Consider the following 115,343-nt stretch of genomic DNA (forward strand, 5'->3'; position numbering starts at 1 on the left):
GCCGTGCGAGGCCCACCTCCAGGGCGGAGCAAAGGAACTCGTCCCGTGGCACCAGGGGCCAGTGGTTCGCTTTCGATGCCTCGTTGATTGCGAGCCGTGCATCCTCGAGCCTGTCCTGCATCATCATTGACCACGCCTGCAGCAGGTACAGTCTCGGCTTGGACGCATCGCCCCCCTGGCCTGCGGCGGCTGCGGACCGGCACACGCTTTCAGCCAGGCCTGGCTCTCCGCTGTGCAGGGCTACCAGGGCTGCGAGCGCAGCCGGCGTTTCGGGCAAAGGAAGCGCGCTGCCCGATGCGTTAAGCATGTCGGAAGCATGGATGAGCATCGGTAGGCTTTGGTGCGGATCCGGTGCCAGTGCTTCGAAGATACCTTTGCCGGTTTGCGCAAGCGCATTGGCGACCAGGGTAGGGGAAGCCGGCGGCGCATCAGCGCGGAAGAGGGCTTCCGCACCGGCAAAGTCGCCGCAGCCAACCAGGGCAACGGCGGCAAGGGGCGCGGACGGGCCTGTCCGGGAGGCTCCCAGCCAGTTGTAGACATCAGCTCCCCGGGCCAACATGCCTCGCTGGCCCCATACTGCGGCAGCAACATCAGCGCCGCGACGCACGTCAGGGGGATCCTCCTGTACCAGGAGGCAGTCCACGATGCGGGTGGCTGTGTCAAGATCGCCAACGGCCGCGGCAGCCTGGGCCCGCCGGGCCGCAGTGGCTTTCTCATCGGCGCCTGCCAGGAGGGCTTCGTCATAGAGCTGGTACGCCAGTCCGGGGTTGTGCTCAAGCGCCTTGTCGCCGCTGCGCTCCAGTTCCGATGCGACCCGGCTATCGGCAAGGCCAGCGCGGGCAAGTTCCCGGGCGAGATCGCCCAACGGCTGGCCGGTCGCCTTGTACGCCGTTACGAGCTCGCGCTGGAGCGCATGCACTTTGGCGGTGGGAGCGACAGCGAGCAGGGCATGTTGCGCCGGGCCTGCGACGGTTCCATCAGAGGTCAGGAGGCCGGAGGACTCTGCCCGTTCTATGAGGGCGTCAAGGCTCTCCACTCCTCCTTTGTCGATCTTCCGCTGCAAATCGGCAGGCAGCGGCACCGGCAACGCAAAACCCACCGACAACGCGAGCAGCAATTCCCGGACGGCTGCGTTCTCACCCTTGAGCTGCCGGGCTACGAGTTCCGCGACATGAGGCGGCTGCCCCTGATGGTTCAGCCCTGAAGGAAGGAACTCCGGCTCCGGCACGCCTGTCACATGGCCAACCATCTTAGGCCGCCGGCGTTGTTGTTGTCGTGACGGAAGCGGTGCCGGCCGGACTGGAGTCTGGGCTGACTCCGGCCATTGGCGATGCCGTATCCACAGTCGCCCCCGATGCCGGTGGCTCCGAGCTAGGCGCACTATGCGTCATGGGTGGGCTGGTAGTGGGATCGGTCACGGACGGATTAGACGTCGGGTCCGGCGTAGTGGGTTCTGTAGTAGGGTCCTGCGGTGGCGGATCGGTCGTAGGATCCTGCGATGGCGGATCGGTCGTAGGATCCTGCGATGGCGGGATGCCCGTCTCCGCATCCGTGGGAACCGGATCGCTGGTGACCGGGACAGGCGTATCGACGGGGTCGCTGGCGCCGTACGGCGTACCAGGTCCTGACGGCGTTTCCTCTGCAGGGCCACCACCGGCGTCCAAGGCAATCACCGGGCTGCCGGGAGGCGCTTCGCCCGCAGCACTGTTGTCCGTGACTGTTCCTGAGGACCGCTTGGTGGGTGAGGCTTCTACCTCGAGGCCCGCTTCCTGGGAGGAATCGGGCATCGGTACGGCAGGCTGGATGGCTGCCAGCGGCACGTCGGCCTGCCCTGCTGCCCCGGCAGCAGGGCCAAAGGTGTTACTGCCGCCGGAAACTCCTTCGCCCGCTTTCTTGCCGTCGGAGGCACCAGCCTCCGGCATGAATACTGTGGTCAACTTGGGGAAGCCTTCCGGCCCCTGCGCCGCGTTGGCGGTGAGGACCGTGAAGAAAGCAGCGGCAGCGGCGATGGCCGTAAGCCTCACCCTCGGTTTCGGCGCATGCGCTCCACCCCTGTCCTGGTGGCCCCTCCGATGGGCTGATCCCGCGGCCGAATTCGCAGCCGTTGTGGTCTTGCGCGACCAACTGGCACGCCGTAAGGGCAGGTTCCCATCCACTGGGCCTGGACTGACCGCAGTTTCTTCAGGTGTAGCGGCCGCTCCTGGAGCGGGCTGTCCCAGCACGGCGGACACTGCGGCGCCCAGGCAGATGGATGACTTGGGATCGGCGTCCACGGCGATGGGCCGCTCAAGCTGCTCCGAGATGAGCTGCGCCACGAGGGGGATGCGTGAGGACCCGCCGATGAGCAGGACGGCAGTAAGGTCCGCTGGCTCCAGCTCCAGCTGAAGCAGCGACATTTCCAGGGCGTCTACGGTGTCCCGGATGGATTCTTCGATCAACGTCTCGAATTCGGCGCGGACAAGGCGGACCTGCTGCTGGATGCCCGGCAGGAGCACGGAGATGCTGGCCTCGCTGTCCGAAGAGAGAGCTTCCTTGGCTTCCACGCACTCCCGCCGCAGCCGGGTCAGCGCTGCGAGTACACCCGGCTGGGCGGGGTCGAGGGCGGCCAGCGCGCCGCCGGTGCTTTCGCCCACGTAGCGGAAGACAGCCGCGTCAAAGTCGGCACCGCCGAGGTCTTCAATGCCTTCCGGGCGCCCCAACAGGTCAAACCGGTTGCCGCCGGCTTTGCGGAGGACAGCGGTATCGAAGGTTCCGCCGCCGAGGTCGTAGACGGCGATGGTGCTTCCGTCCTCCACCCGCACCTGCGACGCGTAATGCAGGGCAGCGGCTTCCGGCTCTGTCAGCAGGGTAACGTTTTCAAGCCCTTTCGCGGCCAGCGCATTCCTGATGACGGACGTCCGGTGGCTGCCCCAGGAGGCCGGGTGGGTCAGGACGATTTCCGACGGCGGGCCGCCTTCGCGCTCCGCGGCGCGGTCTGCCACCCAGTGGGCCATGGTGGCGAAGACCTCTTCGGGAGGAAGGGACAGCGCACCGACGCATATGGGTACGGCGTCGCCAACACGGCGTTTGAACTCCCGCACGACGCGCCCTGGAGAATCGAGCCCGCGGCGTTCGGCGGCCTCCCCCACCAGGATGGGGCCTTCCTCCGGGTAATACACCACGGAAGGCACGGCGGAGCCGCGAAGGCCCAGCGGCAGGCACTCCGGAACAGCTGTTGCTCCTTGCTGAGATCGGACAACGGCAGCTGCCGTAAAACTGGTCCCGATATCAACCGCGAGAACGTAGCTCATGGGTACCTCAAAAACGCACGTCTCGCCTGCAAACTTCATCACGGGCGAACGTCACAAACGTAGCATCACCAGCCGACGGGGAACACCCCTATTGCTACATCGATTTGATCCCGCACGCGGTACCACGTGCGTTCACATAAATCTTCTGCTCAGAGGCCCGAATAGGAATGGAGACCGTTGAAGAACATGTTCACGATGGTGAAGTTGAAGACGACACAAAGGTAGCCAACAATCGAGAGCCAGGCCGCCCGGGTGCCGGTCCAGCCCCGTGTTGCGCGGGCGTGCAAATATCCGGCATATACAACCCAGATAACGAAGGTCCAGACTTCCTTGGTGTCCCAGCCCCAGAACCGGCCCCAGGCCTTTTCTGCCCAGATGGCGCCGAACATCAGGGTGAACGTCCAGCCGATAAAGGCAATGGCATTGATGCGGTAGGAGAGGTTTTCCAGGCTGAGTGCCGACGGCACCAGGCGCATGAAGCCGAGCTTGTCCGCGCCTCCCGCTGCCACAGTTTTCTGGCGGTGGGACTGGACCAGCTGCAGGGCGGACATCGCGAAGGTCAGGGTGAACAGCGCGGACGAGAGCACGGCGATGGAGACGTGGATGATCAGCCAGTAGCTCTGCAGCGCGGGAACCAGGTGTCCCACCGGCGTCCAGTACGCCACGGAAGCAGCTACCAGCATGATGATGGCCAGGCCCACCACGAAGGTGCCCAGGAAACGGAGGTCGCGGCGGATCAGCACCAGCAGGAACACTGCCACCGCCACGAAGGCGCCGGTAGTGAGGAACTCGTACATGTTGCCCCAGGGCACGCGTCCGGCCCCCAGGGCACGGGTGATGACACCGGCACCGTGGATCAGCGCACCCAGGACGGTCAAGGCCACCGCCACGCGCGCCGGAGCGCGGCGGTCGGCAGCGTATTTCATGTCGGCGTCGGCGGTGATCGCTCCGCCGGCCCCCGCGCCTGCGTTCTTTGCCGTGGACGACGACGGCCGCTCGGCCCTGCCGGCAGGCCCACCGAGGCGCGAATCACCAGGGCGGGAAGGAATGGAGGACGATTCAACCGTCCCCGACGCAGCCCCTGCCCCCGCTGTCACGGGAACTTTGGCGGCCTCTTCTGCCTGCGCCGCTTTGAGGTCAATGGCCCGCAGCGCTTTACTGCTCTTGGCCAGGTCCCAGGCGAACGCAATAAAGGCCACGGTGTAGGTGCCCGCCGCCAGCAGCATAAAGAGTTCGCTGTACTGGCCCATGGTTTCGTTAATTCCAAACGGCATTACTGGTCCTTTTCGGGCCCTGTGGGGCTTGCTGGGGTGGTGACTGTGCCTGGCGTTGTGGCGGCGCCCGCGCCATTGTCGGGCCGGGCGCTGAAATATTGCCGGGACGGCGGGACGCTGTCCCCTTCAGGTTCCGCGGGAAGCTGCCACTCTTCGGACAGCAGCTTCCGGAGGGCGGCTGCCTCGGCAGCCAGCCGGTGGTCCTCGCCGCGGGCCAGGAGCCCGTATTCAGCCATGATGCGGCCATCAGCGTGGGTGCCCGTCCGCACCCACGCCCGGCGGCGGTTGACGTAGAGGGAAACGATGAGGCCCGCTACAGCGAGGAGCGCGAAGATCAGGGCGTAGAGCTGGCCCGGGTTGTGGTGGATGTCCACACCAATATAGCGCTTCACGCCGTCAAAGCTGATGGTGCCCTTGCCGTCCGGCAGGGTGTAGGAGGAGCCGGGCGCAAGGGTGATGCCGCCGGCGTCGAGGTTCCGGGCGTTCAGGGGCGTGAGGTCCTCCACGTCGAGTTCGAAGACGTTCTGGGGAGCGCCATCATCCAGGCCCAGGTCGCCGAAGTAGGAGTTGAGGGTCAGCTGGGGGTTGAACAGCTCGGGGTCGCCGCTGAAGGACACGCCCTCGTCGGTGATGAAGGCGGTGGGCAGGAAGAAGCCTGCAAAGCCCAGCTGGTCCGGCTTGGCATCCGGAACCTTGATGACCACGGAGGAGTAGTAGTTGTCCCCCTGGAGCTTGGCCACCACCGGCCCCTGCATGGCCACGTTTCCTGCGCCGTCCCGGATGGTCACCACGGGCGCATAGCCGTTGCCGGTGAGATACATGCTGGTACCGCCCAGGGTGATGGGGTCGTTGACCTTCAGGATCTCCTGTTTGGCGGGCGCCTCCGGATCCTCCCTGGTGGTCACCGTGGCAGTAAAATCGATGGGCTGGCCGATCTTGCCCTGCGATTCCCGGTCGAATGTAATGTCGAACTTGTCCAGCTTGACCGAGTACGGCTGCAGCTGGCCGGACTGGAAGTTGGTGCCCGGGGTGAACTGGTCGTAACCCACAAGGGTGTTGACGAAAGTATCCCCCTCAACGAGGATCCGCTGGCCGCTGTAGCCGAACAGCCCGCCGATGGCCACCGATACCAGCACGCCGATCAGCGAGGTGTGGAAGACGAGGTTTCCCACTTCCTTCAGGAAGCCGCGTTCTGCGCCCAAGGACGGCCGCGCGCCGTCGTCGTCCCGCACCTCAACGCGGTAGCCGCGCGTCTTCAGCAGCCCGGCGGCGCTATGGATGGCGCCCGACGCCGGGAGGCCGGCGTCGGCGGGAATCACCAGTGTGCCGTACTCGGGAAGGCGGGAGAGCCGCTTGGGGGTCCGCGGCGGCTGGGAGCGCATCGCCTTGTAGTGGGCGATGGCCCGGGGCACCACGCAGCCGATCAGGGAGATGAACAGCAGGAGGTAGATGGCCGAGAACCAGGCTGAGGAGTACACGTCGTACAGCTGCAGGGAGTCCAGCAGCTTGCCGTAGTCCGGGTTGTCCTTGATGTACTGCGTGACAACGGACGGGTTGGCCGGGCGCTGCGGAAACAGGGAACCCGGGACGGCCGCCACGGCAAGGAGCAGCAGCAGGAACAGGGCGGTCCGCATGCTGGTCAGCTGGGTCCACGCCCAGCGCAGCATTTCCCTCGGCCCCAGGGCGGGCAGCGCTGCGTCCGCCTTCGCCTCGGCTACCGGGGCGGAAGACTTCTTTTCTACGTTCACACGCTCGCTCATCAGATTGGCAACTTCACGTCCGTTTGGAACCAGTACTGCAGTTCTGTCACCCAGGTCCCCCAGACACCGCTGGCCATCAGCAGGCCCAGCACCACCAGGATGCCGCCGCCGGTGCGCTGGATGGCGAGGCGGTGCTTGCGGAAGAACGCCAGGACACCCATCCCCCGGCGCAGCGCCAGTGCGATCAGCAGGAACGGGATCCCCAGGCCCAGGCTATAGACGAAGGCCAGGAAGGCGCCTTTGGCGGCGGAGGACCCGCCCGAGAGGCTGAGCAGCTGGACAGCCGAGTAGGTGGGCCCGATGCACGGGGCCCAGCCCAATCCGAAGGTAAGGCCCAGCAATGGTGCGCCCCACAGGCCCGCCGGCGGCTTCGCGTGGATCTTGGCGTCACGCTGGAGCCAGCTGAAGCCGCCCATGAACACCACGCCCATGATGATCACCAGGAGGCCCAGGAGCTGGGTGATCCAGGCGTTCTGTGAACCGGTTATCAGGGTGCCCAGCTGGCCGAATGCACCGCCCAGCAGGACGAAGATCACGGAGAAGCCCAGGACGAACAGCCCGATCCCCACCAGCATGCGGCCGCGCTTCTGCTTCTGCAGGTCCACGCCGCTGAGCCCCGTGACGTACCCCAGGTAGCCGGGCACCAGGGGCAGGACGCAGGGCGACAGGAAGGAAACCAGTCCGGCGAGCAGTGCCACCGGAATGGCAAGCAGGAGCGAGCCGTTCAGGATGGCTTCGGCAAAGGGGCTGTTCACGGTCCGGGCCCGCCCGCTACTCTGCCACGGCGGCAGTAATGAGGGCCTTGAGGGTGCCCTTCTGGATTTCGCCCAGGACACGGGATGCTACACGCCCCTGCTTGTCGAGGACCAAAGTGGTGGGGACGGCTCCCGGCGGAACCAGCCCGGCCACGGACAGCAGGACGCCACCGTTCTTGTCGTCGAAGCTCGGGTAGGTCAGGTTGAACGTCTTGTCGAAGGCTTCAGCAGTTGCCTTCTCATCACGGAGGTTTACACCCAGGAACTGCACGCCCTGGTCCTTGAACTCCTGGTGGAGCTCCTCGAGGATCGGCGCCTCCACCCGGCAGGGCGCACAGGCGGCGAACCAGAAGTTCAGCACCGTCACCTTGCCCTGGAAATCGGCAGGGGTCACGGTGGTGCCATTGAACAGCGTGCCAGTGATCTGGACGGCGGACTTGCGGTCCCCTGCTGCGAACTCCGTAACCGAACCGTCCCCTGCCACGTAGTTCTTGTTGTCCCCGGCTTTGGCCTGCTGCGCCAGCGCATCCTCCTGGGCACACGCAGAGAGTCCCATGGTCAGCGCGGTCAGGGCCAGGCCGCCGGCGGCCAGGAGGCTGCGGCGGGAACTGATGGGACCTGTGCCTGACTGGCGGTTCCCGGCGTCCGGATTCCTGAAATTACTGTGGGTCACTACAAGGCTCCAGGGGTGCTGGCGGCACCGGGAAGAAGGGACGCGGCCGGCTCGCTGTACTGGACGCGCAGGAGTGAGCCGTCGCCGTCGAACACCAGGGACGTGATGGAGGTAAGGGTGCACTCCCGCTTGCGCGGGTCATGCCACAGAGGCTTGCCCTCGGCGCTGAGGCGGGTCGCCCAGATGGGAAGCTGATGGCTCACCATGATCGCCTCGGGGCCTGCCGTTCCGAAGTCGCCGTCCGCCAGGTCGATGGCGCGGGCCCGTGCTTCCTGGACTGCTGCCATCACCCTGGAAGCCTGCTTCTTGTACGGCTCGCCCCAGGACGGGCGCAGGGGGTTGATCAGCATGGGCCAGTGCTTGGGCCGGCGAAGCTCAGCTTTAGTGACCTTCATGCCTTCAAAGTAGTTTTCGGCCTCGATGATCCGCGCTTCGGTGTGGATCTGCAGGCGCAGCGCCTCTGCTGTGGGCGCGGCGGTTTCCTGCGCCCGGTCCAGCGGCGATGCTGCGAGGTACGTGATGCGGGCGCCGGCCGCGGCACGCCGGCGGAAGTGCTCGGCGAGCGTACGGGCCATCTCCCGCCCCAGTTCGGAGAGGTGGAATTCGGGCAGCCTGCCGTACAGGACGCCGTCGGGATTGTGTACCTCGCCATGGCGGAGCAGATGGACAGTGGCTTGGGGCATGTTTACCAGTTTCTCAAAGATGGCGTGCGATCCGAAATCTTCTACATTCAGTAGAACTGAAATTTATGAAGAAATGTTCCGAAGCCGGGAACAAAAGATGCATATGCATGCTTATAGTAGATGCAGCAGTTAGTTGAGGCTTCAACAGATGAAGGTTCAACGGCAAGACCGTCAACCGGCACGCAAATACTAAGGAGCATCATCATGGCACTTCCCGCAGACGTCACCACCGGCACCTGGACCCTCGACAACTCACACAGCGAGATCGGATTCACCGTCCGCCACGCAGGCATCAGCAAGGTCCGTGGCCAGTTCACCGAAGCCGCCGCCACCCTGGACCTCCCCGGGGACGTCACCGGCGCCAAGATCAACGCCACCATCAACACCGCCAGCTTTGACTCCGGCGATGCCAACCGCGACGGCCACGTCAAGGGCGAAGACTTTTTCGACGTGGAGAAGTTCCCCGAAATCTCCTTCGTCTCCAACGGCCTGGTGGCCAAGGGCAACAGCTACGAGCTCACCGGTGACCTGACCATCAAGGGCATCACCCGCCCGGTGACACTGGAGACCGAGTTCAACGGCGTCGCCGTGGACCCGTTCGGCAATACCCGGGCCGGTGTTTCCGCTGAAACAACCATCAGCCGCAAGGACTTCGGCCTCACCTGGAACACAGTCCTCGAGACCGGCGGCGTCCTGGTCAGCGACAAGGTTGCCATCAACCTTGAACTGGCCTTCATCGCTCCTGCAGCATAGTCAGCCGACGAACCCCCGGCACCGGTTTCTCCAGCCCGGCGCCGGGGGTTCCTTCTTTAAGTCCGTTCGCCCGCCTCCACGGGGTGCCGCGGAGCGGGGCTACAGTGAACGCCATGAGCAACTCTTCCAGCGGGCGGCGCAACGGTTTAGCCACGCTGTTTTCGGTGGCCGGCCGACCAACAGGACTTAAGGTCTCGTTCTGGATCTGGTTTGTCGGCGGCGTCCTGGGCGTCATGGGAGGACTGCTGGGAATGCTCGCGTCCCTGGTGCTCTTTGCCGCAGCACCCTCGGCCGCGGCCGCCGTCGTCACGCTGATGCTTTTGGCCGCCGCGGTGGGCGCCGCGCAGGTGGTCTTCGCCGTCAAGATGAAAGCAGGCAGGAAGTGGGCGCGGCTGGCCCTGACGGTACTTGCCGCGATCACCCTGGTCCTGGCTGTGATGAACACGGCAACCGGCGTGGGCCAGGGCGGCAACTGGGCCGCTTTCCTGATCAGCGCGGTGGCAACGGTGCTGATGTGGCTGCCGAATTCCCAGGCATGGTTTACAGCCGTTCCGGGCCGGAATACCTCCGCAGAATGACCCACAACGCCGCGGCCCGGGGGTACGGTTGACTTAAGCCATCCTGGGGGCAGGGCTACAGGACCGCTCCCGGCAGCCTCCCTGGAAACCGACACGCAGAAGGACCGCTCATGAGTACTCCTCCCGTCCCGCCTCCCGTACCCAATGACCCGCACTCCGGTGGCTCGCAGGACGGTAAGTCGCAGCCCGGCCAGCAGTCCGGAAGTTCGCAGTCCGGAAGCTCCCAGGCAGGTGACCAGTCCGGACAGCCCCGCTACGGCGAAAACGCTCCCCAGTACGGACAGAACGCACCACAGTACGGCCAGAACCCGCCGCAGTATGGCCAGAGCCCGGCAGCTCCCCAGTACGGACAGAACGCACCACAGTATGGGTCGCAGTTCGGCCAGAACCCGCCGCAGGGCCCCGGTTACGGGCAGCAGCCCTACGGCCAGTCCCCTTACGCCCAGTACCCGTCGGAGCAGCCGCAGCCTTCGGGGAGCAACGGCGTCCCCCAGCTCGTCAACATTTCGTTCTGGCTGCTGATCGCCTCCGCTGCCATCTTCGTCATCTCGATGCTCACCGGCCTCACCACGCTGGACGATCCCATATTCCGCCAGGCCTTTGAGGACCAGATTGAGGGCAGCGGGGCGGGAGTCACGTACGAGGATATGAAGGGCGTCATTGCCGGCACCCTGGTGGTGTTCGCGATCATCGGACTGGCCCTCTACCTGCTGGTGGCCTTCTTTGTCCGCAAGGGCAAGAACTGGGCCCGCATCCTGGGCACCGTGTTCGCGGCGCTTTCTATTTTCGGCCTCTTTGGTCCGCCCAGCTTTGCCACAATCGGCACGCTGCTGGGAATAGCCGCCATCGTGCTGCTGTACCTCCCCGCGGCCGCTCCGTATTTCCGGAAGCAGCAGCCCTTCGCCAACCCCTATGGCGGCGGCATGGGCAACCCCTACGGCCGGTAAGCACAAGCACCACACCTGCGGGCGTGGGTCCCGGAACTGCCATGAAAGCTAGGCGGTCTGCCCCGGGGCCTGCGCCCGCTGTGCGTGGTAGGCCAGGATCTGCAGTTCGGTGGCCATATCCACCTTGCGAAGGTTAACGCCCTCCGGGACCTGGAGCATCACGGGGGCGAAGCTCAGGACGCTGTGCACGCCTGCCGCCACCACCCTGTCGCACACTTCCTGTGCCACGGCTGCCGGGAGCGCCAGTACCACCATGTTGGCTCCGGTGCGGTGGAGTACGGTTTCCAGGTCCGCTACGTCGCTGACCCGCAGCCACCCCACCTCATTGCCCACCACCATCTGGTCGGCATCAAAAATGGCCACGACGTCGAAGCCGCGCGATTCGAAGCCGCCGTACCGGGCCAGGGCCTTGCCCAGGTTGCCGGCACCAACGATTGCGACCTTCCAGTCATGGGTCAGTCCCAGGGCCGCGGCGATGTGGCGGCTGAGGTACTGCACTTCGTACCCCACTCCCCGGGTGCCGTAGGACCCTACGTGGGACAGGTCCTTGCGCAACGTGGATGAACTTACACCTGAGGCTTCCGCGAGGGACTCGGAGGAGACGCGCTCCACGCCTTCCGCGAGCAACGTATTGAGGGCACGGAGATAGAGGGTCAGCCGGGCCACCGCTGCGGGCGGTATCTGTTTGGCTGGGGTGCCCGTGGCGCCCGGAAGATCCGGGACAGCCTGGGGGGTTGAGTCCAGCGAAGTCACCAGCCCCTCCCTTGAGTCGCGTTGTGACTCCACTCTAGAGCCCCATCGCCGGTGCCAACAAAGCAGATGCCATCACCGGCAACCCTTCCCTTTTACTGCGCCAATTCTTTATTGGGACATGGCCCGCTGGAGTACGCGGTGCAGCCGTGCTTCGTCAATCTTCCAGAAATCGCGCTGCACCCCGTCCACCAGCACCACCGGAATTTCTTCGGCGTAGCGTTCACGAAGTTCCGGCTGGTGGTCTACAGGTTCTTCGGTCCATTCAAGCCCCAGCGCGGCTGTGACACGCCCCACCGCCTGGCGCGCTTCCTCGCAGAGGTGGCAGTCAGCTTTGGTAATGAGGACTACGCGCGGGGTTGCCATGACTTAACCGTATCCCCGTTCGGGGTGCCCGGCACGCCGACCGTTTCCTGCCAGTGAATTGACTAGACTCGAAACCATGCCCGAGGAGAAGTACGTCGCCGTAGTCACCAAGCCGGTTGCTGCGCCGCAGCCCGGCGAGGCGGCGTTCTTCGATGTGGACAATACCCTGATGCGCGGTGCCAGCCTCTTCCACGTGGCACGCAAAATGTACCAGCGCGGGGCTTTCACCATGGCCCAGGCTGCCGGCTTTGCCTGGAAGCAGTTCAAGTTCATGGCGCGGGGCGAGAACATCGACGACGTCCATGCCGTCCGCGACTCTGCCCTGCTGCTGGCCGCCGGCATCACGGTTGATGACATCAAGGCCCTGGGCGAGGAAGTCTACGACGAGATGATTGCGTCGCGGATCTGGCCTGGGGCCAAGGCCCTGGCGGAGCAGCACCTGCGGGTAGGGCGGCGCGTCTGGCTGGTAACGGCCACCCCCATCGAGGTGGCTACGGTCATCTCCACCCGGCTGGGTCTCACCGGAGCCCTGGGCACTGTGGGGGAAATTGCGGAAGGCATGTACACGGGGCGCCTCGTGGGCGACATCCTGCACGGTTCCGCCAAGGCTGTGGCGGTCCAGGGCATTGCCGACGCCGAGGACCTGGACCTCAAGCGCTGCTGGGCCTACAGCGATTCCTACAACGACATCCCGCTGCTCAGCCTGGTGGGCCACCCGGTGGCCATCAATCCCGACTCCCGGCTCCGCCGCCACGCCCGTGACAACAACTGGCCCGTGTACGACTTCCGTGCAGGCCGCCGCGCTGCAACATTCGGCCTCAAGGCCGCCACCGCCGGCGGCGCCGTCTACGGCCTCTGGAAAGGCTTCGCCCGCATCCGCGGCCCCCGCATCTAGGTAGCAGCAGATGTCGTTATGAGCCTTCATAACGACATCTGCTGCTACCTGGTTGGTGCCTGGACAGCAAAATGCCCGCCGCCTCGGAAGGCGACGGGCATTTCTACGCTGTTTGAAGTATCTCTACTTCTTATTGCGGCGCTGGTGACGGGTCTTGCGAAGCAGCTTGCGGTGCTTCTTCTTGGCCATACGCTTGCGACGCTTCTTGATAACTGAACCCACGAAAGTTCCTTACAAACTAGATGCAGTACCTGTCTGATGGAAATGGTTCGTGGACAGAGCTACGAACTGAACAACTGACAGATTCTTACAATGACGTAAAACGTTCCTTAACAGGGTACCGCTTATCGGGAGGAGCTACTGACCGCAGGGCTCCCACCGGCGAAAATACCGGGTGTTGCGCTGGAAAAGGGCCTCACGCGGTCTCAGTGTGGCCGTCTACAACAGCACCTTTGAGGTACTGCTCCACGGCGTTCTCCGGAACCCGGTACGAGCGGCCGAAGCGCACAGCAGGCATTTCACCTGAGTGGACCAGCCGGTACACGGTCATTTTGGAGACGCGCATGACCTGGGCTACTTCAGCCACGGTCAGGAACTTCGCGTTTGAGAAGTTCTGTTCTGCCGACATTTCCCTATTTCCTTTGCTGACGGATGGACAACAGTGACCCCAGGTATATGCCAATGCGGTGTTCCGATGCTGAGCCATCCACCAACCACTTAACTAGATACTCTAGATGTTCCTGTGGCAGATGTGAAAGTAGCGTGCTCCCCTATTTGACCCCCCGGCGTTTACGGGCGGACGCGGCCAGCTGGTCCAGCACGGAGACGGAAACGTCCCATTCCATGCACGCGTCCGTGACGCTTTGGCCGTAGACGAGTTCCGCCCGGCCGGCCGCGTTCTCTGCGACATCGAGGTTCTGGGCGCCGCCCACCAGGAAGCTTTCCAGCATCACCCCGGCGATGGCCTGCGCGGATGTGCCGCCGTCCTCGAGCTGGGCGCCGATCTCCAGTGCGACCTCCGCCTGGCGGTGATGGCTCTTGCCGCTGTTGGCGTGGCTGGCGTCCACGATCAGCCGCGGGTTGAGGTGCTTGCCTGCCAGCTTGGCTGAAGCCGCCTCGACGTTGGCCGGGGAGTAGTTGGGTCCCTTGCGTCCGCCGCGGAGGATCACGTGGGTGTCGGGATTTCCGGCGGTGGCCACCAGCGCTGCCCGGCCGTCGCCGTCGATGCCGAGGAACGACTGTGCTGCACCGGCAGCGCCACACGCGTCGATGGCCACCTGCAGGTCGCCGTCGGTACCGTTCTTGAAGCCGATGGGCATGGACAGGCCCGACGCCAGCTGCCGGTGGATCTGGCTCTCCGTGGTGCGGGCACCAATGGCACCCCAGGAGATCAGGTCTGCCATGTACTGCGGGCTGATGGGCTCCAGGAATTCGGTGGCGGTGGGCAGTCCCAAAGCCGTGACCTGCTGCAGGAAGTGCCGGGCTGTCCGGAGGCCGGTGACCATGTCGTGGGTGCCGTCCAGGCGGGGATCATTGATCAGGCCCTTCCAGCCGACGGTGGTGCGGGGCTTTTCGAAGTAGGTCCGCATAACAATGAGCAGGTCTTCCCGGTGCTTTTCAGCCTGGCTGACGAGCCGTCGGGCGTATTCCAGACCGGCCTTGGGATCGTGGATGGAGCAGGGTCCCACGATGACCAGCAGGCGGTCGTCCACGCCGTCCATGATGGCGCGGACTTCATCACGTCCGCGTTCGACGACGTCCGTTACCCGCGCGTCCAGGGGCAGTTCCGCGATGAGTTCCTGCGGGGTGGGCAGCGCGGTGAATTCGCTGACGCGCAGGTTCGAGGTGGATTTTGCTGCGCCGGTACCGGCGGTGCTGGTGGCTGATGCTGTTGCGGTGCTCATGGTGGGTCCTGTTCCAGATGGGAAGCGGGCCCAGTTCAGAACCCGCCGGAGAAACGGCGAAGGGCAGAGAATGATCTCTGCCCTGTTGGCTCTGAAGGAAAAGTTGGATGCGTGTCAGTTAGACGCGGGCCCCTCCAGAGCCAACGAAAAATACGCATACCAACGGTTAGTCATGCCAGAGACCATAACCATGGTTCCGCCATCCACGCAAACCGGCGCCGTCATGTGACGGTTTGGGGCACGCTTCGGGCTCCCCGCTACCGGGACTGCAGGCCGGCCACCAGCTCTGCGTGCCTTTCGTCCGTGAGGCGGTACCAGTACATGATTCCGGCGGCCGCCAGCACCAGGGCAGCGGGCAGCAGGCCGGCAGCTGCACGGATGGCGAGGATGGCAGCGTCGGCCTGCTCGGGCACAGCGGAGGAATATCCTCCCCAGGCCAGGGAGAAGGCCACCAGGCCGCCGCCGAATCCCATGCCCAGCTTCCGGGTGGCGGCAAGGAGCGCATAGTTGATGCCCTGCACCCTGACTCCGGTTTTCCATTCGCCATATTCCACCGTGTCTGCGATCAGAGCCCAAGTGAGGATGCTGACCGAAGCGGAGGCAAGCATGGCCAGGACGATCCCGGCAACCGCGAGCCATGGCAGGCCTGCCGGAGTGAGGAAGACAATCAGTCCTCCGATGGCACCGGTGCAGCCGCCGGCCGTGTAGACAGCCTTCTTTCCCCACCTTGCTACGGGACGGGGCATCACGACGGCGAGCGTCAGGGTGATTGCCACCTGCGCGGCGGCCATAACCGGAAACAGGTCCACCCGGGACAGGACATCCCGCAGGTAGAAGAATTGGGCCGCGCCTGTGGCTGAGGTGCCGGTGACGAACAGGACCGAGCTGATGCACAGGACCACAAGCGGCGAGTTGGCTTTCAGCGCCTGGGTAGTTTGCCGCAGCGTGATTTTAGGAACGCTGCCCACGATCTGTTCACGGCAGACGATTCCCGTGAACAGGTAGAGCCCGGATCCGATGACGGCGAACACCACCGTCATCACGGTGAAGATCTGCTGCATGTTCCCGCCGGCGCCAAGGAGGGGCGCGATGAAGAAGCCCAGGGTTGCCCCCACGGACAACCCGCCGATGGTTCGTGCGCCGGCCAGCCGCGCCCGGTCCCGGGGGTCCTGGGTCATGGCTCCCACCAGGCAGCCGTAGGGCACGTTGACCAGGCTGTAGGCAAGGCAGACAAGCCCGTAGGTGCAGTAGGCATACAGCAGCTTCAACGACAGGTCCACGTCCGGAACATGGAACACTGCCGCGCCCAGCAGGAGCGGAACGAACCCAAACATCAGGAAGGGACGGAACTTGCCCCACCGTTTGCTTTGCACCCTGTCCACGATGCGGCCGGCGGCAATGTCGGTGAAGGCATTGAAGACCCGCGCCACTACCAGCAACGTTCCTGCGGCCGCAGCACCGATGCCCGCCACATCGGTGTAGTAGACGAGCAGGAACATATTTGCAGTGCTGATGATCATGCTGTTGGCCGCATCGCCGGCGCCGTAGCCCACAATGCTGAGCCTGCTGAGTTTCTTCATTGCTTCCCTGGCTTACGGGACTCAGAAACCGTTTTCTCAAGTCCACCACAGAAACTTACCCCAATATTTTGCGGAGAAACAACAGCTGCCGGATCCAGTGGTGTTCCTGGCCGCCCTCGTGGTTGTTGAACCTGTACACCTCGATCTCCTTGGCGGCGCCGCTTGTGGAGGAAGCACCCGTTCCCGAGCCGTAGGCGTTGAAGCTCGCGAAGACGGTGGACGGCGGGCAGATGTCGTCCATCTGGGCTGCGGAGTACAGGGCGGGTGCCTTCGCCAGGCGGGCCAGGTTGACGCCGTCGAAATAGCGCAGGACCTCCAGCACAAGCTCATGGCGGTTCCGGTGGCGCGCCAGGAACTGGGCGATCTCGGGGTACGGTCCCCGCGGGGTGATGTCGATGGCCCGGGGGAAGTCCTGGAGGAAGGGGACGTCCGGCAGCGCGGCGATGACGCCGTCGAGCCGTCCTGCAGCCAGGCCCGCGGTGGCCACCACAATGCCCCCGCCCTGGCTGACGCCGGCCAGCACAACCTTGGCGGGGTCAACGTCGGGGTGGGCCTGGGCAGCTTCCACGGCACGGAAGGCGTCCACATAGACCCGGCGGTAGTAGTAGTCCTCCCGGCTTGCGATGCCGCGGGTCATGAGGCCGGCGTGGGCCACGTCCCCGGCTGAGGAGTGCGGATCGGGCGTTTCACCCAGGGTGCCGCCGTAGCCTTGGCCGCGGGTGTCCATGATGAAGTGCGCGTAGCCCGCCTGCGCCCACCGGGTGTCCTGGTTGACCAGGCCCCGGCCGCCCGAGTAGCCCACATACTGGACCACCACGGGCAACCGGGCGCCGGCCGCCCGGTTCGCCGGAAGATGCAGCCACCCCTTAATGGGCGTGCCGCCGTAGCCGGCGAACGTCACGTCGTACGTGTCGATGACTGCCAGGTAGTTCTCCACCGGCTCGAAGGCCACGCCCAGCGGATAGGACCGGGCTTCCGCAATAGTTCTGTCCCAAAATGCCGCGAAGTCCTCCGGCGGCGTCACCTCCGAGGTGTAGTGGCGAAGCTGGGCAAGGGGAAGGTCGAAAAGGGGCATCGGCTATCCAATTCTGGCTTTCGAGGGGAACGGGGCGTGCAGGACTACAGGCGCGACAGCTCCGGCACGAAGACCTGCAATGGACTGCTGGCCGCAACCAGGGCGCGGAGTTCGGCCAGACCGCCGGAGACAGCGCCGGCAGCGCGCGCCTGTACCAGGACATTCCCCAACGCGGTGGCTTCCACCGGCCCGGCAACCACTTTTCGTCCCGTCACATCTGCCGTGAGCTGGCACAGCAGCCGGTTCTGGGAACCACCGCCCACCACGTGCACAACGTCAACGGAGCGGTCTGCAAGACGCTCGGCGTCGCGGATGGTGCGCGCGTAGCCGGTGGCGAGGCTGTCCATGATGCAGCGGGTAATGGCCGCGGGATCGTCGGGCAGTATCTCGCCGGTGCGGCGGACGGCCGCCCGGATCCGGTCCGGCATGTTGTCCGGTGCGATGAAGTAGGGATCGTCCGGGTTGATTTGCGGTCCGCCTGCAGGGAGTGCGGCAGCCGCCGTCAGAAGGGCGGTCAGTTCGGGCTGGAACCCTTCGGCTGCCCACGTCCGCTGGCATTCGCTCAGCAGCCAGAGCCCGCCCATGTTCCGCAGGTAACGGATCGTGCCGTCCACGCCGCGCTCATTGGTGAAGTTGGCTTCCCTGCTGGCCTCGGTGAGGACCGGGCGCTTGAGCTCCAGCCCCACCAGGGACCAGGTGCCGGAAGAGATGTAGGCAAAGTCCTCCTCCCGGGCGGGAACGGCGGCAACGGCGGAGGCCGTATCGTGCGATCCCACCGCCACCACCGTGGTGTCCTGGGGCAGTCCAACCTGGGCGGCGATGGCCGGCAGCAGCGTGCCGAAGGATTCGCCGGGCTGGATCAGCGGGGGGAACAGGTCCTTCCGCAGGCCCAGGGCCGTGAGGAACTCGGTGGCCCACTCCCCCGCCACGGCGTCGAACAAACCGGTCGTCGAGGCATTGGTGGCCTCGGTCCGGCGCTGTCCGGTCAGGAGGAAGGCGATCAGGTCCGGGATCAGGAGTGCCTGCAGCCCGTCCAGATTCCGTTCGGCGGCCAGCTGGTAGATGGTGTTGAACTGCAGGAACTGCAGCCCGGTGGTGCCGTAGAGGCGTACCGGGTCGAGTTTCCGGTGGACGGGTTCAACAGCGGCCCGGCTGCGCTCATCACGGTAGCTGAACGGTTGGGCCGTCAGCTTTCCGTCCCCGTCAACCAGGCCATAGTCCACGGCCCAGGTGTCGATGCCGATGCTGGCGACTCTTTCCCCCTGTACTGCAGCGACGGTGGCTGCGGCCCGGAGGCCCTCAAGCACCTCCGCGAAGAGGGCGTCGAAGTTCCAGCGGAGGCCGCCGTCGATCTCCACCACCCCGTTGGGGAAGCGGTGGACCACTTCGAGCTGCACGGTGCGCTCTTCCGGGGCCCGGCCTTCGGTGACCCGGCCCAGGATGACGCGGCCGGAGGAGGCACCGATGTCGACGGCGGCAAACGCCTTGCCGCCGTCGACACCGCTAAGCGACGTGCTCATCGCAGGAAGGCTGCGGCCACTCCCGCGTCCACGGGGATGTGCAGGCCGGTGGTGTGGGACAGTTCGTTGCTGGTGAGCACGGCTGCGGCGTTGGCCACGTGCTCGGGCAGGACCTCGCGCTTGAGCAGGGTGCGCTGGGCGTAGTACTCGCCCAGTTTCTCCTCGTCCACGCCGTATACGGCGGCGCGCTTGGCACCCCAGCCACCGGCGAAGATGCCGGAACCGCGGACCACGCCGTCGGGGTTGATGCCATTGACGCGGATACCGTACTCGCCGAGTTCCGCCGCGAGCAGGCGGACCTGGTGGGCCTGGTCTGCCTTGGTGGCGGAGTACGCGATGTTGTTGGGGCCGGCGAACACGGAGTTCTTGGAGGAGATGTAGATGATGTCCCCGCCCAGGCCCTGCGCGATCATGACCTTGGCCGCGGCCTTGGCCACCAGGAACGAGCCCTTGGCCATGACGTTGTGCTGCAGGTCCCAGTCCTTCTCGGTGGTTTCCAGCAACGGCTTGGAGATGGACAGGCCGGCGTTGTTGACCACCAGGTCCACGCCGCCGAATGCCAGGACAGCGGCATCGATGGCGGCCACAACCTGGGCCTCGTCCGTCACGTCGGCCTGCACGCCAATGGCGACGTCGGGCCCGCCGAGCTCCCCGGCGACCTTTTCGGCGTTCTCGAGGTTCAGGTCGGCGATGACCACGCAGGCGCCTTCCGCGGCGAGGCGGGTGGCGATGGCCTTGCCGATGCCGGACGCGGCGCCGGTGACCAGGGCAATGCGCGTGGCGTGGGATTTCGGCTTAGGCATGCGGGCCAGCTTGGCTTCCTCCAGCGCCCAGTATTCGATCCGGAACTTCTCGGATTCCTCGATGGGTGCGTAGGTGGAGATCGCCTCGGCGCCGCGCATCACGTTGATGGCGTTGATGTAGAACTCGCCGGCGACGCGGGCGGTCTGCTTGTTGGCGCCGAAGGAGAACATGCCGACGCCGGGAACCAGCACGATGGCCGGGTCCGCGCCGCGCAGGGCCGGGCTGTTTTCGTCCGCGTGGCGGTCGTAATAGGCCTGGTAGTCCTCGCGGTAATCCGCGTGCAGCTCGTGCAGGCGGGCGATCGAGTCCTCGATGGAGGCGTCGGCGGGCAGGTCCAGGATCAGCGGCTTGACCTTGGTACGCAGGAAGTGGTCCGGGCAGGAGGTGCCCAGGGCGCCCAGGCGCGGGTGCTCGGCGGCTTCCAGGAAGTCAAGGACGACGGCGTCATCGCTGAAGTGCCCCAGCTGCGGCTTGTCCGTGGAGGCCAGGCCGCGGATGACGGGTGCCAGCGCTGCGGCTTTGGCTTTGCGCTCGGCCTCGGGCAGTGCTGCGTAACCGGGCAGCCTGGATCCGAAGGGCTCGGCCTTGCTGTTGTCGCGGATGTACTTCTCGGCCTGTTCGATGATCCACAGCGAGTTCTGCTCGGCCTCTTCGGACGTGGCGCCCCAGGCGGTGATGCCGTGCCCGCCCAGGATGGTGCCGATGGCCTGCGGGTTGGCTTCCTTGATGGCGGCAATATCCAGGCCCAGCTGGAAGCCGGGACGGCGCCAGGGCACCCAGACCACCTTGTGGCCGAAAATCTTGGTGGTAAGCGCCTCGCCGTCCACCGCGGTGGCAATGGCGATGCCGGAGTCCGGGTGCAGGTGGTCAACGTGTGCGGCGTCCACCAGGCCGTGCATGGCGGTGTCGATGGAGGGAGCCGCGCCGCCCTTGCCGTGCAGGCAGTAATCGAAGGCGGCCACCATCTCGTCTTCACGCTCAACGCCCGGGTAGACGTTCTTCAGCGCGTTCAGGCGGTCCAGGCGCAACACCGCGAGGTTTTCCGCCTTCAGGGTGCCCAGGTCGCCGCCGGAGCCCTTGACCCACAGCAGCTGGACGTCCTCGCCCGTGACGGGGTCCTTCCCGGTGCCCTTCGCGGAGGTGTTGCCGCCGGCAAAGTTGGTGTTCCGCTTGTCCGCACCCAGGCGGTTGGAACGGGAAATCAGGTCTTCAACAGTCATGTTGGTGTTATTGGCTGTGGTGGTCATTTCTTAGGCGCCCCATCCGGCTTGCTGGCCGCCCACGCGGTCCTCGTTGATCTTCTTCTGGTAGCCGCTGGCCTTGAAGGCGGCCAGCGGGTCCGCGGGCAGGCCGCGGGATTCACGCCACTCGGCCAGGACTGGCCGGACGTCGGTGTAGAACGCGTCGTTGAAAATGCCGTTCGCTGCCAGGACGTCGCCGGTGCTCTGGGCCTCGCTCAGGGCGGCGGTGTCCACCAGCAGGGCGCGGGCCGTCATTTCCTGGACGTTCAGCACCGAGCGGATCTGGCCCGGGATCTTCTCTTCCAGGTTGTGGCACTGGTCCAGCATGAGGGCCACGCCGGAGTCCTTGCCGTAGCCGCCGCCGCGGATGACCTCGTACATGATGCGGAAGAGCTGGAACGGATCCGCGGCACCCACGATGAGGTCGTCGTCGGCGTAGAAGCGCGAGTTGAAGTCGAAGGAGCCAAGCTTGCCAAGGCGCAGCAACTGCATCACGATGAACTCGATGTTGGTTCCCGGGGCATGGTGGCCGGTATCCAGGCACACGAAGGCCTTCTCGCCCAGCGCCAGGGTCTGGGCGTAGGAGGTGCCCCAGTCCGGAACGTCGGTGTGGTAGAAAGCCGGCTCGAAGAACTTGTATTCCAGAACCAGGCGCTGCCCGTCGCCCAGGGCGGCGTAGATCTCCTGCAGCGATTCGGCCAGGCGGTCCTGGCGGCCGCGGATGTCATCCTGGCCGGGGTAGTTGGTTCCGTCGGCCAGCCAGATCTTCAGGTCCTTGGAGCCTGTGGCGTGCATGATCCCGATGCAGTCCAGGTGGTGGGCGATGGCCCGGCGGCGCACCGTTTCGTTGGACGAGGTCAGGGAGCCGAACTTGTACTCGTCGTCCTGGAACGTGTTGGAGTTGATGGTTCCCAGGCCAACGCCCAGGCCGGCCGCGTATTCCTTCAGGGCCGCGTAGTCATCCACCTTGTCCCAGGGGATGTGCAGGGCCACGGTGGGGGCCAGGCCGGTCAGTTCGTGGACCTTGGCGGCATCCGCCAGCTTCTCCTGGACGGTGCGCGGAGTGCCGGGGGTACCGAACACCTTGAACCGCGTGCCTGAATTTCCATAGGCCCACGAAGGGACCTCGATGGCAAGCTCCTCGAGCCTGCCCAGCGCCGTTGCTACGTCATTCATGATGGTTCTTTCCGGTGTCTTGTCATGCTGTGGTCTGTGGGTGTTTCGCCCCGCTGCTGGAGCCGGTTTGGGTCGGGCCGCCGGCCTCAGGAAGCTGAGCTCCCTGTGGCGGCGAGCTGGCTGTCGAGGTTGAAGACTTCCTCCAGGACCTGGAACCCTTCATCGGGTGCCTGGCCGGAGTCTTCGAAAAGCGTTGCCATTTCCGTCTGCCAGCGGGCGTTCACGTCGGTGAGGGCCATGCGCGCCCGGGCTGCGTCGAAGTCGTCACACTCCAGGTAGCCCACCAGGAGCCCGTCCTCACCCAGGAAGAGGGAGTAGTTGTTCCAGCCGGCCTCCTTGAGGGCGTGGAGCATCTCCGGCCACACGGCAGCATGGCGGCGCTTGTATTCCCCGATCAGCGCCGGCTGGACGGAGGAACGGAAGCACACCCTCATCTGGAACTCTCCTAAACTCGCGGATCTTTGAATCGTTTCATTGTTACGATTCAAAGTACTCTTGAACGTGAGTAGGTGTCAAGCATTCCGGCAGGTGGTTTCACGGACCGCCGGGAGTACGGCACACGGACCACAGCACGGAGAATCATGAACCGCTCAGCCAGCATCAAGGACGTTGCCAACCATGCCAGCGTGGCGGTAGGCACCGTCTCGAATGTGCTGAACTACCCGGACAGGGTGTCGCAGCGCACCAAGGAGCGGGTGCTGAAGGCCATCGATGAGCTGGGGTTCGTCCGCAATGATGCGGCCCGCCAGCTGCGTGCCGGACACAGCCGCACTGTAGGGCTGATCGTCCTGGATGTGGGCAACCCCTTTTTCACCTCGGTTGTGCGTGCGGCAGAAGACGCCGCCGCCCTGAACGGCAGCGCGGTGCTCCTGGGGGACAGTGGGCACGACGCCGCCCGGGAAGCCAACTACATCGACCTCTTTCAGGAACAGCGCGTCCAGGGCCTGCTGATTTCGCCCGTAGGCGACGTGACTGAGAGGCTGGACCTGCTGCGCGAGCGCGGCGTGCCCACGGTCCTTGTTGACCGGCTGGCTGACGAGGCGAAGTTCAGCTCGGTGGCAGTGGACGACGACGCCGGCGGTTACCTTGCTGCCCGGCACCTTCTGGACACCGGCCGCCGTCGGCTGGCGTTCGTAGGCGGCCCCACCTCCATCCGGCAGGTGGCGGACCGCCTGCAGGGAACACAACGTGCCGTCAAGGAGGAGCCGGACGCCACGCTGGAGGTGCTCACGTCCGAGGGGCAAACCGTCCTGGCCGGCCGCAGCGTCGGCAACATGCTGGTGGAGCGCGGCCGGGCGGAACTGCCCGACGGCATCTTCTGCGCCAACGACCTCCTTGCCCTGGGCGTCATGCAGTCCCTCACCATGACGCACACCTTCCGCATCCCGGAGGACGTCGCGTTGATCGGCTACGACGACATCGACTTTGCTGTTTCAGCCGTCGTGCCGCTGTCATCCATCCGGCAGCCCACCGAGGCGCTTGGACGGACTGCCATCGAGCTGCTGACTGAAGAAGTCGAGTCCCAGGTCCCGATGCACCGTGCAGTGGTGTTCACCCCGGAACTCGTGGTCCGCCAGAGCACCGGCCCCGCCGGGACGCCATAGGAGCGCTGAGGATCCTCAGGCCGCAATCAGGCCCCGCTCCTGCAGGTCCCGCCACAACTCTTCCGGAACCTCGGATGACATGCGCCCGGCGCTGTTACGGATTTGTTCCGGCCTGCTGGCCCCCACCGTGACGTTCACTACGGCAGGGTGCCGGAAGGGGAACTGGATGGCCGCGGTGGGCAGTTCGACGCCGTGTTCCTTGCAGATTCCCGCGAGCTGCCGTGCCCGCTGCAGGACCTCTTCGCTGGCCTGCGAGTAGTTGTAGTGGGCATCCGAAGGCAGCTCAGGCTTGGCAAGGATGCCGGAGTTGTAGACGCCGACGCTCACCACTCCGGTTCCCAACTCCAGGCAGCGGTCCAACAGTCCTCCGCCGGGGCGGCCGTCCGATCCCGGCTGTTCCAGCATGGTGAACCTGCCGGCCAGCATGAGCAGATCCAGGTCTGCCGCTTCCACGCACTCCAGGGCAGCGCCGGCAGTGTTGGTGCCGACGCCGATGGCCCGCACCAGGCCCTCGGCGCGAAGCTTCTCCAGGGCAGGCAGCGCGGATTTCACTGCATCTTCCATGCTGTACACATCGGGGTCGTGCAGATAGGCAACGTCGATGTAGTCGAAGCCCAGGCGTTCCAGCGACTGCTCGATGCTGCGCCTTACCCCTGCCTCTGAAGGATCCCATTCACGCCGGAATTCAGCCGGTACGTCAAAGCCCTCCGGATCGCGGGTGTTCCGGGTTGCAGGTGACGGTACCAGGACCCTGCCCACTTTCGTGGAGAGGATGAATTCGTCGCGTGGTTTGCCTGCAAGGACGGCGCCCATCCTCCGCTCGGAGAGGCCCAGCCCGTAGTGGGGTGCCGTATCGAAGTAGCGGATACCTGCATCCCAGGCGGCTTCCACCGTCCCGGCCGCCTGTTCATCCGGGATTGCGCGGTACAGGTTGCCCACCCCGGTACCACCGAAGCCAAGGCGGCCAAGCTGGTTCCGTAACTGCCCGTAGTCCTGGTTCATGGCACACTTCTTTCGCTCAGTTTCATCCCCGGCTCACGATGGCAGGAGCCTAAGGAGCCGGTGTTGGTGCTGTCAACGTCATCCGGCGCCGCCCACAAATTGGCCCGCGCTAAAATACGGGAGTGGCCACAAGACGCCGGTTCGTGGTGGGCATGGGAAAACTCGCAGCAGTTGCTGCGCTGTCAGGCTGTTCTGGAATGGATATGGACCGTCCCCGGAAAACATCGTTGGATTTCGCTGTTTTGAGTGCCAGGCCCCGAGGGGAACCCAGCCAGGCGCCGGCTCCCGGGCAGCAGGTTCTGGGCTTGGAACCTGCCCGGGACACGTTGCTCTACGTCCCACCAGGCCTGGAGCAGGGGCAGCCCGCCCCGCTCATCGTCCTGCTTCATGGTGCCGGGGGTGAAGCGGCGGGAGGGCTGTCGCTAATGGGCGGCGTGGCTGAGACCTACCGGATCGTGATGGCAGCGCCGTCGTCGAGGGACTCCACCTGGGACGGTGTTCGTGGAGCCTTCGGCCCTGATGTCCGGGTGATCAACCGGGCCCTGGAACGTATTTTCTCGTTGGTTTCCGTGGATCCGGACCGTGTGGCGGTAGGGGGCTTCTCCGACGGCGCTTCCTACGCGCTGGCCTTGGGCCTGGCCAATGGGGAGTTGTTCTCCAACATCGTGGCCTTCTCGCCAGGTTTCGCTCCTCCCGTGCCGCGCGTCGGAAAACCCCGCATTTTTGTTTCGCACGGCGAGGCCGACAGCGTCCTCCCGATTGACCGCACGAGCCGGCGGCTGGTGCCTGCCCTGAAAGCGGATGGCTATGACGTCACCTACCGTGAGTTCCAGGGGCCCCACACCGTACCCGCACCCATCGTGCAGGAGGCCGTCGATTGGCTGGGCTGGACGGGGAAAGAGTGACAGTAAGGCCTAAAGCTTCTCCACCACGAGGTTGCGGCAGGCAGCCCGGAGCGGAGCCATCTGCCGGAAGCCGATCCGGCCCGCGCCCAGGACCTTGTCCGACGGATCGTGCCATTCAAAGAGGGGCAATCCGTTGATGGAAAAGGCCACCCGCGGTCCGTCCTTGAGCACCTCCATGCGGTAGTAATCCACCGCATCCCCGGCGGGCGGCAGCGGATCGGCCCCCTGCGCCACGAGCTCAAAGCCCGCGCTCTTGCGGAGGTTGCAGGTGCGGAACGCGCGTTCTGACTGGTACTTGTGCCGGAAGTAGGAGATGTGCAGGGCATCGATATCTCCCGAGTGGTACTGCGGGTAGTAGCCCGTCCTCGGCGCCAGCTCCGGGGAAAACAGGTCCTGCCCGTTTTGCCCGGCTGCGGCGAAGAACAGCATGGCCAGCCCGGGCTCCGCGAGGGGCAGGAATTCCCAGCGGATCCGGATGCCGTCCGGGAACTCCTCCGGGCACCAGAACGTCCAGTGCGCGTGGTCACCGAACTCCTCGTCATCGAGTGAGCCGGAAAGCTCCAGCGCACCCTGGTGGCTGCCCAGGCGCAGCGGACCTTCAGCCACCCAGGCGGACACGTCGCCCGGACCGGCAAGCGGGTTGGTGTAGAGGACTGAACCTGGCGCGCCCACCTAGCCGCGTCCCGCCGTCGTAAGAATTCCCGGGGCGCCTTCCCGCCCGGTTGGATCAGTGTCGGGGCCGTAGCCCAGCCGCACCAGTTGACGGGCAACTTCACCGGCCACCAGGGCAGCACCCTTTTGGGAAAAGTGCGTATTGTCCGCCAGGCCGTCCGGCCAGTTGGCATGCTCCCCCGGGCCGAAGTGGCAGAAAAGACTTTTCGAGGACTGGCGCCCCAGGCCCCGGTAGAGGCACCGGGTCCACTCATTGAGGTCCATCACCGGCAGCGCCAGTTCCAGGCCAATCTCGCGGACCACCTCCGGATAGTCCTCGAGGCTTTCCTCCAGGACAGCGCCCGACGGCGGCGCGTCCACGAAGTGCCGCCGCTCCACCGAGGTGCACAACACGGGAATCGCGCCCAGGTCACGCACCTCCCCCACCATTGCGCGAAGGTTGGCGGCATAGCCGGTCCGGGCTGCGAGGTGCTGCTTCTTTTGGTCATTGTGGCCGAACTGGATGAGCACCAGGTCGCCCTTGCCGGCCTCAGCCAGAAGGTTGCCCCAGAGCCCCTCCTCGCGGAACGATTCGGTGCTGGCCCCGCCCTTGGCAAAGTTGTGCACGGCGGCCCAGGTGTAGGTATGCGGGGCGAGGCGTGCTCCCCAGCCGCTCATGGGGAACTCGCGGGTGGGGCAGTTGGCGACGGTGGAATCTCCGGCGAGCAGGATTTTCATGGTGTGCTTTCTGGTTTTCGGTGCGCTCCGGCGCGGAGCAGGGAAGGCTCAGCCCTTGACTGAGCCGATCAGCATGCCCTTGGCGAAGTGCTTTTGCAGGAACGGGTAGAAGATGAGGATGGGCAGGGTGGCCACCACGATGACCGCGAACTTGATGCCCTGCTCCGGTGGGATGTAGTTCGGGTCCACGTTGCCGGTCCCGAGGAGGTCCGATGACGCAGTGACCTGGCGCAGGTACATCTGCAGGGTCCATTTGGAGTTATCGGACAGGTAAAGCAGGGGTGACATGAAGTCGTTCCAGATGCCTACGGCGTAGAACAGCGCGAAGGTGGCCAGGACGGGTTTGGACAGCGGCAGCAGGATCCGCCAGAGGATCCCGATTTCGGTGGCGCCGTCCATCTTGGCTGACTCCTCCAGCTCCTGCGGGAGTTCCTGGAAGAAGTTCTTGATGATGATCAGGCTGAACGGGTTGATGGCCGCAGGCAGGATGAGGGCCCAGTAGGAGTTCAGCAGGCCCAGGTCCTTGACCAGCAGGAAGGTGGGGATCATGCCGCCGGAGAAGACCATGGCGAAGACCACCAGGGACAGGATGACCTGTCGTCCGCGGAGCGTGCGTTTGGCCAGCGGATAGGCCATGGTCACGGTGAACGCGAGCTGGACCAGGGTGCCGACGGCGGTGACCAGGACAGTGGTGACCAGGGCCCGGATGAATGCGGGCGTGGAGAAAATGTATTCGTAGGAACCAAGGGTGAACTGCTCGGGCCAGACGAAAAACGCCCGCCGGGTGATTTCCGCTTCATTGGCGAAGGACCCGGCGATCACGTAGATGAACGGCAGCAAGGTGACGATGCCGATCAGCGACAGGAAGACGTAGTTCGCGGCGTCGAAGATCCGCCCGCCGGTGGTGTTGTGGATTTTCATGGCTAGAACAGTCCGCTCTGGTTGAAGCGTTTGGCCAGGGCATTGGTGCCGAAGATCAGCACGATGCCCACCAGGGATTTGAAGAGCCCGACGGCGGTGGAGTAGCTGTAGGCGCCCTGGGTGATGCCCACGAAGTACACGTAGGTGTCAAAGACGTCGGCCACGGACCGGTTCAGCGCGTTGGTCATCAGGTAGATCTGCTCGAAGCCGGTGTTGAGCATCTGCCCGATGGCCAGGATCAGCATCACGATGATGGTGGAGCGGATCCCGGGCAGGGTGATGTGCCAGACGCGGCGGAAGCGGCCGGCGCCGTCAATGATGGCGGCCTCGTACTGGTCCTGGTCCACGGTGGCCAGCGCGGCGAGGAAGATGATGGTGCCCCAGCCGGTGTTCTTCCAGATTTCCTGCAGCACGATCAGCGGCCGGAACCAGTTCGGGTCCGACAGGAAGTCGATGTTGGTGCCCATCACCGAGTTCAGGAACAGGAACAGCGGGCCGAAGTCCAGGGCGAACAGCAGGAAACTCAGCGACGCAACGATGGTCCAGGAGAGGAAGTGCGGGATGTAGACAAGCGTCTGGACGGTGCGCTTGAGGATTGAGAGTCGGACCTCGTTCAGCAGCAGTGCCAGGACAATGGTCAGCGGGAATGCGATGCCCAGGTTCAGGAACGCCAGGATCAGGGTGTTGCCGAGCAGCCTGGGAAAGTCCGGGTTGGCGAAGAAGTCCTGGAAATGCCGGGTCCCCACCCACGGGCTGCCGTTCACGCCCAGGAACGGTACGTAGTCCTTGAAAGCGATGGTGACCCCGTACATCGGGGCGTACCGGAACACGGCGAAATACACCACACCAGGCAGGAGCAGCAGGTACAGCCACTTGTAATGCGCGAAGTGGACGGAGAACTTGCCCCGCGGGACCTTTGGCGGCTTACGGGGCTTGGAACTCTTGCCCGTATCCGTCCCGGGGCCCTGGCCGGAGCCGATGTTCGAGGCCAACGCGTCTGTCAGCTGCGACATTCAGGGCCTCCTTTCTGGAAGTGGTGGGTGGGTCCTGCAAACGGCGGGCTCCACGAAATACGCGGAGCCCGCCGTGCATGCTGAGGCTGTTACTTGTTGTCCTGCCAGAGCTTGTTGATCTCTTCCTTGACCTTGTCGCCGCCGCTGGTGTCCCACAGCTTGATGGCGTCCTTCAGCCCCTGCTCATCGATCTGGCCGGCGAGGTACTTGATGCGGGCATCGGCCACGATGTTGTCCAGCTGCGCACCCTTGGCAACGTAAGTGGCGGAAACATACGGCGCGGCCGGGTTGTAGACAGCGCTCTTGAGGTCCTCGGCCATTACCTCGGTGCGCTTGTCAAAGACCTGCTGTTCGTACTCCGAGGGCTGCTTGACAGGGTAGAAGGTGTTGCCCGCTACGTTCATGCCGAGCTGGGCATAGCTCTTGATGTCCGTGGTGACAGCCTTGCCCTCTTCCGTTTCCGGCTTGATGGTGGCCGCCTTGCCGTCCTCCACAGAAAAGTTGACGCCCTCGATGCCGTTGTTCAGGAGGATGGCCACTTCCTTGCTGTTCATGGTGTTCAGGAACTCGAGCACCTTGTCCAACTCCGCTTCAGTGCGGACGCTGGACTTCGGGACGGCCAGGAAGCCGGAGTAGCCGTCCGTGGGGTGGGCGTGCAGTTCGCCGTCGGGGCCTTCCAGGTTGCCAACGAAGCCCACCTTGTTTTCAAAGTTGTTCGGGTCCGCCTGCTTGAACAGGTTGATGAGGACGCTCACGCGGGAGTCGACGTCCACGATGATCCCGCCCTTGCCGTTGAAGAACGGCTCATTCCACTTGGTGGGATCAAAAGTAGCGAAGTCCGGGTTGATGAGCTTCTCGTCCACCATCTTCTTGACGAACCGGTTGGCTTCGAGGAACTCCTCGGTTTCGAAACTCGGGATCAGCTTCCCGTCCTTTTCCGTCCAGCGGTTCCCGGCGCCGTACCAGGTCTCAATGAAGTCATACGGGCTGCTGGTTCCCAGCGCGCCCCACTTGGGGATGGTGATGCCCCAGGTATCGTCCTGGCCGTTGCCGTCCGGGTCCTGCTCGGTGAACGCCTTGGCGACCTTATACAGGTCCTCCGTGGTCTTTGGCGCTTCCAGGCCCAGCTTGTCCAGCCAGTCCTGCCGGAACATCACGGCGGCGCGCATCGGGGCCCGGCCGCGGAAGACGCCGTAGACCTTCCCGTTGATGCTGGCATTCTGCTGGATGTCGGGGAACGTGGTCTTGAGGTTGGGGTAGTCGTCCAGTTTGTCGGTCAGGTCCCAGAAGGCACCTGCCTCGGCATTCTTGACGAAGCCGGGGGTCTTGCCCTGGATGACCATGACGTGCGGGATTTCCGAGGATGCCAGCGTGATGTTGGTTTTGTCCTCATAGGACGCGTTCGGGGTCCACGTGATGTTCACATCTTTACCGGTGAGCTCTTCCAGCTTCTTCTGGACTGCACCATCAGCGCTGGGCGGCTGTGCCTCGAGGAACGGCGCCATGATGGACACCGTGGCGAGATCGGCTGCGGGGGCTTCGCCGCCGCTGCACGCCGTCAGGGACATGGCAGTCACCGTGACAACGGCGGCCGCAAGCGAGAGTTTTCTGCGGATCATGGTTTTCCTTTTCCACTTCTTTGGGGTCTGAGTACGAATTTGATGGTTTGATACGTTTCATTGAAGGTCCGACGGCAAGGAGTTGCTCTCTGCGGTTGAGGACCCGGAAGGGTCAGGCAGCGGCCGCTCCGTGAAGGGCCCTGTTGCCGCCGGCACTTACGCTTTCTGCCGCGGCTACGGATTCGTCATTGGCCGTGAAGAAGCGGTCACAGAGCCAGCCGGTAATGAACAGCCAGGCGCCGATACTGAAGAACGGGATCAGGCCCGGTACGGCACTGCTGGAGTAGACCACGGCGGCGGAGACGAAGAGCAGGATGACCGTTCCCGCCAGGTGCCGGACGGCGAAGCGGGATGACATCAGCAGGTACTGCGCCAGCGGCAGTTCATAGCGGGCGTACATGGGGAAGACGTAGCAGGTGGCCCCCGCCAGGAAGATGGCCGCCACAAAGATCCCGGCAGCCATGAATTGGGAGAAGAGGTCGGCTGCGCCGGAAAAGTAGTTCCAGTTCATCGACAGCGCCACGGCCACACCAAGGACCGGAAGGGCAAGAACGTTGGCCTTCCCGAAATTTCGAAAGTACTCTGCCGCGAATCCCCGCATCAGCGGCGCGGCGTCACCCCGGGCACGTTTACGCACCAGGATCTGGGCGGCAGCAGTGGACGGTCCCGCACCCAGCACGCCAAGGCCGAGCAGGGTAAAGGCGACCCAGAGCAGGTTCAGGCAGGCGATCCAGAGGAGCGTGTCAAAGAATGCGTAGGCCCGAGCGCTGAATGTTCCGGACAGCATGGCACGGCTCCCTTCAATTCTCCATCGTTGCAGAAGCAAACCCAAAGTGGTCCGCGTCACGTAAGTAATCGGTTTCTCGAAAATCTAGACCCATCATGACAACAAGGTCAAGCGGTATTTTGAATCGTTACATAGCTGGACGCGGAAGCTTCACATGCCGCACACTGAATGATGGAAAGCGCTTGCTGCCTCACGCTGGCGCCCAACCTTCGGTGCCCCCGGGCAGAATGGAGAACCATGGGAACGCCAGCTGGCACCCACTTGCCGGACGCACCTGCCGGAACTCCGGCCCCTGGAGAACTACCTGCTGCTTCCTCCGGAAGGGAGACGGGCGGCGCCGCCCGCGTGGCCCTGGTGGGCGTGCACGGGTTCGGCACCCACCACCTCCGCAACCTGGAACGCCTTCAGGCGACCGGCGCCGTCGACCTGGCGGCAGTTGCGGATCCGCAGCCCCCGGCACCTGGTTCGGTGCCGGAGTCGGCCGCCGTCTTTCCGGGGCTTGCTGAACTGCTGGCGGAGACCCCGGCCCTGGACGTCATAATCGTGGCTACCCCCATCCAGACCCATGCGCCGCTGGCACTGGCCGCCCTGGCCACGGATGCCGACCTCTATCTGGAGAAACCTCCCGTCGCTTCCCTGGCGGACTTCAACAGATTGCTCGACGCCGCCGCCGCCTCGGGCAGCAGCGTCCAGATCGGATTCCAAAGCCTCGGCTCGCACGCGCTGAAGGCCATCGAGGACCTCCTGGAAGCGGGCACCATCGGCACCCTGCAAGGCATCTCTGCCACGGGCCGCTGGGTGCGCGACAAGGCCTACTACAAGCGCTCACGCTGGGCCGGAAAGCGCAGCCTCAACGGTGTTGACGTGGTGGACGGGGTGGCCACAAATCCCCTGGCACACGCCGTGGCAACCGCACTGAGGATTGCCGGGGCCCGCACCACGGCTGATGTCGCCTCAGTGGAGACGGAGCTGTACCGCGCCAACGAGATCGAATCGGACGACACATCCGTCATCCGCATCCGCGCCGCGTCCGGGCTGCCCATCACCTGCGCCCTCACGATCTGTGCCACTGAGTCCATGGAACCGTACGTAACCCTTCAGGGCTCGGCAGGAACTGCAGTGTTCCATTACACCGAGGACCGCCTCACCGTCGAGACGCCGTCCGGCCGCTCGGAAAAGACGTACGGCCGGGACGACCTTACCGGGAACCTCCTTGTGCACCGGAACAGCGGTGGTCCGCTCCTCAGCTCACTCGTGGACAGCGGGGCCTTTATGCTGGTGCTCGAAGCCATCCGCACCGCACCGCTGCCTGCCCCCATCCATAACGACTACGTCCGGTGGGAGGGCGAGGGCGAAGCAGCCCACGCCGTCGTTGTTGACATCGAGGATGCGTTGGAGCGCGCAGGCCGGCAGCACGCCACGTTCAGCGAACTGGGGCTGCCCTGGGCCGGCTCTGCCCCCACCGCGTTCGATGTCCCAACGTCCTGATGGTTCCGATGCCTGAGAGGACGGCTGCAACTAAAGGAAGCCACCACGGTTCCGCCGGCTCCTACGTCGACGGACCGGGGCAGCTGCGCGCAGCCGGCCTCCTGACGGACGGAATCCAGGAATGCCTCACCGCCGCCGCCCACCCCTCCTTCAGCTGGCAGTTGGCTCCCGCCGATAATGGCGATCCGGCCCTCGCCCTGCAAACGGGGTACGAAATTGTGGTCGAAGATGCCGAGGGCATGCAGTTGTGGACCTCGGGGCCGGCGCCGTCCGTCCTCCAGCGCGGCATCACCTATGCAGGTCCCGCACTCGACAGCGATGCCGACTATGCCTGGCGTGTCCAGGTCCGCGATGCAGCCGGAGTCCCCGGCGAATGGTCCGCTCCGCAACACTTCAGCACCGGCCTGGTGGATACAGCCTGGGAGGCTGACTGGGTCAGGCGGGCGCCGGGCGGCCGCGCGCCCCTGGAAGTCCTGAACCAGGCGCTCCGGGCGGCCGGCTCCCCTTTCCTGCCCATTCCGTGCCCTCCCCTGCGCACCTTCCGGCTTGAGGCCCGCCTCCGGCCGGTCATGGGGTGGGCGGGGTTGATCCTGCGCAGCAGCGGCCCGGGGACCGGCCTGCTGCTGGAGCTGAACACGGCCGGCGAGGTGGTCCTCCGCCATGCCGTGGAGTGGGAGATTCCCGCGCCGGCGGCACCGGAAACCGCAGTGCTGGCCCGCGCCCATGGCGCCCGGGGCCGGCAGGTACATCAGGAGCGGTTGCCCGGAAAGGACCTGGTTGCCGGTGACTGGCAGGACCTGGCAGTCACCGACGACGGGCAGGCCATCCGGGTATCCCTGGACGGTGTTGAGCTGCTGGTGCTGCACCAGCCGGCCGTACCGGGAGCCGCGGGGAGGCTCGCTCTCCACCAGGGCCCGCGAAGCCAGGCCGAGTACGCCTCGCTGCGGATCTCCGGCGCGGACACTGCAGGAATCGGCCTGAATGTGGGCGCCACATCCTCATGGGACGTGCTGCTGGACCACCGCTTCGATGCCAGTGAAGACCATGCCCGGGCGTGCCTGGCCCACTGGCCCCGGACCACGGCCCACCGCCAGCCGGACGAGTGGACCCTCTTCCGGACCTCCCTGGAACTCACCGGAACCGTGCGCCGGGCCCGGCTGTACGTCGCCGCAAACCACCACGCGCAGGTTTCACTGGCCGGCACGCACTGCCTCAGCACCACCTCCTTCGGCTATCCGGGCGAGGGGTACTACGACGCTGCGGACGTCACCTCCGTCCTGGCGGAGCAGCCGCAGGACAGTCCGGTTCCGCTGGCCGCCCTGCTGCACTGGTACGGTCCGGGCCAGGGCCGCGCGGCCGGAGTGCCCGGCCTTCTGGTCCGGCTCAGCGTGGACTACACGGACGGCCGGCGGGACGTGTTTGTCTCCGGTCCCGACTGGTCCGCGGCCGAGGCCCCCTACCGGCAAGCCGGCTACCGCAATGACGAAGGCGACCCCGTGGAGCACCTGGACGGGGATGCCGCAGCGTCGCTGGCCACTGCACCGCTCTCCTCGGCCAACGACGTGCCCGCAGCCATCAGCTACGGCAGCCACCCCACTCCGGAGTTTCCGCAGGTTCACCCCCGGCGCACCTTCCCCGCGGAAGAGTTTGTAGCGCCGCGGGAGTTCCTGACCGCCGACGACGGCACCATGGTGGCGGACTTCGGCCAGGTCCTGCCCGGGCGCCCCGAGATCGACTTCCTGGACGGCATTCCGGGCCGCACCGTCATGATCCGCGCGGGTTACGTCCTGCGTGCCGACGGACGGGTGGACGCCGGCAAGACCGCCAGCCAGAACACCGATATGTCCTTCCCCTACACCCAGGCTGCCGGACCCCAGGAGTACCGGGCAACGGTGCATCTGGGCTTCCGTTACCTTGAACTTCCCGGTGTGGAGGCCGGGGACGTGTCCCGGATCGGCGCCGTAGTGGTCCACGGCCGGCATCCCGGCGAGGGCAGCTTCAGCAGCTCCGATCCCACGCTCGACGCCGTCTTCAGGCTGTTGCGGGACTCGGCGCTTTACGGGGTCCAGGAGCAGTTCGTGGACACGCCCACCCGCGAAAAAGGCCAGTTCCTGGCGGACGCGGTCAACATCTCCTACGCCACCATGGCACTTTTCGGCGAGCACGCATACACAGCCCAGGCGCTGCGGGAGTTCGGCTGGTCCGCCCTCCGCTACTGGACTGCCGGCGACGACAAGGGCCACTATAACGCCGTGTATCCCAACGGGGACGGCAAGCGCGACATCCCGGACTTTTCCCTGATGCTCCCGGAATGGGCGGAGGAGTACCACCTGCGGACGGGCGATATTGCCCTGGTTCGGGAGCTCCTGCCGCACCTGTGCGACACGGCGGACTATGCCCTGCGCTACATCGCGCAGGACGGGCCGACGGCGGGACTGGTCACGGCGCTCGGCGGCGGCTCAGGGCCCTACCTCCACGGCATCGTCGACTGGCCGGCGCCCGGCCGGTTCGGCTACGACATGGAGTGCGCCGCCAGGACCACCGTCAACGCCCAGGCATATTCAGCGCTGGTATCCACGGCCCGGCTGTGCAGCATCGCGGGCAAAGAGGACGACGCGATCCGCTACGCCGCATCTGCACGGAACCTTGCCGAGGCCATCCGCACCCGCCTGCGCGTGGATGGCGTGATGGTGGACGGCCTGCACACAGACGGCACACCCAGCCCGCACGCCTCGCAGCATGCGACGTCCTTCCCACTCTCCCTCGGCATCACAGGCAACGATCACGCCGGGGCTGACGCCCGGCACATTGCGGCAATGGCGATGCGGCAGGGTCCGCTGACCGTCCACCGCCTGGTCCGTGCCCTGCTGGCCCAAGGAATGACGGATGGGGTCCTGGATCTCCTCACTACCAAGGACCAGCCCGGCTGGGCGAGGCTCCTGGAGCGCGGAGCCACCTTCACTTGGGAAGCCTGGGACGTGGTCGAGGGAACGGACTACAGCCAGTCCCACGCCTGGTCCGCCTCCGTGGTCAAGGAAATCCTGGAGCACCTGCTCGGCGTCCGGTACAGCTCCCCCGGCGGCGCCGAACTCCTCATTGAGCCGCCGCTGTGCCGCCTCGCGCACGCCCGGGGCACAGTTCCCGCAAGCAACGGCTACGCTGCGGTCAGCTGGCGGCGGGAAGACGGTCTGCTCCATCTGGAGTGCACGGTCCCGGCAGGAGTCACCGCGCTTGTCCGCCTGCCGGCCGGCACCTACGGAATCAAGGGCCCGTCCGCGGATGCCGCCGTCGCGCTTTCCGCCCCGGACACCGGGGACGGCAAGGCGGCACCGATGTCCACGCGCGGCTTCCGGGTACATCCCGGCACCTGGACCTTTATACCGTCCGCAAGTTCCTGAAGTCCCGCAAGGTCAGAGGAGGGCGCTCCTGGCCTCGTCCATGGCCTTCTTTGCTGCTTCCTCCGGCGACAACCGGCTGAAGTGCACTTCCAGCGAGTGGCGGCCCAGGACTTCCACCACGGCGCTTGATCCGGCTGGTGGCACCGGAACCGCGTCACCCAGTTCGTCCGAGATCTCGTCGATGAATTCTGCCGTTTTAGCGTCGGCAGGGGTCAGCTGGGACGCTATTGCCTCGCGGATTTCGGAGTTCGCGGGAATGCCGCGGTCCGCGAGACCGATTTCCCCGGCTTTGGCGTTGTTGGTGACGAAGTCGATGAACTTCTGGGCTTCTACCGGATGCTTGGTCCGGGAGCTGGCTGACCAGAACATGGAGGACTTGTAGAACTGCTGGGCTTCGGCAGCCTTCCCCTCGACGCTCGGGGGCCGGCGGATCTCCAGGTCCTGTCCGGAGGCCTTGCTGAGGGCGCCCAGCTGGTTGGACCAATACATGTTCATGGCGAACTTGTTGGTGGACAAGCCCTGCTGGTCAATGGACGCGCTGGCATCCTCGGTGATCACCGACGGCGGGGGGACGGCCTTGGAGTCGCGCATCCTGGCCTGGTACTCATACCACTCGGCCAGTGCAGCCTCGTCGAATCCCAGCTTGCCGTCCGACGTGAACAGCGACTTCCCTTGCTGCCGGAACCACAGGTTTGCAGCCGCGTCGCTGTTGACCTGGCCCGTCCCGTAGACGCCGTCCGGGCTGGCCGCGGTGATGGCTGCGGCTGTTTCGTTGAGGTCGTCCCACGTCCAGGTCTCATCATCCGGGAGGGTAACCCCGCTTGCTGCGACGAGCGCTGGGTTCGCCAGGACCACCATGGCGTTGACGCCGCTGGTCACTCCATACTGTTTGCCGTCCACCTTGCCGGAGTCGGCCACGGGCTGGTCAAACTTCGACAGGTCCACGTCCTTCAGCTCAAGCAAGGCGCCACGTTCGGAGTATTCACCCAGGTAGGCCGCGTCCATCTGGATGATGTCCGGGGCGTCCTGCGAGGCTACCTGCGTTGCCAGCTTGTCCCAGTAGCCGCTCCAGTCGCCGTACTCCCCCTGGATGTTGATATTGGGGTTCTCCGCCTCAAAGGCCTCGATAAGCTTTTCCGTCAACTTGTGCCGGGTGTCGGAACCCCACCAGCTGAAGCGCAGGGTCACGGGTCCGTCGGAGGAACCCTGCGGCGAGCCGCCACAGCCGGTCAGGACCAGCGAAAGGGCTGCGGCGGCGGCAGCGGCCTTTGGCAGGAAGGATTTTTGGGCGCGAAGCTTCATCGTTTCTCCTAGGTGGGCGGGAGCTGAGACCAAACAGAAACCGGTTTCCCACAGCGTAGGTGGGAGCTGCCGCACCGTCAAGGACTTCGAGGGACCGCCGGAGGTCTAGGCGGGCCGGGCGTTGGACCGCCTGCCATGCCACCAGAGAAGCAGGCCGATGACGGCCGCGGAGAGCATACCCAGCGCGCCGGTCGTCACGAGCCCGAGCCGCACGCCAAACTGCTCCGTCAGCCACCCGGCCAGGAGTCCGCCCAAGGCGTGCCCGCCCAGCAGGAGGGGCAGGTACAGTGCCATGACCCGGCCGCGGATCTCCGGGCCGGCTTCAAGCTGCACGGCGGTGGCGGCACTGGTCAGGAACAGGAGCGTCATCAGGCCCACCACCACCAGCATTGCCACGAACAGCTCAAGGTTGGGCATCAAAGCGGCCACCAGCTGGGCAAGTCCGAAGAGCCCCGCTGCCGCTACGATGCCCTTCCTGCCCAGGCTCCGAAGGCGGGCAGCCAGCAGGGCGCCGGCGAGGGCTCCGATGGCACTGACGGTATTGAACAGGCCGAATCCTTCTACCCCGTTGTGCCACACCCGTTCGGCAAAGGCCGCCAGCACCACGGGGCCGTTCATGCCGAACATCCCAAGGAGCCCGGCCAGGGCAATAATCAGCAGCAGCGAAGGCCGCTCCCGGACATACCGGAATCCTGCCAGCAGCTGGCCCCGCCCCCGTTCTGCGGGGGTGCTTGGGTGCAGTTCGGCGGGACGGATGGCAGCGAACAGGCAAAGCACCAGCAGGCACAGCAGAGAGTTGGCTGCGAATGCTGCTGCCGATCCCACTTGGGCGATGACGACTCCAGCCAAGGCGGGGCCCACCATCGCACCCAGTTGGCCAATGGCATTGTTCAGGCCGATTGCGGGCCGGAGGGCGGCGTCGCCCACTACTTCGTTGACGAAGACCTGGCTGGCGGGCTGGTTGATGGCTGCAGTCACGCCGAGCGCTATGCAGCTGGCGTAGACGGCCCAGACCGTGATGGTCCCGCTCGCAGCCCAGGCAGCCAGGCCCATGGCCAGGAAGGCAATGACCGCCTGGCAGAGCAGCATGATGCGGCGCTTGGGAAACATGTCCACGAGCAGGCCGCTGAGGGGGCCCACGATCAGCATGGGGAGGAATTGCAGTGCGACGGCCACGCCCACGGCGGCAGGGCTGCCCGTCAGCTGCAGCACCAGCCAGTCCTGGGCCAGCCTCTGCATCCACACGCCCACGCTCCCGGTGAACACCAGGGCCAGGAAGAGCCGGTAGTTGCGCTGCTTAAGGGGTTGGTACCACGGAACGTGGCTGTTCGGGGAACGGAAGGACTGTTCGGAACGCTGGCGGTCGGAAGACACGTCGGACTCACTCAATTAGTGACGGGCAGAACCAGGGAATGTTGATGCCGGCCGTTGTTTCCAACCGCCGGTGATGCCGCCTTGCCGGCAGTACCACCGTGCGTGCTGGTGGTACTTCAGGCGCGCCTGGAGCGCAGTTTTACCGCTGCGGCGGCCAGGATCAGGGTGCCGGGAACCACAACGAAGAGCGCCGCCAGCATCCAAACAAACACCACTGCCCCAAAGAGCGCGGCAGCCAGCAGGCCGGATCCGGACCAGTCCTTCAGTGACAGGGCCTGGCCGGTCTCGAGCGCGGAGCGCCAGGCGTTGCGGGAATCGGCGCGGGAGCCGGTGAAGTCGGACCAGGCGGCCGTGGTGCGCAGGAGCACGACGGCGCCTGCGGCCGCGAGGATCAGGGTGGCCGGCAGCACCACTTCCCGGCCGGGAAGCTGCCCCACCCATGCCAGTAAAAGGTTAAGGACAATCACGACGGCGGCTGCCGCCGTCGTGATTCCCAGCTTCCAGCTGCCGGGCAGCGCAGTCTTGAACGTTCCCCACAGGCCGCGGACGGAATCGTCCCGGCCTGAGAGGTGCCGTTCCAAGTGGGCGATCCCCGCCGCGTATGCGGCGGGGATCGTCACGAGGGGGATGGACAGCACCAGCACCAGAACCCCTGCCAGGAGGGTTTCGGAGAACAGCGCGAAGCGGTTCACCGGGATCGGTTCGTGGTGGTTGGCTTCGGGTGTGGTGCGGTCCATGATGCTCATTTTCTGTGTGGGTTTCCGGGGCCGTCAGCCCTTGAGGCCCTGGGTGGAGACGCCTTCAACAATGTACCGCTGGAAGACCAGGAAGAAGATCAGCACCGGCAGCAGGGCCAGGACGGACATCGCGATCATGGCACCGTAATCCGAGCTCTGGGTCTGGTCCACGAAGAGTCGGAGAGCCAGCGGCAGCGGGTACTTGTCCGGGGTGTTCAGGTAGAGCAGCGGGCCCAGGAAGTCGTTCCAGCTCCAGATGAAGGAGAAGATCGACGTGGAGATCAGGGCCGGCTTCATCAGCGGCAGCATGATGGACCCGAAGATCCGTACATGGCCGGCGCCGTCGATCCTTGCTGCCTCGTCCAGCTCAGCTGGAAGGTTGCGCATGAACTGGACCATGAGGAACACGAAGAACGCGTCGGCGGCCAGGAACTTGCCGATCAGCAGCGGCACGTAGGTGTCCACGAGGCCCAGCTGCTGGAACACGATGTACTGCGGGATGATCACCACGTGGAAGGGCAGGAGCAGGGTGGCGATCATCATGCCGAAGAATATGCTGCGGCCGGGGAACTTGATCCGGGCGAACGCGTAGGCCGACACGCTGGCCGAGAGGATGGTTCCCACCACTGCACCGACAGCCAGGATCAGCGAGTTGGTGAAGAACGTGAGGGTGGAAACTCCGCCGATGCCGTCCATTGCCGTGACGAAGTTGTCGAAGCTGAAGTTGCTCGACCACAGCGACGTGTTGGATCCGCCGATCTCGGAGTTGGGCTTGAAGGACGAAGCAATCATCCACAGGCCCGGGTACAGGACCACAGCGGTGAGGGCAAGGGCCACTATGTGGAAGACGGTGCTCTTGACGCGCTTGGTCCCGGCCGACTCGGACTTGGGGTTGTAGTGCGCCAGTTCTGCATCCGGGAGGGACTGGGTGGGGGTTGCCATTGCTGTCATTTTGCATCACCGCTGTAGTGGACCCAGGACTTGGACGTGCGGAAGAAGATCAGGGTAATGATGCCGACGACGATCACCAGGAGCCAGGCCATTGCCGAGGCGTAGCCCATCCGGAAGTCGCTGAAGCCCCGCAGGTACAGGTAGAGGGTGTAGAAGAGGGTGGAGCCGGCCGGGCCGCCTTCACCGTTGGAGATGATGTAGGCCGAGGCGAAGATCTGGAACGCGTGGATGGTTTCCATCAGCAGGTTGAAGAAGATCACCGGGGAAAGCATGGGCCAGGTGATGTTGAAGAACTTCCGAATCGGGCCGGCACCGTCCATGGACGCCGCTTCGTACAGGTCAGCCGGGATCTGCTTCAGGCCGGCGAGGAAGATCACCATCGGGGCGCCGAACTGCCAGACCGTCAGCAGGATGAACATCGGCATGGTCATGGCCGGGTTGCCCACCCAGCCGCCCAGGTTGATCCCGAAGAAGGACAGTCCCTGGTCCACAGGGCCGGAATCGCCGAACATGGCTTTCCAGACGATCGCGATGGAAACAGACGCGCCGATCAGGGACGGGGCGTAGAACGCCGAGCGGTAGAAACCCTGGCCCCGGCGCTTGCTGTTCAGCAGCATCGCCACCGCCAGTGCAGCGGCAAGTTTCAGGGGGGTACCGAAGACCACATAGCTCACGGTAACGCCCACCGACTGCAGGAACCGTTCGTCCTGGAAGAGGGTGGTGTAGTTGTCCAGGCCAATCCACTTGGGCGCCTCGAACAGGTTGTAGTTGGTGAAGGACAGGTAGAGCGAGGAAATCATGGGCCCAACAGTGAGGGCGATGAATCCCAGCAGCCAGGGCAGCAGGAAGGTGTAGCCGGCGCGGGCGTCCGCCCCCCGCTGCCGCGACTTGCGTGGCAGCGGGGAGTCGGACTGTGCCGAACGCCTGCTCAGTGTTGGGCTTTGAGTCACGAGTTCATTCCGTCAGTTGTGAAGGCCTTGATCAGACGATGTGCCTGATTAGGCGTTCTGCTTGATGAGGTCTTCGGCTTCCTTGAACCATGCGTCGGCTGCGCCGTCGATGGTCAGCTTGCCGTAGTTCAGGTCCGAGCTGACGCGCTTGAAGGAAGCCTCGAGGGTGCCGAAGCCGACGATGGGCGGCTCAGGGGCGTCCTTGAGGTACTGCTCGATGGACTTTTCGTAGTCGACAACAATCTTGTCCGTACCTTCGAACGTGGTACCGTCCCGCTGGGTCTTGGAGGCGGGAACACCACGGGAGGTCTTGAAGATCTGGCCTACCTCGGGATCATTCACCATGAAGTCGATGAAGCGGGCTGCAGCGTCCTTGTACTTGGTCTTGGCGCTGGCCACCATCAGCATGGACGGCTTAAGGAACAGGCCGAGGTTGTCCGGATCGTCCGAGGGCGGCGGCACCAGCTTGAGTTCCTTGGCGCCGCTGTCCGCGAGGTAGCCGGCCATGAAGTTGTCCCAGGTGAACTCGGTAGCCGCTGCATTGGAGCCGAACGGCGACTTGGGGGCGAGCTGGGTGACACGCTCTTCGGGAATGATGGCCGGAGTACCGCGGAGGGCTGCCGTCGTATTCCACCACTCCTTCAGGTCATCCTTGGTGAAGCCAAGCTTGCCGTCCTCGGTGAAGGCCTCGATGTTGTTCTGGCGCAGCCAGATGTTGAACATCCACCAGATGCCGGTGTAGTCGCCGCCACCGTAGAGCTCGCCATTGCTCTTGGTGCCGATCTCAGTCATGAAATCGTTGAATTCCTTGTAGGTCCAGCTGCCGTCCGGCTCGGCGATGCCCAGGGAAGCAAGCTTGGCAGGATCGTAGTAGACGGCGAAGGCGTTGGTGCTGGTGGGGATGCCGTAGGTTTTGCCCTTGATCTGGCCGGAGGGCAGGAGGGACTTCTCAAAAGCCGAGGTGTCGATGTTGACGGTGCCCAGGTCCAGGAGCTGGTTGCGCTGGCCGTAGTCCCGCAGGTAAGACAGGTCCCACTGCATGACGTCAGGGAGGCCGCCGCCGGCTGCCTCGGTGGCGCGCTTCTGCCAGTAACCGGCGAAGTCGGTGAAGTTGCCGTTGACCTTGATGTCCGGGTTCTTCTCCTCGAACAGTGCAATGGCCTTGCGGGTACGCTCGGCACGGTCGTCGTTGCCCCACCAGGTGTAGTTGATGGTCACGGGGTTCTCCGCGGAGCCCGTCTCCCCCGCGCTGGTGCCAGCGCCTGTCCCACAGGCCGCCAGCGCGGCGGCAGATGCGGTGCCGACGGCTACGGTGGTGAGGAAATGCCTTCTGTTAATCATGGGAGCCTCCTTGCTCGACGTGTGCAGTCCCTTTGTCGCTCATTTACTACAACGTGAGTAGTGAGCTGGCTTACACGGCTTCTGAAACGATACAATATCCGTATTCCCTGAAATGGGCAAGCGTTTTCCACAGATCCATTTTCATGCAGGTACCACCATCCCCGCAGACCAAGGAGTCCCATGACGTTGCAGAAAACTTCCAGCCCGGACAGCGTCTGGAACAACATCGAAGGTGTCGCCTATGGCGGGGACTACAACCCGGAGCAGTGGCCGGTCAGCGTCCGGCTGGAGGACTTGGAGCTGATGCAGGAAGCCGGCGTGAACTTCCTCAGCGTTGGGATCTTCTCCTGGGCACTGCTGGAACCGGCGGAGGGACAGTACGATTTCGGCTGGCTGGACGAAGTGCTGGACAATTTGGCCGGCATCGGCGTGAAGGTGGCCCTGGCCACCGCGACCGCGGCACCTCCGGCGTGGCTGGTACGCAGGCACCCGGAAATCCTGCCGGTCACGGCTGACGGAACCGTGCTGGGACCGGGCTCGCGGCGGCACTATACGCCGTCGTCGGCCGTGTACCGGCAGTATGCCAAGGGCATCACCCGGGTCCTGGCGGAGCGGTACAAAGACCACCCTGCGCTGGCACTGTGGCACGTGGACAACGAGCTGGGCTGCCACGTCTCCGAATTCTACGGCGAAGAGGACGCCGCCGCCTTCCGCAGCTGGCTGGAGCGGCGCTACGGCACCATCGACGCGCTCAATGCGGCGTGGGGAACTGCCTTTTGGAGCCAGAACTACGGCTCCTTCGAGGAAATCCTTCCTCCTGGAGTTGCCCCCAGCAGCCTGAACCCGGGCCAGCAGCTGGACTTCCAGCGGTTCAACTCGTGGGCCCTGATGGATTACTACCGCGACCTTGTGTCCGTGCTCCGCGAAGTGACGCCCTCAGTTCCCTGCACCACTAACCTGATGGCGTCCAGCGCCACCAGGTCCATGGACTATTTCCAGTGGGCCAAGGACCTGGACGTCATCGCGAACGACCACTACCTTGTGGCGGCCGATCCGGAGCGGCACATCGAACTCGCGTTCAGCGCGGACCTCACCCGGGGAATTGCGGGTGGCGACCCGTGGATCCTGATGGAACATTCGACGTCGGCCGTCAACTGGCAGCCGCGGAACCAGCCAAAGATGCCCGGTGAGATGCTCCGCAACTCGCTCGCGCATGTAGCGCGCGGCGCTGATGCCGTCATGTTCTTCCAGTGGCGCCAAAGCTTTGCCGGCTCCGAGAAGTTCCACTCGGCCATGGTGCCGCACGGCGGGCGCGAGACCCGGGTGTGGCGGGAGGTGGTGGACCTGGGCGCCGCGCTGAAGCGCCTCGAGCCCGTCCGGGGCTCGCGGGTGGACTCCCGGGCGGCCATCGTCTTTGACTACGAGGCCTGGTGGGCCAGCGAAATCGATTCCAAGCCCAGCATTGACCTCCGGTATCTGGACCTGCTGCGGGCCTTCCACCGTTCCCTGTACCTGCGGGGCGTTTCAGTTGACTTGGTGCACCCTTCGGCGTCGCTTGAGGGTTACGACCTGGTCCTCGTCTGCACGCTGTACTCAGTTACCGATGATGCCGCAGCCAATATTGCGGCTGCCGCTTCGACCGGCGCCACCGTACTGGTCAGCTACTTCAGCGGGATCGCGGACGAGAAGGACCATGTCCGGCTGGGCGGCTACCCGGGAGCATTCCGTGAACTGTTGGGGGTGTGGGTGGAGGAATTCCATCCCCTGCTGGCCGGCTCCCAATTGAAACTGAGCGACGGCAGCGTCTCGTCCATTTGGAGCGAGCACGTGCAGCTTGCCGGCGCGGAAGCAGTGCAGACCTTCACCGAGTACCCGCTGGAAGGCGTGCCGTCCCTGACCCGACGGCCCGTTGGCAGTGGAGCGGCGTGGTACCTCGCCACCTTCCCCGACCGCGACGGTATCGAGGCCCTGGTGGATCGGCTCCTGGCTGAATCCGGCGTTGCCCCGGCGGCCGTGGCCGACCCCGGTGTGGAGGTCACGCGGCGGCGCTCCGCCGACGGTGGCAGCTTCCTGTTCGCCATCAACCACACCCGCTCTGATGCTTCCGTTGAGGCTGCCGGGAGGGACCTGCTGACGGGTGAAGCGTTTGCCGGGAGTGTTGCGGCCGGTAGCGTGGCGGTCATTGCTGAGGGATAAGTCTCTCTGAGCCGGGGTGTCGCCTGATGAGCGGTGACGCCCCAGTTCCAGCTTTGCTGCCCCCGGCACACATATAAGTACGACGGCGGCGCGTTGCTTGGCAGCCCCCATCGCACCTTATTGCCACGCCACCAGAAAAGCCTTAGTGCACCGCTTGCCCGTTGCCCACGTCTGGTTTTCCACATACAGCTTCCAGCTGCAGTTTTTGTCACACCCTGCTGGAAGACTTTGGTTATGGAAGCGGTTGGGGCACTGGCAAGGGCAGGAACAGCGGGAAACCCTGCTGTTCCGTCGGTTGCGGGTGTCCTGGAGGGCCTGTCTGCTGTCCGTGTTTGTGCTGACGATGCGGGGATGATTGAGCAGTTGCGGGAGCTTGAGGATTTGAAGTCTGCCGCAGCCGCCAAGCAGGCGCAGATCGCTGTGGCCTTTGACCTGTCCCAGCGCCGGGCCCAGACTGCGGCGGGGGTTCCTGCCGCTGGGCTGGGCGCGGGGGTCGGTGCTCAGGTCGCGTTGGCGAGGCGTGAATCCCCGGCCCGCGGCGGCCGGCGAGCCTGTCAAGTTGTTTGTGTAAGTGAGGTGGAGTCTTATCGGTTGAGGTAGGGTCCGAGTCTGTCGGGGTAGTTCAGAACGAGGACGCCAAGGGCTTCGCTCCATCCTTGCGTGAAGGTTCCTTCGATAAGTTTTTCGACTGTCTTGGAACGGTTTCCCCGGGCCTTGCCTTCGAGTCTCGCGCGGTCGCTGGCGCGTTTGTCTTCGATGTTGCAGATGGCCAGCCAGAGGAGTTTCACGGCAGCCTGGTCGTTGGGAAAGTGCCCGCGGTTCTTGATGATCTTGCGTAGCTGGTAGTTCAGCGACTCGATCGCGTTGGTGGTGTAGATGATGCGCCTAACCGGTGGGGGGAAGGCCAGGAATGGGATGAATTTCTCCCAGCCGTTGCGCCAGGTCCGGACCGTCGCGGGGTATTTCCTGCCGAGGTCGGAGGCCTCGAACGCGTCCAGGGCGTCCTGGGCGGCCTCGGCTGTCGGGGCGGTGTACACCGGCCGCAGCGCGGAAGCGACCTTCCTGCGGTCCTGGTAGCCGATGAAGCGCATCGAGGCCCGGATCAGGTGCACGACGCAGGTCTGGACGGTCGCGGCCGGCCATGTCGCTGCGACGGCCTCGGGGAAGCCGGTGAGCCCGTCGCAGCAGACAATCAGTACGTCCTTCACGCCGCGGTTGGCCAGTTCGGCGCAGACCCCGGCCCAGAACCTCGCGCCCTCGGTGGCTTCGACCCAGATGCCCAGGACGTGCTTGATGCCGTCCATGTCCACGCCCACCGCGATGTGCGCGGCACGGTTCTGCACCTGGTGTCCGTCCCGGACTTTGACGACGATCGCGTCCAGGTACAGGATCGGATACAGCGGCTCCAGAGGCCGTTTCTGCCATTCCATGACCTCATCCAGGACCGCGTCGGTGATCTTGGAAATCGTCTCGTGTGAAAGCTCGGTCCCCAGCGTGGATTGCAGATGATGGGCAATGTCCCGCACCGTCATCCCACCGGCGTAAAGGCTGATGATCATGTCATCCAGGCCCCCGGTGCGGCGGGCACCTTTCGGGACCAGATGCGGGGTGAACGACCCGTCGCGGTCCCTTGGCACGGCCAGATCCACGTCCCCGGCGGAGGTCCCCAGCGTCTTGGCATACGACCCGTTCCGGGAGTTGGGCAGGAAACGGCCGATCGGATCGCCCTTGTCATAGCCCAAATGCCCGGAGAGCTCGGCCTGCAATCCGCGTTCCAGGGAGGCCTTGATCAGCTGCTGGATGAAACCGTCCTTGCCATCGAGTTCGAGCTGGCCGGAATCGATCTGCGCCATCAGCTCATCAAACGCGCCGGAAGCCTTCAGCGCATCCATGCTGCCGGCCGCCGCTGCACGACGGGCCAGGTCCTCCGCCAGCTCTTCACGGGGTTTCGTCATAGCCACAATGATTCTCCAATCATCCAGCGACTACAGCTCTCCTACACAAACAATCTGACACCCCCCGGCCGGCTCCTGGGCCTGGCCAAAGCCCTCGTCACGGAGATGCCCCGGACGCTGGCCGCCCTGGGGTCCGGGCAGCTGAACGAATGGCGGGCCACACTCCTGGTAAAGGAAACAGCCTGCCTGTCCGCGGATGACCGGTGCGCGGTGGATGAGGAGATCGCCGCCGACACCGGATCCCTGGCCGGGGCCGGGACCCGGGCCATCACCGCCGCGGTCCGGGCCGCCGCGTACCGGCGGGACCCGCACTCGGTCGCGCGGCGGGCCAGCCACGCCGTCACCGAACGCAGCGTGAGCCTGCGCCCGGCACCGGACACCATGACCTACCTGACCGCGCTGCTGCCCGTCGCCCAGGGCGTCGCCGCCCACGCCGCCCTGACCCGGCACGCCGACACGCTCCGCTCCACCGGTGATGAACGGACCAGGGGCCAGATCATGGCCGACGCCCTGGTCGGACGCCTCACCGGAACCCCGGCCGGGATCACCGGCATCGAAATCCAGCTCGTCATGACCGACCGCGCCCTCTTCCAGGGCGACAGCGAACCCGCCCGGCTCCCCGGCTACGGCACCGTCCCGGCCCAATGGGCACGGGAAACAGTTCTGAACGGGTCAACGGGCGCCGAAACCGGTCCAGCTGAAAATGCCAGGTTGTCCGTCTGGCTGCGCCGGCTCTACACCGCCCCCGGCACCGGCGAACTCGTCGCAATGGACTCAAAAGCCAGGATCTTCCCGCCCGGGCTCCGCCGGTTCCTCCAGATCCGGGACGACACCTGCCGCACCCCCTACTGCGACGCACCGATCCGGCACCACGACCACATCATCCCCCGGCACAACAACGGCCCAACCACCGCCGGCAACGGCCAAGGACTCTGCGAAGCCTGCAACCACACCAAAGAAAACCCCCGCTGGTATGCAAAGCCTCTCCCCGGCGGACGCCACACGGTCGTAACCCGCACCCCCACCGGCCACACCTACCACTCCACCCCACCCCCGCTACCCGGGACCGCGCTGACCACGGCTCCCCCGGTTCGCGCTCCGGCCGGGCTACTACCCGACGGTGCCGGCCCGCCGTCGGGAGGGCGGGAGGCTGCCGGGCACCCAGACCGAAGAAAACCAGGCGTCGTCGTACTGGGCCGCGTCATGCCGCATCAGCCCTGTCCCGCCTGAACGCCTCCGTCTTAAACAGCACCGTCCCGGAGGAACCAGTGGTTCCTGCCGGGACGGTGCTGCCACCCGCCGTCGGACGCTGTGGGCGGAGGAGGCATCCAACCAAAGTGTCCAGAGCCGTGTTGGCGGTGTGAAGACTAGCTGCTGATGGCGGACTTCATCTCGTCATGCGCCTTCTTGCCTGCTTCCTCCGTGGACAGCCGCTCGAAGAGGACCTCGGAGGTGTACCGCTTGATGATCTCCTGGATGGAACCGGCGCCCTTCGGCGGCGGAGCAGGGGCCTCGCCAAGCTCGTCCTTGATCTGGTCGATGAACTTGACCACCTTGACGTCGGCGGGGGTCAGCTTGGATTCGATGGCTGCACGGACCTCTGAGTTCGGATATACACCACGGTCGGCCAGGAGCGCTTCGCCGGCCTTGACGTTGTTGGTTAGGAAGTGGATGAACTTGGCGGTTTCCTCGGGGTGCTTGGTCCGTGAGGAGGCTGACCAGAACTGCGAAGCCTTGTACCAGAGCCCGGCGTCAGCGGCCTTTCCGGTCTTGGTGGGGAAGCGCAGGATCTTCAGGTCGCCGCCGGATGCCTTTTCCAGGGCAGGAGCCTGGTTGGACCACCAGAACGCCATGCCGTTCTTACCGGTGGCGAGTCCGCTCTGGTCCAGCGGTGCGGCCTCAGCCTCTATTACTTCGGAAGCGCACGGAACTGCCTGCTTCTCGCTGAGCTGCTTCAGGAACGCCCACCATTCGGCGATATCACTCGGCTCAAAGCCCAACTTGCCGTCTGAGGTGTACAGGGATTTGCCGTTCTGGCGGAGCCATACGCCCAGCGAAGCCTCATCGGTTCCGTAGGCGGCGGCGCCGTAGGTGCCCTTGGGAGATTTGGCGGTGATTTCGGCGGCGATCCGTTCGAAGTCCTGCCAGGTCCAGGTGGAGTCGTCGGGCAGAGGCACTCCTGCAGCTTCGAAGACTTTAGGGTTGGCCAGGATGGTTGCGGCATTGATGCCGGCAGCGATGCCGGTCAGGCCGTCGTCACTCTTGCCGGCATTGAGCGCGGCTTCGTCGAGTTTGGAGGTGTCGATCTCATGCTTCGACAGGTCCAGGAGAGCGCCGCGGCTGGAGTATTCGGTGATGTACTTTTCATCCATCTGGATGATGTCCGGGGCGTCGTTTGCCGCGACCTGGGTGGCCAGCTTGTCCCAGTAACCGCTCCAATCGCCGAATTCCGGCTTGATCTTGATGTTGGGGTTCTCGGCTTCGAACTGCTTGATGGCCTCCTGGGTCAGCTGGGCGCGCTTGTCGCCGCCCCACCAGGAGAACCTGAGTTCAACAGGGCCGTCACTTTGCGGGGCGGCTCCCCCACCGCAAGCGCTGAGGGCCATGACGACGGCGGCCGCGGCGGCTACGACGCCTGTCTTACGGATTCGGCGGGCTGCGCCGGAGGAGTTTGTACCTGCAGCCTGCTTGGCAGCAGATGCAGAGCGGGGGAAAAGCGGCACTGGGTACTCCGATCTTCTTCGATCTTGGTCTTGGGGATGGGTTGCTTCGATGCTGTCTGCGGGGTTCGAGAAAGTGTAGCTGAGGGGGCAGCCGCAGAGAAAACGCTTTCTGCACCTAATACTATAAGTTAGAAACTTGTAATACAAGATGTTGGCGGGCGAATTTCCAAAGGACCTGCCCCACGCCGCACCCGAACGGCCCGCCACAAGGACGGGCCGTTCGGGCTTGCGGGTGTTACGGGGAAGCCGCTGGACCGCGGCGCCCGCTCCTCCCACTGCGGACTACTTGATGCCGGTGGTGGCGATGCCCTTGATGAGGAACCGCTGGCCGAAGAGGAAGACCAGGAAGACCGGCAGGAGGGAGACGATGGACATGGCGAACAGCGATCCCCAGCTGGTGGCGGACTGTGAGTCAACGAAGGCCCGCAGTGCTACCGGAACGGTGAACATGTCCGGATCCGTCAGGTAGATCAGGGCGCTGAAGAAGTCGTTCCAGGTCCAGATGAAGGTGAAGATGGTGGTGGTGGCCAGGGCCGGGACCATCAGGGGCAGGATGACCTGCAGGAAGATGCGCGGGTGGCCGGCGCCGTCGATCCTGGCTGCTTCGTCCAGGTCCTTGGGGATGCCGCGGATGAACTGCACCATCAGGAAGACGAAGAAGGCTTCGGTGGCCAGCAGCTTGGGTACGATCAGCGGCCAGAAGGTGTTCACCCAGCCGATCTGCGAGAACAGGATGTACTGCGGGACGATCACTACGTGGAACGGCAGCATGATGGTCAGGAGCATGATGCCGAAGAGCAGCTTCTTGGCGGTGAACTGCAGCCGCGCAAAGGCGTAGGCGGCCATGGAGCACGAGATCAGGTTGCCCAGGATGCATCCGATCACCACAATCGCGGAGTTGATCATGTAGTGGCCGAACGGGTGGGTCAGGGCGGACCAGCCGGAGGTGTAGTTGCTCATCTCCAGGCTGCTAAGCCACAGGCCAGGCTCACGGAAGATCAGTTCATTGGGCCGAAGGGAAGAAACCACCATCCACAGCAGCGGGTAGATCATCAAACCGCCCGCAATGATCAGGATGGCATGCTTCATCAGGGACTTTCCGCGCTGCGCCCGGCTGAACGCCAGGGTTCCGCGGGACTCGCGGGGCTTGCGGTGGTTCGTAGGCTTGCCGGCGCCTCCGGACTTCTTGTCCGGGGTGGGCAGCGTCTCCAGCTTAGTCGTCATAGAAAACCCAATACTTAGAAGCGATGAAGTTGACGGCGGTGAATACGCCGATGATCACCAGCAGGACCCACGCCATGGCTGAGGCGTAGCCCATGTCGAACTGGCCGAAGCCCTTTTGGTAGAGGTACAGCGTGAAGAACATCGTGGAGTCCGAAGGGCCGCCGTTGCCGCCCGAGACGATGAACGCCTGGGTAAACGACTGGAACGAACCGATGATCTGCAGCACCAGGTTGAAGAAGATGATCGGGCTCAGCATCGGCAGGGTGATCCGCCAGAACTGCTGAAGGGTGGTGGCACCATCGACCCTTGCTGCCTCGTAATACATGTGCGGTATCTGCCGCAGGCCCGCCAGGAAGATGATCATGGGGGCACCAAAGGTCCACACATGCAGCAGGATGATCGAACCAAGTGCCGTACTGGGGTCAGAGATCCAGCCCGGCCCCTGGATGCCGAACATCGCCAGGACCTGGTTAACCAATCCGGCAGTGCCGAAGATCTGCTTCCAGAGGATGGCGACGGCGACCGATCCGCCCAGGAGGGACGGCAGGTAGAACACCGAGCGGTAGAACGGCAGGCCGCGCAGGCCCTTGTCCAGGACGAGTGCGATCAGAAGTGCCACGGCCAGCTGAAGCGGCACGCCGACGAAGACATACGTGAACGTCACGCCCAACGAGTTGTGAAGCCGCGCATCACTGAGCATCCGGGTGAAGTTGTCCAGCCCCGTCCACTGCGGGGGCTGGAGCAGGTTGTAGTCCGTGAAGGACAGGTACAGGGACATCAGCATCGGGCCGATGGTGATGGCTACAAGGCCCACCAGCCACGGAAGGAGGAAGATGTAGGCGGCCTTATTGTCCCGGCCGTTCGCCTTCTTCTCCGCGGCGGTGAGCTTGCCCTTCCGGCGGGAAATCGAACTGAGTTCGCTGATGGCGCTCACTGCAGCTGCCCCGTCCGGTGCAGGCCCGCATCTGTCGGCGTTTCTGCCGGGCGCGGTGTCCTGGGTATGTGTTTTGCGGCCATGTGGTCTCCTTTGGTCATCGTGGCCTCCACGTCTGTGGTCATCGCCGGGGCGACGTCTTCGAGCACTTAGGGGCGCCGCGATCCGCGCTGCAACAAAGTCAGGTCTGCGTGGTCCGGGCGCCGCCGGGGGTGCTGATGGAAAAGCGGCTCGGTACCAAAGTAAACGGTTTCTTGACTCCTGTATAGCCCTTTGTTAGTTTTTGAGAAAACGCTTTCTGTAATGCGCATCACTCACCACTAGATCACACAACCTGAGGGGCACAACAATGCGGTTTCGTCTCAAGAAGTCAGTAATGGGGGTCGCCGGCGCAACAGCCGCGCTGGCCATGGTTCTCACCGGCTGCGGCAGCAGCCCGGAAGCAGGAAAGGTAGGGACGGCGGAGGACCCGGTCACCATCCGGTTCGCCTGGTGGGGCAACGACTCCCGCGCCAAGACCACCTTGGACGTCATCAAGGACTTCGAGGCCGCCAACCCCACCATCAAGGTCCAGGGCGAGAACACCGAATTCAGCTCGTACTGGGACAAGATGGCAACGCAGATCGCCGGCGGCACCACTCCGGATGTGTTCGCCATGAGCGGTTCCTACCCCAGCGAATACTCCAGCCGGGGCGTCCTGCTGGACCTGGACAAGGTAAAGGACCAGATCGACACCTCCAAGTTCGCCGAAGGAACAGTGGACCTGGGGAAGATCGACGGCAAGCAGTACACCATCACAGCCGGCGTCAACTCGATGTCAATGGTGGTCGACCCCACGGTTTTCGAAGCCGCGGGCGTTGAACTTCCGGATGACGAGACCTGGACCTGGGACGACTACGCGGACATCGCGGCCGAGATCACCAAGAAGTCGCCTGCGGGTACCTTCGGCACCACCCCCATGGCCAACGATTCCTTCCTGGCCGTCTGGGCCCGTCAAAACGGTGAGGCCCTGTACACGGACGATGGCAAGAAGATGGGCATCAGCGAGGACACCCTTGCGCGCTGGTTCGAACTGAACAAGAAGCTCATGGATACGGGCGGTGCACCGTCCGCGTCACAGACCGTGGAAGACGGCTCAGCACAGCCTGAGATGACCCTGATGGGCCAAGGCAAGCAGGGCATGAAGATCTCGTGGAGCAACCAGATGACTTCCTACTCGGGAGCACCGTTGGAGATGATGAAGCTGCCCGGTGAGAGCAAGGAACCGGGCGCATGGCTCCGTTCATCCATGGAGTACGCCATTTCCTCCAAGTCGGCACACCCCAAGGAAGCCGCGCTCTTCATCAACTACCTGGTCAACAACATGGATGCAGCCAGCAAGATCAAGAGCGACCGCGGCATGCCAGCCAACACTGAACTGAAGGCCGGCATCACTCCCCTCCTGAAAGATACGCAGCAGAAGGAGGCGGCGTACCTGGACCGCATTGCGGAGATGAAGATCGATCCGCCGACGCCGTTCCCGGCCGGTTCCTCCTCCACCATGGAGGTTCTGAACCGTTACAACACGGATGTACTGTTCGGAAAGATCTCCCCGCGTGACGCTGCCAAGGGCATGATCAACGAGGTCAACCAGAACCTGGGCTGACCCCGCGGGCAGCGGCTGCTGAACCAACAGCAGCCGCTGCAGCAACAAAAACCGCACCAATAACGCCAGGACAGGAGGCAGGCCAGTGGGCACCGGAGCAGGTTCCAGCGCACGCAGTACTGAGACACGCAGAACCGGATCGGGCACTGCGGCAGCACGGCCCAGCGCCATCGCCGGTTACGAGGACTGGCCTGCCTACGTCCGCGGACATCCCCAATACAGCGCCGGCACCCCGGCGGCCCAGGAGCTATCGGACGCGCTGGGTGTGCCCGGCGCGTCCCCCCTTCCTGAGGTGACGGTCCATTGGGAAGAAACGTACGACGGCGTCATCACCTCCCAGCTCAGCTGGCAGTTGGGCTTCGGGCCAAGGACAACAGCCTGGCTCGTCCGGCCGGCCGCTACGCCGGGCCCGTTGCCCGGAGTCCTCGCCCTGCACTGCCATGGCGGGAACAAGTTTGGCGGCGCGGACCGGTTGGTGGAGCTTCCGGCGAACCAGCCTGCCGCCGAGGCCGCCCGTGCCGGCCATTACGACGGCCACGCCCTTGCCACCAGGACGGCCCGCAAGGGCTTTGCCGTCCTCGCCCATGACACCTTTGCGTGGGGCAGCCGCCGTTTCGACCTCTCAACCCCGCCGTGGCGGACCGCGTCCGCCCTTGAGGCGCGGCGGGCGCAGTGGCGGGAGGACGGCGTCGTGCCTTCCGAAGCTGATGATTACAACGCCGCAGCAGGTTTCCACGAAGATACCGTGGCCAAAACAGCCGGGCTGCTCGGCACCAGCCTGGCCGGCATGGTTGCCCACGACGACCTTGTTGCGCTGAACATTCTTTCCGGGCTGCCCGGAGTCGACCCGGAGCGCCTGGGCTGCATCGGCTTTTCCGGCGGTGGGGGCCGGTCCCTGGCGCTGGCCGCCCTCACGCCCCGGATCCGGGCGTCGGTGGTGACGTGCATGATGACCACGTTCCAGTCGCTCCTGCCGGCCCATCTGGACGCCCACTCATGGCTGCTGCAGACGCCCGGGCTGTGGAAACTCGGTGACTGGCCTGAACTCACTGCGCGGTCAGACGCCGATTTCCTGGTGCAGTACGCCCTGGCCGACGAGCTTTTCCCGGAGGAAGGGATGCGGGAGGCACACCGGGTGCTGGAATCACTGCACAGCGACGGGAAGTACACCGGAAGCTTCTGGCCCGGAGGCCACGTCTTCACCGCCGCCATGCAAGCCGAAGCACTCAACTTCCTGGCCGGCAGCCTGCAACCCAAAACCACGTCCCTTACCGCCCCTTAGCCTGCAAGGACCCCTTGATGATTCAGCAATCCGCCACAGCGGAACACGGCAACGGCCCCCGCGATGCCGCGCCTGCACCGGTCGCCGTCCCCCGCATCGCACTGGTGGGTGTCCACGGCTTCGGCGAACGGCACCTGGCCAACCTCGCCCGGCTTGAGGAGGCCGGCGCCCTGGAACTGGTCGCCGTCGCTGATCCCAATCCACCGGAACCGGGCCGCCTCGCGGACTCGGTGGCCGTCTTCCCTGACCTGAACGAACTGCTGGCAGCACAGCCGGGTGCCGACGTCGTCATCCTCGCCACCCCCATCCAGACGCACGCGCCGCTGGCCCTCGCAGCACTGGGCGCCGGAATGGACGTCTACGTCGAAAAACCCCCCGTAGCTTCCCTGGCCCAGTTCAACGAGGTGCTGGCAGCTGCCCAAGCAGCAGGGAAACTGGTCCAGGTGGGATTCCAGAGCCTCGGTTCCCATGCCCTGCCCACCATCCGGAACCTCGTGGAATCGGGCGCGATCGGCGACGTCCTGGGCCTGAGCGCCAAGGGACAATGGGTGCGGAACAAGGCATACTTCAAGCGCTCGCGCTGGGCCGGAAAGCGCAGCCTGGATGGCATCGACGTCGTGGACGGCGTGGCCACCAATGCGCTGGCCCACGCCGTCGCTACGGCGCTGAACATGGCCGGCGCACACACCGTAGCGGACGTGGCGTCGGTGGAGACGGACCTCTACCGCGCCCACGATACCGAGAGTGACGACACCTCGGTGATCCGGGTCCGCGCTGCGCATGGTGCCACCCTCCTCTGCAGCCTGACCCTCTGCGCGCCGGAGCAGCTGAATCCCTCGGTCACCGTCCACGGCACCCGGGGTGAGATTACCCTGTTCTACACCCAGGACGAGGTTGTCATCACTACCCCGGACGGCGAGCGCCGGGAAACCTACGGCAGGACCGACCTGCTCGAAAACCTCCTCGAAGCCCGAAGTGCCGGCGCCCCGTTGCTGTGCTCACTGCCGGACACCGGGGCGTTCACCACGGTATTGGAAGCCATCCGCACCTCCCCGGCGCCGCAGGCTATTGGCCCCGAGCACATCAGCTGGGAGGGCGAAGGTGAAGACGCGCACCCCGTGGTGCACGGCATCGCAGAACTGATCGACGGGGCTGCCAAGGCGCAGGCTACGTTCGGCGAGCTTGGCGTACCCTGGGCCCGTGCCCTGCCACCGGTCCGTTCACTGACCCTGGACGGGAAACCGGTGGCGGACTACCAGGACGGCAGCCGCATCCGTGCCGTATCCTCCCCCCGGCCCTACCTGCACCCCATCCGCACTCTTGGCGGCACTGTGGTGACCGATCATCAGCCGCTTGACCATGTCTGGCACCTTGGCGCCGGGGTTGCACTGCAGGACGTGGACGGCATCAACTTCTGGGGCGGCCGCACCTACACCCGCGAAGCAGGGCAGTACGTCTGGCGTCCCGACCACGGCAGCATCGCCGTCACTGCGACAACCGTTGAACAAACCGCAGCCACGTCCGGCGGTCCGGGCGGCAAGCTGCAGGAAACCCTCAGCTGGAACGGCCCCGACGGCGTGCCCGTCCTCACGGAGGACCGGACCTGGAGCTGGCATGGCACCAGCCCTTCTGTCTGGAGCCTGTCCCTCGAATTCGCCCTCTCCCCCGCCGGCAACCAGCCGGTCAGCCTGGGCAGCCCCGGCTCCAACGGCCGGCACGGGGGCGGCTACGGCGGCTTCTTCTGGCGGCTTCCCGAGTGCCACGACGCTGCAGTGTGGACGCCGGCCGGCGCCGGAGAATCCGCGGTGCACGGAAGCGTGGCCCGCTGGCTTGCATGGTCAGGAAAGTTTGGCGCAGGAACGGACGACGGCGACGCAACCCTGGTTTTCGTCGCTCCTGGGGACTCCACGGACCCCTGGTTCGTCCGGGCGGAAGGGTACCCCGGGGTGGGCCAGTCCCTCGCCTGGGATTCCCCTGTCATCGCGGAACCCGGAAACCCGGTCCGCCGCAAAATTTCCGTCTTTGTGGCCGACGGCATCCTGGGCACAACAGATATCGAAGACTTGATCAACCAGCAGGGGGACCTCTCATGACCCAGACAACAGCCGCCGCGTCCCAACCTGCCACTCCGTTGCCGGCCGGCAACGCGGGCACCGGCAGCGTGGACTTCATTCCCGGCCCCGTCCAGGAGGTCCGGGTGGCTCCGGCATCCACGGCAGACCGCGGGGTCAAGCGCCGGCGGGTCCTGGATATCCTGGATGCCGCCGGACGGGACTCGCTGCTCCTGACCACGCACACCGCCCTGGCCTGGTACCTGGACGGCAGCCGGATCCACATCAGCCTCGCGGGCGATCCCATCGCTGCAGTGCTGGTGGACCGCGCCGGCGACCACCTGGTGACTTTCAACAACGAAGCCGGCCGGATCGCCGCTGAAGAGCTTCCCTCCGGTGTCTCCCTGCATACCGTTCCCTGGTACGGGAACCTGCACGAGGCTGCGGCCGCCGTCGGGGCTTCAGCGGAGGAGCGGGGCCCGTTGCCGGAAGCGGACGTCGCGGCTGAGCTGCGTGCTGCCCGCCAGCAGCTGCTCCCGGCCGAAAGCGGCCGGTACGCCCGCCTCAGCGGGGAACTGGCGGCCCTCATGACGGACGTGCTCTCCGCCGCCCGGCCGGACACAACGGAATTCGAACTGGTGTCCGCCTTGGCCGAACGCGTGGTGGCTGCAGGCGCCGAGCCGCTGGTCCTCCTGTGCAACGGCAGTGCCCGCAGCACGTTCCGGCACCCGCTGGCCACGCACTCCCCCCTTGGCCGCCGTGCCATGGCTGTGGTGTGCGCCCGCCGGGACGGCCTGGTCGCCAACATCACCCGATGGGTGCGGTTCGACGCCGGCACTCTGGAGGAGCGTGATGCGGAGTCCCGGATCGCAGCGGTGGAGGCGGACATCTTTGACGCCACGGTTCCGGGCACGCAGCTGGACCGTATCTTCGCTGAGATCAAGGCATCCTACGTCCGGCACGGCTTTGGCGCGGACCAGTGGGAACAGCACCACCAGGGCGGCCCCGCCGGTTACGCAGGCCGTGATCCCCGGGTCACCGCCGCCGCCACGGACACGGTGGTACTGGGCCAGGCCTTCACCTGGAACCCGTCCGGTCCCGGGGTAAAGATCGAGGACACCGTGCAGTTGACCGAATCCGGTCTGCAGGTTCTCACAGTCGACCCCCGCTGGCCCGTGACCACGGTCAACGGGCTGCAGCGCCCGGCCACGCTGCAGCTCTAGCCAAAACGCTCTCGCAGATTCTGCAGTAAAACCCGAAATGCTCTCTCAGTTGTCGCCGGAGTCCCGGCAACAACTGAGAGAGCATTTCGATTACAACGACATCGTCTAAGAGAGCGTTGCTAGGGGAGGCGGAGCTCCCCGTCCACGCGGCGCGGGATGCGCAGCGGGTTGGCTTCGTGCAGCGCCGGGTGCAGCACCGTTTCCGGCGCGTCCTGGTAGGCAACCGGGCGCTGGAACCTGCGGACCGCCGTCGCACCCACCGATGTGAAGAGCGATGTGGTGGCCGGGTAGGGGCCGCCGTGCTGCTGTGCCCAGTTGACGGCGACGCCGGTGGGCCAGCCCTCGAACAGGACCCGGCCGGCCAGTTCGGAGAGCTGTTCCACCAGCACGGCGACGTCCTCGCCGGGCTGGGCGTGCAGGGTGGCCGTGAGGCTGCCCGGCACCTTGGCCAGCACTGCCGACAGTTCCGCCTGGTCCGCGTATTCGATCAGCATGGTGGTGGGGCCGAAGCACTCTTCGAGTAGTTGCCCGGGGTTCTCCAACACTTTTGCGGCAGAGGTTGAGAAGACCACCGGCGCTGCACCGTTGGCTGCAGCATCTTGGTCAACGGTGCCGCTGACCACGTCGACCCCGGTTACCGACGCAAAGCTGCGGAGCCCCTCCGGGTACGCCTCCGCGATCCTGCTGGTCAGCATGCCCAGGGCAGGCTTGTCCTTGCTGGCCTCGGCGACTTCCTCGGCAAAGGACGTACCGGCCGGGATGAAGACCAGGCCCGGCTTGGTGCAGAACTGACCCGCGCCAAGGGTGAAGGAGCCAGCCAGGCCCGCCGCGAGCTGGCCGCTGCGCTCTGCCAGGGCTGCGGCGGTGATGACCACCGGGTTCAGGCTGCCCAGTTCGCCGTAGAACGGAATGGGATCGGGGCGGGAAGTTGCAAGGTCGAACAGCGCACGTCCGCCAGGAATGGAGCCGGTGAAACCTACTGCTTTGATGGCCGGATCCTGGACCAGCGCGGTGCCCACTTCCCGGCCGGCGACCAGTGCGAACAGGCCTTCGGGTGCACCTGCGGCTTGCAGGGCCTCAGCCACGATCTCCGCCGTCCGCTCCGAGAGCCGCAGGTGGCCGGAGTGGGCCTTGACAATGACGGAGCACCCCACGGCCAGGGCCGAGGCGGTGTCACCACCGGCTACTGAGAAGGCGAACGGGAAGTTGGAGGCGGAGAAGACTGCCACCGGACCGATGGGCCGCAGGATGCGCCGGAGGTCCGGCTTGGGCGGGGTGGAGGCCGGATCCGCGTGGTCGATGATGGCCTCAAGGTAGGAGCCTTCAGTGATCACGCGCGCGAAGAGGCGCAGCTGGCCGGAGCTCCGGGCTACCTCGCCGGTCAGCCGCGGAGCGCCGAGGCTGGTCTCCGAGTCTGCGATTTCCACCAGTTCGGCAGAATTCGCGTCCAGCGCGTCAGCTACTGCCGTGAGCCAGGCCGCACGTTCGGCATCAGTTGAAGCTGCGGAAATTTTGGCAGCACGGGTGGCGGCGGCGGTGAGTTCGGTCAAGGAAAGCGTTGCAGTTGTCACGTCGGGTACCTGTTCTTCGTGTGTACATTCATCGGAGCTGCGGTGCCGGCAGAGCTGCTGCCTGCCGGCACCGTTACGTGCAGTCGCTGGGGATTACAGTTCCTCGCGGAACCGGAAGCCGAGCCCTGGCTGGTTGGTGAGGCTGACCCGGCTGTCAGTGAACCGCACGGGAGACGGGCCGGCCAGGATGCCCAACTGCTCGAAGGATGCTTCTTCAACATCCTCCACCAGGGTGGGCTCTGCCAGGGTCAGCGCAAGCTGTCCCGAAAGTTCCGGGAGCAGGTGGGGCATCACCCGGATGCTGTTGGTCCGGGCCAGCTCCACAATCCGCCGGAACGGGGTGATCCCGCCAACCCGGACGATGTTGGGCTGGATGATGTCCACTGCCTCCGCATCAATAAAATCGCGGAAACGGTAGATGGTGTGCAGGTTTTCGCCGAGGGCGATGGGCACCGGCGAATGTTTCCGGAGCCTGCGGTAGGCCCACAGGTCGTCGGCGCGGATGGGCTCCTCCAGCCATTCCAGTCCGAATTCCGAGAGGACATCCAGGGCGCGGAAGGTGGTGGGCAGGTCCCAGCGCTGGTTCGCATCGATCATCAGCTTCCGGTGCGGGCCCAGGACGGAGCGGACGGCTTCCACCCGTTCGGCGTCTTCACGCAGATCCGGCTTGCCCACCTTGATCTTCACCGCCTGGTGCCCGGCAGCAACCCACCGCCGGGTCTGGGCAACAAGTTCTTCCAGCGTGTAGTGCAGGTTTACACCGGATCCGTAAACCTCTGCCGATTCGTGCCGCTGGCCCAGGAGGCCGGTGACGGACGTGCCGGCACGGCGTGCCTGCAGGTCCCACAGGGCAAGGTCGACGCCGGCCATGGCGATGGTGGTGAGCCCTCCCCCGCCGGCTTCGTGCAGCCGCTTCCACAACGCGTCCCACACCGTTTCGGGTATCGCCGGCAGGCCGGTGATAAACGGGGCGATGTCGTAGTCCAGCAGCGCCTTGACTGCGTGCGGGCCGATGGTCGGGGTCCAGGAAAATCCGTATCCCGCGCCGCCGTCGTCGGTGTGGATCCCGGTGACGATCACATGGTTTTCCGGTGCCTCAACACCCCAGCTGCGGCGCAGCGGAACGGTGATGAGCCGGGAGGAAAGATGCGTGATCCGGGGAACGGTGCGGACGGCCTCGGCCGCCGGGGCACTCATCAGCGGCCGGCCAGCTCGTAGCCCTTGGCGAGGATGGCCTTGAGCTCCAGCTGCTGGTCCTCCGTGGGGTCCACCAGGGGCGGACGGACCGGGCCAACGGGAAGTCCGCCCAGCCGAAGCCCTGCCTTGATCAGGGAGACACCGAAGCCGGGGGTCTGGTCGCGAAGGCGGACCAGGGGTGCGTAGAAGCCCTCAAGCAGGGCGTTGCGGCGCTCCTCGTCCCCCGAGATGTACGCGTCGTAGTAGGCCTTGGCAATTTCCGGCGCCATGGCGAACGCGGCCGAGGAGTAGAGCGGAATGCCCAGGCCACGGTAGGCGCCCTGGGTCAGTTCTGCGGTGAGCAGTCCGTTGAAGAAGGCGAAGTCCTCGCGGCCGGTGGCCTTGACGGCGGACACAATCTCCTGCGCCAGTCCAACGTCCCCCAGGCCATCCTTGAAGCCGACCACCTTGGGGTTGGCTGCCAGCCGGGCCATGGAGGCGGCCGTGAACTTTGCGTTGCCGCGGTGGTACACGATGACCGGCAGGCTGCTGGCAGCGGCGACGGCTTCGATGTAGGCCACCAGGCCGTCAGCAGGGCCGGTCACCAGGTAGGGCGGCAGCACCAGGAGGGCATCGGCTCCGGCTTCCTCGGCCACCCGGGCCGTGGCCAGGGCGTGCCCCAGCGGTCCGCCGGCTCCGGCGACCACGGGGACCTTTCCGGCCACAACCTCGACGGCGGCCGTCACCACGGTTCGGACCTCCTCAAGGCTCAGCGCGTGGAATTCGCCGGTGCCGCAGGCCGGGAACACTCCGCCGGGTTCGAACGGCAGCCGTGAGCTGATGTGCTCCTTGAGGAGCTCTGTGTCCACCGTGCCCTCGGGCGTGAACGGGGTGACGGGGAAGAACAGTACGCCGTCGAATTTCATGGTGTCTCCTTGGTTCCGCTGCCGGCGCTGACCAGCGCGGAGGTCTCGTCGTTGAGGGTGGATTGGGACTTGAGTTCCGTGCGCCAGCTGCGCTTGGGCTGCCAGCCAAGGAGTTCCTGGGCCTTGGCGATGGAGAAGGCGGGGCTGGTGCCCGTCAGAACCGTGCTCAGGGCTTCGCTTCCGGGCAGGAACCGGGGCATGAGCTCCGCCAGGGGTGCCGTGGCCAGCGCGTCTGCAGCGCCTACGAAGAAGGTTTCCCCGTTGGGAATGGACTCCATTTTCTGCAGGAGCAGGTCCAGGAAATCCGCAACGTCCCGGGCATCCACGTAGTTGAACAGTGCCGGGGCGGACAGGGATGGGTCGGCGAGCCGCTCGGACAGGGTGTGGCCCTGCTGCGTGGGCGCGCCTTCCCACTCCTCGGGGGAGATGACATAGCAGGGACGGAACGCCGCGTAGCGGATCTTTTCCCCCTGCGCTGCCGCGAACATCTGCATGGTCTCTTCCGCGATGAGCTTGGACAACGCGTAGGCGTTCCAGGGGCGCGGAGTAGTCCGTTCATCCAGGGGAAAGGCGGCCGGAAGCCATCCGGCAGGAGAACCGTAGCCAAGAACCGTAGGGCTGCTGGCCGTGACGATCTTCGGCACTCCCAGTTCCGTGGCGGCGCTGATGACGGCGAAGGCGAGCCGGGTGTTGGTGGCGAAAATGACGTCCTCGGGCGCGCTGAACGGGACGGCGATCGCTGCAAGGTGGATGACGGCGTCGGGCCTGGTCTCCCGGAGCAGGCGCAGGGCCTCACCGGGTGCCAGGAGGTCTGCGGTTTCCTGAACTGCGCCCGCCGGCAGCTGCTCCGCCGGCACGGCGTCCCTGTCCACCGAGATGACGTGGTGGCCGGCTTCGGCGAGACCCGCCACGACACTGCGTCCCAGCCGGCCGGAGCCGCCGGTAACAAAAATCCTGCTCATGGTTTTTCCTTCTGGTCCGGGCCGGTCAGTTGCCGCGGCGGAGGTCGACGCCGAGGTCCAGGTCCTCGATGCGAACGGGCAGGGACGATTCAAGCGAGCGGTTGCCGGCGATGCCCACGGATACGGAACGCAGTCCGTCCAGGTAGCCGGAGGGCCGGCCCAGCGGATCCTCGCCCGGCCCGTTGAAGAGGTCGGAGAGCAGCAGCTCGTCGCCGCCGCCGTGACCGCCCTCGCCGTTGACGATCGGCACTTCGTAGGCAGCCTCCCAGTGGCGCTGGACCACGAGCCGTTCACCGTTGCGGCGAATGGCGTCGTCTTCCTCTATGGGGGTTGCGCTGGGGTCAACCACGGTCTTCTTATCCGTGCTGCTGGTGACGGCGGCGCGTTCCACGACCTCCAGCTCGGCACGGCCCTCAGTGCCGTTGACGGCCACGCGGTAGCCCTCCCACGGGCTGTGGGCGTTCAGCGAGTAGCTCAGGCGCGGGCCACCCTGGTACTCCACTACCAGCGCGAGGTTGTCCTCGATGGTGATTCCGCCGGTGAAGACGTCCTGGTCGCGGCGGTAGCCGTCGTAGTGCTCGTTGTCCAGGAACAGTGCCTTGAGCCGCTCATCCTCGCGGAGGTCCAGCGTGAACGGGTCTTTTTCGGCAGTGGCCGGGGCGTCAGCCGCGGGCGTGCCGCGTTCGGGACGGGGACCCAGGCCGCGCTCCGCCGCGTTCTTGTCACCATAGAATTTCAGGCCGCCGGAGGCGAAGACCCGCTCGGGGACGTCGTCGATCCACCAGTTGACCAGGTCGAAGTGGTGCGAGGCCTTGTGGATCAGGAGGCCGCCGGAGTTCTTCTTCTCGCGGTGCCAGCGGCGGAAGTAATCTGCACCGTGGACAGTGTCCAGGACCCAGCTGAAGTCGATGGAGGTGACCTTGCCGATAACGCCGCTCTGGATGATTTCCTTGAGGGCACTGTTGCGCGGCGAGTAGCGGTAGTTGAACGTGACCACCACGTTGCGTCCGGTTTCGTGCACGGCCTTGGTGATGCGGCGGCAGCCCTCGGCATTGATCGTGAGCGGCTTTTCCACCACGACGTCGGCCCCGGCACGGAGTGCTTCCACGATGTAGTCGGCGTGGGTGTAGTCCGGGGTGGTCACCACCACGCGGTCAATATTGTTGGCCTGGATGAAGGAGGTGAGGTCGGCGGGGTCAAACGAGGCAACCGGCCCCGGCGCACCCAGTTCCTGGATGAGCTTCTGGTAAAACTCCACGCGGCCCGGATTGACGTCTGAGAAAGCCACCAGCTCTGCGGTATCGGCGTGCCTGCCGAAGATCGCCCGGATGTACATCTCTGAACGCCCGCCGGTGCCGATCAGGGCGATGCGGGTCTTGCCTCCGCCCTTCGCGGCGGGGGCTGCAGCAGTTGCGGTGCCGGCGGCAGCACCGGTCTGGGATACCGCTGCTGCTGAACTCGGCTCGGCTGTGTTGACCATTGGGTCCCTTTCGAAAGCTCAAATACCCGGCCGTTCTGGTGGCCGTTCAGGTGTGGTGCCGGCGCACTGCTGCACCGCCGTGAGAAAGCGTTTTCTCGGTTCGCTATAAGATTTGTATCAACCAGAGCAGCGATCCGTCAACCATTCTGGGCGTTGAAAGAAACCGTTTTCTCAGTAGTCAGGCGTCCCCGCCGGGTTCACCGCGGAAAATAGCTGGGAAAACATGGGAAAACAGTAGAAATCGTTTTCCCGTCCCGTTGTATGCTTTGACTCAAACACCGCCACTTCGTGGGCCGGGTGCTGCCGTACGGCAGCAAAAGCACACCGCCCGCTGCTTTGTGGGCGCCAAGGAAGGGACCAGCATGGTCAGGAAGTCGGCAACCGGCCGGATCGGCATCGCTGATGTTGCCGTTAAGGCAGGAGTTTCGCACGCCACGGTTTCCCGTGTCATGAATGGGAACTTCACGGTGGATCCTGACATTGCAGCCCGCGTCCGGGCCGCCGCGGCTGAGCTGAAGTACCAGCCCAACCCCGTAGGACGCAGCCTGGCCCTGGGCAAGACGGACACCATCGGCATCGTGGTGCCGGACCTGGCCAACCCAACCTTCCAGGCGATTCTCCGAGGCCTCAGCCGCGCCGCCGCGCAGGACGGCTACCGCGTCCTCATCGCTGACTCCTTCGAGGTCTCCAGCGAGGAGGCCATCCTCGCCGGCGAGGCCCGCCGTCGTTGTGACGGGCTGGTACTGTGCGCACCGCGCATGACGGACGCCGAACTCGAAGAGATCGCCCCCTCGCTGCATCCCCTGGTACTGATCAACCGGACCACTGCGGCCGCGGGCGTACCCAGCCTGGTGGTCGACTACGGCCAGGGCGTGCAGGACATCGCGGAGCACCTCGTGGAACTCGGACACACCCGCCTGGCCTTCCTCGCCGGCCCGCCCCGCAGCGCCTCGAACGGGCTCCGGCTTCAAGGGCTGGAGGCCTTCAAGGCGGCCCACCCCCAGGTGGACGTGACAATGCTGGAGGGCGGCTCCGATTTCGACACCGGACACGAGGCGGTCGACGCGGTACTGGAGAGCGGCGCCACTGGGATCCTGGCCTTTAACGACCTGGTGGCAATGGGCTTGATGAGCGGACTGCACGAACGCGGGCTGGACGTTCCCGGCGACATCTCCGTCACCGGCTTCGACGACATTCCCTTCGCCAAGTACACGATGCCGGCCCTCACCACCGCGGCGGTCCCCATCACGGAACTGGGCGAGCAGGCATGGCAGCAGCTGCGTGCACTCATCCGCAAGGAGGAGAATGAAGCCCCGGGCAGCCGGTACCAGCCCAGGCTTGAGGTGCGTGTCAGCTCCGGCCCGGCGAAGGCGCCCCGGTCAACCGTCCATGGTTGACGGGTCCCGAGTCCTGGCGGAACCCAGCCCGGCCTCTTTGTAGTACCCCTCGATGTGGGCAGCCACCAGCTTGGCCGCGTGCCCGCCGTCGTCGTTCCTGATGGCGGCCAGGATGTCATGGTGCTCGGCGCGCAGGCGCGCCGCCGTGGCGTCCCAGTCCGGAAGGCTGGACGTCAGCTCGGCCGCGTAGCCCTGGATGGACTCCCGGAGCGATCCCATCATGGCGCTGACCACGGCGTTGCCCGCGGCGTCGGCCAGGGCCAGGTGGAACCGGACGTCCATTGCCAGGAAGTCACCGACCGAGAGGTCTTCCGCATCCATGCCTTCCAGCAGCGCCGCGGCATCGTCCAGTTCCGGCGCATCCGGGCTTGCCCTCGCCACGGCCCAGGACTCCAGGAGCACGCGCGTCTCCACAATGTCCGCCACCGGCAGGTGCTGGGTGGCGACGTGCAGCCGAAGGGCAGAGCCAAGCGCCGCCGTCGGATCCGAAATGACAACGGTTCCGGCGTCCGGGCCGGACCCCACGCCTGCCCGCACCACACCCATGGCTTCGAGAATCCGGATGGCCTCCCGAACGGAGGTCCGCGACACTTTCAACTGCTCGGCCAGGGTGCGCTCGGCCGGAAGGCGGCCGCCCACTGTCAGCCTGCCGGCGGAGAGCTCGTTCTCGATCCACGACAGGACAAGCTGGTGAGTTCGCATGGATAAATAGTAGTTGATGTGGTTGGACCACATGGCCTAGAGTGTGGTTAGACCACAGAGGCTCCGGATACGGACCCGCCGGCCCAATGGAGGACCCATGACCCACACCATCCAGCCCAACAACCCGGAGACGACGCCCGCGCCGGACGCCACCGACATTCCCGCCGCGCCGGCACACACTCCCGCGCCGGCGTCGTCCGTTGTTCCGCCAGCATTGAAGCGCCGCATCCCCAAGTACTCGGACCTCGCTCCCCTGATGCAGTTCAAGAAGCCCGAGTTCAGCAAGGAGGCCCGGCTCAAGCGGGCCAGCACCATCTGGGAACTCCGGGACATCGCCAAGCGCCGCACCCCGCAGGCACCGTTCGACTACACGGATGGAGCAGCCGAAGAGGAAATCACCCTCCGCCGCGCGCGCCAGGCCTTCCTGGACATCGAATTCCGTCCCGGCATCCTCCGGAATGTCTCCGCCATTGACCTCAGCACCGAAATCCTGGGCAGGCCCTCCCGGCTGCCCGTCGGCATCGCCCCCACCGGCTTCACGCGCATGATGCAGTCCGAGGGCGAATACGCGGGTTCGCAGGCAGCTGAAGCCGCAGGCATTCCCTACACGCTCTCCACCATGGGCACGGCCTCCATCGAGGACGTCGCCGCCGCTGCCCCGAACGGCCGCAACTGGTTCCAGCTGTACCTGTGGACGGACCGCGACCGCTCGCTGGAACTGATCGAGCGCGCCGCCAACGCCGGAAACGACACCCTCATGGTTACGGTCGACACCGCCGTGGCCGGCGCCCGCCTCCGCGACGTACGCAACGGCATGACCATCCCGCCGGCATTGACCGTTAAGACCGTGCTGGACGCCTCCTACCGGCCCGCCTGGTGGTTCAACTTCCTCACCCACGAGCCGCTGACGTTCGCGTCCCTGTCGCGCTACACGGGCACGGTGGCCGACCTGATCAACTCCATGTTCGACCCCACCCTGACGTTCGAGGATCTCGACTGGCTGCGCGAAACCTGGAAGGGCAAGCTGGTGGTCAAGGGCATCCAGACGGCCGAGGACGCCCGCCGCGTGGTTGACCACGGCGCTGACGGCGTAGTCCTGTCCAACCACGGCGGACGCCAGCTGGACCGGGCCCCAATCCCGTTCCACCTGCTCCCGGAGGTCAAGCAGGCATTCACGGCGGACAACACCGACGCCGCGATCATGCTGGATACGGGCATCATGAGCGGCGCGGACATCGTGGCTGCCCTGGCCCTGGGCGCGGACTTCACCCTGATCGGACGCGCCTACCTGTACGGCCTGATGGCCGGTGGCCGCGCAGGTGTGGACCGCACCCTCCAGATCCTGGAAAAGGACATGGCCCGCACCATGGCACTCCTGGGTGTCAGCAAGATCTCCGAGCTCACCCCGGACCACGTCCGCCTGCTCAACAGGTAAGGTCCCACCCAACTAAGTAGCAGCAGGTGTCGTTTTGAGCACTCGGAACGACACCTGCTGCTACCTACTATTGGTCAAGGGCTACTTCTTACGGCCGAACTTGGGCAGGTTGGGGAGGTTAGCCAACAGGTCGGCGGCCCTGGTGGCCGCGCGGCCCACTGTGCGGCCGATCTGCTGCGGAACGCTGTCGTCACTCAGCGGCTCAGTGGTGCCGCCCGGGATGACGACGGCGGGACTCAGCTCCGCGCCCGCAGGTGTCAGGACGCCCTCGGAGACGGCTTCGGCAGCCACCCTTTCGGTTGTCCCGCCGGCCCCGGCAGCGACAGCGCCCCGGGAAGCAACGTCGTCCGTGGATGCCTGGACGGCCGGAGCAGCAGCGGGAGCCTGGGATCCGACGTCGAAAGTTTCGAGCCAGCTGGCAATCCCTTCCAGCGGCTTGCGGTTCAGCGCGTAGTAGCGCTTCTGGCCCTGCGCCCGCATGCTCACGAGCTGGGCTTCGCGCAGGACTTTCAGGTGCTTGGAAATGGTGGGCTGGCTTGCTGCCAGTTCTTCAACGAGTTCCCCCACGGCCTTGTCTCCGGAACGGAGGGAGACCAGGATGTCCCGCCGGGTTGATTCCGCAATGACGGCAAATACGTCGTCTGTCACCATGCCTCCCACCCTAGCGACATATACGCCGAAAGGCATCAACTATTTCGGCGGCTCCCGTGATTGGGACGAGGGGTGATCAGTCGAACCAGGGGTCGAGTCCGTGGAGCGGGAAGATGGCCTTGCGTGTGGCCATGACGGTGCGGTCAACGGCGTCGTTGGGGTCGAAACCCACTTCCCAGGAGCGCCACCACAGCTCCACATCGTCGCCCATCAGGCCCGGTGCGGCGGTGCCAAACTTCTCCTGCACATAGTCCCGCCAGTCCTGCGGCACTGCGGTGCGCAGCGGCACCGGCCGCCCCGCCGCGATGGCCACCAGATGGCTCCAGGACCGGGGCACAACCTGCAGTACGTTGTACCCGCCGCCGCCGGTGGCGATCCAGCGGCCGCCACAGTAGCGCTCGGCGAGATGCCCGACGGCGGAGGCCGCCTCCCGCTGGCCGTCGACACTGAGATTGAGGTGCGTCAGGGGATCTGTGCGGTGCGAGTCGCAGCCGTGCTGGCTGACGATCACCTCCGGCTGGAAGGCCTCCACGAGCTGCGGCACCACGGCGTAGAAAGCGCGAAGCCAGCCGGCATCGCTTGTTCCGGCCGGCAGTGCGAGGTTGACTGCCGTCCCTTCGGCCTTCGGCCCGCCGACCTCATTCGCAAACCCTGTGCCGGGGAACAGGGTGAGGCCGGTTTCGTGCAGGGAGAGTGTGAGCACTCGGGGATCATCCCAGAAGATACTCTCCGTCCCGTCCCCGTGGTGGGCGTCAACGTCTATATATGCCACCCTGCCGATGCCGCCGTCGAGCAGCCTCTGCACGGCAAGTGCGGCGTCGTTGTAGATGCAGAAGCCGCTGGCCCTGTCACGGGCGGCGTGGTGCATGCCGCCGCCGAAGTTGACCGCGTGCAGGACTGATCCATCCAGGATCCGGGATGCCCCCAGCAGGGATCCGCCGGCCAGCCGCGCGGCAGCTTCGTGCATCCCGGCGAATGCGGGGTCATCCTCGGTGCCAAGGCCGCGCGATTCGTCGGTCTCGCCGGGATTCTCACTCACGCGCCGTACCGCCGCCACGAACCCGGACGAGTGTACGGACTCCAGGTCGGCGTCGCTGGCCACCTCGGGAGCTTCGACGGCAACATGGTCCAAATCGAAGAGCCCCAGGCTCCGTGCCAGGCGGGCCGTAAGGTCCATCCGCTCCGGCGCCATCGGATGGCCGGGTCCGAAATTGTAGGCAGTCATGTCAGGACTCCACGCCACCACCGTCGGCGGCACGGGCTGGCTGAGGCCGGGCAGGTATGTCATCAATCACAGGCTACCCGAGCCCGGGCCCCTGCCGGCCCGGCCATTACGCGGGCATTAGTGGTTTACTACTGAAGGAAGCAGATTCAACCGAGGATAAGCCACACATGACGCAAAGCCAGTCGAGGCCCCGGAACGCGGCCAGCTGGCATCCGGCAGCGCAGGAGCGGGAAGGCCTCTGGATCCTTACGCGGCTCCGCGACTTCGTCGACGACATTGCAAACACCTCGCCCGCCAGGCTGGCCCTCACTGTGTTCGCCGCCGTGTGCCTGCTCTTTACGTTCCTCCTCTCTTTACCCGCGGCATCAGCGGACGGGCAGTCCACTCCCCTCCACCAGGCCATGTTCACCGCAGTCTCGGCCGTCTGCGTCACGGGACTCACGGTGGTGTCCACGGCGGTGCACTGGTCCTTCTTCGGCCAGCTGGTGATCCTGATCGGCATCTTTATCGGCGGTCTCGGCACCCTGACCCTGGCGTCACTCCTGGCGCTGATGGTGAGCAAGCGCTTGGGAGTCCGGGGCAAGATCATTGCGGCGGAGTCCATGAACAACGCCGGCCGTCTGGGCGAGGTGGGCGCCCTGTTGCGGATCGTCATCACCACGTCCGTGGTGATCGAAGCGGCGCTGGCACTTATTCTGATACCTCGGTTTCTGATCCGTGGCGAGAGCTTCTGGGGTGCGGTGTGGCATGGTCTCTTCTATGCCATTTCGGCCTTCAATAATGCCGGGTTCACGGCGCACGCCGAAGGAATCATTCCGTTTGAAAACGACCTCTGGATCCTTGTCCCGATCATGGTCGGGGTTTTCCTGGGCAGCCTGGGCTTCCCCGTTGTGATGGTCCTGCTGCAAAACGGGCTCAACTGGAAAAGATGGAACCTGCATACCAAGCTGACAATCGAAGTCTCCCTCATCCTTTTCGCAGCAGGGAGTGTGCTTTGGGGTCTGATGGAGTGGGACAACGTTCGGACCATCGGATCGCTGACCTTCGGTGACAAGGTGCTGCATTCGGTCTTTGCTTCTGTTCAGATCCGCTCCGGCGGCTTCAACCTGGTGGACCAGAACCAGTTGGAGTCCACCACCATGCTCCTGACGGATGCCCTCATGTTCGCCGGCGGCGGTTCAGCTTCGACCGCCGGCGGAATCAAGGTGACCACCATCGCCATTATGTTCCTGGCCATCGCGGCCGAGGCGCGTGGTGATGCGGACGTCAAGGTTCACGGCCGTACCATTCCACAGGGCGCGATGCGGGTGGCTATTTCCGTTATCTTTGCAGGAGCGACACTGGTTTCCGTGGGATCCTTCCTGCTGCTCTCCATCAGTGGCGAGTCCCTGGACCGCGTGCTCTTTGAGGCAATCTCCGCCTTTGCTACCTGCGGCCTGAGTACAAACCTCAGCGCTGAGGTTCCACCGGCCGGCGCCTATGTGCTGACGGCTCTGATGTTCATGGGACGCGTGGGGACGGTAACCCTTGCTGCTGCCCTGGCCCTGCGACAGCGCAGCCAGTTGTACCACTATCCCGAAGAGAGGCCCATCATTGGCTAGTTCCTCAAGCACTCCAAACCGTCCCGCCCACAACGCACCGGTACTGGTGGTCGGACTGGGTCGGTTCGGATCGGCAACTGCCGAGCAATTGGTCAAGCAGGGACGCGAAGTGCTGGCCATCGAGCGCGACCGGACGCTGGTGCAGAAATGGGCGTCCCAGCTGACCCATGTGGTGGAAGCAGACGCCACCAATATCGACGCGCTGCGCCAGCTCGGCGCGCAGGAGTTCAGCTCCGCCGTTGTGGGTGTGGGCACGTCCATCGAGTCTTCGGTGCTGATCACCGTTAACCTGGTGGACCTTGGTATCGAACATTTGTGGGTCAAGGCCATCACGCCTTCGCACGGCAAGATCCTGACCAGGATCGGCGCGAACCACGTGATCTACCCGGAAGCGGATGCGGGCGTGCGCGCCGCGCACCTGGTATCCGGGCGCATGCTGGACTTCATTGAATTCGACGACGACTTCGCCATCGTGAAGATGTACCCGCCCCGTGAAACAGTGGGTTTTACGCTCGACGAATCAAAGGTCCGCTCAAAGTACGGCGTGACCATTGTGGGTGTGAAGTCACCGGGCGAGGACTTCACTTACGCCCGGCCGGAAACCAAGGTGTCCTCCAGGGACATGCTGATCGTGTCCGGCCACGTGGACCTGCTGGAAAGGTTCGCCGCCCGGCCGTAGGTGCCGGTTTATCCCAGTTGCCTGGTAATTTCTGCTGCCCGCTCGGCTGCCGCGCGTGCGCCGGCAGCGATGATGGTCGGGATACCCTGCTCGTCAAACGTGGCGATGGCGCGTTCCGTGGTGCCATTGGGGCTGGTGACCGCCTTGAGCAGGGCTGAAGGATCAGCACCGGGTTGGGCGAGCATGAGTCCGGCACCGGCAACGGTTTCGCGGGCCAGGAGCAGGGACAGATCGCTGTCCAGGCCCAGCTCCTCCCCCGCCGCGGCCATTGCTTCGGCAAGGTAGAACGCGTAGGCAGGCCCTGAGCCGCTGATGGCCGAGAGGGCGTCCACCTGTTCCTCGGGTACTTCGACGACGGTTCCCGTGCCCTTCAGGAGGTTCTTGACGTTCTGCAGCTGTTCCGGGGTGCAGTTGGTGCCGGGCGACACGGATACCACGCCACGGCCCAGTTTGGCCGGGGTATTGGGCATGGTGCGGATGACGGGCTGCCCGGCCGGAAGTGCAGCCTCAAGCTGGGCAATCGACACAGCGGCCGCCACACTGACCACCACGGTCTGCGGCGAAAGAGCTCCGCTGATTTCCCGGGCAAGGTCAGCGATGCCCACCGGCTTGACGCCAAGGATAACGACGCCGGACCCCTTGGTGGCCTGCTTGTTGTTGTCGGGTTCTTCCTCACCTGCGATGGCGGTGATGCCGTGGTACCGCTCGGCCAGTTCTGCGGCACGTTCGGCGCGGCGGACCGTGGCCACGATGTCAGCCGGATCCGTCCCCGCTTCCAGCAGGCCGCCAAGGATGGCTTCGTTCATTGATCCACAGCCAAGGAATGCGATTCGGTTGATCATGGCTCCATCATGGCAGTTGCGCCAGTTGCGTGGAGAAATCGTGACGCCGCCCTTGAACTGATGAAGATGAGCGGATGACATGATGAACCAGGACCACATGCATTCACAGGCGGCTCCCATGTTCAGTGCAGGTAGCTCACAAGTTCCGCTCCTACTGTAGTTATTACCTCATTGAGGGTGCGAGTGATGCGGCAGGCATGGGGATGCCTGCCAGGGCACCGGCGGCCGGCAACAGGTTTTCCCCCATTTTTCCTGTTGCCGGCCCCGGTGCTTCCCCATTTAAGCAATGCCTAGACGGCGGCCTCCACGACTTGCGGGGCGGCCACATGCGGTGCGGGCTCCAGCGGTCCGGAAAACACCAGCTGGTCCAGGCGGCGCAGGATGAGACCTTCGCGCAAAGCCCAGGGGCAGATTTTGAGCTTCTTGAATTTGAAGAGCTCCAGGGCAGCCTCTGCCACCAGTGCACCGGCCAGGAGCTGGTGTGCGCGCGCTTCGGAGACGCCGGGAAGATGCAGCCGGTCCTCGGCTTTCATTGCCGAGATACGTTGCGCCCAGACGCCAAGATCGTACGCCTGCAGTTCCCGTTTGACGTAGGGGCCGGCCGCGCTCGGTGCCGCCCCCGCTATCCGTGCGAGGGAACGGAACGTTTTGGATGTGCCGGCCACCACGTTGGCCCTGCCCAGGCCATCGAATTCACGGACCGCGGGCTTGAGGGTGGCCCTGATGTAGCGGCGCAGCTCCTTCACGCTCTTGGCAGAGGGAGGATCTTCGGCGAGCCAGTCCCGGGTGAGCCGGCTGGCACCCAGGGGAACCGAGGTGGCCATCTCGGGAAGCTCATCCTGGCCGAAGGCCATTTCGAAGGAGCCGCCGCCAATATCCAGGTTCAGGATGGGGCCCGCCCCCCAGCCATGCCAGCGGCGTACGGCGAAGAAGGTCATGGATGCCTCTTCGCTTCCGGTGAGTTCCTGCAGCGTCACGGTGGTTTCGTGCTTGACGCGGGCCAGGACTTCGGGGCCGTTGGTGGCTTCGCGGATGGCGGACGTACAGAACGCCAGGAGGTCTTCGGCCTTGTGCCGGGCAGCAAATTCCCAGGCTTCCAGGACGAACTCGGTGAGCTCGTGTTGCCCTGCGTCGCTGATGCTGCCGTCCGGTTCAAGGTACTGGACCAGGGACAGGGGGCGCTTGTGCGACGCAAAAGGAACCGGGCGCGCACCCGCGTGGGCATCCACCAGCAGAAGATGGACAGTGTTTGACCCGATATCGAGGACGCCTAGCCGCATGCTGCCATTATTCACCGGCCCAGCCGATGGATTCCAACCGGCAGCGGTCGGTTAACCTGGCGTCAGTTCCCGGAGGGGTCCGTGGGGGCGTCGTCGGGCATGTCATCAGCACGCTTGAAGTCGCGCTTGATGTTGGCAACGCCCTCGGGATTGATCTCGAAGCCATAGGCGGCACCCGGGTTGATCACCATGCCCAGCTCCTCGCCGATGTTGGCGATGATCGCCGCCCCTTGGGTGCCGAGCACATTGGGGGCTGCTTCCAGGTACTGCCGGTCCACCCGGCTCGGGTGCGAGAATACGGCAAGGACCGGATCGCCGTCGGCATTGGCCAGGACCAGGGGCTCCACCTGGGAGTCCTCACCCTCGATGCCGTCCGAGCTGATGATGTAGACCTCGCTGTTGAGGAAGGACAGGATGACGTCTACGGGGCTTGCATCAGGCTGTCCGCCCTTGGCGAGCTTCTCCTCGAGGTCGTTCAGCGGAGTCTGGTCGGCGATGCCGGGCTGTTCAGTCATGCCTCTACCCGATCACGTTCCGGTGCCTCTGGCAAACGCCAATGGCCGGGCAACTGCCGGAGCAGGCCCAGCCACCATGGCTACTTCTTGGCCGTTGCCTTCTTTTTCACCGGAGCCTTGCGGGTGGCCGTGCGCTTGACCGGGCCCTTGGCACGCTTCTCGGCGAGCAGCTCCACGGCCTGTTCGCGGGTGAGTTCTTCCAGGGAGGTTGCACGGGGAACAGTGATGTTGGTGATCCCGTCGGTGATGTAGGGACCGAAACGGCCTTCCTTCACCACGATGTTCTTCTCCGACACCGGGTCGGGGCCGAACTCTGCAAGCGGCGGCACGGCAGCCCGGGCGCCGCGCTGCTTTGGCTGGGAGTAAATCTCCAGGGCCTGTTCCAGGGTGATGGTGAAGATTTCCTCCTCCGAGCCGATGGACCGGGAGTCAGTCCCCTTCTTCAGGTAGGGACCGAACCGGCCGTTCTGCACGGTGATGAGGTTGCCTTCGGCGTCCTCACCCAGGACGCGGGGCAGGCTCATGAGCTGCAGCGCCTCATCCAGGGTGACCGATTCCACTGTCATGGACTTGAACAGCGAACCGGTCCGTGGCTTGGCCTTGACCGGCTTCTTGGGCGGCTTGGGCTTGCCGTTCTTGTAGTACTCCACCGGCTGGTTGGCGATCTGCTCCTCAGTCATCTCGGGGATGATCTCGGTGACATAGGCGCCGTAACGGCCGTTTTTGGCAACGATGGTGTGCCCGGTGTGCGGATCCGTGCCCAGCACGCGTTCTTCCGGTGCCGCAGTCTCCATCAACTCAATGGCCTTGGCGGCCGTCAGCTCGTCCGGTGCGAGGTCCTCGGGCACGTTGGCGCGCGCCGATTCCACGATCTCCCCGGTCTTGGGGTCAACGGTGGCGGCGGAGCTTTCCAGGTACGGGCCGAATTTGCCAACCCTGAGCGTGATGTCGTCCGTGATGGGAATGGAGTTGATTTCCCGGGCGTCGATCTCGCCCAGGTTGTTGACGATGCTGAGCAGGCCCGGATCGGAGTCTTCGCCGAAGTAGAAGTGCCGAAGCCAGGAGGAGCCAACGGCCTGGCCGTTGGCAATCTTGTCCAGGTCGCCTTCCATGTCGGCGGTGAACTCGTAATCCACGTAGTCGCTGAAGTGCTGTTCCAGCAGGCGGATCACCGAAAAGGCGATCCAGCTGGGAACCAGGGCTGAGCCCTGCTTCCGGACGTAGCCGCGGTCCTGGATGGTGGAGATGGTGGAGGCGTAGGTGGACGGGCGTCCGATGCCCTTCTTTTCCAGTTCGGCTGTCAGCGACGCTTCGGTGTAACGCGGCGGGGGCGAGGTCTCATGGCCCACGGCGATGATGTCTGAGGCGGCGAGGGCGTCACCCTTGGCAACGTTGGGGAGGCGGCGGGCTTCGTCGGAGTCCTCGTCGCCACGGGTTTCGTCCTTGCCTTCCTCATAGGCCGCAAGGAAGCCTGGGAACGTGATGACCGTGCCGGAGGCGGAGAACTCAGCGTCCCTGCCGTCGGCGGCAACGGAACCGAGCCGGATGGTGGCCGTGGAGCCCTTGGCATCAGCCATCTGGGAGGCGACGGTCCGCTTCCAGATCAGTTCGTACAGCCGGAACTCGTCCCCGGAAAGCTGCTTCGCCACCTGTGCCGGAGTGCGGAATGAGTCGCCGGCGGGACGGATGGCCTCGTGGGCTTCCTGGGCGTTGGCAGCCTTGCCGGAGTACACGCGCGGGGACTGCGGAACGTACTCGGGGCCGTACAGCTCGGAGGCCTGCCTGCGGGCAGCAGTGACGGCTTCATCGCTCAGCGCGGACGAGTCGGTACGCATATAGGTGATGTAGCCGTTTTCGTACAGCCGCTGGGCCACCTGCATGGTGCTCTTGGAGGAGAACCGCAGCTTGCGGCCCGCCTCCTGCTGCAGCGTCGAAGTGGTGAACGGCGCAGCAGGACGCCGCGTGTACGGCTTTGTGTCGACTGAACGGACGCGGAAGTCGGCGCCCTGCAGCCCGGCGGCCAGGGACTCCGCCAGCTCCTGGTTAAGGTGCGCCACGTTCTTGGAGGTGAGGACGCCGTCGTCGTTGAAGTCACGGCCGCTGGCCACCTTCGCGCCGTCCACGGCGGCGAGCTTGGCCTTGAAGGAGCCGGCGTCAGCACCGAACTGGCCCGTGAGGTCCCAGTAGGACGCCGCCTTGAAGGCCATGCGTTCGCGTTCGCGGTCCACCACCATGCGGGTGACCACGGACTGCACACGGCCGGCGGACAGGCCGCGGGCGACCTTGCGCCACAGGACGGGGGAGATTTCGTAACCGTAAAGGCGGTCCAGGACGCGGCGGGTCTCCTGGGCGTCCACCAGTGCCGTATCCACGTCGCGCAGGTTGCCCATGGCGCGCTGGATGGCTTCCTTGGTGATTTCGCCGAACGTCATCCGGTAGACCGGGACCTTGGGTTTGAGCACTTCCAACAGGTGCCACGCGATGGCTTCGCCCTCGCGGTCCCCATCGGTTGCGAGGTAAAGTTCGTCGGCGTTCTTGAGGGCCGCCTTGAGCTCAGTCACCTTTTTCTTCTTGTCCGCGGACACCACGTAGTAGGGCTTGAAGTCGTGCTCAATGTCGACGGCGAACTTGCCCACCGAGGTCTTCTTCAGCTCTGCGGGGAGCTCGGACGGCTGCGGCAGGTCGCGGATGTGACCAATGGAGGCCTCTACGATGAAGCCCTCGCCGAGGTACTTGGCGATGGTCTTGCTCTTGGCCGGAGACTCCACAATCACGAGTTTCTTGCCGGTTTTGGCCTTGCTTGGCACGGTGCTCCTACAGAAAAAGGTTGCTGGGGCAGATGAGCCCATATTGGCCTAGTTCACCATATTTTGGACAATTGTGCGCATTCCTGTGGAAAAGCCGGGACTGCGTGAAGGCGGTGCGGCCACTCAATCAGCGGCTGGAATAAGGAAGCCGTCCCGGACCAGGTTTGCCACCTCGGCGAGCAGTGCGCTCCGGAAGGTAGCGGCGTCAAATCCCGCCCCTTGCCCCGTTCCGTCGAAGGTCACGCCGCCGCCGAGCAGGGCCTCCAGGGCACCGGCAATCTGGCCGGCGGACAGGTCGCCGTCGCATGCGGACACAAAGCCGGCCAGTTCAGTACTGAGCAGGTTGGTGCGGCGCAGTCCGGCGCCCTGGCGGAGCAGGATGACTCCCGGGTGTTCCGCGCCCGGCCGCTGGTGCCGCTCCTCCGTGACGTCGCCCGCCACCAGCAGGTGCGCGTCCTCCAGGTTATTTTCCGCAAGCCAGTCATTGCGTTCGACGGCGGCGCCCAGGTGGGGTCCGACGGGCTGTTCGATCGGGTACGTGATTTCCTCGAAGCGGTTGACCACTGCCTGTCCGTCAGCAGGGGGACGCCGCAGCCAGAGCATGCCGAAGCCGATCCCCTCCACTTTCCTGGATTCAAAGTCGGCGAGGTAGGCGCCGTAGGCGTCCTGGTAATGCTGCCGGTCCCGGCTTTCGGACGCGTCCTGCAGCCATGTCTCCGCGTACTGCTCCGGGCTGACCTGCTCCCGCTGGATGAACCAGGCGTCCACCCCGGCCCGGACCCACCCCTTGGGCCGCTCGTGCCACTCCGACCCGGCCCGCACTTCCCAGTTGCCCAGCATCTGGGCTGCGCCCCCCGGCGCCAGCACGCCGGGCAGTCCCGCCACGAGCGAGGAGACGATCCCATCACCCGGCAGCCCGCCGTCACGGTACGTGAACTGCTCCGATGCCTCCTCCCCCGGCCGCCGAGGGGTGATGACGAACGGCGGATTGGACACCACCAGGCCAAACTCCTCACCAGCCACCGGGTCAAGGAGCGACCCGAGGCGGAGGCTGACCCGGTCCGCAAACCGGGCCGGGTCAACAGAAAGGGCCTCAGCGTTGAGCAGGATATTGAAGCGCGTGAAGGCGAGGGCGCGCGGGGATATGTCGGTGGCTGTCACGTGCTCACAGTGGTGCAGGAGGTGGAACGTCTGGACCCCGCAGCCTGTACCAAGGTCCAGTGCCCGCTGCGTATGCCGGCGGATGGTGGTCTGCACCAGCGTGGTGGAAGCCTGCCCGATGCCCAGGACGTGGTCGTGGCGGAGGACTCCGGACTGCTGGTGCGCGGCGAGGTCACTGGCCACCCACAGTTCGGCGCCGCCGCTGCCGTCATCGTTCGCGTCCCAGCCATAGGGCCGAAGGTCTGCCTTGGCCGCCAACAACCCCGAACCGGGAACGGGCTGCAGCAGGCCCAGTTCCAGCAGGCCGTCAGCACGGATGCCGGGCAGGGCGGCGTTAAGCGTTTCCCGTCCCTGGGGTTCGGCCAGGAGCCACAGACGGACGACGGCGGCCAGCGCCGCGGCGCCGTCGTCCTGCCGGACCGCCCGCTCGGTGGCGAGCAAGGCGGGGATGATCTGGTCCCGGTTCAGCGCTGCCGTGGCGGAGGGCCCGAGAAGCCGGGCGACGCCGTCGAGCGTGTAACCGAGCCGGCGCAGGTCGGCGGCGAGCGCCGTGAGAAGCTCCGGAAGGTCGCTGCGCGGGGCGTCGGGGGTGTTGCCGGCGGTGAACTCGTATGGGGATCTAGGCACCGCACAAGTTTAGTCCGCCGGCTGGCGCCGCCCGGCGGTCCAGTGCAGGCCGCAGTACGGAGCTGTCCTGCCCACGGGGTAGCGTGGAAGCATGCCTGTCCGACTCTCCCTCCTTCCGCGCGCCCGGCGCCGGACTGCCGCCCGTCCCGGCCTTCGGTTTCCGTCCGGCAGGCCCCTGTTGAAGGCCGGCACCGTGGTGGCCGCAGCCCTTGCCCTGGCTGGCTGCACACCCCTGGTGTCCGTCGAGAACGCGGACGTTCCACAATGGCGGGCTACGGCGCTGCCCGCTCCCCCGGGGACGGTTCTCGAGGACGCCGGCAAGATCCTCAACCGGGACCGCCTCATAAAGGAAGCGGCCAACGTTCCAGCGGGCCGCTACACCCTGTCGGCCACCTGCGAAGGCGGCGGTAAGGCCTTCTTCGCGGTCTCACTTAGCGGTGCGGAACTGGTTGACCACGGTGCAGCCTGCAACGGCAGCCTCGAAACCACCAGGATTACGCTGCAGGAGGCCGGCACCCTGGAAATCAGTACCTCCAGCGTGGACGCTCCACTGATCTACGCCTACCACCTGGTGCCCGCAGAATAGCGGGTCTTTCTGCTCTGGCCCGCCCGCGCAGGGGGGCATAAGGTCGGACTATGCCCAGCGTGCGGAGATCCTCCGCGCCCCGTCCCGTACGGACAGCACGGGCGCCGCTGACGCGGAAGCCGGCGGCCGCCGTCGTCCTTGGCATTGTGCTGGCAGCAGGGATGCTGGGCGGCTGTGAATACACCTACGACGACGGCCGGGACTGGTCCGTGCCGGCGGAGACGGAGGGCACAGCCCTGCCAGGGCCGCTGTTCACGCGCGACCCGCTGCGGCGCGACCCCGTGACGGAAGCACAGCTTGAGGACTGGGTCACCCGGACGCTGCCCGACACCACGCAGCTTGTGGTCCATTCCGGAGCCGGGTTGCTGCACGCCGGGGAAGTGCGGACCGAGGCCACCCCTGTCCTTGAAACCGGCACTTATGCGCTGGCCCTGGCCTGCCGGAGCCAACGGCGGGTGACATTCACCGTCCGCAGCGAATCGCTCACCCTGGTGGACCTCGGCCTAAGGTGCGGAGTCACCAGGGAAAACGTTGTTTATCTTTCCGCGGAAACGGCCCTGAGCATCAAGGTGGAGGCCAGGACCGGCGCCAATTTTGCCTACCGGCTGCGGCGCCTGTGAGCGCTGCCCTTCACTGTTCAGGCGGGCGCTGAGACCCCTTTCAGGCCGCGCAGCCCTCCGGGCAGCGCAGGGTCTCCGGGCTGGAGGCGCACCCGGCACAGTACAGCGTGAGGGTGCGGCAACTGGGATTGGAGCAGTTTTCGAACTTGCTGGTGGGCGCTGAGCAGCGGACGCATTCGCCGATGGTCTTGGCGTCCTCGCTGAATTCGAGGTGCATGCGCTTGTCGAAGACGTAGAGGGAGCCCTCCCAGAGGCCCTGGTCCTTGAAGGTTTCGCCGTACCGGACGATGCCGCCATCCAGCTGGTAGACCTCTTTAAAGCCGCGGTTCACCATCAGGCTGGAGAGCACCTCGCAGCGGATGCCTCCGGTGCAGTACGTAACCACGGCTTTGTCCTTGAGTTCGTCGTACTTGCCGGACTCAAGTTCCTTGATGAAGTCGTGGGTGGTGGCGACATCGGGGACCACAGCGTCCTTGAACCGGCCGATCTGGGCTTCGAAGGCGTTCCGGCCATCGAAGAAGACCACCTCCTCGCCGTCCTTTTTCTTAGCGTCCACCAGTTCGTGCAGATCTTCGGGCAACAGGCGCGTCCCGCCTCCGACGACCCCGTTGGCGTCTACCCGGAGTTCACCGGGTGCGCCGAAGGAGACGATCTCGTCGCGCACTTTGACGCTGAGCCTCGGAAAGTCTTCCGCACCGCCTTCGGACCACTTAACGTCGATGCCGTGGAAGCCCTTGTACTCCCGGGTGGTCTTGACGTACTGCTTCACGGCTCCGATTTCGCCGCCCACGGTGGCATTGATGCCGTCCTTGGAAATGATGATGCGCCCGGTAAGTCCCAGCTTCTCGCACAGGGCCCGCTGCCAGAGCCGCACGGCGTCGGGGTCAGCGATGGGGGTAAAGCCGTAAAAAAGCACAATTCGGTTCAAAGCCACGTATTTAAGGGTACCGGCTGGGGGCCGGGGAGCTGATCGGGACCGGCATGGCACGGGAGGATGCGGCTGGGCGCCGGATTGCGTCGGTGCAGCGGCCCTGCATCACAATTGCATAAGCACCCCTGCCACCCCCTGTTGCTGGCGAACGGGCTGGAATAGTGTTCATGCCATGAGTCCGGAAACCATGATTGAAGACATCACTGGCCTTCTTGAAGTGTGGGTGGCCGGCTGGGCCGGTTGCCGCGGGTACCAGACATCTGCGGAGGGCCGCTTTCCCGCTGCCCTCCGGGCCGACACCAGTGGTGAATGGGAATACTTCGCCTCCGACCCCACCGACGACGAATTCGCTTCCCTGGCCGCCAGGACGGCAGAAGCCCCTGCCCGGGGGCTGACGATCCTCACCAACGACATTGAGCGCTACTCAGCGCTCGCCGGCAGGCATGGACTGAATATCACCTCTTATTCACAAACCATGATGATCGTGGACATGGAAACGCAGGACGCCGAAGACCCCTGGCTCTCTGACGATGACCTCGAACTCTTCCTTTCCGAGCAGAATGGCGTGCATTACGCCGAGGTACGCTCGGGCGACACTGTCGCTGCCAGCGGGCGGGTGTTCGTGGTGGGCGATACCGCCGTGTTCGACAAAATCATCACCGAACCGGGCTTCCAGCGCCGCGGGCTGGGCAGTTTCATTATGCGGGCCCTTGCTGCCCAGGCCTTCGAGCATGATGTGGAGACCGGGTTGCTGCTGGCCTCCGTTGACGGCCAGAAGCTCTATTCCCACCTGGGATGGAGCACGGTCTCGCGGGTGCTCATGCTCTCGGCATCCCACAACGGCGCCGACCTTTCGCTCAGCTGAGTCCTTTCTCCAGGCAATCCCCTCGGCCGGGCCGGTTTCCCCCTTCGGCGAACCGGACGGGCCGGGCCCCTGCCGGGTGAAACAATGTTGGAGTGAACCCCCATGACTCCCTGATTCCGCTGCTGGGCCGCGGCCCGGACCCGGAACAGCTCCGTCATGTGCGCACCATCCCGGCCCGCCCGGCAGTGTATGAGCAGTGGCCGGACTGGGTCCACCCTGACCTGGTGGCCGCGTACGGTTCCCGGGGCATCCAGGAGCCATACCGGCACCAGGTGGAAGCGGCGAACGTTGCCCACGGCGGCGAACATGTCGTGGTGGCCACGGGGACTGCATCCGGCAAGTCGCTGGCGTACCAGCTTCCGGCCCTGGATGCCATCCACCGTTCGGAACTGCGCGTCCTTGCAGACCCCGGAAAGATCCATGACGACGGCGCCGTCACCCTTTATCTCTCGCCCACCAAGGCGCTGGCCGCCGACCAGCTGAATGCCATCCGGGCCCTGAAACTGCCCACCGTCCGGGCGGAAACGTACGACGGCGACACGGATCCTGCCTCCCGGCGCTGGATCCGGGACCACGCCAACTTCATCCTGGCCAACCCGGACATGCTGCACTTCGGCATCCTGCCCAACCACGCCTGGTGGGCCGGGTTCTTCCGCCGCCTCCGCTACGTGATCGTGGACGAAGCCCACAGCTACCGCGGCGTGTTCGGGTCCCACGTGGCCAACCTGATGCGGCGGCTGCGGCGCATCTGCGCCTACTACGGAGCCGGGACCGCCTACCCGGAACCTGTGTTCATTGCTGCGTCAGCCACCGCCTCAGACCCTGATGCCTCCTTCTCCCGGCTGATCGGCGCACCCGTCAAGGCCGTCTCCCGCGACTGTTCGCCGCATGGTGCCACCACCGTGGCGTTCTGGGAACCCGCGTTGACGGAAGTTCGCGGCGAGAACGGCGCCAGGGAGCGGCGCACGGCAGTGGCCGAAACGGCAGACCTGCTGGCCAACCTGGTGTCAGCGCAGATCCGCACCATCGCCTTCATCAAATCGCGCCGCGGGGCAGAAACCATCTCCTCCATCACCAAACGGCTCTTGGACGAGGTGGATCCAAGCCTGCCGCAGCGGGTGGCTGCCTACCGCTCCGGCTACCTGCCCGAGGAACGCCGTGCGGTGGAGAAAGCCCTCCGGTCCGGCCGGCTGCTGGGAGTTTCCAGCACCTCGGCGTTGGAGCTGGGCATCGACATCTCCGGGCTTGACGCTGTTCTGGTGGCGGGCTGGCCCGGAACCCGGGCTTCCCTTTTCCAGCAGATCGGGCGGGCGGGCAGGGCCGGGCAGGAAGCCATCGCCGCGTTCGTTGCCGGTGACGACCCCCTCGACACGTTCCTCGTGAACCATCCGGAGGCAATTTTCGACGTCTCCGTTGAAGCCACCGTTTTTGACCCGTCCAATCCTTACGTGCTGGGTCCGCACCTGTGTGCCGCGGCGGCGGAACTTCCGCTGGGCACGGGCGAGCTGGACCTTTTCGGTGGAACGGCGGAGGGACTCCTGGACAAGCTGGTGGCGCAGGGCTATCTTCGGCGCCGGCCGGCCGGCTGGTTCTGGACGCACTCCCAGAGCGCCGCCGCCATGGTCAGCCTGCGCGCCGACGGCGGTGGTCCTGTCAGCATTGTGGACGCCGACACCGGCTCCCTCCTCGGAACGATGGATTCGCCGCAGACCCACTACCAGGCGCACAACGGCGCGGTCTACATCCACCAGGGTGACAGCTACGTGGTGGAGGACCTGAACGAAGACGACCACTGCGTGGTGGTCCGCCGTGCCAACCCCGACTACTACACCACCGCCCGGGATGTCACACAGATCGAAGTCCTGGAGACCCAGCGCACCACGCAATGGGGAGACGTCACAGTCCACTTCGGCGACGTGAAGGTCACCACGCAGGTGGTTTCGTTCCAGCGCAAAGCCCTGATTTCCAATGAGATCCTCGGCGAGGAACCACTGGACCTGGGCGCCCGGGAGCTGTTCACCAAGGCCGTATGGTTCGTGGTGGACAACCGGTCACTGACAGCAGCCGGCCTCATCGAAGCCCAGTTCCCGGGAGCCCTGCACGCCGCGGAGCATGCAGCGATCGGCCTCCTGCCCCTGGTGGCGTCCAGTGACCGCTGGGACATCGGCGGGGTGTCGACTGCCCTGCACGCCGACACTGGAGTGCCCACTATCTTTGTGTACGACGGACACCCCGGCGGCGCGGGTTTTGCTGAACGGGGCTACGACAAGGCGAAGGTATGGCTGGCGGCCACCCGGGACGCGATCAAGGCCTGTGAGTGCGACTCCGGCTGCCCGTCCTGCGTGCAGTCCCCTAAATGCGGGAACAAGAACAACCCGCTGGACAAGGCCGCCGCCGTGACCCTCCTGGACGTCCTGTTGAAGGATGCGACGGAGATGACTCCAGTGAGCGAGCCGAGCGGAGGCTTCCGGCCCGCCTAAGGCGGAGGTCCGGCACGGGCATGGCCGTTCGCCGGGCCCAGCAGCGACCGCTCCCCCAGCTCTGTCCTGACCTCAAGTATCTGTCCTGGACCTTCAACGCAACTGAGTACAGCGGCGGCGTGGCGGGCTGCCACCTCAACAGCCACCGCGCAGGGTTCGCCGTCTGTGATGCCGCGCAGCGCGTCGGCTCCGGCAAGAGCGGCCAGGTCAGCGGCGGAGGCTGCCCTGCTCGCCAGCACGGCCGCCTGGGCCAGCAACAACATCATCGCCATCACCATCATGACCACCAGTGCAAGACCTGCAGCCAGGACCGTGCCGGAGCCCCTTTCACGGGTGTCCGCCGGGCCCGGCTTCACCCTGTACGGCCCGCACTGCCCCCTCCACCCAAAGTTCCCCGCGGGAACAGCGTCCGGGGATCCGCCGGTCACCTGTTCCCCCTGCCCTCGGTCAGGCCACTGGCCTGGCTTGCGGCAGCTGACTCGCTGCGGGTGGAAGCGAGGGCAGTGAGAGTCCATGGAAACGAGGAACCAAGGGGGCCAGCCACCCGGTCGCTTACTGTGATGCTGAACCACCCATCCTCGGCCGCGACCGAGGCCGAGGCAGTGCCGCCGGCCAGGGTCCTGACTGTACTTTGGACATTGGCAGGATCCTCACCCCTCGCCAGTGCACGTGCGCCGGCACGCGCTCCCTCTTCGATCCGCAGCTGCGTGACGCCTGCAGCGGCACCAGCCAGGAGCATGGCCAGCAGAGTCACGACAGCAGGCAAGGTGACGGCAAACTCGGCTGTTACGGCACCTCGGGATTCCTTCCAGGCATCACTTCCGCCGAACAATCCGGTGTTGAGGAATCCCGTGCATCCGCGGCGTCTCGCGGGCTTCGAGCCCCGCAGTGGCGCACCCCTGCTGGTCACGGCAGCGCCAGCGCGGCACGGATCAGGGTCAGCAGGAAGCCGCGGACCTCGTCACTGCGGAGGATGAAGACGAGGAGCCCGGCAAAACCTACTGCTGCCAGCGTGGCGATCGCGTATTCGGCAGTAGCCATCCCGGTTTCAGACCCCATCAGCCGCACGGGCCCGCGGTTCGGGAGGAGGCTTGCACCCGGGTACAGCTCGACAACGTTACCTGGCAAGGTACTGCCCGCCTTGCCGTCGTGCGTCGCGTTGCGGTGCCGGTTGTCGCTCTGTCCCCTGAAGTCCCTGCGGGAAGCTGCCGGCACGGCAGGGGCGGCAAAGTAGCGGCGGTGGTGGTTCATGGACATGTGGTGTTTCCTTTCCTGGGACCGGTGGTGTTGCCGGCTGTCCTGACTCTTCCGCGCCGTGCTTTGGCCGGTAAGGCTGTTGGTTCCCTAAGTGGAAAAGCCCGGCCTCTTTCCTGGTGTGGAGGACAAGACCGGAGGGCGGGCACGGAGGGACAACAACAAGCAGACGGATCCGGAGCAACAGGGACCCGTCAGTGAGGGGATCCGTCTGTGAGGGGACGAGAGCACGGCGCCGAAAACCTCCTTCGGTCAGGAGCCGGACGGAACCAGGGCCAGCAGCACGGGAACCACGCCCAGGCAAATGAATGCCGGAAGCGAACACAGGCCAAGCGGAACCACCAGCTTCACCCCGAGTGAGGCTGCCCGCTTCTCCGCAGCCCGGAACCGTTCACGGCGGAGCCTGGCGGCCTGCGCGTAAAGGATGGCCGACGACGGCGCGCCGGTCAGCGCCGCGAACCCCAGGGCGTCCCGCAGTTCCAGGATCTCGGGGAGGCGGACGGCCGAGCTGCGCCAGGCTGTGTCCCAGTCGGCGCCAATGGCCAGAGCCGATACAACCGGCCGGAGCGAATCGCTGTACCGGTCTGATGCCGAGGCTGCCACCAGTTCCAGGCTGCGGCCGATGCTGGAACCTGCATCCAGCATCGCCGCGACCAGTTCAAGCATCATGGCCGTGTCTTTGAGGCCGGGTCCTCCCCGCTTCCTCGTGATTGCGGCTTCGTCCCCCACCCGGTCTGCGTCATTCCTCACGCCAAGGGGCAGATTGTGGAGGCGGTTCCTTACCGCCCCCCGTCCGGCGCAGCCGAGGCAGACAGCAGCGGCGAGGGCCAGGAAGACGGCGAAGGCCAGTACCTGATTTTCCGTCATGCCGCCCCCGCACCGGCCGCCGCCGCCACAAGCCGCGCGGACCATATCCTTCCGGCCACAGTCAGTGTGATCCCGGCCGCCAGGGCTGCCAGCCCGAGGGGTGTGCCAAGCAGGATGGCGACCGGATCCACCCCCAATGCCGCTCCGAGCCCCAGCCCCATAAGCGGGAGCCAGGTCAGGAGGGTCACCGTGGCTTTGGGTCCGGCCAGGGCGGTCTGCCGCGCTGCGTCGGCGTCGTCCTCCACTTCGAGCTGGGCGGCAAATCTGGTGAGGACGTCGGCCAGGGGACAGCCGCTTGCTTCAGCAATGTCGAGGCATGCGGCCAGCTCGGACCAGATCCGGGCCTCCCGGTCCCCGCCGACGGGCGGGAGCGTCCTCCGGATTGCCTCCGAAACCGGAGTGCCGCTTGCTGCCGCCGCGCGGGCAGAACCCAGCACCGCAACAGAGCAGGCAGACAAGCCGCCGGAGGAGGAAGGCGGCGGGGACTTCGAGGGGTGGAATGGCACAGGTGCGGAGTGCAGGCGTAGTGGTTGCGTGGGCTGGCCTGCAACCCCGTACACCACCCACAGCTCGTCCCACAGCCGTGCAGGTGTTCTGCCGCCTTTGAGCAGCGCCGCGAGCTGCTGGACCACAAGGGTCATCGGCGATGTCCGCAGGTTTGTGCCTTTCCTGGCCCTGGGCCTGCCCCAAGGACTGAACCGACTTCCCGCGGAGCTGAATGCAAACGCCTGGCCCTGCCCTGCTGCACGCCGCAGCCTGGCCGCCGCTCCACCAGGCGGCTTGAGCATCAGCACCGCGGCCAAGCACAGGGCCACGGCCAGGAGGAAAATCACGGCAAGTCCGCCGGGTCCAGTCCCAGGCGGGCAGCCAGCGCCGGCCATGCCGGGCCAGGAACACCTGCCGCCATTTGCAAGCCAGGGACGACAATGAGCCCGTCCGGGCCGTCGCCGATGATACCCACGCACGCTACCTCCCGGCCCCGGGGTGTCCGCTCGACGTGGATGACCACGTCAAGGGCGCTGGAAGCCTGGAGCCTCACGGCGTCGGGACCCAACCCTGCAAGGGCACCGAGGGCAGTCAGCCGGGCCGGAACAGCGGTGGCTGTATTCGCGTGGATGGTGCCGCCCCCGCCGCTGTGGCCGGTGTTCATGGCAGTGAGAAGCTCGCGGACCTCCGCGCCGCGGCATTCACCCACCACCAGCCGGTCCGGACGCATGCGTAGTGCCTGCCTGACCAGTTCGCCAAGGTCCACCTCCCCGCCACCTTCCAGGTTCCCGTGGCGGGATTCCAGCGATACGACATGTGGATGGACAGGGTTCAGTTCAGACGCGTCCTCGATCAGGACCAGCCGCTCCTCCGGGGAGCACAGCCCCAGCAGGGTGGAGAGCAACGTGGTCTTCCCGGATCCGGTGGCACCACTGATCAGGAAGCTCAACCTGTGCTCCACGATTTTCTCGAGGACTATCTGCAGCCGCGGGCCGAACAATCCGGCCGCGCCGAGTTCGCTCATGGTGAAAACCTTTTCCCGCCGGATCCGGATGCTGAGCAGGGTCCCTGCGGTGGAGACCGGCGGCAGCACGGCGTGGACACGATAGCCGCCGGCCAGCCGCACATCGACGCAGGGCGAGCCGTCGTCCAGCCGTCGTCCGCCGGCTGCGACCAACCTGCAGGCCAGCGCCCGCAACTGGGCTTCACCGTCGAAGACCAGCGGCGTCCGCTCGATGCCCTGGCCCCTGTCCACCCAGACTGAATCAGGGGCATTCACGAAGATGTCCGTCGTGGCGGGGTCGCGGGTAAGCTCCTGCAGCGGTCCCAGCCCGTTCAGTTCAGCGCTGATCCGTTCCGCTGCGGCCAGGGAGCCTGCGGTACCCAGGAGCTTGCCGGTGGCCTGCACAGCTGCGGCTACCCGGGACGGGGTGACCGCCCCGGCGTCCGCCATCATGGTTTCGCGGACCGATTCGAGAAGCCCGGCATCAACGGCACGCCTGTTCCGGACGTCCTGTCCGCGGCCGGCCCGCCTGCGTTCGCCCACACTCGGGCCGCTGGTTCGCCCGGCACCAGGTGGGCCCTTCACGCCGGGACTGTCCTGATGCGGTGCACCCTGGTAGGCGTCCAGAATCCGCGCGCTGCGCCGGGAACCATTGCCGGATCCGGGTAGGCCACGTCCTGCGGTGTCAGGTTGAGGTGGTTCCACTTCGGGGTGCTGCCTCATGCCATCCCGCCCACCGGCATATCGTCTCCGAGCGAATTAAGTACGGACGCAGCAAACTGCCGGACACCCCGCCGCTTGCCCAGGTCAAGAAGCCGGCCGGATTCCATGGCTGCGGCGACTCCGCGCAGTTCAGGTACCCGTCCCTGAACAGGCAATCCGATGGACCCGGAGAGCAATGAACCGTCCAGTGCGGCACCGGACTTTCCACGGACCAGGAGGGCAGCCTCAACCGGGGGAAACTCCTGCAGCAGACGCACCGATGCGACGGCTGCCTGCAGCTGTGCGGGGACCACCAGCAGGATGCGGTCGCAGTCCCAGGCGAAGGTCTGGAGCGGCTCTGTCCTGCGGCCGATATCCACGACCACCAGTTCGTACCCCCGCCGGGCAGCGTCCAGTACACCTGCAGCGGTAGCAGCCGCCACTGCAACGGACTGGTCCCTGCCGGCAGGCCACGATAGGAATGAGAAACCGCCGGCAACGGGCAGGGAATCGGAGAGTTGCACCGGATCGATACTGCCCCTCGCCTCGGCGAGATCGGGCCACCGGAGGCCCGGGCTCTCCTCTGCGGCAATGGCAAGTTCCACCCCGCCACCCCAGGGATCGCCGTCGACAAGCAACACACGGGCTCCGAGTCCTGCCGCTGCCTGTGCTATCCAGACAGCAGCCGTGGTTGCCCCGGCGCCGCCGCATCCTCCGGTTACGCCAAGGACGAGCCCGCCGGGCCCTGGTGAACGGGACCGGCTGAGGTGGTCGGCCAGCCACGCCGCGGCGTCCGGCAGGACAGCCACCCGTTCTGCTCCCAGGGCGGCGGCCAGATGCCACAGGCTGTCACCTTCACCGTCGAGCCCCACCAGCACCGCGGGTGCCCGGCGCCGGGGCGGCAGTTCACGGATATCACTTCCCACCAAAACTGCGCCGGCCGCGTCCCAATGCCTGCCGGCCTCGGCTGCGTCACCCGCGACACGCAGGTGGGCACCGGCGGCAGCAACAATCCGTTCCACCTCGGCACGGAGAAATGCCGATGACGTCACCAGCAGCACCTCATCCGATCCATCGGGCAGCCAGGCGTCAATGTCACCATCCCCCGTACCTGTGCCAGCGGGATGCGCAGTCCCCATGCCGGCTGACCGTGGTGAGCCGCCAGGCCCGGTGTGGGAAGGGGTCAACTGGTGCCTGCTCATGAAGCCACTCTCCATGGCCAGCCTGAACCGCATAAGACACCGCACCCGCTATGTGGAAAAGCCCGCCAGTACCCGCCGGAAGAAGCCAGGCCGCACATGGGAACCCCCGGGAGCAAGGCACAATTGGAGCATGTACCTGCTGCTTGCCGCCCACCCCCATGGCGCGGCACTCCAGGAACTCACACAGGCCGGACTCCCCCAGCCCGCCAACCCCGAACCCCGCCTGGTCGCCCGGGGCGACCTGGCCGCCGTCGTCCGCGAACTCGAAAACAAGCGGCCCGGCGGACAGCCGCCCCGCTGGATCTGGCACCGCACGCAGGACTGGTACCCGGACCTGCTCGCGGCCGGGGTGGAACTGGAGCGGTGCCATGACATCAGCCTCTGCGGAAACATCCTTGCCTTTTCGCAGTTCACTGCCCACACCGAGTACGCGCGCAACACCGGCAGGATCCCGGTGGATGATCCTATGCTCCCGCCAAAAGCGCTCCTGCCGCCTCGGCCGCCGGCAGACCAGGGTGCCCTCTTCGAGGAGCCTGGCGCCGGTCCCGCACCCCGCTGCACGCCCGCCGAACTAAGGTCTGAATATGCCGCCCAGCAGGCTGCGGTCGCGGCGGTGGACACCGGGGAGAACCGACGCAACCGGCTTCTGCTGCTGTTGGCTGCGGAATCGGCCGGGGCGATGATTGCCGCGGAGATGCAGCACGCCGGCGTTCCCTGGCGGGAAGACCTGCACGAAAAGATCCTTGCCGAACACCTGGGGCCCCGCCCGCCTCTGGGCCACCGGCCGGCCAGGCTGGAAGCCCTGAGTTCGGAGCTCCGGACGCTGCTGAACTCACCCGCGCTTAACCCGGATTCCCCGCAGGACCTGATGCGTGCCCTCCACCGCAACGGTATCGAGGTGAAAAGCACCCGGAAGTGGGAGCTGAGGGAATCAAGCCACCCCGCCATTACGCCGTTGCTTGAGTACAAGAAGCTGTCCCGGCTGCACACAGCCAACGGCTGGGCCTGGCTCGACGCGTGGGTGGCCGGCGGCAGGTTCCGGCCCGAATACGTGGTGGGCGGCGTGGTGTCAGGCCGCTGGGCGTCCCGAGGTGGCGGCGCCCTGCAGATCCCGCGCCAGGTCCGCGGCGCGGTCCATGCCGATCCGGGCCACAAACTTATCGTTGCGGACGCCTCGCAGCTGGAGCCGCGCGTCCTCGTGGCCCTGGCCCAGGACTCCATCATGGCTGAGGCTGCCCGGGACCAGGACCTGTACGCAGGCATCGCCGCCAAGGGTTTCGGCGGCGACCGGGCGAAGGCGAAGATGGCCCTGCTGGGCGCCATGTACGGCGCCACATCGGGCGAAGCCGGACGCCTCATGCCCCAGCTTGCCCGGACGTATCCGCGGGCAGTGGACTTCGTGGAGCGGGCAGCGCGCGCGGGCGAGTCAGGCGGAACGGTGACGACGCGGCTGGGCCGCAGCAGCCCGCCGCCGTCGGACCTCTGGTTCCAGAGCCAGCGCTCCGCCACCGCGGAGGAGCAGCGCCGGGCGGAGTCCATTGCCCGCTCCCGGGGCCGCTTCACGCGGAACTTCGTGGTCCAGGGCTCGGCCGCTGACTGGGCGGCGTGCTGGCTTGCGGAATTACGACGGCGGCTGCGCGCCCTCCGGACGGCAGGCACCGTCAGCGCCGACCTGGTCTTCTTCCTCCACGACGAAGTGATGGTCCATGCACCCGCGGACGGGGTGGAGGCCTGCATCAAGGCCATCGAAGACGCCGCCAGGGCCGCCAAAGAGCTGTTGTTTGGCCCAATTCCGGTGGAGTTTCCGGTGAGCATCGCGGTAGTCGATTCCTACGACCACGCGAAATGAAGGCACGCCAGCCGGGTTTCTGTGCCCCTTCACGTCGAGGAAAGTAATCTACTCGGCAGTAGCTCGACGGGCCGCGTGACGGGCGTTACAGTTCATAGCGGTGACTGAGGCAGATCGGTGCCGAAACTGATGCAATGACGCATACCCAGGGGAGATCCGGCATATGGCGGGCAGATTTGAAATTCATCATGTAGGGGACGAGTCGTACCGGCTGCGGCTCACGGACGCTGAGGGCAACATCGTTGCCGTCTCACCCAATTTCAAGTCATTAAATACGGTGCTGGACGGCGTCAAAGCGATGCGGGAGAACGCAGCGACAGGCATAGTGGTGGATCTGCGGCAGCAAGAGGCCTGATCCCCGCATAATCACGGGTGCCCCGGCAGGGGCGCCCGCACGAGACCGGGCAGCCGCGCTCAAAGGCGCGCGTGGCTTCCCTAATTTTTTACACGCCCATCGGGTGCAGGCGGGTGCTGTCCCACGGAACAGACCAGCCGAGCTGGTCGAAGAGTCCGCTGAGGACGATCCCGGTGAACCCCCACACCACCACGCCGTTGACGGTAAAGGCGGGGCTGTCAAAAGTACGCCCCGCCCTGTGGACGGTGGCCATCACGCGGTTGTCCGGGTCCAGCAGGTCACGGACGGGGATCCGGAAGACCTGCGCGGATTCGGCGTAGTCCACCACCCTGACGGGCGACGGCGACCGCCACCACCCGAGCACCGGCGTCACGAGGAAATTGCTGTGTGCCAGCCCCAGCTGCTGGAGGGTGCCGAGTACTTCGACGCCGCCTGTGTCGAGCCCGGTTTCTTCCTCGGCCTCCCGAAGGGCTGCCTCGACAGGGGATTCCTTCGCGTCGATACCGCCCCCGGGAAAGGCCACCTGCCCTGGATGCGACCCCAGCGTGTGGGCGCGTTCCAGGAGCAGGACGTCAAGGTCGGCCGGCGCCAGGGGCTTGCCGGAGACAGCTGGGACGTCGTCGAGCGCGCCGAAGAGCAGGAGCACCGCAGCCCTGCGCGCGCGTTCCTTGTCCACCGTCAAGGCAGCCCAGCGGGGATCAGGGGCAGAACCATCACCTGATTCCGCCCGGCGGGCCAGCTCCAGCAGGTCCTCGCGGGCGCTCACAACGGTCTCTTCCTGGAGGCCATCCGGATTTCGGCCGCCCTGGCAGTATCTGCCAGCAGCTCGGCCAGCAGCTCCTCGCTGCCGGGGGCGAGCTCGTACTTCAGGAGCTTGGCTGCCTTCACCGGATCCGTTTCGCCCAGCCCGTAGCTCGGGCACCAGTTCGCCACCGGGCACACCCCGCAGGCGGGCTTCCGGGAGTGGCAGACACGCCGTCCGTGGAACACCACGCGGTGCGAGAGCATGGTCCAGTCCTTCGGCTCGAACAGCTCCGCTACGTCGGACTCGATCTGCACGGGGTCTTCCGATTGCGTCCAGCCGAACCGGCGGGCAAGCCGCCCAAAGTGGGTGTCCACCGTGATGCCGGGGATGCCGAAGGCATTGCCGAGCACCACGTTGGCGGTCTTGCGTCCCACTCCAGGCAGGGTGACGAGGTCCTCGAGCCGGCCGGGCACTACCCCGTTGTACTCATCCACCAGCCTGGTGGCCAGGGCGATCAGGTTCCGGGACTTGGCGCGGAAGAAGCCGGTGGGCTTAATGATCTCCTCAAGCCGGGCAGGGTCTGCCTCGGCCATGGACCGCGCGTCCGGGTAGCGCTGGAAGAGCAGCGGCGTGATCTGGTTGACGGTGACGTCGGTGGTCTGGGCCGAGAGGACGGTGGCCACCAGCAGTTCGAAGGGGTTGGTGAAATCCAACTCCGCGTGCGCGTAGGGGTACTTCTCGGCCAGGGCCCTGTTGATACGCCGTGCGCGCCGCTTCAACGCGAGCACCGACTCGGAGGAGACTACCGGCATCCCGGCTGCCTGGCCGGCGGAGGTGGCACCTCCGCCGGCCCTGTCGGCACGGGGCGCTGCCATGGGTGTTAGCCGCGCTCGATGTTGCTGAGGTCGCGCAGGACGCCCAGCCGCCCGTCGGTGTGCTGGACCAGGAACTCGTGGCCCCGGTCCTCAAGGGCAAGGACCCAACCACCCGGTTCAATGACGAAGGCCGGCGCACCGGTGCGTGGATCATAGGCGGTGCGGTGCTGGGCGACAGCGAACCAGAACGCCTCATGGATGGGCTGCTCGTCCGACTCGTCGTGCCGGCTGGCGGGGTCCACCGTGGCCCCGATCGGTTCCTCGGCGCGGACCTGCTGGTGCACTGCGGTTGCCGCCGGGGGCTCCCACGTGCTGCGCTGAGCAGACCCAGCCGGCTGCGCAGTGCCGTCATGATGCGGCGCTGCAGAGGATCCATTTGCTCCACCGCCCCTCACGGGGACGTCCCCGAACTGCGTCTCTTCGGCGGCGGACGCGGAGCCGGGGCGTACGACGTCGGCTGCCTGGGTTGGCGGGCCGGCGTCACCTTCGGGAGCACGGTCTGAAGCTTCGGGGGCCGTGGACATGGGACCGCCCGTTGCGGGCCGGGCGGCCGCCGGAACGCCGGCGGTGGGGACAGCAGCAGTGGCCGGAGTGTGGGCCGCGGCTGCCGAGGGGACCGCCGCAGTAGCCTGTGCATGGTCCGACGCCCCCGGCTTGACCGCCGAGGATCCTCCACCGGCACCGCCAAAGAGTTTGCCGCCGGCAGCGCCCAGCAATTTCCCGCCCCCTGGCTTGGAGGCCGACTCAGGCTTGGGCTGCTTGGGTGCGCGGGGTTTCTGGAACGGAACAGCGGCTTCACGGGCCACTACGTGGGCGGGCACTTCCGTGCGCCCCTGGAAGTCGCCCGAAAGATATGGCAGGAAGCGGCCCAGGACCGTCGCCGCGAACAGGACCAGGGAGCCGACCAGGCCCACCATCAGGCTGGGCACGTAGGCGCCGGCCACGGACAGGAAGAAGAAAGCGACGGCGAAGCAGGCCACCACAGACGCGAACTGGTCAATGGAAAGGGAGCCGATGCGGATCCTGGTGGTGGGGGCCAGCCTGCGGGCGGCGAAAAGGGCGCTGACGATCAGGGGAAGGACAATGCCCAGGCCCAGGAAGAAGAGGTTGTTCAGGTTCCACAGGTTGTAGCGGCCGCCGAAGATTGGCAGCAGCGAAGCGATGAACAGGATGAGGGTGGCGGCAAACACGGCCAGGTCCCGCACGGTAAATGGACCCAGCACTGTCTGGTTGGCGTCCTTGGCAAGGCCTGCGGCTGAGGGCTTGCCCGCGGACGTGGCCTGCTGGCCTTCCCCGGTGGCAGGCCCGGCGCCGGAACCTGTTGCCGTGTCGGGGCCGGTTTTCTGGCCGAAGCTTTGCTGGTTCATTCTGTTCTCCTTAGCGTGGCGGCACCGGGGCCGGTGGCCCCGACATCGTGCCGTCGTAACACCGGTTCCCCTGCGGCCAAGCGCTGGCTATGCCTGTCCGCAACGGTCCGGTGTGAAGTCACAATTCCATTTCAGCCTAGTCAAGAGCCGGGCTGATCACTAGCTGAACGGAGGCCGCCGCAGCGCCTCCGCGACGTTGGACAAACCATTCACCGCTTAATGGACGCCGTTCGCGGGTACGTCTGTGACACGGCACACATACCCGCCCGGGCAAGCATTAGTCTTGATTCCGGAACAGCTCTTTGCGGTATGTCCGTGATCGGCCGGTGCCCAATGCCGTGCATGCGGCGGAGCCCGGCCGGTGCTCAGCATCCCGCGCAGCAAAGATCGATGAATGATGAGGTTCACATGTCCCAGGACACTCCAAGCTCCACGGCAACCGTTTCCGCAGGCTCGGCACAGCAGGGCGATGCCTTTGAAAACCTCCTCCATGAGACCCGGACCTTTCCGCCTTCGCCGGAGTTCGCTGCCAACGCTGTCGTCACCGCGGAGGAGTATCAGGAGGCCGACGCCGACCGGCCGGCTTTCTGGGCCCGGCAGGCGCGGGAGCTGCTGAGCTGGAGCAAGGATTTCGATGAGGCACTGGACTGGTCCAACCCGCCGTTCGCCAAGTGGTTCGTTGGCGGGGAGGTCAACGCGGCGTACAACGCGCTGGACCGGCACGTGGAGAACGGCCGGGGGGATCGGGTGGCCATCTATTTCGAGGGCGAACCGGGCGACACCCGCACCTACACCTATGCACAACTGACCGATGAGGTGAAGAAGGCGGCGAACGCGTTCGAGTCCCTCGGTGTGGCCAAGGGCGACAGGGTGGCGGTGTACCTGCCGATGATCCCCGAAGCGGTGATCACGCTGCTGGCGTGCGCCCGGATCGGCGCCGTGCACTCGGTGGTGTTCGGCGGCTTCTCCGCCGATGCCCTGCGTTCCCGCATCGAGGATGCCGAGGCCAAGCTCGTGGTGACCGCGGACGGCACGTACCGCCGCGGCAAGCCCAGCGCCCTCAAAACGGCCGTCGACGACGCCCTTGCCAGGGACGGCCATACGGTGCAGAACGTGGTGGTGGTCAAGCGCAACGGCCAGGACGTGGACTGGACCGAGGGCCGGGACCACTGGTGGGCCGACACCGTGGAGGCCGCCTCCGCCGAGCACACCGCCGTGGGCCACGATTCCGAGCACCCGCTGTTCATCCTCTACACCTCCGGGACCACGGGTAAGCCCAAGGGCATCCTGCACACCACCGGCGGCTACCTCACCCAGACCGCCTACACGCACAAGGCCGTGTTCGACCTGCACCCGGACACGGACGTGTACTGGTGCACGGCCGACGTCGGCTGGGTCACCGGCCACTCCTATGTCACCTATGCCCCGCTGATCAACGGCGCCACCCAGGTGATGTACGAGGGCACCCCGGATTCCCCGCACCAGGGCCGCTGGTGGGAGATCGTGGAAAAGTACAAGGTCTCCATCCTCTACACCGCACCCACAGCCATCCGGACGTTCATGAAGTGGGGCCGGGAAATCCCGGACAAGTACGACCTGTCCTCCCTCCGGGTCCTCGGCTCCGTGGGCGAACCCATCAACCCCGAAGCCTGGATGTGGTACCGGAATGTCATCGGCGGGGACAGGACCCCCATCGTGGACACCTGGTGGCAGACCGAGACCGGCGCGCAGATGATCGCCCCGCTGCCCGGCGTCACCGCCGCCAAGCCCGGCTCGGCGCAGGTCCCGCTGCCGGGCATCGCCGTTGACGTGGTGGACGAGATGGGCGAATCGGTGCCCAACGGCCATGGCGGGTTCCTGGTGATCCGCGAACCCTGGCCCGCAATGCTCCGCGGCATCTGGGGTGACCCGCAGCGCTTCAAGGACACCTACTGGTCCCGGTTCGAGACCATGTACTTCGCCGGTGACGGCGCCAAGAAGGACGAGGACGGCGACATCTGGCTCCTGGGCCGGGTGGATGACGTCATGAACGTCTCCGGGCACCGGCTCTCCACCACCGAGATCGAGTCCGCCCTGGTCTCCCACCCCGCCGTGGCCGAAGCCGCCGTCGTCGGTGCTGCGGACGAAACCACCGGCCAGGCCGTCGTCGCGTTCGTCATCCTCCGCGGCGACGCCGTGGACTCGGGCGACGAAATTGTCCAGGAACTCCGCAACCACGTGGGCAAGGAAATCGGCCCGATCGCCAAACCCAAGAACATCCTGGTGGTCCCCGAATTGCCCAAGACCCGCTCCGGGAAAATCATGCGCCGCCTGCTCAAGGACGTCGCCGAAGGCCGCGACCCCGGCGACGCCACCACCCTCTCCGACCCCACGATCATGCAACAGATCGCGGCGTCTCTCCGGAAGTAAGATCCGGAGGTAGGAAACGACGACGACGGCGCAGCCCACCACAGTGGGCGGCGCCGTCGCCGTATGCTGGGAGCAGACACGCCCCCTGCCCCGAAGGATCGCCCTGATGCTCGCCGTCGCACGCCACCAGGCCATTTTGGATGCTCTTCAGCGCGAGCGGGTTGTCCGGGTTTCGGACCTGGCGCAGCAGCTAGGGGTTTCCCTGATGACAGTCCGCAGGGACATCGAGGTGCTGGAGGAAGGCGGCCGGCTCGAACGGATCCACGGCGGTGCCAAGGTCCCGGGCGACACCAGCACCCACGAGCCCGGTTTCGACCTGAAGGCCACCCAACTGACCGCAGAGAAGCGTGCCATCGCCGTTGAGGCGGCCACCCTGGTGCAGGAGGGGATGGCGGTGGGCCTCAGCGCCGGAACCACCACCTGGGCACTGGCCAAGGAGCTCGCCAACGGGCCCCGGATCACTGTTGTCACAAACTCGGTGCGCATTGCTGACTTGTTCCACCACGCTGCGTCCACCGGTTCAGCCCGCTACCCGTCCACAGTGATCCTGATCGGCGGCGAGCGCACGCCGTCGGACGCGCTGGTGGGGCCCATCGCCACCGCGGCGTTGAAGCAGCTGCACCTGGACGTGCTGTTCCTCGGGGTTCACGGGATGGATGCCGACGCCGGGTTCACCACCCCGAACCTGCTGGAGGCCGAAACAGACCGGGCCTTCGTTTCCGCCGCCCGTAAGACTGTGGTGCTCGCGGATCACACCAAGTGGGGACTGCTGGGCATCAGCTCCATTGCCTCCCTGGAGGAAGTCGATGAGGTCATCAGTGATCCCGGTCTTGGTGCCGAGGCACAGCGCATCCTGCAGGAAAAAGTGGGCCGGCTGAGGCTCGCCTCCCTCTAGGGGGCCGCTCTAAGGTCAGCCGCAGGACTGCCGGACGTGCAGCTTCGCGGGAAAAATCCAGTGCCGGGGCTTCTCCTTCACATGTTGCTCGAAACAATCGTGAGGGGTCGCCCACGCTGCAGAGGATGACGCCGATTATGGCCCACCCGATAGATTGTCATCCATGACTGAAGCCTCCTCCGCCGTCGATGCCGGCCGCGGCACCATTCTTGTGATCAACGGCCCCAACCTGAACCTCCTTGGCACCCGCGAGCCGGAAAAGTACGGCACCTCAACTCTTGCCGACGTGGAGCAGTTGGCCGTAACGGCAGCGGAAGCACACGGCTTCAGCGTTGAATGCGTCCAGTCCAACCATGAGGGCGTCCTGCTGGACGTCATCCACGCGGCCCGGGGCACCGCCGCCGGCATTGTCATCAACGCAGGCGCCTTCACGCATACGTCTGTGGCGCTCCGTGACGCCCTCGCCGCGGTGCAGCTCCCCGCCGTCGAAGTCCATATCACCAACGTCCACCAGCGTGAGGAATTCCGGCACCACTCCTACCTGTCGCCGGTGTGCGCGGCAGTGATTGTGGGTGCAGGCGTCACCGGATACCGGCTGGCCATCGACTACCTGGCCGAAGTCCTCTAGCGCACAACCACGCGCCGACTACTTCTGGATGCACTGCCCGGATGAAACAGGCGCACTCAGTGCCGGGGCCTGTGCGGCTACCGGATTCAGGTCATCCATGGTGATGGCGAATCCCATCTCCGTGTCCGAGGTGGCTTTGGCGAAAATCACGCCCGCCACCTGGCCGTCCATGGTCAGCAGCGGCCCGCCCGAGTTGCCCGGCTGCACATCGCCCGCCAAGCGGTAGATCTCCTCCGGGGATGGGTTGCTCCCGTAGATGTCCGGAACCAGCACCGTGGTGATGTCCTGGATGGTGGCCGGTTTTGACTGGAAGGGACCACCGTGCGGGTAGCCGGCGAAAGCGGCCGCGCTGCCACCGGGAAGGTCGGCGCTCAGGGGCAGCGGCTCGGACGGAAGGTCCTCGACGGCCAACACCGCGAGATCGCGCTTCGTGTCGAAATAGACCACCCGCCCGGGCATCGCGCCGCCGTCGGGCAATTCCACCACGGGCTCCGACACGCCCGCCACGACGTGGGCGTTGGTCACCACGCGGTCCTCAGAGACAACAAACCCTGTACCCGTCTGGTTTTGCCCGCACTGATAGGCCGTCCCGGCGATTCTTAGGACGGACTGGGCTGCCCTGTTCAAGGCGGGGGTATCCGTGCTGGCGTTTGGTACCGGCACCGTGGGGCCCTGTTCCAGCCCTTCCAACAGCGTGGGTATGCCGTTGCCGATCACCGTGGAGCGCAGCTGCGCCATCGTGGCTTTGACGGGGTCGGGGGTCAGCCCGTCAATGAACCTGATGACCTTGGACTGGGCCAGCTGCTGGGACACGAACGGCACACCCAGGGAGCTGATGCTGAAGGCCAGCATGGACATCACCAGCGCGGAAACCGCCACATTGACGGCGCCGCCCACAAGCCGGTCCACCGCCCGCAGGGGCCGGATCCGCACGATGCCGCGGATTTGCCGTCCCACCATGGTCCCCAGGCCGTGTCCCAGGACCACCAGCACGACGGCGGCCGCCACAATGGCGGTCAGCCTCCATCCCGGATCCTCAACAAAGCCACTCACCAGGGGAACTGCGAAAAAGGCAGCGACTGCGCCGGCAGCGAATCCGGCGATGCCCCCTGCCGTCACAAGGAAACCGTTGCGCAAGCCGTAGACCAGGTAGGACAGCAAAGCCAGGATCAGGATCAGATCCAGGACAGTCAAGCCGACCACGAAGGCTCCTTATAACAGTTGAAACCTCATTCTAATAGTGGTGGCTGACAATCCCCTGAGGGACCAGCTCCTGTTGCTACCGGTTCCCCGCGCACTCCCGGACCTGCCATCGCGGCCCAGTCAAAATACCGCCGATCATGACGTCGAGGCCCGTCATAGGGGCGTTTCGGGTGCCAAGTTCGTCACAGAACCTTGAAAATTCTGAAACAATGGCACAAGCCGCCACAGCCGACACTTTTATTCAGGAGATTTTATGGACATCGAGGTACTGCGCCGAGCACCCCTTTTTGCCACGCTCGACGACGACGCATTCCGTCTGCTGACGGATGAGCTCACCGAGGTGGACCTTTCCCGCGGCGCATCAGTGTTCCGCGAGGGCGACCAGGGTGACCAGCTCTACTTCATCGTCTCCGGCAAGGTGAAGCTCGGCCGCACCTCCCCCGATGGCCGCGAATCGCTCCTCGCCATCCTTGGCCCGGGTGAGCTCTTCGGCGAAATGGCACTGTTCGATCCCAGCCCCCGCACCGCCACGGCAACCGCGGTGTCCGAGACCCGGCTGGCAGGACTGAAGAACGAGAGCCTGAACAACCTCCTCCGCACCCGTCCAGAGGTCTCAGCGCAGCTTCTGCAGGCCTTGGCCCGCCGCCTGCGCCGCACCAACGATTCCCTGTCGGACCTGGTCTTCTCCGACGTCCCCGGCCGTGTCGCCAAAGCACTGCTTGACCTCGCCGACCGTTTCGGCCGACCGGCCACGGACGGTGTCCTGGTGGCTCACGAACTCACCCAGGAAGAGCTGGCCCAGCTGGTGGGCGCCTCCCGCGAAACCGTGAACAAGGCCCTCGCCGAGTTCGTCCAGCGCGGCTGGCTCCGCCTGGAAGCCCGGGCCGTTGTCATCCTGGACATGCAGCGCCTCCGCCAGCGCTCCCGCTAGGGCAACAGCGAAAGGCCGCCCTTAGGGGCGGCCTTTAGCGTACCGTCCCACGGAGCCTCTCTCACATCCTGCCGCCCTTCGGGGAAGCCTCTCTCACATCCTGCCGCCCTTCGGGGAAGCCTCTCTCACATCCGGGGGCGAAGGTGAGAGAGCGTCCGCCAAAAACCGGCGAAAGGTGAGAGAGCGTCCAGGGTCAGGGCAGCCGCACGGCGGTAAAATTAAGCCACGAGGTGCATGGCGATGTCTGTGGCTTTGGCTGTCCTGTTAATCCTGCTGGGACTGGTGTCTTTGGCTGCCATAGCCGGGACGGTGGTCCTGGTAATCCGTGACGGCCGCGGCGAAATCCCGCCGGAGCCCTCGATTCGGCCCTGGACCGCAGGGACATTTCCCAGCGTCCCCTACTCCACGCTCCGCAGGATCTAGCGTTCCCGCTGGGGATCGCCGGGTACGGTCTTCGCAGCCTCCACCTCAAGGAGGAGCCGGCCGTCCTCTTCAACAAGGCTGGGCTGGTAGACATGGGCCTTGCGCTTGTAGCTCAGGTACGCGATGCAGCCGTTGGAAGAGGCCATCTTCTCGAGCATGATTTCGGAACCGGGCACCAGGAGTTCGCTGAGGGTTCGGCCAACCGTGTTCTCCTGCCCCACCTCGTCGCCGAGGTCGGTGGTGTCACGTCCGGCGATGACATCGGCAGCGTTCACCCACCTGCCCCACACCCCTCTTCCTTCCAGCAGCGTGGGCTGCTGGTTCAGGGGCACGGTGGCAGCGAAGTAGCGGGTGTCGAACCTGCGGTGTGCGAAGTCCGGGCTGCGCCAGTTCACGAGTGACTTCAGCAGGTCGGTCCGGACGGACAGCCCACGCTTGGCGAGGACTTCCGGAAAGGTCTTCTCCTGCTCGGCAACTGCAAGCCGGGCACGCATGTACTCCGGCGTGGACGTCGCCTCAACCGTGCTCGACATGTCGGCGCCGGCCAGCAGCACGCCTGTCTCCTCGAAAAGTTCCCGGATTGCGCCCACCACGTGACGGCGCGCCAGCCCGACGTCGTCCGTTCCCATCTGCTCAGCCCAATACTGCGGTGACGGGCCCAGCCAGCCGACGGGGTCATCGTCGGCTGCATCAAGGGAACCGCCGGGGAACGCAAGAACCCCCAGCGGCGAGGAACCGGGCCGGTAGGCCAGCCACGTTTCCAGGCCGGTGGGGGAATCCCGCAGCAGGACCACGGATGATGCAAGGCGCGCGGCCCGGGGGGTCCGTTCACCGTGTTCGAGCCAGCTCTGCGCCGCCCCTTCAAGATCCTGGGGTAGTGCAAAAAGGCGTCGGGCGAGCTGAGGCAAGGGAAGCGACCGGTCCTAGCTGAATTCTGCGATCAGTTCGACTTCTACGGGAGAGTCGAGCGGGAGGACAGCAACGCCGACGGCGGAACGGGCGTGCTGGCCCGCGTCGCCGAGGACTCGTCCCAGCAGTTCCGACGCGCCGTTGACGACGGCCGGCTGTCCGGTGAAGGACGGGTCCGAGGAGACGAAGCCGACCACTTTGACGATGCGGGTGATGCGGTCAAGGTCCCCGATCACGCTCTTCACAGCCGCCAGCGCATTGACCGCGCACACGGCAGCGTAACGCTGCGCGTCTTCCGGCGAAACCGTAGGCTCCTCGGCGAACCCTTCGGTGCCCGCCGAAACCTTGCCGGTGGCTTCGAGTTTGCCGTTGATGAAGGGGAGCTGCCCGGAGGTGTACACATGGCTGCCGGAGATCACGGCCGGGACGTAGGAAGCCACCGGAGCGGCCACCTCGGGAAGTGTGATTCCGAGTTCGGCAAGGCGCTGCTCAACAGCGGAAATGGGGCCGGCGGCCGTGCCGGACTGGGCTTCTGCGGGGATGCTCATGCTACTGCTTCTCCCTCTTCAGGTAGGCAACCAAGCCGTTTCCGTCAGGTCCGGGAACAACCTGGACGAGCTCCCAGCCGTCCTCTCCCCACTGGTCCAGAATCTGCTTTGTGGCGTGAATAATGAGCGGAATCGTCGCGTACTCCCATTTGGTCATGAGAGAAAGACTAGTCCTTGCCGGTAAAGTGGAAAACATGGCGACTCGTAAGAACCCCTTATTCGATACTGCCACCACCCTCGGAAAGATCCTCGTTTTCCTTGGCGTGAGTGCGATTTGTGGTGTCCTGGTAGCCGGCCTGCTGGTTCCCGCGGCAGCGGTATCGGGCAGCGCAGCCAGCGGTTCGATCGAGTTCTTCGACACACTTCCGGCCGAGCTGAAGGTTGATCCGCCCAACCAGACCACCAGGATCCTGGCAGCGGACGGCAGCGAGATCGCCAGCGTCTACACGGAGAACCGCACCAGGGTTGCCCTGGACCAGATTTCGCCGTTCATGAAGGACGCTGTCATCGCCGTCGAGGACAGCCGTTTCTATGAGCACGGCGGCGTGGACACCACGGGTATCCTCCGCGCCCTGGTCAGCACGGCGCGCGGCAACAGGCAGGGCGCCTCCACCGTCACCCAGCAGTACGTGAACAACGTCCTCAACGCCAACCTCGCCGCCGAGGGCCGGGACGAAGACATCAAACTGAACGGCGTCAACAAAGGCGTAGGCGACAAGCTCCGCGAGATGAAGCTCGCCATTGCCTTGGAGAAGGAGTTCAGCAAGGAGCAGATCCTTGAGGGCTACCTGAACATCGTGTTCTTCAACCGTGACGCCTATGGCGTTGAGGCCGCCTCCAGGTTCTTCTTCAGCACCTCTGCCAAGGACCTCACGCTTCCGCAGGCTGCGCTGCTCGCCGGGCTGGTCAACAGCCCCTCTGCGTTCGACCCCATCAGCAACCCGGAGAGCTCCAAGCAGCGCCGTGACCTGGTTCTTGGTTTGATGCTTGACCAAGGCAAGATCACCCAGGCCGATCACGACGCCGCCGTCGCCACCCCCGTGGAAACCAAGATCACCCCGGCGCGGCAGGGCTGCGCGTATGCCTCCACAGCACCGTACTTCTGCGACTACGTGCTGCACCTGCTGGAGAACAACCCTGCTTACGGTGCCGATGCCAAGGAACGCCAGCGCCTCATCTATGGCGGCGGCCTGACCATCACCACCACGCTGGACCCGGCCGCCCAGGCCGCCGCCCAGGAACAGGTCAACGCCTCCGCCGGCGCCAACCCGGACAAGTGGGGCGCTGCCATGGTCTCCGTGCAGCCCAACTCCGGCAAGATCGTCTCGATGGCCCAGAACACCTCCTTCCTGCCTGCTGAAGGTGCTTTCGACTCCCAGGTGAACTTCAACGTGGACAAGCTGGACAAGGACGGCAACGACCTCAATGGCCTGGGCGGAGCACAGCCCGGCTCCACCATGAAGCCGTTCACGTTTGCGCAGTGGCTTAACGAGGGCAAGTCCATGAACACCGTTGTCAACGCAGCGCAGCGCCGCTACCCCTTGAACTTCCCGTGGCGCAACTCCTGCGGCGAGGTCACCGGCGCCTACAACACGGCGCAGAAGGCTCTCGGCGCCGCTGATGACCTGCAGAACGCAGAACCCCAGTGGTACCGGCCCCTGTCCGTCCTTGAAGGCCTCTACAACTCCATCAACACAGTCACCTTCGCTTCAGCGGCACAACTGGACTTCTGTGGAATCCAGAAGGTTGTGGACGCAGTGGGACTTCATGGCGGGCTGCCCGCGAACGGCGAGCCCAACCCGAAAATCAACATGTCCACACTGGCCAACCTGCTGGGTTCCACCCAGACCGCTCCGCTGACCATGGCCAGCGCTTTCGCGACGTTCGCCAACGACGGGAAGTACTGCGAGCCCATCGCCATCACAGCGGTGACTGACCAGACCGGGGCCGCCCTGCCGGCGCAGTCCAGCAACTGCCGGGACGCGCTCAAGCCTGAAGTCGCCCGCGGCGTCAACTACGCCCTGCAGGAAACGCTGAACCGCGGCTCCGGCGCGCTGATCCAGCCCAGGATCTCCACCCGCACCAGCTTCCCCATTGGCGCGAAGACCGGTACGTCAAACAACAACGGCTCCACGTGGGTTGTTGGACACACCACCGGCCTGGCAACTGCTGCCTGGTTCGGTGACGCGCTGGGCGCCCAGGACCGTGCCGGCCAGAACATCACCGTCAACGGGAAGTTCTACCAGGGCATCGACGGTTACATGATCGCAGGCCCCATGTTCTCGAACTTCATGTCCCGGATTGCGCCGGCATACGGCACCGAGCCGTTCCCCGCCCCGCCCAGCAACCTGCTGAACGGTGGCGGCGGCACCAACACGCGCACCCCGGCTACCACTGCTCCCAGGGCTCCCGCAGCTCCCCAGGCCACCCGCGCACCCCAGGCGCCGGCCCCCGCGCCCCCAGCGCCGGCCGCCCCGCAGCCCGCCCCCGAGCCGAGCAACAACGGGAACGGCAACGAAAACGGGAACGGCTAGCCGCCGATGACCATCGATACGCTGGCCAGCCGCGCCCGGACCATGGGGCGCGGCTTTGCCGTCACCGCAGGAACCGGGGCGGCTGCAGGAATGGCCGCCTTTGCCTATGGACTGTGGGAAAAAGACCAGTTTGTCCTGCGCGAGGAAACGCTGGACATCCTGCCACCCGGCCGGAGCCCGTTCCGCATCCTTCACCTGAGCGATATCCACTTCGTTCCCGGCCAAAAAAAGAAGGCCGCCTGGCTGGCGTCCCTGGCAGACCTGGAACCGGACCTGGTGGTCAACACCGGTGACAACCTGAGCCACGGGAAAGCGGTGGATCCCCTCCTGGCCGCCCTGCGCCCGCTGTTGGAGTTCCCGGGTGTTTTTGTCCCCGGCTCCAACGACTATTTCGCGCCCAGCCTGAAGAACCCCGCCCTGTACCTGCTGGGTCCTTCCAAGCTGAAGCCCAAGCCGATCCCGCTGGACTGGCCGCGGCTGCGCTCGGGATTCGGCATGAGTGGCTGGGTGGACCTGACCAACCGCCACCAGTCCCTGGTGCTGAAGGGCATGCGTTTTGATTTTTCCGGAGTGGATGATCCTCACCTGAACCGTGAGCGCTACGCAGGCTGGCCCCGCGGAACCGTCAACCAGGACTCGAACGACCACCTCAAGGTTGCGGTAGTCCACGCGCCGTATCAGCGGGTGCTGGACCACTTCACCGGGAACGGGGCGGACCTCCTGCTGGCCGGCCACACCCACGGGGGCCAGTTGTGCATCCCCGGTTACGGTGCGGTCATTGCCAACTGCGACCTCCCCACGTGGCGCGCCAAGGGCCTGAACGACTGGCAGAACAACGGGCGTACGACGCCGGTGAACGTCTCGGGCGGTATCGGCACCTCGCGCTTTGCCCCGGTGAGGATTGCCTGCAAACCCGAAGCCGTCCTGCTGACCCTCACTTCCCGGGCGTGAAACCGCGGCTTGCCCTGTCACTTGGCGCTCTTAGACAAGATTCATAGGAGCCCTAAGTAACAGGGCATGCGGGGCGCTGAGGGCCAAACCGCTATTACGGAGTGCAATAAGTGGGCAAGCCTGCCGAGAGGCTTCCATTCCTGTGAATCGTCTCACCCCTTGGCATAAGGTTGTTGCTACGGGAAACTACATTCGATTTAGAGCTTGAGAAGCGGGCATGGCCAAGCAAACTCCATTCTTCAGATCCATCAGCCGTCTCTATCCCCATGTCCGGCCCATCATTCCGCGGCTTCTGCTCGGGCTTCTGTGTGCGCTCATGGCCAGCGTTGTTGCCCTGGCCATTCCGCAGATGCTGCGGGTCCTCATCAATGAATCGCTGAAGCCAGGCGGTGCAACCGACGCGGTGTGGATTTCGGCCGGAATCATCCTGGTCCTCGGCGTGGCGGAGGCCGGATTGGTCGCCCTCCGCCGGCAGTTCGTCATCAACCCCGCCACGTCAGTCGAAACCCGGATGCGGGTGTCGCTGTACGGCCACCTGCAGGACCTGACTGTTTCCTTCCACGACCGCTGGGGCTCCGGACAGCTGCTCTCCCGCGCCATGACCGACCTGAACTTCCTGCGCCGCTGGATGGCCTTCGGAGCCATCATGCTGGTGGTCACCACACTCACCGTCATCATCGGCATCTCGGTCATGTTCGCCATGAGCTGGCAGCTCGCCCTCATCTTCCTTGCCGCCGCAGTGCCCATCATGGCGTACAGCTTCCGGTTCCGGACCCGCTTCAGCAAAGTCACCCGCCGCAGCCAGGACCAGGCCGGCGATCTTGCCACCACAGTGGAGGAATCGGTCCACGGCATCCGCGTCCTGAAAGCCTTCGGCCGGAGCCGTGAAGCGCTGGAAAACTTCAACGAACAGGCCGAGGAACTCCGGCAGACGGAGATTGAAAAAGCGCGCCACCAGGCAATGTTCTCGATGGTGGTCACGCTCCTGCCCGAGCTCGCCCTCGGCGCCGGACTGGTGGTTGGCGTCATGCTGTGTGCCGGCGGCGAGCTGAGCATCGGCGCCCTGGTGGCGTTCTTCGCCACGGCAGCAGTCATGGCCGCCCCCGTGGAGTTCTCCGGAATGCTGCTGGCCATGGCACTCACTGCCAAGACCGCCGTCGACCGCCACTACGAGGTGATGGACTCGGAGAACACCATCACCAGTCCCCCTGAACCGCGCCGGCCCCGCCGGCTCACCGGTTCGCTGCGTTTCAGCAACGCATCCTTTGCGTTCGCGGATGCTCCGGATAAGCCCATCCTGAAGGACATCAACCTTGAGCTCCTGCCCGGTGAAACCATGGCCCTGGTGGGGATTACCGGAAGTGGCAAGAGCGCCCTGATCCAATTGGTGCCGCGCCTTTACGACGTCACCGAGGGCTCCATCACCATCGACGGCTTGGATCTGAGGGATTTCGACGTCGAGGAACTCCGGAGCATCGTGGGTGTGGCCTTCGAGGACACCACGCTGTTCTCCAGTTCGGTCCGGGACAACGTCCTGCTGGGCGCCCGGGAGCGGACTGATGAAATCCTGGAAGAAGCACTGGACGTGGCCCAGGCCCATTTCGCCTACTCGCTGCCCGAGGGCCTGGACACCCTGATAGGTGAGGAAGGGCTCAGCCTGTCCGGCGGACAGCGGCAGCGGATTGCCCTGGCGCGCGCAATCGCAGCCCGCCCGAAGGTCCTGGTCCTGGATGATCCGCTGTCCGCCCTGGACGTCCACACCGAGGAGCTCGTCGAAACCCGTCTCCGGGAAGTGCTGAAGGACACCACCACCCTCATCGTGGCCCACCGGCCGTCCACCGTGGCCCTGGCTGACAGGGTGGCTCTGCTGGCGGACGGCCGGATCACCGCCGTCGGAACCCACACAGAACTGCTCGCCACCAACCACCACTACCGCTATGTCATCGCAAGCCTCGACCAGGAACCCCGGGACCTGGACTCCGAACTGTCGGTGCTCGAGGACCACGCAGAGGAGGTGACCCGATGAGCACCGCGACCTTCGGCACGGCCAACGAAGACAACGCCCACCTCAGCAAAAGTGACAGCAGGGCAGTACGACGGCGGTCGCTCGCCCTGCTGCGCTCCCTCATCCGTCCCGTGCGGGTACGGTTCTGGCTGACCATCGCCATGGTGGTCCTTTCCCAGGCCGCGCGCGTCGCCGGCCCGGCACTCATCGCCTTTGGCATCGACCACGCGCTGCCTGCGCTGCGCGCCGGGGACAACCTTCCCCTGGTGTTCACGGGGGTTGCCTACCTTCTCGCGGCCATCGCGACGGCAGGGCTCACGGCCCTGTACGTCACCTCCACCGCGAAGCTCAGCCAGTCCATGCTGCTGGACCTCCGGGTCAGGGTGTTCCGGCATACGCAGCGGCTCAGCCTCGAATTCCACGAGAAGTACACGTCCGGGCGGATCATCGCCCGGCAGACCTCCGACCTCGAAGCCCTCCGCGAACTCCTTGATTCAGGCGTGAGCTCATTGGCTTCGGGCCTGCTGTTCATGATCTTCACAGCCATCACCGTTTTCGCCCTGGACTGGCGCAGCGGGCTGCTGGTACTGGCCGCCGGCGTTCCCATGTTCTTCCTGGCCCGCTGGTACCAGAAGCACTCCCAGATCACTTTCCGGGAATCCCGGGTGGTGTCCGCGCGGCTGATCGTGCACTTCGTTGAGACCATGACCGGTATCCGGGCCGTCAAAGCCTTCCGCAAGGAGAAGGAGAACGCGCAGACCTACGGGCAGCTGGCCGAGGACTACCGGCTGGTGACAGTACGCTCCATCAACCTGAACGGCATCTTCCAGCCCGGGCTGGTGCTCATTGGCAACGTCTGCGTCGCCGTGGTCCTGCTCTTCGGCGGGTTCCGCGTACTCACCGGCGACCTGGCGGTGGGCGTGCTGCTGGCACTGATCCTTTCCACCAAGCGCTTCTTCCAGCCCGTGGACCAGATGGCCATGTTCTACAACTCCTTCCAGAGCGCGCAGGCCGCCCTCGAGAAAGTCTCCGGGCTCCTCGAGGAGGTTCCCACGGTCCGGCCGCCCAGGAATCCAGTTGCCCTGCGGAGCGCCAAGGGCGAAATCGACTTCAAGAACGTGGAGTTCGGCTACGGCGACGGTCCGGTCATTGTTCCCACCCTGAACCTGCACATCCCGGCGGGGCAGACTGTGGCGCTGGTGGGCCAGACAGGCGCCGGAAAATCCACGCTGGCGAAGCTGATTGCGCGCTTCTACGATGTCAGTTCCGGTTCGCTCACCCTTGACGGGGTGGACCTGCGGAACCTCAGCACCACCGATTTGCGGCGGAACATCGTGATGGTTACCCAGGAAGCCTTCCTGTTCAGCGGCTCGGTTGCTGACAACATCGCCCTTGGCCGTCCCGAGGCCTCCCGCGCGGAGATCGAGGAGGCTGCCAAGGCAGTGGGCGCCCACGAGTTCATCCTCGAACTGCCGGAGGGCTACGACACCGACGTCAACAAGCGCGGCGGGCGGGTGTCCTCAGGCCAGCGGCAGCTTATCAGTTTTGCCAGGGCCTTCCTGGCCCGCCCGGCCGTGCTGGTTTTGGACGAAGCCACCTCCTCCCTGGACATCCCCTCCGAACGGCTGGTGCAGACCGGACTCGCCCGGCTGCTCGCCGGCACAGACACCGCAGGCAGGACTGCGCTGATCATCGCCCACCGGCTGTCCACCGTGGAGACCGCCGACCGAGTCCTGGTGGTCCACGACGGCCGCATCGTGGAGGACGGCAGCCCTGCCGACCTCATCGGCGGTGGTGGACGCTTCGCCGACCTGCACGGCGCCTGGAAGGATTCGCTGGTGTGAGCCTGTCCGGGAACGCGGCGAAAAGTCCTTCCGCCCGGGCAAATGCAGAGGGAGCCTTTGACCTGCACATGCAGGGGAAGCCGTTTGTCGATGCTCCGCTGCCGGAAAAGTTGCCGCCGGTGCTGATCCGTAACCCTGAACGGGACACGCGTGACATGTGGCTGGAACACCAGGATTTCGCATCGGGACACCCGATCGGCTATTCTTGTAAAGTTGCTTTTGCAGCGGATCGGGATGTAGCGCAGCTTGGTAGCGCGCTTCGTTCGGGACGAAGAGGTCGCAGGTTCAAATCCTGTCATCCCGACCATAACGAAAAGAGGGTCTCCTTACAGAGGCCCTCTTTTTTGTTCCCGCCCAAGCCTGTTCGTTACCTTTCCCTGGCTCCCGGGGCACCCAGACGGAACGTGGCGGCGTAAAGGAACAGCCCCGGAGCAGATGCTCCGGGGCTGCTGTCGCCTCCTGTTATGAGGAAGCTTTTACATCGGGTCAGGCCAGTTACCGGTGTAGGTGGTGTAACTCTTGTCGTCTTTATCCTTGGAAGGCTTTGACATAGGGTCCGGCCAGTTGCCGGTCCTTGCTACAGATACACCTTCGGCGTCGGCAATGGAACCCGCAGACAGGACGGCCGGAGCCGCAGCAGAGAAAGCCAGGGCCCCTGCCAGGGCGGCCGCGGCTGCAATCTTCTTCAACATATAAGTTCCTCAATACGAGTCGGATTCGTTACAAAGCCAGCACTGTCCTTGTTGACATACATTGTAAAATGTTTTCCACAGAGGCTGTCAAGCTTCTGTGGAAAGAAATGTTCGGAAAGGAGGAAAACCCGTGGGCAACGGATTTGGGGAGAAGCTCCGGGCGGAGCGGCTTGAACGTGGGCTCACGCAGGCCGAGCTCGGCAAGGACCTGTACTCCCCCAGCTATATCTCACTGCTCGAGACTGGCCGCAGGGAACCGACCGCGGAGGTGATCGACGAGTTGGCGAAGAGGCTGGAGCTGGCGCCGAAAGCGCTGGAGGCCTGGAGCCAGCCCATTACCGTCAGCGACGCAGAATATGTTCTGGCAGGGCTGTACGCACGCCAGGCCTGGGACCTCAGGGATTACCCGCTGGCGGCGAGCCACGCAGCCACAGCGGCAAAGATCGCCCTGGAAGGAAAAAACACCAGCGCGTGGTGGAACATGTCCTACATGCAGGCGGAGTGTCTCATGAAGCATGGCGACCTGCAGGAGTGCCAGGACATCATCGAGCGCCTGCTGGAACATCCCATGGCAACGGAATCGGTGGGTCTGGGTGTTCGCGCCAGGCAAATGCTCGCCACCGTGTGCCAGCGTCAAGGACAGTTGTCCATGGCCGTGGACTACGCGCAGGAAGCGATGAGACTGTCGCAGCAGCTGCCCAGGAATTCAACAATCATCGTCGGTGCCCTGCGGGTCCTGATCGGCGCCTTGGCTGAGACCGGCCGACTGGACGAAGCCTGGGCCTCGTGCCAGGACCTGCTCGCCCGGGTGGATGAGAATTCGATGTCGCAGCTTGCAGGCGAGGTGGCCTGGGTAGTCGGGAATGTCGCCTTTATGCGGCACGACTACGCCGAAGGGGTCAAACATCACGAACGGGCAGCCAAGCTTCTGTCCCCCGCCAACGACATAGAGCTCTGGGCCCGGTTCAATAAAGCCTCGGCCGCAGTGCGTTTGTCATCAGGCATCGTTGAACCCGAAACTCTTTCCTCCATCGAGCGCGCCGAGCTGGCGTTCTCGATCGTGGGCGGGACTAAGAGCGACGAGCTGGAAGTCGCCTTTATTCGCGCCCGGTGGCTGTACCTGACCGGGGACATTGTTGCCGCCGTCGAAAAGCTGCGGGAGATCCATGCTGAACGCAGCGCCCTTGCCAAGCACACAGCCGGGGAAGTGTCGCTCCTGCTGGGCAAATCCCTCAAGGCAGCAGGCGAGCCCGAAGAAGCCCTGGTGCATCTGGAAGAAGCGCAGAAAGCCTTTAGCGCCGCAGGCGCCGGGGACCGCGTCCAGCAGGCAATGGACGCGGTCCTGGAAATAAAGCTGGCGCAAAAGCGCGCGGCAGCCGCCGCGAAAGCCAGCTAGTTACAACGCCGTTCGCCGGGAGCAGCTGGGGCTCCGTCAGGCGAAGGTTTTCCCGGTGATTTTCTCGTAGGCCTCAACGTAGCGGCTGCGGGTACGCTCAACAACCTCAGCAGGCAACGCCGGTGGCGGCGAATCCGAGGACCTGTCCCAGCCCGATTCGGCTGATGTCAGCCAGTCCCGAACGTACTGTTTGTCGTAGGACGGCTGTGCCCTGCCCGGCTGGTACGTGGCGGCGTCCCAGAACCGGGAGGAATCGGGCGTCAGCACCTCATCCCCGAGCGTGATGGAGCCGGAGACGGCATCGTACCCGAACTCCACTTTCGTATCAGCGAGGATAATGCCCCGCTCCCGCGCGATCTGCTCGGCAGTCGTATAGATCTTCAACGTGAGCTCGCTGAGCCGGGCGGCGATGTCGTCCCCCACCATGGCCACCACGGCGTCGTAGGTGATGTTCTCGTCATGCTCACCTACCTCTGCTTTGGCGGAGGGCGTGAAGATAGCGTGGTCCAGCCTGGAACCGTCCACCAGGCCCTCGGGCAGCGGAATGCTGCACACCGTGCCTGAAGCTTTGTACTCCTGCAGCCCGGACCCCGTGAGGTAGCCGCGGGCGATGCACTCCACCGGGAACATGTCCAGCTTCTTGCAGATCATTGCACGGCCCTCAACCTCTGCCGGCACACCGTCCTCCACCGTGGAGCCCAGCACGTGGTGCTCAACGTCCAGCTGGTCGAACCACCAGAGGCTCAGCTGGGTGAGGATGCGTCCCTTGTCCGGAATCTCACTGGAGAGCACATGGTCGTAGGCGCTGATCCGGTCGCTGGCCACCACCAGCACGCATTCCTGGCCGGCCCGCTGCAGGACGGACTCGTCGGCCGGCTCGTAGAGGTCCCTCACCTTGCCCGAGTAGATGTGCTTCCATCCCGGCAGATCGAGTGTCTGGGTGCTGAAGCCGCGGGGCGCGGGTGTTTCCGTCATGCTAGGCCTTCGCTTTCGTCACGGGCAGGGAGCTGGTCGCCGCGGACGGGACCTTGATTTCGCCGCGCGCGGCTTTGCCGCCAATGTCGCTGCGGAACTGGGAGCCTTCGAGCTGGACCAGCTCCACGCCGTCGTACGCCCTTTCGCGCGCCTCCACGAGGTCGCTGCCGAGCGCAACGACGGCGAGCACGCGCCCACCGGCGGAGACCACCTTGCCGTACTCGTCAAAGGCGGTGCCGGCGTGGATCACATGCACGCCTTCGAGCTCTTCCACTTTCTTAAGCCCGCGGATGCGGTCGCCGGTCCGCGGGGTGTCAGGGTAGTTTTCGGACGCGACGACGACGGCGACGGCGGTCTCCTTCGCCCAGCGCAGCTCTTCAGCCTTGTCCAGTTCCCCCTTGGCCGCTGCCAGCAGCAGGGCACCGAGGGGCGTCTTGAGCCGGGCGAGGACCGCCTGGGTTTCCGGGTCGCCGAAGCGGACGTTGAATTCGATGACACGGGTGCCACGTGAGGTCAGTGCGAGTCCCACGAACAGGACGCCCACGAAGGGGGTGCCGCGACGCGCCATTTCGTTGACGGTGGGCTGGGCCACGCGGTCGATGACCTCCTGGACCAGGCCTTCGGGTGCCCATTCAAGCGGCGTGTAGGCGCCCATGCCGCCGGTGTTGGGGCCTTCGTCGCTGTCGAAGATGCGTTTGAAGTCCTGGGCCGGTGAGAGCGCCACGGTGTTGTGCCCGTCGCAGAGCACAAACAGGGAGACCTCGGGCCCGTCCAGGAATTCCTCGATGACCACCGAGCCGCCGGCGTCGAAGCAGGACTGCGCGTGGGCAAGCGCTTCCTCGCGGTTCCTGGTGACCACCACACCCTTGCCGGCTGCGAGTCCGTCATCCTTCACCACGTAGGGGGCGCCGAAGGTATCGAGCGCCGAGGCGGCTTCTTCAGCGTTGGTGGCCACCATGGCCATCGCGGTGGGTACTCCGGCTTCGGCCATGATTTCCTTGGCGAACGCCTTTGAGGCCTCAAGCTGCGCGGCGGCCTTGCTGGGCCCGAAGACGGGGATCCCGGCCTCGCGGACGGCGTCGGACACGCCTGCGGCGAGCGGAGCTTCGGGGCCCACTACAACCAGGTCAACGGTGAGCTTGGTTGCGAGCGCGGCGACGGCGTCCGGATCGGTGGCGTTGATGCTGTGGGTGGGGACCAGCTTGCTGATGCCGGCGTTGCCAGGCGCCGCATGGACTTCGGACACGTTGGGGTCGGCGAGCAGGGAGCGGACAATGGCGTGTTCGCGGCCTCCGGGGCCGATGACGAGTACCTTCACAGTCTCCAAGGGTACTTTGTGCACCCTGCCGCTTCCTAAGCTGTGTCCTTGGCGGCCCGCTGTGACAATCCGGGGCAGTGTCCGCTCCGAACAACAACCATGACAAAGCTTCGGAACTGGCTCAAGGCTCCCGCCACCATGGCTGCACTGGCAGGCGTGGTGGCGGCCGCCGTCGTCCTTGCCGTTGCGGAGCTGATCGGTGCATTCTTCACCGCACGGGCTACCCCGCTGTTCGCCCTGGGATCGACCTTCATCGACTTCACCCCCTCCTGGCTGAAGGATTTCGCCATTGCCACGTTCGGCACCGGTGACAAAGCGGCGCTGTTCGTTGGTATGGGCCTGACCATCGCCGTGCTCGCATGCGTGTTGGGCGTGGTGGCGTACCACAAATGGGCCCTGGGCGTCCTGGGCGTCCTGTTC

General features: G+C 65.4%; 101 protein-coding genes, 1 tRNA gene and 1 pseudogene (2 of these 103 only partly in view). 37 read left to right on the top strand and 66 right to left on the bottom strand.

Going from position 1 to position 115,343, the window contains the following annotated elements; all coding sequences use genetic code 11:
- The 7 genes from NXY83_RS16440 to NXY83_RS16470 form a co-directional block, all read right to left on the bottom strand.
- Positions 1-1,249 carry the 5' portion of a helix-turn-helix domain-containing protein gene (locus tag NXY83_RS16440; protein ID WP_258803275.1) on the bottom strand. The gene continues 824 nt to the left of window position 1, outside the view, so 1,249 of the gene's 2,073 nt are visible here — the first part of the coding sequence; its start codon is at positions 1,247-1,249; its stop codon lies beyond the left edge, outside the window.
- 1 nt (position 1,250) lies between these two features.
- Positions 1,251-3,329 carry an Hsp70 family protein gene (locus tag NXY83_RS16445; RefSeq protein ID WP_258806283.1) on the bottom strand — a complete coding sequence of 693 codons (2,079 nt, stop codon included), beginning with the start codon at positions 3,327-3,329 and terminating at the stop codon, positions 1,251-1,253.
- Positions 3,330-3,439: 110 nt separating this feature from the next.
- Positions 3,440-4,564 (bottom strand): c-type cytochrome biogenesis protein CcsB, encoded by a 1,125-nt coding sequence (gene ccsB, locus NXY83_RS16450; protein WP_258803276.1) that lies wholly within the window; start codon positions 4,562-4,564, stop codon positions 3,440-3,442.
- Complete coding sequence (gene resB / locus NXY83_RS16455) at positions 4,564-6,324, bottom strand: cytochrome c biogenesis protein ResB (protein WP_258803277.1); 1,761 nt, start codon at positions 6,322-6,324, stop codon at positions 4,564-4,566. The genes ccsB and resB overlap by 1 nt, the downstream gene beginning before the upstream one ends.
- Positions 6,324-7,079, bottom strand: coding sequence for a cytochrome c biogenesis CcdA family protein (locus NXY83_RS16460; protein WP_258803278.1), 756 nt, complete (start codon positions 7,077-7,079; stop codon positions 6,324-6,326). The genes resB and NXY83_RS16460 overlap by 1 nt, the downstream gene beginning before the upstream one ends.
- 16 nt (positions 7,080-7,095) lie before the next feature.
- The gene (locus NXY83_RS16465) at positions 7,096-7,635 is read right to left on the bottom strand and encodes a TlpA family protein disulfide reductase (protein ID WP_258806285.1); all 540 of its coding nucleotides are present in this window, start codon (positions 7,633-7,635) and stop codon (positions 7,096-7,098) included.
- A gap of 116 nt (positions 7,636-7,751) precedes the next feature.
- The gene (locus tag NXY83_RS16470) at positions 7,752-8,435 is read right to left on the bottom strand and encodes a histidine phosphatase family protein (RefSeq protein WP_258803279.1); all 684 of its coding nucleotides are present in this window, start codon (positions 8,433-8,435) and stop codon (positions 7,752-7,754) included.
- Positions 8,436-8,639: 204 nt separating this feature from the next.
- Here NXY83_RS16470 and NXY83_RS16475 point away from each other — a divergent pair, with 204 nt between their 5' ends.
- The 3 genes from NXY83_RS16475 (at position 8,640) to NXY83_RS16485 (ending at position 10,713) form a co-directional block, all read left to right on the top strand.
- Entirely contained in the window at positions 8,640-9,188 is a 549-nt protein-coding gene (locus NXY83_RS16475; RefSeq protein ID WP_258803281.1) for a YceI family protein, read from the top strand.
- Positions 9,189-9,301: 113 nt separating this feature from the next.
- A complete protein-coding gene (locus tag NXY83_RS16480) occupies positions 9,302-9,766 on the top strand; it encodes a hypothetical protein (RefSeq protein ID WP_258803283.1) in 465 nt (154 codons plus the stop codon).
- Between the two features lie 110 nt (positions 9,767-9,876).
- Complete coding sequence (locus NXY83_RS16485) at positions 9,877-10,713, top strand: hypothetical protein (protein WP_258803285.1); 837 nt, start codon at positions 9,877-9,879, stop codon at positions 10,711-10,713.
- 48 nt (positions 10,714-10,761) lie between these two features.
- Here the strand turns inward: NXY83_RS16485 and NXY83_RS16490 are convergent, their stop codons facing one another.
- Entirely contained in the window at positions 10,762-11,466 is a 705-nt protein-coding gene (locus tag NXY83_RS16490) for a redox-sensing transcriptional repressor Rex (RefSeq protein ID WP_258803286.1), read from the bottom strand.
- A 108-nt stretch (positions 11,467-11,574) separates the two neighbouring features.
- Complete coding sequence (locus tag NXY83_RS16495) at positions 11,575-11,829, bottom strand: glutaredoxin family protein (protein ID WP_258803287.1); 255 nt, start codon at positions 11,827-11,829, stop codon at positions 11,575-11,577.
- A 76-nt stretch (positions 11,830-11,905) separates the two neighbouring features.
- Between NXY83_RS16495 and NXY83_RS16500 the strand changes: the two genes are divergently transcribed.
- Complete coding sequence (locus tag NXY83_RS16500; RefSeq protein ID WP_258803288.1) at positions 11,906-12,724, top strand: HAD family hydrolase; 819 nt, start codon at positions 11,906-11,908, stop codon at positions 12,722-12,724.
- 123 nt (positions 12,725-12,847) lie between these two features.
- On the opposite strand, the gene NXY83_RS16505 is transcribed toward NXY83_RS16500, so the two are convergent.
- The 9 genes from NXY83_RS16505 to NXY83_RS16545 all read right to left on the bottom strand — a co-directional run bounded on the left by NXY83_RS16505 (position 12,848) and on the right by NXY83_RS16545 (position 22,458).
- Positions 12,848-12,946 (bottom strand): 30S ribosomal protein bS22, encoded by a 99-nt coding sequence (locus NXY83_RS16505; RefSeq protein WP_003792170.1) that lies wholly within the window; start codon positions 12,944-12,946, stop codon positions 12,848-12,850.
- A 193-nt stretch (positions 12,947-13,139) separates the two neighbouring features.
- Entirely contained in the window at positions 13,140-13,352 is a 213-nt protein-coding gene (locus tag NXY83_RS16510; RefSeq protein WP_164205247.1) for a helix-turn-helix domain-containing protein, read from the bottom strand.
- Between the two features lie 142 nt (positions 13,353-13,494).
- Complete coding sequence (locus tag NXY83_RS16515) at positions 13,495-14,628, bottom strand: 3-deoxy-7-phosphoheptulonate synthase (protein WP_258803289.1); 1,134 nt, start codon at positions 14,626-14,628, stop codon at positions 13,495-13,497.
- 257 nt (positions 14,629-14,885) lie between these two features.
- Positions 14,886-16,208, bottom strand: a complete 1,323-nt coding sequence (locus tag NXY83_RS16520; protein ID WP_258803290.1) for a glycoside-pentoside-hexuronide (GPH):cation symporter — start codon at positions 16,206-16,208, stop codon at positions 14,886-14,888.
- Positions 16,209-16,263: 55 nt separating this feature from the next.
- Entirely contained in the window at positions 16,264-17,283 is a 1,020-nt protein-coding gene (locus NXY83_RS16525; protein ID WP_258803291.1) for an acetylxylan esterase, read from the bottom strand.
- A 44-nt stretch (positions 17,284-17,327) separates the two neighbouring features.
- Positions 17,328-18,803, bottom strand: a complete 1,476-nt coding sequence (locus NXY83_RS16530) for a rhamnulokinase (protein WP_258803292.1) — start codon at positions 18,801-18,803, stop codon at positions 17,328-17,330.
- Positions 18,800-20,827 (bottom strand): bifunctional aldolase/short-chain dehydrogenase, encoded by a 2,028-nt coding sequence (locus NXY83_RS16535; protein WP_397427443.1) that lies wholly within the window; start codon positions 20,825-20,827, stop codon positions 18,800-18,802. The genes NXY83_RS16530 and NXY83_RS16535 overlap by 4 nt, the downstream gene beginning before the upstream one ends.
- 30 nt (positions 20,828-20,857) lie before the next feature.
- Entirely contained in the window at positions 20,858-22,024 is a 1,167-nt protein-coding gene (rhaI, locus tag NXY83_RS16540) for an L-rhamnose isomerase (RefSeq protein ID WP_258803294.1), read from the bottom strand.
- An 86-nt stretch (positions 22,025-22,110) separates the two neighbouring features.
- Positions 22,111-22,458 (bottom strand): L-rhamnose mutarotase, encoded by a 348-nt coding sequence (locus tag NXY83_RS16545; RefSeq protein WP_258803295.1) that lies wholly within the window; start codon positions 22,456-22,458, stop codon positions 22,111-22,113.
- A gap of 147 nt (positions 22,459-22,605) precedes the next feature.
- On the opposite strand from NXY83_RS16545, the gene NXY83_RS16550 reads away from it, so the two are divergent.
- Positions 22,606-23,628, top strand: coding sequence for a LacI family DNA-binding transcriptional regulator (locus NXY83_RS16550; RefSeq protein WP_258803296.1), 1,023 nt, complete (start codon positions 22,606-22,608; stop codon positions 23,626-23,628).
- A 15-nt stretch (positions 23,629-23,643) separates the two neighbouring features.
- Here the strand turns inward: NXY83_RS16550 and NXY83_RS16555 are convergent, their stop codons facing one another.
- A complete protein-coding gene (locus NXY83_RS16555; protein ID WP_258803297.1) occupies positions 23,644-24,630 on the bottom strand; it encodes an aldo/keto reductase in 987 nt (328 codons plus the stop codon).
- Between the two features lie 122 nt (positions 24,631-24,752).
- Between NXY83_RS16555 and NXY83_RS16560 the strand changes: the two genes are divergently transcribed.
- The gene (locus tag NXY83_RS16560) at positions 24,753-25,535 is read left to right on the top strand and encodes an alpha/beta hydrolase (RefSeq protein ID WP_258803298.1); all 783 of its coding nucleotides are present in this window, start codon (positions 24,753-24,755) and stop codon (positions 25,533-25,535) included.
- Between the two features lie 9 nt (positions 25,536-25,544).
- Here the strand turns inward: NXY83_RS16560 and NXY83_RS16565 are convergent, their stop codons facing one another.
- The 6 genes from NXY83_RS16565 to NXY83_RS16590 form a co-directional block, all read right to left on the bottom strand.
- Positions 25,545-26,207, bottom strand: a complete 663-nt coding sequence (locus tag NXY83_RS16565) for a YesU family protein (protein ID WP_258803299.1) — start codon at positions 26,205-26,207, stop codon at positions 25,545-25,547.
- On the bottom strand, positions 26,208-26,924 hold the full coding sequence (locus NXY83_RS16570) for a rhamnogalacturonan acetylesterase (RefSeq protein ID WP_258803301.1): 717 nt from the start codon (positions 26,922-26,924) through the stop codon (positions 26,208-26,210). It lies immediately after the preceding gene.
- A gap of 48 nt (positions 26,925-26,972) precedes the next feature.
- Positions 26,973-27,845: a carbohydrate ABC transporter permease gene (locus NXY83_RS16575; RefSeq protein WP_258803302.1), complete on the bottom strand. Its 873-nt coding sequence runs from the start codon at positions 27,843-27,845 to the stop codon at positions 26,973-26,975.
- Positions 27,846-27,847: 2 nt separating this feature from the next.
- Positions 27,848-28,858: an ABC transporter permease gene (locus NXY83_RS16580; RefSeq protein WP_258803303.1), complete on the bottom strand. Its 1,011-nt coding sequence runs from the start codon at positions 28,856-28,858 to the stop codon at positions 27,848-27,850.
- An 89-nt stretch (positions 28,859-28,947) separates the two neighbouring features.
- Positions 28,948-30,477: an extracellular solute-binding protein gene (locus NXY83_RS16585; protein WP_258803304.1), complete on the bottom strand. Its 1,530-nt coding sequence runs from the start codon at positions 30,475-30,477 to the stop codon at positions 28,948-28,950.
- Positions 30,478-30,589: 112 nt separating this feature from the next.
- A complete protein-coding gene (locus NXY83_RS16590) occupies positions 30,590-31,264 on the bottom strand; it encodes a YesL family protein (protein WP_258803305.1) in 675 nt (224 codons plus the stop codon).
- 237 nt (positions 31,265-31,501) lie between these two features.
- Between NXY83_RS16590 and NXY83_RS16595 the strand changes: the two genes are divergently transcribed.
- Positions 31,502-32,752, top strand: coding sequence for a Gfo/Idh/MocA family protein (locus NXY83_RS16595; RefSeq protein WP_258803306.1), 1,251 nt, complete (start codon positions 31,502-31,504; stop codon positions 32,750-32,752).
- A gap of 8 nt (positions 32,753-32,760) precedes the next feature.
- Positions 32,761-36,150, top strand: coding sequence for a glycoside hydrolase family 78 protein (locus NXY83_RS16600; RefSeq protein WP_258803307.1), 3,390 nt, complete (start codon positions 32,761-32,763; stop codon positions 36,148-36,150).
- 12 nt (positions 36,151-36,162) lie between these two features.
- Here NXY83_RS16600 and NXY83_RS16605 read toward each other — a convergent pair whose 3' ends face one another.
- From NXY83_RS16605 to NXY83_RS16630, 6 genes are all read right to left on the bottom strand, one after another.
- On the bottom strand, positions 36,163-37,452 hold the full coding sequence (locus tag NXY83_RS16605; RefSeq protein ID WP_258803308.1) for an ABC transporter substrate-binding protein: 1,290 nt from the start codon (positions 37,450-37,452) through the stop codon (positions 36,163-36,165).
- Positions 37,453-37,557: 105 nt separating this feature from the next.
- Entirely contained in the window at positions 37,558-38,826 is a 1,269-nt protein-coding gene (locus NXY83_RS16610) for an MFS transporter (RefSeq protein ID WP_258803309.1), read from the bottom strand.
- 116 nt (positions 38,827-38,942) lie between these two features.
- On the bottom strand, positions 38,943-39,572 hold the full coding sequence (locus tag NXY83_RS16615) for a Poxvirus protein I5 (RefSeq protein ID WP_258803310.1): 630 nt from the start codon (positions 39,570-39,572) through the stop codon (positions 38,943-38,945).
- Positions 39,573-39,596: 24 nt separating this feature from the next.
- Positions 39,597-40,514, bottom strand: coding sequence for a carbohydrate ABC transporter permease (locus tag NXY83_RS16620; protein WP_258803311.1), 918 nt, complete (start codon positions 40,512-40,514; stop codon positions 39,597-39,599).
- Positions 40,511-41,464: a carbohydrate ABC transporter permease gene (locus tag NXY83_RS16625; RefSeq protein ID WP_258803312.1), complete on the bottom strand. Its 954-nt coding sequence runs from the start codon at positions 41,462-41,464 to the stop codon at positions 40,511-40,513. Before NXY83_RS16625 ends, NXY83_RS16620 begins: the two co-directional genes overlap by 4 nt.
- A gap of 48 nt (positions 41,465-41,512) precedes the next feature.
- Entirely contained in the window at positions 41,513-42,805 is a 1,293-nt protein-coding gene (locus NXY83_RS16630) for an ABC transporter substrate-binding protein (protein WP_258803313.1), read from the bottom strand.
- A 180-nt stretch (positions 42,806-42,985) separates the two neighbouring features.
- Here NXY83_RS16630 and NXY83_RS16635 point away from each other — a divergent pair, with 180 nt between their 5' ends.
- Positions 42,986-45,001: a beta-galactosidase gene (locus tag NXY83_RS16635; protein ID WP_258803314.1), complete on the top strand. Its 2,016-nt coding sequence runs from the start codon at positions 42,986-42,988 to the stop codon at positions 44,999-45,001.
- A 351-nt stretch (positions 45,002-45,352) separates the two neighbouring features.
- Positions 45,353-45,547 (top strand): annotated as a pseudogene (locus tag NXY83_RS21110) (HNH endonuclease); the annotation flags it as partial.
- Positions 45,548-45,585: 38 nt separating this feature from the next.
- On the opposite strand, the gene NXY83_RS16645 reads toward NXY83_RS21110, so the two are convergent.
- Positions 45,586-46,893: an IS256 family transposase gene (locus NXY83_RS16645; protein WP_258803315.1), complete on the bottom strand. Its 1,308-nt coding sequence runs from the start codon at positions 46,891-46,893 to the stop codon at positions 45,586-45,588.
- On the opposite strand from NXY83_RS16645, the gene NXY83_RS16650 reads away from it, so the two are divergent.
- Positions 46,888-48,186: an HNH endonuclease gene (locus NXY83_RS16650; RefSeq protein ID WP_397427605.1), complete on the top strand. Its 1,299-nt coding sequence runs from the start codon at positions 46,888-46,890 to the stop codon at positions 48,184-48,186. The two genes, NXY83_RS16645 and NXY83_RS16650, sit on opposite strands and share 6 nt — an antisense overlap.
- A 137-nt stretch (positions 48,187-48,323) precedes the next feature.
- On the opposite strand, the gene NXY83_RS16655 is transcribed toward NXY83_RS16650, so the two are convergent.
- The 3 genes from NXY83_RS16655 to NXY83_RS16665 all read right to left on the bottom strand — a co-directional run bounded on the left by NXY83_RS16655 (position 48,324) and on the right by NXY83_RS16665 (position 51,837).
- Positions 48,324-49,679 (bottom strand): ABC transporter substrate-binding protein, encoded by a 1,356-nt coding sequence (locus NXY83_RS16655; RefSeq protein ID WP_258803316.1) that lies wholly within the window; start codon positions 49,677-49,679, stop codon positions 48,324-48,326.
- Positions 49,680-49,961: 282 nt separating this feature from the next.
- On the bottom strand, positions 49,962-50,903 hold the full coding sequence (locus NXY83_RS16660) for a carbohydrate ABC transporter permease (protein ID WP_258803317.1): 942 nt from the start codon (positions 50,901-50,903) through the stop codon (positions 49,962-49,964).
- On the bottom strand, positions 50,893-51,837 hold the full coding sequence (locus NXY83_RS16665; RefSeq protein ID WP_258803318.1) for a carbohydrate ABC transporter permease: 945 nt from the start codon (positions 51,835-51,837) through the stop codon (positions 50,893-50,895). The genes NXY83_RS16660 and NXY83_RS16665 overlap by 11 nt, the downstream gene beginning before the upstream one ends.
- Positions 51,838-52,213: 376 nt before the next feature.
- On the opposite strand from NXY83_RS16665, the gene NXY83_RS16670 reads away from it, so the two are divergent.
- The 4 genes from NXY83_RS16670 to NXY83_RS16685 all read left to right on the top strand — a co-directional run bounded on the left by NXY83_RS16670 (position 52,214) and on the right by NXY83_RS16685 (position 58,038).
- Positions 52,214-53,482: an ABC transporter substrate-binding protein gene (locus NXY83_RS16670; protein WP_258803319.1), complete on the top strand. Its 1,269-nt coding sequence runs from the start codon at positions 52,214-52,216 to the stop codon at positions 53,480-53,482.
- A gap of 169 nt (positions 53,483-53,651) precedes the next feature.
- Positions 53,652-54,764, top strand: coding sequence for an acetylxylan esterase (locus tag NXY83_RS16675; RefSeq protein ID WP_258806292.1), 1,113 nt, complete (start codon positions 53,652-53,654; stop codon positions 54,762-54,764).
- A 17-nt stretch (positions 54,765-54,781) separates the two neighbouring features.
- On the top strand, positions 54,782-56,857 hold the full coding sequence (locus NXY83_RS16680; protein WP_258803320.1) for a DUF6807 family protein: 2,076 nt from the start codon (positions 54,782-54,784) through the stop codon (positions 56,855-56,857).
- On the top strand, positions 56,854-58,038 hold the full coding sequence (locus NXY83_RS16685; protein ID WP_397427454.1) for a M24 family metallopeptidase: 1,185 nt from the start codon (positions 56,854-56,856) through the stop codon (positions 58,036-58,038). Before NXY83_RS16680 ends, NXY83_RS16685 begins: the two co-directional genes overlap by 4 nt.
- A gap of 119 nt (positions 58,039-58,157) precedes the next feature.
- Here NXY83_RS16685 and NXY83_RS16690 read toward each other — a convergent pair whose 3' ends face one another.
- The 5 genes from NXY83_RS16690 to NXY83_RS16710 form a co-directional block, all read right to left on the bottom strand.
- Positions 58,158-59,609, bottom strand: a complete 1,452-nt coding sequence (locus tag NXY83_RS16690; RefSeq protein WP_258803321.1) for an aldehyde dehydrogenase (NADP(+)) — start codon at positions 59,607-59,609, stop codon at positions 58,158-58,160.
- Between the two features lie 93 nt (positions 59,610-59,702).
- Positions 59,703-60,806, bottom strand: a complete 1,104-nt coding sequence (locus tag NXY83_RS16695; protein WP_258803322.1) for a mandelate racemase/muconate lactonizing enzyme family protein — start codon at positions 60,804-60,806, stop codon at positions 59,703-59,705.
- Positions 60,806-61,711 carry a 5-dehydro-4-deoxyglucarate dehydratase gene (locus tag NXY83_RS16700; protein ID WP_258803323.1) on the bottom strand — a complete coding sequence of 302 codons (906 nt, stop codon included), beginning with the start codon at positions 61,709-61,711 and terminating at the stop codon, positions 60,806-60,808. Before NXY83_RS16700 ends, NXY83_RS16695 begins: the two co-directional genes overlap by 1 nt.
- The gene (locus NXY83_RS16705; RefSeq protein WP_258803324.1) at positions 61,708-62,673 is read right to left on the bottom strand and encodes an NAD-dependent epimerase/dehydratase family protein; all 966 of its coding nucleotides are present in this window, start codon (positions 62,671-62,673) and stop codon (positions 61,708-61,710) included. Before NXY83_RS16705 ends, NXY83_RS16700 begins: the two co-directional genes overlap by 4 nt.
- Positions 62,674-62,698: 25 nt before the next feature.
- Positions 62,699-64,153 (bottom strand): Gfo/Idh/MocA family protein, encoded by a 1,455-nt coding sequence (locus NXY83_RS16710; RefSeq protein ID WP_258803325.1) that lies wholly within the window; start codon positions 64,151-64,153, stop codon positions 62,699-62,701.
- Positions 64,154-64,515: 362 nt separating this feature from the next.
- Between NXY83_RS16710 and NXY83_RS16715 the strand changes: the two genes are divergently transcribed.
- Positions 64,516-65,550, top strand: a complete 1,035-nt coding sequence (locus NXY83_RS16715; RefSeq protein WP_258803326.1) for a LacI family DNA-binding transcriptional regulator — start codon at positions 64,516-64,518, stop codon at positions 65,548-65,550.
- Here the strand turns inward: NXY83_RS16715 and NXY83_RS16720 are convergent.
- Positions 65,533-66,252: a FadR/GntR family transcriptional regulator gene (locus NXY83_RS16720; protein ID WP_258803328.1), complete on the bottom strand. Its 720-nt coding sequence runs from the start codon at positions 66,250-66,252 to the stop codon at positions 65,533-65,535. The two genes, NXY83_RS16715 and NXY83_RS16720, sit on opposite strands and share 18 nt — an antisense overlap.
- A gap of 97 nt (positions 66,253-66,349) precedes the next feature.
- Between NXY83_RS16720 and NXY83_RS16725 the strand changes: the two genes are divergently transcribed.
- Entirely contained in the window at positions 66,350-67,687 is a 1,338-nt protein-coding gene (locus NXY83_RS16725) for an alpha-hydroxy acid oxidase (RefSeq protein ID WP_309484090.1), read from the top strand.
- Positions 67,688-67,768: 81 nt separating this feature from the next.
- On the opposite strand, the gene NXY83_RS16730 is transcribed toward NXY83_RS16725, so the two are convergent.
- Both NXY83_RS16730 and NXY83_RS16735 read right to left on the bottom strand, forming a co-directional pair.
- The gene (locus NXY83_RS16730; RefSeq protein WP_258803329.1) at positions 67,769-68,338 is read right to left on the bottom strand and encodes an ArsR/SmtB family transcription factor; all 570 of its coding nucleotides are present in this window, start codon (positions 68,336-68,338) and stop codon (positions 67,769-67,771) included.
- A 76-nt stretch (positions 68,339-68,414) separates the two neighbouring features.
- Positions 68,415-69,626 carry an acetoin utilization protein AcuC gene (locus tag NXY83_RS16735; protein ID WP_258803330.1) on the bottom strand — a complete coding sequence of 404 codons (1,212 nt, stop codon included), beginning with the start codon at positions 69,624-69,626 and terminating at the stop codon, positions 68,415-68,417.
- Positions 69,627-69,730: 104 nt separating this feature from the next.
- On the opposite strand from NXY83_RS16735, the gene NXY83_RS16740 reads away from it, so the two are divergent.
- Positions 69,731-71,164 (top strand): TrkH family potassium uptake protein, encoded by a 1,434-nt coding sequence (locus NXY83_RS16740; RefSeq protein ID WP_258803331.1) that lies wholly within the window; start codon positions 69,731-69,733, stop codon positions 71,162-71,164.
- A complete protein-coding gene (locus tag NXY83_RS16745) occupies positions 71,157-71,843 on the top strand; it encodes a potassium channel family protein (protein WP_258803332.1) in 687 nt (228 codons plus the stop codon). The genes NXY83_RS16740 and NXY83_RS16745 overlap by 8 nt, the downstream gene beginning before the upstream one ends.
- A gap of 8 nt (positions 71,844-71,851) precedes the next feature.
- On the opposite strand, the gene proC is transcribed toward NXY83_RS16745, so the two are convergent.
- The 5 genes from proC to NXY83_RS16770 form a co-directional block, all read right to left on the bottom strand.
- Complete coding sequence (gene proC, locus NXY83_RS16750; RefSeq protein WP_258803333.1) at positions 71,852-72,685, bottom strand: pyrroline-5-carboxylate reductase; 834 nt, start codon at positions 72,683-72,685, stop codon at positions 71,852-71,854.
- Between the two features lie 290 nt (positions 72,686-72,975).
- Positions 72,976-73,965 carry a Ppx/GppA phosphatase family protein gene (locus NXY83_RS16755; RefSeq protein ID WP_258803334.1) on the bottom strand — a complete coding sequence of 330 codons (990 nt, stop codon included), beginning with the start codon at positions 73,963-73,965 and terminating at the stop codon, positions 72,976-72,978.
- A gap of 62 nt (positions 73,966-74,027) precedes the next feature.
- On the bottom strand, positions 74,028-74,480 hold the full coding sequence (locus NXY83_RS16760) for an SseB family protein (RefSeq protein ID WP_258803335.1): 453 nt from the start codon (positions 74,478-74,480) through the stop codon (positions 74,028-74,030).
- Positions 74,481-74,560: 80 nt separating this feature from the next.
- On the bottom strand, positions 74,561-77,287 hold the full coding sequence (gene topA / locus NXY83_RS16765; RefSeq protein ID WP_258803336.1) for a type I DNA topoisomerase: 2,727 nt from the start codon (positions 77,285-77,287) through the stop codon (positions 74,561-74,563).
- 123 nt (positions 77,288-77,410) lie between these two features.
- Positions 77,411-79,075, bottom strand: a complete 1,665-nt coding sequence (locus tag NXY83_RS16770) for a DUF7059 domain-containing protein (RefSeq protein ID WP_258803338.1) — start codon at positions 79,073-79,075, stop codon at positions 77,411-77,413.
- A 91-nt stretch (positions 79,076-79,166) separates the two neighbouring features.
- Between NXY83_RS16770 and NXY83_RS16775 the strand changes: the two genes are divergently transcribed.
- A complete protein-coding gene (locus NXY83_RS16775; RefSeq protein WP_258803339.1) occupies positions 79,167-79,661 on the top strand; it encodes a hypothetical protein in 495 nt (164 codons plus the stop codon).
- A 50-nt stretch (positions 79,662-79,711) separates the two neighbouring features.
- Positions 79,712-80,281 carry a hypothetical protein gene (locus NXY83_RS16780; RefSeq protein ID WP_258803340.1) on the top strand — a complete coding sequence of 190 codons (570 nt, stop codon included), beginning with the start codon at positions 79,712-79,714 and terminating at the stop codon, positions 80,279-80,281.
- A 40-nt stretch (positions 80,282-80,321) separates the two neighbouring features.
- Here the strand turns inward: NXY83_RS16780 and NXY83_RS16785 are convergent, their stop codons facing one another.
- Positions 80,322-81,215: a rhodanese-related sulfurtransferase gene (locus tag NXY83_RS16785; RefSeq protein ID WP_258803341.1), complete on the bottom strand. Its 894-nt coding sequence runs from the start codon at positions 81,213-81,215 to the stop codon at positions 80,322-80,324.
- A 169-nt stretch (positions 81,216-81,384) separates the two neighbouring features.
- On the opposite strand from NXY83_RS16785, the gene NXY83_RS16790 reads away from it, so the two are divergent.
- Entirely contained in the window at positions 81,385-82,077 is a 693-nt protein-coding gene (locus NXY83_RS16790) for a GNAT family N-acetyltransferase (RefSeq protein WP_258803342.1), read from the top strand.
- Between the two features lie 92 nt (positions 82,078-82,169).
- On the top strand, positions 82,170-84,557 hold the full coding sequence (locus NXY83_RS16795; RefSeq protein ID WP_258803343.1) for a DEAD/DEAH box helicase: 2,388 nt from the start codon (positions 82,170-82,172) through the stop codon (positions 84,555-84,557).
- Here NXY83_RS16795 and NXY83_RS16800 read toward each other — a convergent pair.
- The 7 genes from NXY83_RS16800 to ssd all read right to left on the bottom strand — a co-directional run bounded on the left by NXY83_RS16800 (position 84,554) and on the right by ssd (position 90,008).
- On the bottom strand, positions 84,554-84,913 hold the full coding sequence (locus NXY83_RS16800) for an Rv3654c family TadE-like protein (protein WP_258806297.1): 360 nt from the start codon (positions 84,911-84,913) through the stop codon (positions 84,554-84,556). The two genes, NXY83_RS16795 and NXY83_RS16800, sit on opposite strands and share 4 nt — an antisense overlap.
- A 68-nt stretch (positions 84,914-84,981) precedes the next feature.
- On the bottom strand, positions 84,982-85,311 hold the full coding sequence (locus NXY83_RS16805; RefSeq protein ID WP_258803344.1) for a TadE family type IV pilus minor pilin: 330 nt from the start codon (positions 85,309-85,311) through the stop codon (positions 84,982-84,984).
- A gap of 152 nt (positions 85,312-85,463) precedes the next feature.
- Entirely contained in the window at positions 85,464-85,814 is a 351-nt protein-coding gene (locus NXY83_RS16810; protein ID WP_258803345.1) for a DUF4244 domain-containing protein, read from the bottom strand.
- Positions 85,815-86,063: 249 nt separating this feature from the next.
- Positions 86,064-86,678, bottom strand: a complete 615-nt coding sequence (locus tag NXY83_RS16815) for a type II secretion system F family protein (RefSeq protein ID WP_258803346.1) — start codon at positions 86,676-86,678, stop codon at positions 86,064-86,066.
- Positions 86,675-87,559 carry a type II secretion system F family protein gene (locus tag NXY83_RS16820; protein ID WP_397427463.1) on the bottom strand — a complete coding sequence of 295 codons (885 nt, stop codon included), beginning with the start codon at positions 87,557-87,559 and terminating at the stop codon, positions 86,675-86,677. Before NXY83_RS16820 ends, NXY83_RS16815 begins: the two co-directional genes overlap by 4 nt.
- On the bottom strand, positions 87,508-88,752 hold the full coding sequence (locus NXY83_RS16825) for a TadA family conjugal transfer-associated ATPase (RefSeq protein ID WP_309484091.1): 1,245 nt from the start codon (positions 88,750-88,752) through the stop codon (positions 87,508-87,510). Before NXY83_RS16825 ends, NXY83_RS16820 begins: the two co-directional genes overlap by 52 nt.
- Before the next feature lie 134 nt (positions 88,753-88,886).
- Positions 88,887-90,008 (bottom strand): septum site-determining protein Ssd, encoded by a 1,122-nt coding sequence (ssd, locus tag NXY83_RS16830; RefSeq protein WP_258806299.1) that lies wholly within the window; start codon positions 90,006-90,008, stop codon positions 88,887-88,889.
- Between the two features lie 193 nt (positions 90,009-90,201).
- On the opposite strand from ssd, the gene NXY83_RS16835 reads away from it, so the two are divergent.
- A complete protein-coding gene (locus NXY83_RS16835; protein WP_258803349.1) occupies positions 90,202-91,920 on the top strand; it encodes a bifunctional 3'-5' exonuclease/DNA polymerase in 1,719 nt (572 codons plus the stop codon).
- Positions 91,921-92,083: 163 nt separating this feature from the next.
- Positions 92,084-92,275, top strand: coding sequence for a YegP family protein (locus NXY83_RS16840; RefSeq protein WP_258803350.1), 192 nt, complete (start codon positions 92,084-92,086; stop codon positions 92,273-92,275).
- Between the two features lie 88 nt (positions 92,276-92,363).
- On the opposite strand, the gene NXY83_RS16845 is transcribed toward NXY83_RS16840, so the two are convergent.
- The 3 genes from NXY83_RS16845 to NXY83_RS16855 form a co-directional block, all read right to left on the bottom strand.
- The gene (locus NXY83_RS16845; protein WP_258803351.1) at positions 92,364-93,041 is read right to left on the bottom strand and encodes an NUDIX hydrolase; all 678 of its coding nucleotides are present in this window, start codon (positions 93,039-93,041) and stop codon (positions 92,364-92,366) included.
- Positions 93,038-93,832, bottom strand: a complete 795-nt coding sequence (nth, locus tag NXY83_RS16850; RefSeq protein ID WP_258806301.1) for an endonuclease III — start codon at positions 93,830-93,832, stop codon at positions 93,038-93,040. The genes NXY83_RS16845 and nth overlap by 4 nt, the downstream gene beginning before the upstream one ends.
- Before the next feature lie 68 nt (positions 93,833-93,900).
- On the bottom strand, positions 93,901-95,262 hold the full coding sequence (locus NXY83_RS16855) for a hypothetical protein (RefSeq protein ID WP_258803352.1): 1,362 nt from the start codon (positions 95,260-95,262) through the stop codon (positions 93,901-93,903).
- A gap of 408 nt (positions 95,263-95,670) precedes the next feature.
- Between NXY83_RS16855 and acs the strand changes: the two genes are divergently transcribed.
- The 3 genes from acs (at position 95,671) to aroQ (ending at position 99,194) form a co-directional block, all read left to right on the top strand.
- Entirely contained in the window at positions 95,671-97,671 is a 2,001-nt protein-coding gene (gene acs, locus NXY83_RS16860; RefSeq protein WP_258803353.1) for an acetate--CoA ligase, read from the top strand.
- A 106-nt stretch (positions 97,672-97,777) separates the two neighbouring features.
- Positions 97,778-98,566: a DeoR/GlpR family DNA-binding transcription regulator gene (locus NXY83_RS16865; RefSeq protein WP_258803354.1), complete on the top strand. Its 789-nt coding sequence runs from the start codon at positions 97,778-97,780 to the stop codon at positions 98,564-98,566.
- A 163-nt stretch (positions 98,567-98,729) separates the two neighbouring features.
- Positions 98,730-99,194, top strand: coding sequence for a type II 3-dehydroquinate dehydratase (aroQ, locus tag NXY83_RS16870; protein ID WP_258803355.1), 465 nt, complete (start codon positions 98,730-98,732; stop codon positions 99,192-99,194).
- Between the two features lie 18 nt (positions 99,195-99,212).
- Here the strand turns inward: aroQ and NXY83_RS16875 are convergent, their stop codons facing one another.
- Positions 99,213-100,397: a MarP family serine protease gene (locus tag NXY83_RS16875; RefSeq protein ID WP_258803356.1), complete on the bottom strand. Its 1,185-nt coding sequence runs from the start codon at positions 100,395-100,397 to the stop codon at positions 99,213-99,215.
- A 253-nt stretch (positions 100,398-100,650) separates the two neighbouring features.
- On the opposite strand from NXY83_RS16875, the gene NXY83_RS16880 reads away from it, so the two are divergent.
- Both NXY83_RS16880 and NXY83_RS16885 read left to right on the top strand, forming a co-directional pair.
- The gene (locus NXY83_RS16880; protein ID WP_009359192.1) at positions 100,651-101,328 is read left to right on the top strand and encodes a Crp/Fnr family transcriptional regulator; all 678 of its coding nucleotides are present in this window, start codon (positions 100,651-100,653) and stop codon (positions 101,326-101,328) included.
- A 240-nt stretch (positions 101,329-101,568) separates the two neighbouring features.
- A complete protein-coding gene (locus NXY83_RS16885; RefSeq protein ID WP_258803359.1) occupies positions 101,569-101,751 on the top strand; it encodes a hypothetical protein in 183 nt (60 codons plus the stop codon).
- On the opposite strand, the gene NXY83_RS16890 is transcribed toward NXY83_RS16885, so the two are convergent.
- Genes NXY83_RS16890 through NXY83_RS16900 form a run of 3 tightly spaced genes read right to left on the bottom strand, consistent with a single transcriptional unit; the run spans position 101,748 to position 103,365 of the window.
- Entirely contained in the window at positions 101,748-102,659 is a 912-nt protein-coding gene (locus NXY83_RS16890; RefSeq protein WP_258803360.1) for an NUDIX hydrolase, read from the bottom strand. The two genes, NXY83_RS16885 and NXY83_RS16890, sit on opposite strands and share 4 nt — an antisense overlap.
- A gap of 15 nt (positions 102,660-102,674) precedes the next feature.
- Positions 102,675-103,208 carry a RidA family protein gene (locus NXY83_RS16895; RefSeq protein ID WP_258803361.1) on the bottom strand — a complete coding sequence of 178 codons (534 nt, stop codon included), beginning with the start codon at positions 103,206-103,208 and terminating at the stop codon, positions 102,675-102,677.
- Position 103,209: 1 nt separating this feature from the next.
- Positions 103,210-103,365 carry a DUF4177 domain-containing protein gene (locus NXY83_RS16900; protein WP_009359196.1) on the bottom strand — a complete coding sequence of 52 codons (156 nt, stop codon included), beginning with the start codon at positions 103,363-103,365 and terminating at the stop codon, positions 103,210-103,212.
- 37 nt (positions 103,366-103,402) lie between these two features.
- On the opposite strand from NXY83_RS16900, the gene NXY83_RS16905 reads away from it, so the two are divergent.
- The 5 genes from NXY83_RS16905 (at position 103,403) to NXY83_RS16925 (ending at position 110,849) form a co-directional block, all read left to right on the top strand.
- Positions 103,403-105,742 carry a transglycosylase domain-containing protein gene (locus NXY83_RS16905; RefSeq protein WP_258803363.1) on the top strand — a complete coding sequence of 780 codons (2,340 nt, stop codon included), beginning with the start codon at positions 103,403-103,405 and terminating at the stop codon, positions 105,740-105,742.
- Between the two features lie 6 nt (positions 105,743-105,748).
- A complete protein-coding gene (locus NXY83_RS16910) occupies positions 105,749-106,693 on the top strand; it encodes a metallophosphoesterase (RefSeq protein WP_258803364.1) in 945 nt (314 codons plus the stop codon).
- A 217-nt stretch (positions 106,694-106,910) separates the two neighbouring features.
- Positions 106,911-108,719, top strand: a complete 1,809-nt coding sequence (locus NXY83_RS16915) for an ABC transporter ATP-binding protein (protein WP_258803365.1) — start codon at positions 106,911-106,913, stop codon at positions 108,717-108,719.
- Complete coding sequence (locus NXY83_RS16920) at positions 108,716-110,542, top strand: ABC transporter ATP-binding protein (protein WP_258803366.1); 1,827 nt, start codon at positions 108,716-108,718, stop codon at positions 110,540-110,542. The genes NXY83_RS16915 and NXY83_RS16920 overlap by 4 nt, the downstream gene beginning before the upstream one ends.
- Before the next feature lie 230 nt (positions 110,543-110,772).
- A tRNA-Pro gene (locus NXY83_RS16925) sits at positions 110,773-110,849 on the top strand.
- A gap of 169 nt (positions 110,850-111,018) precedes the next feature.
- Here the strand turns inward: NXY83_RS16925 and NXY83_RS16930 are convergent.
- Positions 111,019-111,234 carry a hypothetical protein gene (locus tag NXY83_RS16930; protein WP_258803367.1) on the bottom strand — a complete coding sequence of 72 codons (216 nt, stop codon included), beginning with the start codon at positions 111,232-111,234 and terminating at the stop codon, positions 111,019-111,021.
- 130 nt (positions 111,235-111,364) lie between these two features.
- Between NXY83_RS16930 and NXY83_RS16935 the strand changes: the two genes are divergently transcribed.
- Positions 111,365-112,630 (top strand): helix-turn-helix domain-containing protein, encoded by a 1,266-nt coding sequence (locus tag NXY83_RS16935; RefSeq protein ID WP_258803368.1) that lies wholly within the window; start codon positions 111,365-111,367, stop codon positions 112,628-112,630.
- A gap of 36 nt (positions 112,631-112,666) precedes the next feature.
- Here NXY83_RS16935 and NXY83_RS16940 read toward each other — a convergent pair whose 3' ends face one another.
- Both NXY83_RS16940 and purD read right to left on the bottom strand, forming a co-directional pair.
- A complete protein-coding gene (locus tag NXY83_RS16940) occupies positions 112,667-113,605 on the bottom strand; it encodes a phosphoribosylaminoimidazolesuccinocarboxamide synthase (protein WP_258803369.1) in 939 nt (312 codons plus the stop codon).
- Position 113,606: 1 nt separating this feature from the next.
- A complete protein-coding gene (purD, locus tag NXY83_RS16945) occupies positions 113,607-114,923 on the bottom strand; it encodes a phosphoribosylamine--glycine ligase (protein WP_258806308.1) in 1,317 nt (438 codons plus the stop codon).
- 99 nt (positions 114,924-115,022) lie between these two features.
- Between purD and NXY83_RS16950 the strand changes: the two genes are divergently transcribed.
- Positions 115,023-115,343, top strand: the 5' end (the start) of a protein-coding gene (locus tag NXY83_RS16950; protein WP_258803370.1) for a molybdopterin-dependent oxidoreductase. Its footprint extends 1,251 nt past the window's final position; the window shows 321 of its 1,572 coding nt (coding positions 1-321); it begins with the start codon at positions 115,023-115,025; its stop codon lies off the right edge, out of view.

The sequence above is a fragment of the Pseudarthrobacter sp. NS4 genome (assembly GCF_024758005.1).
In the GTDB taxonomy this organism is placed as follows: domain Bacteria; phylum Actinomycetota; class Actinomycetes; order Actinomycetales; family Micrococcaceae; genus Arthrobacter.

Coding starts and splice junctions, on each gene's coding strand:
- NXY83_RS16445 (WP_258806283.1), bottom strand. CDS start 3,329: ATGAAGTTTGCAGGCGAGACGTGCGTTTTTGAGGTACCCATGAGCTAC.
- ccsB (WP_258803276.1), bottom strand. CDS start 4,564: ATGCCGTTTGGAATTAACGAAACCATGGGCCAGTACAGCGAACTCTTT.
- resB (WP_258803277.1), bottom strand. CDS start 6,324: ATGAGCGAGCGTGTGAACGTAGAAAAGAAGTCTTCCGCCCCGGTAGCC.
- NXY83_RS16465 (WP_258806285.1), bottom strand. CDS start 7,635: ATGGGACTCTCTGCGTGTGCCCAGGAGGATGCGCTGGCGCAGCAGGCC.
- NXY83_RS16470 (WP_258803279.1), bottom strand. CDS start 8,435: ATGCCCCAAGCCACTGTCCATCTGCTCCGCCATGGCGAGGTACACAAT.
- NXY83_RS16475 (WP_258803281.1), top strand. CDS start 8,640: ATGGCACTTCCCGCAGACGTCACCACCGGCACCTGGACCCTCGACAAC.
- NXY83_RS16480 (WP_258803283.1), top strand. CDS start 9,302: ATGAGCAACTCTTCCAGCGGGCGGCGCAACGGTTTAGCCACGCTGTTT.
- NXY83_RS16485 (WP_258803285.1), top strand. CDS start 9,877: ATGAGTACTCCTCCCGTCCCGCCTCCCGTACCCAATGACCCGCACTCC.
- NXY83_RS16495 (WP_258803287.1), bottom strand. CDS start 11,829: ATGGCAACCCCGCGCGTAGTCCTCATTACCAAAGCTGACTGCCACCTC.
- NXY83_RS16500 (WP_258803288.1), top strand. CDS start 11,906: ATGCCCGAGGAGAAGTACGTCGCCGTAGTCACCAAGCCGGTTGCTGCG.
- NXY83_RS16510 (WP_164205247.1), bottom strand. CDS start 13,352: ATGTCGGCAGAACAGAACTTCTCAAACGCGAAGTTCCTGACCGTGGCT.
- NXY83_RS16515 (WP_258803289.1), bottom strand. CDS start 14,628: ATGAGCACCGCAACAGCATCAGCCACCAGCACCGCCGGTACCGGCGCA.
- NXY83_RS16520 (WP_258803290.1), bottom strand. CDS start 16,208: ATGAAGAAACTCAGCAGGCTCAGCATTGTGGGCTACGGCGCCGGCGAT.
- NXY83_RS16525 (WP_258803291.1), bottom strand. CDS start 17,283: ATGCCCCTTTTCGACCTTCCCCTTGCCCAGCTTCGCCACTACACCTCG.
- NXY83_RS16530 (WP_258803292.1), bottom strand. CDS start 18,803: ATGAGCACGTCGCTTAGCGGTGTCGACGGCGGCAAGGCGTTTGCCGCC.
- NXY83_RS16535 (WP_397427443.1), bottom strand. CDS start 20,827: ATGACTGTTGAAGACCTGATTTCCCGTTCCAACCGCCTGGGTGCGGAC.
- rhaI (WP_258803294.1), bottom strand. CDS start 22,024: ATGAATGACGTAGCAACGGCGCTGGGCAGGCTCGAGGAGCTTGCCATC.
- NXY83_RS16545 (WP_258803295.1), bottom strand. CDS start 22,458: ATGAGGGTGTGCTTCCGTTCCTCCGTCCAGCCGGCGCTGATCGGGGAA.
- NXY83_RS16550 (WP_258803296.1), top strand. CDS start 22,606: ATGAACCGCTCAGCCAGCATCAAGGACGTTGCCAACCATGCCAGCGTG.
- NXY83_RS16555 (WP_258803297.1), bottom strand. CDS start 24,630: ATGAACCAGGACTACGGGCAGTTACGGAACCAGCTTGGCCGCCTTGGC.
- NXY83_RS16570 (WP_258803301.1), bottom strand. CDS start 26,924: ATGAAAATCCTGCTCGCCGGAGATTCCACCGTCGCCAACTGCCCCACC.
- NXY83_RS16575 (WP_258803302.1), bottom strand. CDS start 27,845: ATGAAAATCCACAACACCACCGGCGGGCGGATCTTCGACGCCGCGAAC.
- NXY83_RS16580 (WP_258803303.1), bottom strand. CDS start 28,858: ATGTCGCAGCTGACAGACGCGTTGGCCTCGAACATCGGCTCCGGCCAG.
- NXY83_RS16585 (WP_258803304.1), bottom strand. CDS start 30,477: ATGATCCGCAGAAAACTCTCGCTTGCGGCCGCCGTTGTCACGGTGACT.
- NXY83_RS16590 (WP_258803305.1), bottom strand. CDS start 31,264: ATGCTGTCCGGAACATTCAGCGCTCGGGCCTACGCATTCTTTGACACG.
- NXY83_RS16595 (WP_258803306.1), top strand. CDS start 31,502: ATGGGAACGCCAGCTGGCACCCACTTGCCGGACGCACCTGCCGGAACT.
- NXY83_RS16600 (WP_258803307.1), top strand. CDS start 32,761: ATGCCTGAGAGGACGGCTGCAACTAAAGGAAGCCACCACGGTTCCGCC.
- NXY83_RS16605 (WP_258803308.1), bottom strand. CDS start 37,452: ATGAAGCTTCGCGCCCAAAAATCCTTCCTGCCAAAGGCCGCTGCCGCC.
- NXY83_RS16615 (WP_258803310.1), bottom strand. CDS start 39,572: ATGAGCATCATGGACCGCACCACACCCGAAGCCAACCACCACGAACCG.
- NXY83_RS16620 (WP_258803311.1), bottom strand. CDS start 40,514: ATGACAGCAATGGCAACCCCCACCCAGTCCCTCCCGGATGCAGAACTG.
- NXY83_RS16630 (WP_258803313.1), bottom strand. CDS start 42,805: ATGATTAACAGAAGGCATTTCCTCACCACCGTAGCCGTCGGCACCGCA.
- NXY83_RS16635 (WP_258803314.1), top strand. CDS start 42,986: ATGACGTTGCAGAAAACTTCCAGCCCGGACAGCGTCTGGAACAACATC.
- NXY83_RS16645 (WP_258803315.1), bottom strand. CDS start 46,893: ATGGATGCGCTGAAGGCTTCCGGCGCGTTTGATGAGCTGATGGCGCAG.
- NXY83_RS16660 (WP_258803317.1), bottom strand. CDS start 50,903: ATGACGACTAAGCTGGAGACGCTGCCCACCCCGGACAAGAAGTCCGGA.
- NXY83_RS16670 (WP_258803319.1), top strand. CDS start 52,214: ATGGGGGTCGCCGGCGCAACAGCCGCGCTGGCCATGGTTCTCACCGGC.
- NXY83_RS16680 (WP_258803320.1), top strand. CDS start 54,782: ATGATTCAGCAATCCGCCACAGCGGAACACGGCAACGGCCCCCGCGAT.
- NXY83_RS16685 (WP_397427454.1), top strand. CDS start 56,854: ATGACCCAGACAACAGCCGCCGCGTCCCAACCTGCCACTCCGTTGCCG.
- NXY83_RS16695 (WP_258803322.1), bottom strand. CDS start 60,806: ATGAGTGCCCCGGCGGCCGAGGCCGTCCGCACCGTTCCCCGGATCACG.
- NXY83_RS16700 (WP_258803323.1), bottom strand. CDS start 61,711: ATGAAATTCGACGGCGTACTGTTCTTCCCCGTCACCCCGTTCACGCCC.
- NXY83_RS16705 (WP_258803324.1), bottom strand. CDS start 62,673: ATGAGCAGGATTTTTGTTACCGGCGGCTCCGGCCGGCTGGGACGCAGT.
- NXY83_RS16710 (WP_258803325.1), bottom strand. CDS start 64,153: ATGGTCAACACAGCCGAGCCGAGTTCAGCAGCAGCGGTATCCCAGACC.
- NXY83_RS16715 (WP_258803326.1), top strand. CDS start 64,516: ATGGTCAGGAAGTCGGCAACCGGCCGGATCGGCATCGCTGATGTTGCC.
- NXY83_RS16720 (WP_258803328.1), bottom strand. CDS start 66,252: ATGCGAACTCACCAGCTTGTCCTGTCGTGGATCGAGAACGAGCTCTCC.
- NXY83_RS16725 (WP_309484090.1), top strand. CDS start 66,350: ATGACCCACACCATCCAGCCCAACAACCCGGAGACGACGCCCGCGCCG.
- NXY83_RS16730 (WP_258803329.1), bottom strand. CDS start 68,338: ATGGTGACAGACGACGTATTTGCCGTCATTGCGGAATCAACCCGGCGG.
- NXY83_RS16735 (WP_258803330.1), bottom strand. CDS start 69,626: ATGACATACCTGCCCGGCCTCAGCCAGCCCGTGCCGCCGACGGTGGTG.
- NXY83_RS16740 (WP_258803331.1), top strand. CDS start 69,731: ATGACGCAAAGCCAGTCGAGGCCCCGGAACGCGGCCAGCTGGCATCCG.
- proC (WP_258803333.1), bottom strand. CDS start 72,685: ATGATCAACCGAATCGCATTCCTTGGCTGTGGATCAATGAACGAAGCC.
- NXY83_RS16755 (WP_258803334.1), bottom strand. CDS start 73,965: ATGCGGCTAGGCGTCCTCGATATCGGGTCAAACACTGTCCATCTTCTG.
- NXY83_RS16760 (WP_258803335.1), bottom strand. CDS start 74,480: ATGACTGAACAGCCCGGCATCGCCGACCAGACTCCGCTGAACGACCTC.
- NXY83_RS16775 (WP_258803339.1), top strand. CDS start 79,167: ATGCCTGTCCGACTCTCCCTCCTTCCGCGCGCCCGGCGCCGGACTGCC.
- NXY83_RS16780 (WP_258803340.1), top strand. CDS start 79,712: ATGCCCAGCGTGCGGAGATCCTCCGCGCCCCGTCCCGTACGGACAGCA.
- NXY83_RS16790 (WP_258803342.1), top strand. CDS start 81,385: ATGAGTCCGGAAACCATGATTGAAGACATCACTGGCCTTCTTGAAGTG.
- NXY83_RS16810 (WP_258803345.1), bottom strand. CDS start 85,814: ATGTCCATGAACCACCACCGCCGCTACTTTGCCGCCCCTGCCGTGCCG.
- NXY83_RS16815 (WP_258803346.1), bottom strand. CDS start 86,678: ATGACGGAAAATCAGGTACTGGCCTTCGCCGTCTTCCTGGCCCTCGCC.
- NXY83_RS16820 (WP_397427463.1), bottom strand. CDS start 87,559: ATGGCCGGCGCTGGCTGCCCGCCTGGGACTGGACCCGGCGGACTTGCC.
- ssd (WP_258806299.1), bottom strand. CDS start 90,008: ATGGGGACTGCGCATCCCGCTGGCACAGGTACGGGGGATGGTGACATT.
- NXY83_RS16835 (WP_258803349.1), top strand. CDS start 90,202: ATGTACCTGCTGCTTGCCGCCCACCCCCATGGCGCGGCACTCCAGGAA.
- NXY83_RS16840 (WP_258803350.1), top strand. CDS start 92,084: ATGGCGGGCAGATTTGAAATTCATCATGTAGGGGACGAGTCGTACCGG.
- nth (WP_258806301.1), bottom strand. CDS start 93,832: ATGCCGGTAGTCTCCTCCGAGTCGGTGCTCGCGTTGAAGCGGCGCGCA.
- NXY83_RS16855 (WP_258803352.1), bottom strand. CDS start 95,262: ATGAACCAGCAAAGCTTCGGCCAGAAAACCGGCCCCGACACGGCAACA.
- acs (WP_258803353.1), top strand. CDS start 95,671: ATGTCCCAGGACACTCCAAGCTCCACGGCAACCGTTTCCGCAGGCTCG.
- NXY83_RS16865 (WP_258803354.1), top strand. CDS start 97,778: ATGCTCGCCGTCGCACGCCACCAGGCCATTTTGGATGCTCTTCAGCGC.
- aroQ (WP_258803355.1), top strand. CDS start 98,730: ATGACTGAAGCCTCCTCCGCCGTCGATGCCGGCCGCGGCACCATTCTT.
- NXY83_RS16880 (WP_009359192.1), top strand. CDS start 100,651: ATGGACATCGAGGTACTGCGCCGAGCACCCCTTTTTGCCACGCTCGAC.
- NXY83_RS16885 (WP_258803359.1), top strand. CDS start 101,569: ATGTCTGTGGCTTTGGCTGTCCTGTTAATCCTGCTGGGACTGGTGTCT.
- NXY83_RS16895 (WP_258803361.1), bottom strand. CDS start 103,208: ATGAGCATCCCCGCAGAAGCCCAGTCCGGCACGGCCGCCGGCCCCATT.
- NXY83_RS16900 (WP_009359196.1), bottom strand. CDS start 103,365: ATGACCAAATGGGAGTACGCGACGATTCCGCTCATTATTCACGCCACA.
- NXY83_RS16905 (WP_258803363.1), top strand. CDS start 103,403: ATGGCGACTCGTAAGAACCCCTTATTCGATACTGCCACCACCCTCGGA.
- NXY83_RS16910 (WP_258803364.1), top strand. CDS start 105,749: ATGACCATCGATACGCTGGCCAGCCGCGCCCGGACCATGGGGCGCGGC.
- NXY83_RS16915 (WP_258803365.1), top strand. CDS start 106,911: ATGGCCAAGCAAACTCCATTCTTCAGATCCATCAGCCGTCTCTATCCC.
- NXY83_RS16920 (WP_258803366.1), top strand. CDS start 108,716: ATGAGCACCGCGACCTTCGGCACGGCCAACGAAGACAACGCCCACCTC.
- NXY83_RS16930 (WP_258803367.1), bottom strand. CDS start 111,234: ATGTTGAAGAAGATTGCAGCCGCGGCCGCCCTGGCAGGGGCCCTGGCT.
- NXY83_RS16940 (WP_258803369.1), bottom strand. CDS start 113,605: ATGACGGAAACACCCGCGCCCCGCGGCTTCAGCACCCAGACACTCGAT.